At 39.6% G+C, this 86,969-nt stretch carries 67 protein-coding genes, 5 tRNA genes and 1 pseudogene (1 of these 73 only partly in view); 54 read left to right on the top strand and 19 right to left on the bottom strand.

The genetic code is table 11. The features are described 5' to 3' along the window. Positions 1-370 precede the first annotated feature (370 nt). The 17 genes from ACZOVS_RS04135 to ACZOVS_RS04055 all read left to right on the top strand — a co-directional run bounded on the left by ACZOVS_RS04135 (position 371) and on the right by ACZOVS_RS04055 (position 20,876). Positions 371-931 (top strand): hypothetical protein, encoded by a 561-nt coding sequence (locus tag ACZOVS_RS04135; RefSeq protein WP_483995963.1) that lies wholly within the window; start codon positions 371-373, stop codon positions 929-931. 75 nt (positions 932-1,006) lie between these two features. Beyond that, positions 1,007-2,326: a nucleotide sugar dehydrogenase gene (locus ACZOVS_RS04130; protein WP_483995962.1), complete on the top strand. Its 1,320-nt coding sequence runs from the start codon at positions 1,007-1,009 to the stop codon at positions 2,324-2,326. Positions 2,327-2,328: 2 nt separating this feature from the next. Further along, the gene (locus ACZOVS_RS04125; RefSeq protein WP_483995961.1) at positions 2,329-3,405 is read left to right on the top strand and encodes an NAD-dependent epimerase/dehydratase family protein; all 1,077 of its coding nucleotides are present in this window, start codon (positions 2,329-2,331) and stop codon (positions 3,403-3,405) included. A 17-nt stretch (positions 3,406-3,422) separates the two neighbouring features. Then, positions 3,423-4,496, top strand: a complete 1,074-nt coding sequence (locus ACZOVS_RS04120; RefSeq protein WP_483995960.1) for a polysaccharide biosynthesis protein — start codon at positions 3,423-3,425, stop codon at positions 4,494-4,496. 83 nt (positions 4,497-4,579) lie between these two features. Then, positions 4,580-5,788, top strand: a complete 1,209-nt coding sequence (locus tag ACZOVS_RS04115) for a capsular polysaccharide biosynthesis protein CapF (protein ID WP_483995959.1) — start codon at positions 4,580-4,582, stop codon at positions 5,786-5,788. A 3-nt stretch (positions 5,789-5,791) separates the two neighbouring features. After that, a complete protein-coding gene (locus ACZOVS_RS04110; protein ID WP_483995958.1) occupies positions 5,792-6,970 on the top strand; it encodes a UDP-N-acetyl glucosamine 2-epimerase in 1,179 nt (392 codons plus the stop codon). 56 nt (positions 6,971-7,026) lie between these two features. Then, the gene (locus ACZOVS_RS04105; RefSeq protein ID WP_483995957.1) at positions 7,027-8,553 is read left to right on the top strand and encodes a lipopolysaccharide biosynthesis protein; all 1,527 of its coding nucleotides are present in this window, start codon (positions 7,027-7,029) and stop codon (positions 8,551-8,553) included. Further along, positions 8,550-9,521 (top strand): FAD-binding protein, encoded by a 972-nt coding sequence (locus tag ACZOVS_RS04100; RefSeq protein WP_483995956.1) that lies wholly within the window; start codon positions 8,550-8,552, stop codon positions 9,519-9,521. Before ACZOVS_RS04105 ends, ACZOVS_RS04100 begins: the two co-directional genes overlap by 4 nt. Continuing rightward, positions 9,521-10,546 carry a polysaccharide pyruvyl transferase family protein gene (locus ACZOVS_RS04095; RefSeq protein WP_483995955.1) on the top strand — a complete coding sequence of 342 codons (1,026 nt, stop codon included), beginning with the start codon at positions 9,521-9,523 and terminating at the stop codon, positions 10,544-10,546. The genes ACZOVS_RS04100 and ACZOVS_RS04095 overlap by 1 nt, the downstream gene beginning before the upstream one ends. Before the next feature lie 4 nt (positions 10,547-10,550). After that, positions 10,551-11,840, top strand: coding sequence for an O-antigen ligase family protein (locus tag ACZOVS_RS04090; protein WP_483995954.1), 1,290 nt, complete (start codon positions 10,551-10,553; stop codon positions 11,838-11,840). Then, positions 11,824-12,903 carry a glycosyltransferase family 4 protein gene (locus ACZOVS_RS04085; RefSeq protein WP_483995953.1) on the top strand — a complete coding sequence of 360 codons (1,080 nt, stop codon included), beginning with the start codon at positions 11,824-11,826 and terminating at the stop codon, positions 12,901-12,903. The genes ACZOVS_RS04090 and ACZOVS_RS04085 overlap by 17 nt, the downstream gene beginning before the upstream one ends. Before the next feature lie 36 nt (positions 12,904-12,939). After that, positions 12,940-13,545, top strand: a complete 606-nt coding sequence (locus tag ACZOVS_RS04080; protein ID WP_483995952.1) for an acyltransferase — start codon at positions 12,940-12,942, stop codon at positions 13,543-13,545. Positions 13,546-14,494: 949 nt separating this feature from the next. Beyond that, a complete protein-coding gene (locus ACZOVS_RS04075) occupies positions 14,495-15,625 on the top strand; it encodes a glycosyltransferase family 4 protein (protein ID WP_483995951.1) in 1,131 nt (376 codons plus the stop codon). Between the two features lie 611 nt (positions 15,626-16,236). Continuing rightward, positions 16,237-16,854: an acyltransferase gene (locus tag ACZOVS_RS04070; RefSeq protein WP_483995950.1), complete on the top strand. Its 618-nt coding sequence runs from the start codon at positions 16,237-16,239 to the stop codon at positions 16,852-16,854. Between the two features lie 80 nt (positions 16,855-16,934). Then, positions 16,935-18,029, top strand: coding sequence for a glycosyltransferase family 4 protein (locus ACZOVS_RS04065; RefSeq protein ID WP_483995949.1), 1,095 nt, complete (start codon positions 16,935-16,937; stop codon positions 18,027-18,029). Positions 18,030-18,367: 338 nt separating this feature from the next. Further along, a complete protein-coding gene (locus ACZOVS_RS04060; protein WP_483995948.1) occupies positions 18,368-19,555 on the top strand; it encodes an MraY family glycosyltransferase in 1,188 nt (395 codons plus the stop codon). 76 nt (positions 19,556-19,631) lie between these two features. After that, complete coding sequence (locus ACZOVS_RS04055) at positions 19,632-20,876, top strand: aminotransferase class V-fold PLP-dependent enzyme (protein ID WP_483995947.1); 1,245 nt, start codon at positions 19,632-19,634, stop codon at positions 20,874-20,876. 187 nt (positions 20,877-21,063) lie between these two features. Here the strand turns inward: ACZOVS_RS04055 and ACZOVS_RS04050 are convergent, their stop codons facing one another. Next, positions 21,064-22,344 (bottom strand): phosphatidylserine decarboxylase, encoded by a 1,281-nt coding sequence (locus ACZOVS_RS04050; RefSeq protein WP_483995946.1) that lies wholly within the window; start codon positions 22,342-22,344, stop codon positions 21,064-21,066. 909 nt (positions 22,345-23,253) lie between these two features. Between ACZOVS_RS04050 and ACZOVS_RS04045 the strand changes: the two genes are divergently transcribed. Further along, positions 23,254-25,575, top strand: a complete 2,322-nt coding sequence (locus tag ACZOVS_RS04045) for a hypothetical protein (RefSeq protein WP_483995945.1) — start codon at positions 23,254-23,256, stop codon at positions 25,573-25,575. A 485-nt stretch (positions 25,576-26,060) separates the two neighbouring features. Here ACZOVS_RS04045 and ACZOVS_RS04040 read toward each other — a convergent pair whose 3' ends face one another. The 4 genes from ACZOVS_RS04040 to rsfS all read right to left on the bottom strand — a co-directional run bounded on the left by ACZOVS_RS04040 (position 26,061) and on the right by rsfS (position 30,913). Next, on the bottom strand, positions 26,061-27,545 hold the full coding sequence (locus tag ACZOVS_RS04040; RefSeq protein WP_483995944.1) for an outer membrane protein assembly factor BamB family protein: 1,485 nt from the start codon (positions 27,543-27,545) through the stop codon (positions 26,061-26,063). A gap of 165 nt (positions 27,546-27,710) precedes the next feature. Beyond that, on the bottom strand, positions 27,711-28,379 hold the full coding sequence (locus ACZOVS_RS04035) for an LUD domain-containing protein (protein WP_483995943.1): 669 nt from the start codon (positions 28,377-28,379) through the stop codon (positions 27,711-27,713). A 50-nt stretch (positions 28,380-28,429) separates the two neighbouring features. Beyond that, positions 28,430-30,511 (bottom strand): ATP-dependent zinc metalloprotease FtsH, encoded by a 2,082-nt coding sequence (ftsH, locus tag ACZOVS_RS04030; RefSeq protein WP_483995942.1) that lies wholly within the window; start codon positions 30,509-30,511, stop codon positions 28,430-28,432. 30 nt (positions 30,512-30,541) lie between these two features. Then, the gene (gene rsfS, locus ACZOVS_RS04025; protein ID WP_483995941.1) at positions 30,542-30,913 is read right to left on the bottom strand and encodes a ribosome silencing factor; all 372 of its coding nucleotides are present in this window, start codon (positions 30,911-30,913) and stop codon (positions 30,542-30,544) included. 187 nt (positions 30,914-31,100) lie between these two features. Between rsfS and ACZOVS_RS04020 the strand changes: the two genes are divergently transcribed. Further along, the gene (locus ACZOVS_RS04020; protein ID WP_483995940.1) at positions 31,101-31,874 is read left to right on the top strand and encodes a biotin--[acetyl-CoA-carboxylase] ligase; all 774 of its coding nucleotides are present in this window, start codon (positions 31,101-31,103) and stop codon (positions 31,872-31,874) included. A gap of 119 nt (positions 31,875-31,993) precedes the next feature. Here the strand turns inward: ACZOVS_RS04020 and ACZOVS_RS04015 are convergent, their stop codons facing one another. Further along, the gene (locus ACZOVS_RS04015; protein ID WP_483995939.1) at positions 31,994-32,389 is read right to left on the bottom strand and encodes a hypothetical protein; all 396 of its coding nucleotides are present in this window, start codon (positions 32,387-32,389) and stop codon (positions 31,994-31,996) included. Positions 32,390-32,551: 162 nt separating this feature from the next. Then, on the bottom strand, positions 32,552-33,199 hold the full coding sequence (gene pyrE, locus ACZOVS_RS04010) for an orotate phosphoribosyltransferase (protein WP_483995938.1): 648 nt from the start codon (positions 33,197-33,199) through the stop codon (positions 32,552-32,554). 98 nt (positions 33,200-33,297) lie between these two features. Here pyrE and ACZOVS_RS04005 point away from each other — a divergent pair, with 98 nt between their 5' ends. The 8 genes and pseudogenes from ACZOVS_RS04005 (at position 33,298) to ACZOVS_RS03970 (ending at position 44,261) form a co-directional block, all read left to right on the top strand. Next, entirely contained in the window at positions 33,298-33,855 is a 558-nt protein-coding gene (locus ACZOVS_RS04005) for an NUDIX hydrolase (RefSeq protein WP_483995937.1), read from the top strand. Positions 33,856-33,895: 40 nt separating this feature from the next. Further along, on the top strand, positions 33,896-34,366 hold the full coding sequence (gene coaD, locus ACZOVS_RS04000) for a pantetheine-phosphate adenylyltransferase (protein WP_483995936.1): 471 nt from the start codon (positions 33,896-33,898) through the stop codon (positions 34,364-34,366). Positions 34,367-34,424: 58 nt separating this feature from the next. Continuing rightward, positions 34,425-35,798: a TlpA family protein disulfide reductase gene (locus ACZOVS_RS03995; protein ID WP_483995935.1), complete on the top strand. Its 1,374-nt coding sequence runs from the start codon at positions 34,425-34,427 to the stop codon at positions 35,796-35,798. Between the two features lie 86 nt (positions 35,799-35,884). After that, the gene (gene secA / locus ACZOVS_RS03990; protein WP_483995934.1) at positions 35,885-39,178 is read left to right on the top strand and encodes a preprotein translocase subunit SecA; all 3,294 of its coding nucleotides are present in this window, start codon (positions 35,885-35,887) and stop codon (positions 39,176-39,178) included. 61 nt (positions 39,179-39,239) lie between these two features. Next, positions 39,240-41,489, top strand: coding sequence for a patatin-like phospholipase family protein (locus ACZOVS_RS03985; protein ID WP_483995933.1), 2,250 nt, complete (start codon positions 39,240-39,242; stop codon positions 41,487-41,489). 10 nt (positions 41,490-41,499) lie between these two features. Then, positions 41,500-42,207, top strand: a complete 708-nt coding sequence (pyrH, locus tag ACZOVS_RS03980; RefSeq protein WP_483995932.1) for a UMP kinase — start codon at positions 41,500-41,502, stop codon at positions 42,205-42,207. A 70-nt stretch (positions 42,208-42,277) separates the two neighbouring features. Then, positions 42,278-42,841, top strand: coding sequence for a ribosome recycling factor (frr, locus tag ACZOVS_RS03975; RefSeq protein ID WP_483995931.1), 564 nt, complete (start codon positions 42,278-42,280; stop codon positions 42,839-42,841). Between the two features lie 269 nt (positions 42,842-43,110). Then, positions 43,111-44,261, top strand: a pseudogene (locus tag ACZOVS_RS03970) (IS256 family transposase). 213 nt (positions 44,262-44,474) lie between these two features. On the opposite strand, the gene ACZOVS_RS03965 reads toward ACZOVS_RS03970, so the two are convergent. From ACZOVS_RS03965 to ACZOVS_RS03935, 7 genes are all read right to left on the bottom strand, one after another. Beyond that, a complete protein-coding gene (locus ACZOVS_RS03965) occupies positions 44,475-45,761 on the bottom strand; it encodes a bifunctional folylpolyglutamate synthase/dihydrofolate synthase (protein WP_483995930.1) in 1,287 nt (428 codons plus the stop codon). Positions 45,762-45,773: 12 nt separating this feature from the next. Next, on the bottom strand, positions 45,774-46,547 hold the full coding sequence (locus ACZOVS_RS03960; RefSeq protein WP_483995929.1) for a TonB family protein: 774 nt from the start codon (positions 46,545-46,547) through the stop codon (positions 45,774-45,776). A 2-nt stretch (positions 46,548-46,549) separates the two neighbouring features. Further along, on the bottom strand, positions 46,550-46,960 hold the full coding sequence (locus ACZOVS_RS03955) for an ExbD/TolR family protein (RefSeq protein WP_483995928.1): 411 nt from the start codon (positions 46,958-46,960) through the stop codon (positions 46,550-46,552). Between the two features lie 2 nt (positions 46,961-46,962). Continuing rightward, positions 46,963-47,649 (bottom strand): MotA/TolQ/ExbB proton channel family protein, encoded by a 687-nt coding sequence (locus ACZOVS_RS03950; protein WP_483995927.1) that lies wholly within the window; start codon positions 47,647-47,649, stop codon positions 46,963-46,965. A 65-nt stretch (positions 47,650-47,714) separates the two neighbouring features. Beyond that, positions 47,715-48,773, bottom strand: a complete 1,059-nt coding sequence (locus ACZOVS_RS03945; protein WP_483995926.1) for an anhydro-N-acetylmuramic acid kinase — start codon at positions 48,771-48,773, stop codon at positions 47,715-47,717. Positions 48,774-48,777: 4 nt separating this feature from the next. Beyond that, positions 48,778-50,058 (bottom strand): UDP-N-acetylmuramoyl-tripeptide--D-alanyl-D-alanine ligase, encoded by a 1,281-nt coding sequence (locus ACZOVS_RS03940; RefSeq protein ID WP_483995925.1) that lies wholly within the window; start codon positions 50,056-50,058, stop codon positions 48,778-48,780. A 58-nt stretch (positions 50,059-50,116) separates the two neighbouring features. Beyond that, entirely contained in the window at positions 50,117-51,577 is a 1,461-nt protein-coding gene (locus ACZOVS_RS03935; RefSeq protein ID WP_483995924.1) for an SUMF1/EgtB/PvdO family nonheme iron enzyme, read from the bottom strand. Between the two features lie 294 nt (positions 51,578-51,871). Between ACZOVS_RS03935 and porU (ACZOVS_RS03930) the strand changes: the two genes are divergently transcribed. The 3 genes from porU (ACZOVS_RS03930) (at position 51,872) to porV (ending at position 60,062) form a co-directional block, all read left to right on the top strand. Beyond that, positions 51,872-55,321, top strand: a complete 3,450-nt coding sequence (gene porU, locus ACZOVS_RS03930) for a type IX secretion system sortase PorU (RefSeq protein ID WP_483995923.1) — start codon at positions 51,872-51,874, stop codon at positions 55,319-55,321. Positions 55,322-55,338: 17 nt separating this feature from the next. After that, positions 55,339-58,740: a type IX secretion system sortase PorU gene (gene porU / locus ACZOVS_RS03925; protein WP_483995922.1), complete on the top strand. Its 3,402-nt coding sequence runs from the start codon at positions 55,339-55,341 to the stop codon at positions 58,738-58,740. A 74-nt stretch (positions 58,741-58,814) separates the two neighbouring features. Continuing rightward, on the top strand, positions 58,815-60,062 hold the full coding sequence (porV, locus tag ACZOVS_RS03920) for a type IX secretion system outer membrane channel protein PorV (protein ID WP_483995921.1): 1,248 nt from the start codon (positions 58,815-58,817) through the stop codon (positions 60,060-60,062). Between the two features lie 97 nt (positions 60,063-60,159). On the opposite strand, the gene ACZOVS_RS03915 is transcribed toward porV, so the two are convergent. The 3 genes from ACZOVS_RS03915 to ACZOVS_RS03905 all read right to left on the bottom strand — a co-directional run bounded on the left by ACZOVS_RS03915 (position 60,160) and on the right by ACZOVS_RS03905 (position 64,705). Beyond that, positions 60,160-62,589: a C25 family cysteine peptidase gene (locus ACZOVS_RS03915; RefSeq protein ID WP_483995920.1), complete on the bottom strand. Its 2,430-nt coding sequence runs from the start codon at positions 62,587-62,589 to the stop codon at positions 60,160-60,162. Positions 62,590-62,814: 225 nt separating this feature from the next. Then, positions 62,815-62,961, bottom strand: coding sequence for a 50S ribosomal protein L34 (gene rpmH / locus ACZOVS_RS03910; protein WP_483995919.1), 147 nt, complete (start codon positions 62,959-62,961; stop codon positions 62,815-62,817). Positions 62,962-63,247: 286 nt separating this feature from the next. Further along, positions 63,248-64,705: an aminoacyl-histidine dipeptidase gene (locus ACZOVS_RS03905; protein ID WP_483995918.1), complete on the bottom strand. Its 1,458-nt coding sequence runs from the start codon at positions 64,703-64,705 to the stop codon at positions 63,248-63,250. 368 nt (positions 64,706-65,073) lie between these two features. On the opposite strand from ACZOVS_RS03905, the gene ACZOVS_RS03900 reads away from it, so the two are divergent. The 5 genes from ACZOVS_RS03900 to ACZOVS_RS03880 all read left to right on the top strand — a co-directional run bounded on the left by ACZOVS_RS03900 (position 65,074) and on the right by ACZOVS_RS03880 (position 69,127). Then, positions 65,074-65,892, top strand: a complete 819-nt coding sequence (locus ACZOVS_RS03900) for an SDR family NAD(P)-dependent oxidoreductase (protein ID WP_483995917.1) — start codon at positions 65,074-65,076, stop codon at positions 65,890-65,892. Then, positions 65,874-66,713 carry an SDR family NAD(P)-dependent oxidoreductase gene (locus ACZOVS_RS03895; RefSeq protein WP_483995916.1) on the top strand — a complete coding sequence of 280 codons (840 nt, stop codon included), beginning with the start codon at positions 65,874-65,876 and terminating at the stop codon, positions 66,711-66,713. The genes ACZOVS_RS03900 and ACZOVS_RS03895 overlap by 19 nt, the downstream gene beginning before the upstream one ends. Before the next feature lie 210 nt (positions 66,714-66,923). Further along, positions 66,924-67,364 carry a DUF5606 family protein gene (locus ACZOVS_RS03890; RefSeq protein WP_483995915.1) on the top strand — a complete coding sequence of 147 codons (441 nt, stop codon included), beginning with the start codon at positions 66,924-66,926 and terminating at the stop codon, positions 67,362-67,364. A 96-nt stretch (positions 67,365-67,460) separates the two neighbouring features. Next, entirely contained in the window at positions 67,461-68,222 is a 762-nt protein-coding gene (locus ACZOVS_RS03885; RefSeq protein ID WP_483995914.1) for a dihydroorotate dehydrogenase electron transfer subunit, read from the top strand. Beyond that, positions 68,216-69,127 carry a dihydroorotate dehydrogenase gene (locus ACZOVS_RS03880; RefSeq protein WP_483995913.1) on the top strand — a complete coding sequence of 304 codons (912 nt, stop codon included), beginning with the start codon at positions 68,216-68,218 and terminating at the stop codon, positions 69,125-69,127. Before ACZOVS_RS03885 ends, ACZOVS_RS03880 begins: the two co-directional genes overlap by 7 nt. Before the next feature lie 4 nt (positions 69,128-69,131). Here the strand turns inward: ACZOVS_RS03880 and murB are convergent, their stop codons facing one another. Next, positions 69,132-70,145, bottom strand: coding sequence for a UDP-N-acetylmuramate dehydrogenase (gene murB, locus ACZOVS_RS03875; protein ID WP_483995912.1), 1,014 nt, complete (start codon positions 70,143-70,145; stop codon positions 69,132-69,134). An 86-nt stretch (positions 70,146-70,231) separates the two neighbouring features. Here murB and ACZOVS_RS03870 point away from each other — a divergent pair, with 86 nt between their 5' ends. Together ACZOVS_RS03870 and ACZOVS_RS03865 are read left to right on the top strand one after the other, a co-directional pair. Further along, positions 70,232-71,347 carry a glycosyltransferase gene (locus tag ACZOVS_RS03870; protein WP_483995911.1) on the top strand — a complete coding sequence of 372 codons (1,116 nt, stop codon included), beginning with the start codon at positions 70,232-70,234 and terminating at the stop codon, positions 71,345-71,347. After that, positions 71,340-72,455, top strand: a complete 1,116-nt coding sequence (locus ACZOVS_RS03865) for a glycosyltransferase family 4 protein (protein ID WP_483995910.1) — start codon at positions 71,340-71,342, stop codon at positions 72,453-72,455. The genes ACZOVS_RS03870 and ACZOVS_RS03865 overlap by 8 nt, the downstream gene beginning before the upstream one ends. On the opposite strand, the gene ACZOVS_RS03860 is transcribed toward ACZOVS_RS03865, so the two are convergent. Continuing rightward, on the bottom strand, positions 72,452-73,138 hold the full coding sequence (locus tag ACZOVS_RS03860) for a cell division ATP-binding protein FtsE (RefSeq protein WP_483995909.1): 687 nt from the start codon (positions 73,136-73,138) through the stop codon (positions 72,452-72,454). The genes ACZOVS_RS03865 and ACZOVS_RS03860 overlap by 4 nt on opposite strands. Positions 73,139-73,314: 176 nt before the next feature. Between ACZOVS_RS03860 and rpsU the strand changes: the two genes are divergently transcribed. The 17 genes from rpsU to rpoC form a co-directional block, all read left to right on the top strand. Next, entirely contained in the window at positions 73,315-73,512 is a 198-nt protein-coding gene (gene rpsU, locus ACZOVS_RS03855; protein ID WP_483995908.1) for a 30S ribosomal protein S21, read from the top strand. 186 nt (positions 73,513-73,698) lie between these two features. Beyond that, positions 73,699-74,610, top strand: coding sequence for a tyrosine-type recombinase/integrase (locus ACZOVS_RS03850; protein WP_483995907.1), 912 nt, complete (start codon positions 73,699-73,701; stop codon positions 74,608-74,610). Positions 74,611-74,643: 33 nt separating this feature from the next. Continuing rightward, on the top strand, positions 74,644-74,940 hold the full coding sequence (locus ACZOVS_RS03845) for an HPF/RaiA family ribosome-associated protein (protein ID WP_483995906.1): 297 nt from the start codon (positions 74,644-74,646) through the stop codon (positions 74,938-74,940). A gap of 149 nt (positions 74,941-75,089) precedes the next feature. Continuing rightward, positions 75,090-75,163: transfer RNA gene (locus ACZOVS_RS03840), tRNA-Thr, on the top strand. Between the two features lie 25 nt (positions 75,164-75,188). Continuing rightward, a tRNA-Tyr gene (locus ACZOVS_RS03835) sits at positions 75,189-75,270 on the top strand. Positions 75,271-75,281: 11 nt separating this feature from the next. Further along, positions 75,282-75,354 (top strand) — tRNA-Gly (locus ACZOVS_RS03830). Positions 75,355-75,362: 8 nt separating this feature from the next. Beyond that, positions 75,363-75,434 (top strand) — tRNA-Thr (locus ACZOVS_RS03825). Between the two features lie 44 nt (positions 75,435-75,478). Then, positions 75,479-76,669 (top strand): elongation factor Tu, encoded by a 1,191-nt coding sequence (tuf, locus tag ACZOVS_RS03820; RefSeq protein WP_483995905.1) that lies wholly within the window; start codon positions 75,479-75,481, stop codon positions 76,667-76,669. Between the two features lie 55 nt (positions 76,670-76,724). Next, positions 76,725-76,797, top strand: a tRNA-Trp gene (locus tag ACZOVS_RS03815). Between the two features lie 21 nt (positions 76,798-76,818). Continuing rightward, positions 76,819-77,010 carry a preprotein translocase subunit SecE gene (gene secE / locus ACZOVS_RS03810; protein ID WP_483995904.1) on the top strand — a complete coding sequence of 64 codons (192 nt, stop codon included), beginning with the start codon at positions 76,819-76,821 and terminating at the stop codon, positions 77,008-77,010. A 56-nt stretch (positions 77,011-77,066) separates the two neighbouring features. Then, positions 77,067-77,615, top strand: a complete 549-nt coding sequence (nusG, locus tag ACZOVS_RS03805; RefSeq protein WP_483995903.1) for a transcription termination/antitermination protein NusG — start codon at positions 77,067-77,069, stop codon at positions 77,613-77,615. Positions 77,616-77,659: 44 nt separating this feature from the next. Then, positions 77,660-78,103 carry a 50S ribosomal protein L11 gene (gene rplK / locus ACZOVS_RS03800; RefSeq protein WP_483995902.1) on the top strand — a complete coding sequence of 148 codons (444 nt, stop codon included), beginning with the start codon at positions 77,660-77,662 and terminating at the stop codon, positions 78,101-78,103. A 36-nt stretch (positions 78,104-78,139) separates the two neighbouring features. Further along, positions 78,140-78,835 carry a 50S ribosomal protein L1 gene (gene rplA, locus ACZOVS_RS03795; protein WP_483995901.1) on the top strand — a complete coding sequence of 232 codons (696 nt, stop codon included), beginning with the start codon at positions 78,140-78,142 and terminating at the stop codon, positions 78,833-78,835. 17 nt (positions 78,836-78,852) lie between these two features. Beyond that, positions 78,853-79,374: a 50S ribosomal protein L10 gene (gene rplJ, locus ACZOVS_RS03790; protein ID WP_483995900.1), complete on the top strand. Its 522-nt coding sequence runs from the start codon at positions 78,853-78,855 to the stop codon at positions 79,372-79,374. A gap of 73 nt (positions 79,375-79,447) precedes the next feature. Beyond that, on the top strand, positions 79,448-79,825 hold the full coding sequence (rplL, locus tag ACZOVS_RS03785; protein ID WP_483995899.1) for a 50S ribosomal protein L7/L12: 378 nt from the start codon (positions 79,448-79,450) through the stop codon (positions 79,823-79,825). Positions 79,826-79,964: 139 nt separating this feature from the next. Continuing rightward, positions 79,965-83,771: a DNA-directed RNA polymerase subunit beta gene (gene rpoB / locus ACZOVS_RS03780; RefSeq protein ID WP_483995898.1), complete on the top strand. Its 3,807-nt coding sequence runs from the start codon at positions 79,965-79,967 to the stop codon at positions 83,769-83,771. A gap of 27 nt (positions 83,772-83,798) precedes the next feature. Beyond that, a protein-coding gene (gene rpoC / locus ACZOVS_RS03775) for a DNA-directed RNA polymerase subunit beta' (RefSeq protein ID WP_483995897.1) crosses the window boundary here: on the top strand, positions 83,799-86,969 show its 5' portion. The gene runs 1,101 nt beyond the window's last position; 3,171 of the gene's 4,272 nt are visible here — the first part of the coding sequence; it begins with the start codon at positions 83,799-83,801; its stop codon lies beyond the right edge, outside the window.

Below are 86,969 nucleotides of genomic sequence, written 5' to 3'. Positions count from 1 at the left end.
AATTGACATTATTTAGCGAAAATGTTAAACATAGAAATTAAACATGAGATTATTATATTGTATATCAGATATTTATAAATTTTTCCCATTTCTTATGTAGAGATGGGAAAAAGAGAAGAAAATTCAACCTTGGGTTGCTATTTCTATTTAAAAGAGAAGTAGATGGTAAATGAAATACAAAGCTATGGGATGAGTTTTCGGAAAATAAACAGAAGTTATATCTAAGTTATTGTAAAATAGGTTATTAGCAATAAGTTGGGGAGCGCAGATTATATTCTGTTTACAAATAGAGAATATTGTAATGGTATTTATTGTACTTTATTTGGGTGACAGAATATTGTCCAAAGACTTGAAGCATTATTAAAAAATCATGATGTTTGACGAGAAGGAAAAGGAAAGAATGTGGTATCCGCTTAAATCGTCTCAAGGTAATATCCTATCGATTCGGGAACATCTCAAGAAATTGAGAATGATTGAGATATTTCTTCCTGTTACCAAAGAACCTGTGGTATTAACGGACGGTGATATCGTGATAAAGGAAACTCCTTGGTTTGACGACATTATCTTTGTGCGTCATAGCAAGTCGTACATAGAAGAACTTATGCATAAGGACAAGTTGTGCTCCCAACTTAGTTTTATGATAAAAAAAGATGATAATGGTAATCCCGACATAATCACGATTGACGACAGGGTGATGCAACTGTTCATTTATGCTTTGGAGGTGATGAAAGAACATGTGACATTACTGAAGATGAGCGATAATCTGAGACGTATGGGCAAGCGATGCCGCATCTTGGGAGGCAAGCTCGCCGGCATGGAAGGAGTGTTGCGCCGCGTACAAAACATCCGCCGTGTCTATATAGACCTCAACGGTATCATCACCGCCCGGATAGACTCCATGCCAAGAAATTATATTGAGATATTGGAGTGAGAAAGGGATATTATTAGTTTTTGATAATATCAATATTGAAATAATTATTTACGTATTTATAGGAGTTATAATAATATGAGACCTTATAAGGATATAAGGATAGCGGTAGCAGGGACCGGATATGTCGGATTGAGTATAGCGACATTGTTAAGCCAACATCATGAGGTAGTGGCAGTGGATATAATACCAGAGAAGGTGGAAATGATAAACAACAGGAGGTCCCCGATTGTAGATAAGGAGATAGAAGAGTATCTTGCCACAAAGCCGTTGAAACTGAGAGCGACAATGGATGCGGAAGAAGCATATAAGGGAGTGGATTATGTGGTGATAGCAGCCCCTACGAATTATGACCCTGTAAAAAATTATTTTGATACGAGCCATGTGGAAGAGGTGATAGACCTTGTGCTCAAGGTGAATCCGGAGGCTGTGATGGTCATCAAGTCCACGATACCGGTGGGATATTGTCGCAACCTGTACGTGAAGTACTGGAAACAGGGACTTAAACGGCTCAACCTGCTTTTCGCCCCGGAGTTTCTGCGCGAGAGCAAGGCTTTGTACGACAATCTGTATCCGAGCCGAATAATAGTAGGCATACCCAAGATAATAGACAATTCTGAATTTACAGAGGAGAATGAAGCTATTAAGGCAATGGCAGATATGACTGTTTTGGAGGCGGCGGCACATACATTCGCTGCACTGTTGCAGGAAGGAGCCATAAAGCAGGATATAGACACGCTGTATATGGGACTCAAGGAAGCAGAGGCAGTAAAACTCTTTGCGAATACGTATCTAGCCCTGCGAGTAAGTTATTTTAATGAATTGGACACATACGCTGAAGTGAAGGGATTGGATTCTAAAGCCATAATACAAGGAATAGGATTAGACCCGCGTATCGGTACACATTACAACAACCCCTCGTTCGGATACGGAGGATACTGTCTGCCCAAGGATACGAAGCAGTTGTTGGCCAACTATGAGGACGTGCCGCAGAACATGATGACAGCGATAGTGGAAAGCAACCGTACGAGGAAAGACTTCATCGCGAGTCAGGTTCTGAAGAAAGCCGGTGCCCATGAATACGACAGTAGTTGGGATGAGACAAAAGAAACAGATATCACGATAGGAGTTTACCGTCTCACTATGAAATCCAACAGTGACAATTTCCGTCAAAGCAGCATACAGGGAGTGATGAAACGCATCAAGGCAAAGGGTGCCACCATCATCATCTATGAACCGACCCTCGAGGACGGAAGCACATTCTTCGGCAGCAGGGTTGTCAACGACCTTGGTGAATTCAAGAGATTGTCGAAGGCCATCATCGCCAACAGGTACGACTCCTGTCTGGATGACGTGAAAGACAAAGTATATACAAGGGACATATTCAACAGGGACTGACCATGCTGGAACGTAACATCAAACTTGACGGCTCTGTCATACTGGTGACAGGTGCTGCCGGATTTATTGGGGCAAATCTTTCAAAACGGTTGCTGAATGATTTCCCGGACTGCAAAGTCATAGGCATAGACAGCATCACCGACTACTATGACATATCCCTTAAACACGAGCGACTGGATGAGCTGAAAGGATACGGAGACAGGTTCACCTTCATCCACGACACCATAGCCGACAGGGAAACGGTCATCCGCATATTCAGCGAGTACAGGCCGGCAGTTGTGGTCAATCTCGCCGCACAGGCCGGAGTAAGGTACAGCATCACCAATCCGGACGCATACATCGAGAGCAACATAATAGGTTTCTACAACATACTCGAAGCCTGCCGCCACAGCTATGACAACGGCCGGAAAGGCGTCGAGCATCTCGTCTACGCATCCTCGTCCAGTGTTTACGGATCGAACAAGAAAGTGCCCTACTCGACGGATGACCGTGTGGACAACCCTGTAAGCCTGTATGCAGCGACCAAGAAGAGCAACGAACTGCTGGCGCATGCATACAGCAAGCTGTACAACATACCTTCCACAGGCTTGAGGTTCTTCACTGTATATGGCCCGTGCGGCCGCCCCGACATGGCCTATTTCGGCTTCACAGACAAGCTGGTAAAGGAAGAGAAGATCAAAATCTTCAACTACGGCAACTGCAAACGTGACTTTACATACATAGACGACATTGTGGAAGGCGTAGTCCGGGTGATGCAGCACGCACCAGAAAGACGGAACGGCGAAGACGGACTGCCGTTGCCGCCCTACAAGGTGTACAACATCGGCAACAGCTCTCCGGAAAACCTGCTTGACTTCGTCACCGTCCTGCAGGAAGAGCTCATCCGTGCAGGAGTCCTGCCGAAGAACTATGACTTCGAGTCGCACAAGGAACTCGTACCCATGCAACCCGGAGATGTACCCGTAACATTTGCCGACACTGCACCTCTCGAACAGGACTTCGGATTCAAACCGTCCACACCGCTGCGCACAGGATTAAGAAATTTTGCCGAGTGGTATTCGGAACACAATAATAAATAATTTAACATTCTACGAATATGTCTGTATTTGCAAATAAAATTTTACTTATCACCGGTGGCACTGGCAGTTTCGGCAACGCTGTGCTTCGTCGCTTCCTGGACAGCGACATCAAAGAAATCCGAATATTTAGCCGTGATGAGAAGAAACAGGACGACATGCGTCATGCCCTGCAGAATCCCAAGGTAAAATTCTATATAGGAAATGTGAGAGATAAGGCGTCTGTGGATGTTGCGATGCGTGGAGTGGATTATGTGTTCGCGGCAGCAGCGTTGAAGCAGGTGCCGTCATGCGAGTTTTTCCCTATGGAGGCCACACGGACAAATGTGATAGGTACGGGCAATGTTCTTGAAAGTGCCATAGAACACGGAGTGAAGAATGTGGTTGTTTTGTCAACGGACAAGGCAGCATATCCCATTAATGCCATGGGTATCAGCAAGGCGTTGATGGAGAAAGTAGCCATAGCCAAGGGACGGGAATTGGGAGAAGGAGCAGCAACGACAATATGCTGCACGCGTTATGGCAACGTTATGGCAAGTCGGGGCTCAGTGATTCCGTTGTGGGTGGAACAGATGATGGAAGGGAAGCCGATAACGATAACGGACCCGAACATGACGCGGTTCATGATGACATTGGACGATGCCGTGGACCTGGTAATCTATGCATTTCAGCATGGACACAACGGAGACTTGTTTGTGCAGAAGGCACCTGCAGCGACATTGTCCACGTTGGCAGAAGCATTGAAGCAGATATATGGAAAGATAGACCCCAAGTACGGAGAGACGGAAGTCAGGGTAATCGGCACGCGTCACGGAGAGAAACTGTATGAGACACTTGTTACGAGAGAGGAGATGTCAAAAGCGATAGACATGGGAAACTACTACCGTATTCCATGTGACACGAGGGATTTGAACTATGACAAATTCTTTACCGAAGGGAACGAGGATATATCGAGGATAGAGGATTACCATTCACATAACACGACACGTTTGGATGTCGAAGGCATGAAGGAACAGTTGATGAGGCTGAGATTCATAAGGGAAGATTTGGGGATGGAGAAGAGGTCAAAACCGAGAGACATAAGATCAGAATAGAGAAAAGAACTCCACCGAGAGTCACAGTAGTGACAGAGGGCAACTCCGCCCGAGATAAGACAAGAAATAAATAATAATAAGAGATGAAGATATTGGTAACCGGAGCAAAAGGCTTCGTAGGAAAGAATCTGTGTGCACAGCTCAACAACATAAAGGACGGGAAGGCCAGATGCTACGGCGACCTTTCCGTGTCGGAAGTATATGAATACGATCTCGACTCCACATCGGAAGACCTTGACAGATGGTGCCGGGACTGCGACTTCGTGTTCAATCTGGCCGGAATCAACCGTCCGAAGAATCAGGAGGAGTTCATGCAGGGCAATTTCGGATTCGCCTCTACCCTGCTGGATACCCTTAAGAAACACGGGAACAGATGCCCTGTGATGCTCAGTTCCAGCATACAGGCGACACTTGCCGGCCGTTTCGGCACATCGGAATACGGAAAGAGCAAGAAAGCCGGCGAGGAGTTGTTCTTCGACTATGGCAGGGAGACCGGGGCGAAAGTTCTGGTCTATCGCTTTCCCAACCTGTACGGCAAGTGGTGCAAACCGAACTACAACAGTGCCGTGGCAACATTCTGCCACAACATAGCCAACGGCCTCCCCATCCAGGTCAATGACCCGAACGTGGACATGGAGCTGCTCTACATCGATGACCTGGTGGAGGAGATGGTATGCGCACTGCAGGGCAGGGAGCACCGCTGCGAGTTCGACGGTGTGGATACGGTAATGAAAGCCGACGGCCGCTACTGCGCAGCCCCCCTGACGCATCACGTGAAATTAGGCGAGATAGTTGACATGCTCTACAGTTTTGCCGACATGCAGAAAACCTTGATGATACCTGAAATGCCTTCCGAGAGTTTTGCCAAACGCCTGTTCAGCACATATCTTAGCTATCTGCCAAAAGAGAAAGCCATCTTCGACCTGCAGATGAATACGGACGGAAGGGGGAGCTTCACGGAACTGGTCCATACCCTGAACTGCGGGCAGGTATCAGTCAACATCTCGAAACCCGGCATCACCAAGGGACAGCACTGGCACCATACGAAATGGGAACAGTTCATCGTCGTATCCGGACACGGGCTCATACAGCTGCGCAAGGAAGGCACGGACGAGGTCCTCAACTATGAAGTCAGCGGGGAAAGGATACAGAGTGTGATAATGCTCCCCGGCTACACGCACAACATCATCAACCTGTCCGAGACGGAGAATCTCGTCACTGTTATGTACTGCAACGAAATCTTCGACAAAGAGCGTCCGGACACATACTTTGACCCGGTAGAAAAACAATAGGATATGGAACTGAAAACAGACTATTCGGACATACACTTTGCCGACAACGGCAAAATCAAACTTCTTATCATCGTAGGGACGAGACCGGAGATCATCCGTCTTGCCGCCGTGATCAACAAGACCCGCAAATACTTCGATGTTCTTCTGGCGCACACTGGGCAGAACTACGACTACACCCTCAACGGCATATTTTTCCGTGATCTGAAGCTGAAGGACCCGGAGGTGTACATGAATGCTGTCGGGGACGACCTGGGTGCCACCTGCGGCAACATCATCAACGCCAGCTACAAGCTGATGGTCGCCACAAGGCCAGATGCAGTGTTGGTACTTGGGGATACCAATTCGTGCCTTAGCGTGATAGGCGCCAAGAGGCTGCACATCCCCATCTTCCACATGGAGGCCGGCAACCGATGTAAGGACGAGTGTTTGCCGGAGGAGACCAACCGCAGGATAGTGGACATCATCTCGGACGTGAACCTGGCCTACAGCGAGCATGCCAGAAGGTACCTGGCCGAGTGCGGTCTGCCGCGCGAACGCACATACGTCACCGGCTCCCCGATGGCGGAAGTCCTGCGCGAGAACCTCGCAGACATAGAGGCCTCGGACGTGCTGCAGAGGCTCGGGCTTGAAAAGGGCAGGTACATACTGCTGTCGGCCCACAGGGAGGAGAACATCGACACGGAGAAGAACTTCCTGTCGCTCTTCACGGCCATCAACCGCATGGCGGAAAAATACAATATGCCGATCCTCTACAGCTGCCATCCGCGCTCGCGCCACCGGCTGGAGGCCACAGGCTTCAGGCTTGACCCGCGCGTACAGGTACAGCAGCCGCTCGGCTTCCACGACTACAACTGCCTTCAGATGAACTCGTTCTGCGTGGTCAGCGACAGCGGCACACTGCCTGAGGAAAGTTCATTCTACGCATCCATCGGCAAACCCATCTCGGCCGTATGCATCAGGACCAGCACAGAGCGTCCCGAAGCATTGGACAAGGGCTGCTTTATACTCAGCGGCATAGACACGAAAGGGCTTCTGCAGTCAGTAGAGCTTGCCGTACGGATGACCGCCGACGGCAACCACGGCATCCCTGTCCCCGACTACACCGACGATGTCTCCAACAAGGTCGTGAAGATCATACAGAGCTATGTCGGAGTCGTCAACAAAATGGTCTGGAGAAAATAATACTGCAAAAGTGTGAATTTACTATCATTAATACAGTATACAGCTACATACTATAGATGACTGAAATATCGAAAAGCAATAAACGTATAGCAAAGAATACCCTTTTTCTATATATGAGAATGGGCATTGTTCTTATAGTGTCACTCTTCACTACAAGAGTAGTATTACAGGCTCTTGGGGTTGAAGATTATGGAATATATAATGTAGTCAGTGGATTTGTAACTATGTTTACTTTCCTCAATACTTCAATGTCTAATGGAGTACAACGATTCTATAACTTTTCACTTGGCAGAAAGAATGAATACAACATCACAGATGTATATAATACCGCAATACAAATACAAGGACTTTTCGCATTGATTTTATTGTTTCTACTTGAGACTTTTGGAATGTGGTACATTTACAATGAGATGGTTATCCCAGATGAGCGATTCTCTGCTGCATTATGGGTATTTCAGTTTTCAGTTCTCTCATTAGTCATCTTAGTACTACAAATACCATATGCTGCATCTATCATGGCTTATGAAAAGATGGATTATTATGCATACCTGAGTATATTTGAAGTTTTGTCTAAATTGGGTGTAGCATATGCTGTCAAGCATTCTTGTACTGATAAACTAATTTTGTATGGAGCTCTAAATATGTTGGTGTCTTTAATATTATTTTTCTTGTATTTTGGTTATGCCAAAATATACTTTAAAGATCTTAAATTGGACTTTAGGATAAGAAAGCAACTATTTAAACCAATGTTGTCTTTCTCAGGTTGGAATGTATTTGGATCTTTTGCCTACATGATTAAAGGCCAAGGCCTCAATATGCTTCTGAATGTCTTCTTTGGACCTATTGTCAATGCTTCTCGTGGTATCTCAAATATGATTATGAGTGCTATTCAAGGATTTCAATCAAACATTGTAGTAGCTTTCCGGCCTCAGTTAGTTCAATCATACGCGACAGGTGACAATAAACGAGTTACTAAGCTGTTTTACAGTCTTTCAAAAATTTCTTTCATACTTTTAGCCCTTTTGTCTATTCCTGTAATGATAGAAATCGAGTATATACTACACCTTTGGCTTGGAGAAACAGTTCCCGATTATACAATTCCTTTTACGATATTAGTTCTAATCAATATGGTGATTAGCAGCCTCAACACTCCTATTTCGCAAGTTGTACATGCAACAGGGAAAATGCAGAACTATCAAATTGGTACCAGTTTGATAATTTGTGGTATCCTTCCTGTTTCATGGGTTTTCCTCAAGTTAGGATGTAGCCCTATTACAGTTTATATAATTAGTTTAATAATATCGATCTTAAATCAAGTTCTCTGTAACATACTTCTTAAAAAGATATATGATTATAGCATTACAGACTATTACAAGAAGGTTGTTTTTCCATGCTTTATATTTGCAGTACTTGTTCCTATACTGCCTTTTTGTATTCGAATTCTATTACCCTCTTCATTTACGCGTTTAATGTTGACCTGTGTTTCAACGATTATAGTTGCAGTACTTATTTCATATACATTTGTTCTTGATAAATCAGAAAAGAACGTAGCTAAGGAAATCATCAAAAAAAAGTTCAAATGATAAACAATGTTCAAGCTTTCTTAGATATTAATCACATATTTTATGAGAAAAATGTAGATTTAAAAAAAAGGACATGGATCCATAGAGGTGGTACTGCCAACTTGTTTGTTTCTCCTAAAAGTGAAAAGGAATTGTCAGTCATCGTCTCCTATTTATATAAGCATAATATCCAGTTTCTATTGACTGGACATACATCTAATTTATATATTCCTAATACAACTAACATTCCTATAGTCATATCTACCGCAAAATGTCAATCTTATTCATTAAAAGGAGAATTGTTGTATTGCGAAGCCGGTGTAAGCGTGATTAAACTCTCTAATCAGTTAATAAAGCAAGGAATAAAAGGGTTTGAATATCTTACTGGCCTTCCAGGAACAGTATCTGCTGCTTTAATAAACAATAGTTCTTGTAAGACCAATAGTATATCCAATCTATTGATAAGTGCAAAGGTTCTCATCAAGACTGGAGACATAGTTGAATGGACATCAGATGATTTTGAATTCAGTTTTCGTTCTTCTATTCTTAAAAGGAAAGAAATTGAAGGTTGTATATTGTCAGTATTTCTAAAAGCACAAAAAGGGGATGTGGAAGAATTAACTAAAATAGCTGAAGCTAACAAGCTTAATAGAAAGAATCGTTTAGACGGTAATGCACAAAATCTTGGCTGTATATTTGATGAGCCCTACTGTTTGGGCCCAATGAAAACAAAATATAAAATAGCAGAATTAACAATTAGAGCAGTAGGAAAGATATTTAAAGCATCGAATGTAAAAATAAATACAGTTACATGTAAAGTCCTCTGCAAAATGTCGCATTGTGAAGAAGCTCTTCCATATATCTCAAGAAAAAATAAGATGATTTTCATATGGCATGATGATGAGGCAGACAAGGCATTCTCTGTATATTGTAGATTTATGAATGAAGTTTATCGTACAAACAAACTTGAAATTGAAGTTATCAAATAATGGCTAAAATTAATTTATTAACAATACATTATGGAAAGTGTTATGGTGCAGTAATGCAGACATATGCAACTTGCAAACTGTTGGAGAAAGCAGGCCATTCTGTTAAGGTAATTAACCTTGTTAGGCCAGCTCCAAAGTCTTTTCGCAAATATTTATCAAACATCGTTGATTGCATTCGCGAGTTCCAATTCTGGTTATTTAAGAAAAAATACTTTGCTCCCCTTACAAATAAGGCAAGCAATATTAGTGACATTAGATTGCCCAAGGCTGATTATACGGTAGTTGGTAGTGATCAAGTATGGAATAGAGATATTACTGGCATTTTTGAAAACACATTCTTTCTTGATTTTGTTGATAAGAAGCAGAAGAAAGTCGCACTATCCTCAAGTTTCGGTAAAGCAATATGGAATGAACCAGAGGAGTATACTAAAAGAGTGAAATTTCTTCTTTCAGATTTTGATGCCATCTCGGTGAGAGAGTCAACAGGCGTTAAGATTATAGAAGATATTTTTGGTCTTACTGCAATCAACATTCAAGATCCAACAATAGGATATGGACAGTTTAATGATCTTGTACTGAATGACAAACATCTTCATCAAGTATTTCCCTTCCTCTTAAGTAATGATAAACAAGGTAATAAAAAGGCTCAGTATATTGCGAATACATTAGGAATTCCTTTGTTTAAACATTCAATGTTCTCTAACCGATTTTTGAAAGGACCTCGTCACTGGTTGACTTATATCAAAAATTCAGACTATATTATCACAGATTCTTTTCATGGTCTTGCACTCAGTGTGATTTTTAATAAACAATTTTTCGTTTTCTGTGCAAATGAAAACAAGTTTACGAGACTTAAATCATTGCTTCAGTTACTATCTCTTGAGGATCGTTACGTGGATAGCATTGATGATTTTGAGGCAAGAAAAGAAGACTTACTCAAGCCAATTGATTTTACACATGTTAATTTTATCTTAAAAAAAGAACAAGAAAAATATAATGTTTTCATCAAATCAACTATAGGTTAATCTTATGAGATTATTTAAATACAAGCAATATTTTGGAGTATTTTTATTCCTTATACTATTGTCTCTTGGAGTATATTTTGAAGACTTTGAGAGATTAGTTATGCTTGCATGTGCTCTAGGACTTATGTTATTCCTTAAAGAGGAGAATGCTGCACTCTGTTTTTTCGCCCAGACATTTCTCTGTGACAGTTTGGAACTGGCTCCGTCGCTGTCTTTCTCATCCGTCGCTGCGCTAGTGCTTATATTTAAAACTGTCATTTTAAGAAGTAAGTTTATTATTGGTAATAAATACTATATACTTGTTTTAATAGTTGTAGTTATTCAACTAATATCAACAATTACATTTAACAATACTTCGATAAATGTTGTGCGTTTTGGGGTGAATTTATTTGTCCTTTTGTATTTCATGAACTACTCAGAACTTTTTGAAAAGAAGTCTCAACTAATAGTTCCATCAGTTGTTTCCATCTCAGTTTTATTTGCTTGTCTGATAGGTCTAAACCGTTCGGCAAGTGTGGATAATTTGGGGATTATTAGATATAGTGGTATTTGGATTGATGATAATTTTTGCGGTATGTATTGCGCTATCGGTATCGTGAGTTCATTATTTGCCATATTACATAATAAATATACTTCCATTTTTGCTATCCCAAGTATTGCTTTGGCCATTACAATGGGTAGCTTGTCAATGTCGAGAACGTTTATTTTTGTATTGCTTATATTAGCTGCATTCTTCACTTTTTCAATGTTGAATAATAAGACAATAACAGGTTTTAAACGATTACTCCTAATACTAATATGTCTTATAGGAGTTGGATTTTTTATAACACGAGTTGCTTATGGTGTGTTTGAAAAAAGAGGACTAGATGTTGGAGGAGATATTACAAATGGGCGTACTGAATATTCCAAACAATCCTTAGAGGCATTCTCGGAGCACCCATTTTCATGGATTTTTGGCGTAGGTACTTCTAACTCTGCAAATTTTAAGTCTCAAAATGGATTTGCTGCTATGGCATCTCATAACACATACATTGATATGCTTGTTGAATTGGGGGTTCCTTTATGTATTATTGCATTTAGTATTTTATTCAGTTTTTTACGCAGATTGCTATGTAATATAAAACATAATATACCATATAAAGGTTACTTGGGTTTAATAGTTGCATGTTATATGGGAACTCTTACTTTAGTACAATATTCAATTTTGTATATAGCAATGGGAATTATGATAAATTTTACAAAGAATATAATATACAATAATAGACAATTACAATACAATGATACAAATCCTTGAAATATTTTCTTTCCAAAATGGATACATGGGTGGTATTGCCACAATGGTTGATGCATATATGAAAGGTACAGAGGAGTTTGCACACAATAACTGCAAATTGACCCACCTGAATATCGCGCCAACAATCAATACAGGAATAGTAAAGTTTGATAACATAGCTTATATATTTACCCAAAGAAAAGCTATTCGTAAATGCCTTGATAAGAACAACTATGATGTGGTTCATATCCACACTTCGAGAGAGTTCCTATTCGTGAAGGATATATTACTTTCAAAAATGATTCGTAAGAGATACAATACGCATATTACGATTACTATTCATGTAGGAAGTATACATACTGTATACAACAGAATTGGATGGTTCAAGAAGAAAAGTATCAGATTGCTAAATAAGTATGTTGATAAGGTAATATTCCTATCAAAGGAAATGCTTAATGACTTCATTGATGCTGGTCTTGATGAGAAGCGAACAGTCGTACTTTATAATTTCTATCATTTTATTCCCACCAAACTTGTACCATCAGAAGAAAAGAAACCTTTGCAGTTGCTTTATGTTGGCGCTATCCATAGAGAAAAGGGGATCACTGAACTTCTTAGGGCCTTATCAGAAATGCCGAATTTAAACTACCATCTGAACGTATGTGGTATACAGACTGACAACAGCATAAAAAATGAGGTGGAGCAAATGAAGCTATCACTTGGTCGTAAAGTGTCCTTCCTGGGATATGTGACAGGTGAGGCTAAAACAAGACTCTTTCACAATTCAGACATGCTTATATTACCATCTTATCACGAGGGATTACCTCTTGTGATTATGGAAGCTCTTGGGGCAGGATGCGCGATTATGGCGACACCAGTAGGATCTATACCAGAAGTCCTCAAAGACGAAAACTGTCTTTGGGTTGACATTGCATCAGTTGAATCAATTAAGGACCAACTTAAAAATTTGACAGAGCCCAAGCTTACTGCAATGAAAATAGCAAATAAGGAATTGGGGAAAGCATTTACATTCCAAAAACATGTGAAGACTTTAGCTGGAATCTACAATGATGAAATAAAATGACAGGCAAAATATCACATTTTATCCATAATGAATATTATGAGCTTGATTTACACGAACCTTAAAGAGTCACTATTAAAAGTAGTGAATGCCCTAAGACGTTCATATTTTACAAACTATAGAAACAAACTTGGGTATTGCGATCCTACAGTGGCATTGATAAAACCATTGGTCATTAAAGGTCCGCATAATGTCTTCATGTATGAAGATACAGGTATAAAAGACGCACTCATTATGGCTACAGGAGCAAAGTTTATAATGAAGAAACACTCTGGGGCAGCCGAAGGGTTGATAGTTATCACTGGTAATCACGAAAGAAGAATAGGACGTTTCTACAGAACAATAAAAGCTAAAGAGAAGCAAATACAAGATCTGGATGTAGTTATAGAAGAAGACTGCTGGATAGGTGCAGGTGTTACTTTGTTGGCAGGAGTTACTATTCGCAGAGGTACCACTGTTGCTGCAGGAGCTGTTGTCTCAAAATCAACGGCACCATATTCTATTGTTGGAGGAGTGCCAGCAAGGCATATCAAGTTTTATTGGACGATTGAACAGATATTGGAGCATGAGGCAAAACTCTATCAGGAAAATGAAAGATATCCAATAGAACAATTAGAATATTTTTTTAATCAGTACTTGAAATAATAAATGACATATTTCATTTCCTGAATATATCGTATTGAATCTAGGTTGTGTTCATCTCATAGTCTAGAATGGTTTATTTGAACAAAACGCCACAAAACGAACCAGTGATAACTGTGATATTGGGCAGAACTATTGTTTCTAGAACTTTTATTATTTACTATGTTCTTCATATTTTATACAAAATTATAGTTGACAAGACCTCTGTCAATAAATTACTATCTGACATCATCATTCTCAACCTATGCATATTGCCATTTTTCAAGCATTTTTCTTATTTGCACAAGTATTTGTTGATGTATGGGAACATTTCAGCAGCAAGAAAAATTGGTGAACGATAAGGATATCATAGTTCGATTGATTGATGACTTATATCGCTTTGGTAGTGAATACTGCAAACTGTTCAAAAGTTGATCGTTTATTTATTTCAGTTCCCATTTCTTCATATGGCATTATTGGCATTCTGCTTCAAAGTAATGGAACTGCTCATAATTCTTTTTTATGAGGATAGACTAATAGGTACTTCCTTTGTAAAAATAAAGGATCAAGAATTTATGCATAATCTTAGAATATATTGATCTAGATTTTATACTGTTGAGAAGGTTGATGCAGATGCGCTTGTGCTTAGTTCATTGAAGATTTATCTCCATTGTATATTACTTGTTAGAGGAAAGTATTAATATTATGGCATAAACTGCAGTAGTCAAGAGCAATATTTCTAAATAAAACCGCATTGTAAATGAGTCTGTATAAGAATCAGCCAAACGTGATTCTTTGGAATATTAAACCAGAATCATTCATGTACGTTTAAAGAGGCATCAGAAGATTCATTACCACTCTTTATGATAAATGATGAGAGGGTTAAGGGTTATTTGAATAACGAATAGGGATAATGCCATATCGCATCTAGATGACAACGGTATAAAATTGTTCATACAAATGATTATAAGAAATGAAACATAATAATAAATTTATTCTATACCTTGGCGGCTTTGAGTTGCCTGATAAAAATGCTGCTGCACAACGAGTGTTGGCAAATGCAAAGTTGTTAAGAGAGATGGGCTTTGAAGTATCTTTTATTGGTATTTCAAAAGCCATAGAACAAGCTCCAGCATCTGTCGAAGGCTTTGTGAGCAACCCAATTCCTTATCCTATGAATACAAAACAATGGATTCATCAGATTTGTACTTTTATAGACTTGAAGATTGTCCTTGATAAAAAACCTGATTATGTAATTCTGTACAACTTTCCCGCTATTGCTTCGTTAAAAATTTTACGGGCCTGCCATATGCATGGAATAAAGGTTATTCATGATATTACCGAATGGGAAAGTTCTCACGGATGGTCTCCAACTAATATTATGCGAAAAATTGATATAAACCTTAGGATGAGGTATTGCACTAAGAGGATGGATGGAATAATAGCTATTAGTAGATATTTATATGACTATTATAAGAGGTACACAAATACGATAATGGTTCCACCGACAATTGATTTGTCTGACGAAAAGTGGAATCGCAATCGAGAATTATCAGTTGGTGATACGATTAAATTAGTTTATGCAGGAAATGCCGGTTTTGGAATCAAGGATCGATTGGATTTGATTATAAAATCCGTTGTGAAATTTCCCAAAATGCAACTTGATGTAATTGGAATGACGAAACAACAATATGTTACAGGTTATGGGAATTTACCTGTAGATTGTAATAATATATTCTTTCATGGTCGGATTTCTCATACAGATGCTGTAAAAGCTGTTCAAGATGCAGATTTTCAATTCATAATCAGGGATAGTAATTTGAAGAATAATGCAGGTTTTCCAACAAAATTTGTAGAGTCTTTTGCTTGTTGTACTCCTGTTATTGTAACATTAACCAGTAATATTGGAGACTACTTGAAAGATGGTGCAAATGGATTTGTTGTCGATAATTATTGTTCAATAGATGATGTACTTGTCAAAATATCAAATTTATCAAAGCGAGATATCATCAATATGAAACAATGTTGTAAGGACTGCCTTTCATTTGATTATCATGAATATAAGACTGCGTTTAAACAAATGTTCATACAACATACATATTAGGAGAATAGGCTGTTATTGCGAAGTAAATTGTATTCAGACGTTTTTTCAGCAGTGCCACCAATTAAAATGCTACTCTGCCATTAGAAGAACAGTTCAATCTACATCTGTCATTGTACAGTTCATGGACAATGACAGGAAGGATTGATTCCAGTACGACGGTAAACAATATGAACTCTCGTTTATTCACATTATCATAGTTAAAGGATACGCTTGATTTTGTTTGAATACTTTCATCTTGTGAGTTGACCGTAGCTTGTAGCATCGAAAAAGATGCCTGATTATTATGTAAGCTATAGCTTCCTCGTCATTGGTTTAAAGCTGTTATTTTTTTACCCTCTCATGATGAAGTAGTAGACTTAGAGACAATAAATGTTATATAGTCTCCTGAAGTCGTTGTAAATTTTTAAGAGACATTCTACTCAAAAGAATGACATCCTTATCATAATATCTATGAGATGAACAAACACGAATTTCCGTTTATTCATGTGCCATTTTACCTTTGTCTGACAGAGATAAATTCAAATTGTAACACCAATAATAACCGCATAATTACCTAATTTTCAATATTTTTCAGAATTTTTATAATACTTTATCGGATACTTGTTGTATAAATGAAGAATATCAGGGATAATAAATCAACCATCACTTATAGAGTATTGCACAAGCTGAAGCTTCTGAATGATGTGCAGAAGCATGGAAACCTAACATTCTTTGGGTTAATTAGTTTTGTCATAGGAACCATTGTAAAGAGGGCTTTGTTTACCTATTCCTATAAAGGATATTTTCTTGAGCCATTGAACAAAAAATTTATACGTCCTGCCATTTGGCGGTTCTGTGGATGCGATTTGGGTAAGAATGTACACATAGGACACATGGTAAGGATGGACTTCGGAAATCCTGAGAGGATACATATTGCTGACAATGTTATTATGAGCAATGGCGTAACCCTACTATGTCACAAACGTGATGTATCGCAATACTACAAGGGTGAATCAGCTTTAACACTACCATTCATATATGATGATGTGTATATTGGAAAAGGATGTCAATTAGGTTTGAATGTAATCATCATGCCTGGAGTTCACATTGGAGAGGGGGCGATTATCGGTACAGGAGCCGTTGTTACTAAAGATGTTCCTGCTTGGAGTATTGCAGTCGGTTTTCCTGCAAAAGTAATCAAGACTATTGAAGAAAGAAGTTGCGACACACTGGAAAATAAGTTAAAATAATAAAGGATATCCAGATAATATAGTATTGCTGTAGAAAATCTTTGCCGTGTAATCAAAAAATAATCCGAAAAGTTTAAATTATGAAAAAGAAAAAAATTCTCTTTTTAGCGAATCATTTCATTACATTATATTCCTTTCGTAAGGAGATGATTAATGAGATGATTAAACAAGGGCATGAGCTCTATCTTTCACTTCCTAAAAGTGAAGAGAATAAATATTTTGAAGAAATAGGATGTCATATTATAGAGACAAAGATTGATCGACGTGGCGTAAACCCAGTGAAAGATCTAAAACTGATACGTTTCTATAAGAAGATGATTCCTGTAGTGAATCCTGATATCATCTTCAGCTATACTATCAAACCAAACATCTACGGCACAATGGCGAGCAATGGTAAGTATCGTCAGGTGTGCAACATAACCGGTACAGGAGCTACTTTTTTGAAACGATCGCTGGTGAGTACTATCTGTGAAATGCTTTATAAAATAAGTATTAAAAAATGTCACAAGGTGTTTTTCCAGAATACAGGTGACAGGGATTTCTTCATCAAGGAAAGACTTGTAAAAGATAACTATGCTATGCTACCCGGTTCGGGCTGTAACCTGCAACAACATACTTGCATGCCCCTTCCTGATGATGATGAGATTAGGTTCATTTTCATAGGTCGTGTAATGAAACTCAAAGGCATTGATCAATATTTGCAAGCGGCTGAGATAATTCGCCAAAAGTATAGGAACACAAAATTTATAATCGCCGGATGGAATGAGCAACCTAAGTACATGAAACTTGTAGAAAATGCACAGAAAGCTGGATGGGTGGAGTATATCGGCTTTCGCAAGGACATCGATAAGTGGATTGAAAAGTGCCACTGCACTATCCTTCCATCACATGGTGGAGAGGGAGTACCTAATGTCTTGCTGGAGTCTGCTGCTAAGGGAAGGATCTGTATTGGTTCAAAAATCAACGGTACGATGGACGTAATTGAGGACGGCAAAACCGGTTATCTGTTTAATACGGGAGATAGTGAAGATTTAGCTCATCAAATAGAGAAGTTTATCTTACTCTCAGCTGAAGAAAAAGCTGCCATGGGCAAGGCTGGAAGAGAGAAAGTAGAACGCGAATTTGATCGTCAGATTGTAGTAAGAGCATACCTAGATGAAGTAGAAAATTGCTAATTATTAAATAGCCAGGCCGTATAAAAGTAAAGCTATTTTTTTCGCAAATCACATCATGATTAAATCTAAATACTAATAATAAAGAAATTGAGATTGTTAAAAACTGTTACAATAATAATCTCATCTCATTAGTTAACTCAATTGCTGGGAATGTAATATAATCTCAAGATTGACGACTAAAATATATTTTAACATCCTAATAAATATAAATCATCTACTTAAATTCTAGTGTACTTCATAACCATGTGAACAACATCATAACAAGATACAAATTACAGAATAAGAAGTAATCAAATTATTACATTCAATACAGATAGACAATAAAATACAAACCTATTATGAATAAATTCCTAACTTACGGAATCATATTGGTGATTCTTTTTGTTTTGGAGCTGATATACTTCAAGATTGCTGACAAGTTCAACATCATAGACAAGCCAAACGAACGGTCGAGCCATTCGTCCATAGTTCTGCGTGGAGGCGGCATAATATTTTTGGTCGGAATATGGATATGGAGCCTGTTTTTCGGCTTCCAGTATCCGTTGTTTCTAATTGCCGTAACTCTAGCTGCCGGCATAAGTTTCATTGATGATATACATTCTCTTCCTGACTCTATACGGCTTGTTGTTCAATTTATCGCCATGGGCCTGCTTATCTGGCAACTTCTGATAATTCCTGGTGATAATCTGATGTTCATAAACAATAACATTTGGCTTAAAATTCTGTTTATTGCCGCAGCACTGGTTGTATGTGTAGGTGCCACCAATATATACAATTTCATGGATGGCATAAACGGCATTACGGCCGGGTATTCATTGGCTGTTCTGGTTCCATTGATATTGTTTAATCTCAAGACCGGATTTGTTGACCAATCGCTGCTGATAGTCACGATGATATCTGTCCTCGTCTTTTCCATATTCAATTTCAGACAGAAAGGGAAAGCCAAATGCTTTGCCGGAGATGTCGGAAGTGTAGGAATCGCGTTCATCCTTCTCTTTGCCATAGGCATGCTCATCGTAAGGACAGGCGATATCACATGGCTTATACTGCTTCTGGTATACGGAATCGACGGATGCATGACGATATGCCACCGCATCATGCTGCACGAAAAGTTAGGGGAAGCGCACCGCAAACATGCCTACCAGCTGATGGCAAATGAACTGAAAATGAGCCATCCGCTTATTTCATGCATATATATGGCAATCCAGCTTGCCATATCGCTCGGTTTCATATATCTGATTCCGGATACACTTTCAGCTCACTGGATATATTTGATTGTCGTATTGATTGTTCTTGCAATTGCATACATTTTATTTATGAAGAAATATTATTATCTCCACGAAAAATATCTAAAAGGATTGGATAATAGTGAATCCGAAATTCTTGCGCTAAAAGACCGAATCAACAGATTTATCGAAGAAGAGTCCCGTTCTATGTCAATGGAAGTAATTACTCCGGAATACATATATAGAATGTGGAGTGGACAAGTGCCACTTGAAGATATCAAGAATGCAATGTGTGAATAGAATAAATAAATCATGATTTATTTATTAGAATTTTTAAATATCAATATTTTGTTCTGACAAAATAATTAAATGTCTTATGAATGAACGTATATTTCTTTGTCTTGCACATATGTCTGGCAATGAGCAGAAATTTGTTAAAGAGGCATTTAATACAAACTGGGTGGTGCCAATAGGTCCCAATGTGGATGCTTTTGAGGCAGACCTTGAGGCTTTTGTAGGAGATGGCAGGAAAGTGGTGGCGTTGGCGTCCGGGACGGCGGCATTGCATCTTGCATTGGTGGCAAGCGGAGTAGGAGAGGGAGATGAGGTCTTGGCACAGACATTTTCATTTTGCGCATCGTCAAATCCGATAAAATATGTAGGAGCGAGACCTGTATTTATAGACAGTGAGAAAGAGACATGGAATATATCACCGGAATTGTTGGAAGAGGCGATAAGGGAAAGGGAGAGGAAGACAGGCAGGAGACCTAAGGCAGCAGTGATAGTGGACATTTATGGCATGCCGGCAAAGATGAAAGAGATAGTGGAGATATGCGACAGATATGGAGTGATAATGATAGAAGATGCGGCAAATGCCATGGGTTCGAGATATGAAGGTCGGATGTGCGGCACCTTCGGGAGATACGGAGTGTTGTCGTTCAACGGGAACAAGATGATAACGACATCGGGAGGAGGAGCGTTGATATGCAGAGACGAAGAGGCGAAGAGAGAGATAATGTTTTATGCCACGCAGGCGAGGGAGGCGTATCCGTATTATCAGCACGAGAAGATAGGATACAACTACCGAATGTCGAATATATGTGCCGGGATAGGGAGGGGACAGATGACGGTAGCGGAAGAGCATATAGAGCATCATAAGAAGGTATGTCGGTTGTACCGGGAGTTGCTTGAGGAAGTGGAAGGGATTAAGTTGCATGAAAATCCTGATGAGAGATATGATAGCAATTATTGGTTGAGTACGATAACGATGGAAGATGGAGTGAGAGTGAAGGGAGAGGAGAGAGCATACGGGGAGAAGGTGGAAGGAGCAGTGGGAGGAGCGGCAGGAGTGGTGCATGAAGGAGGAGGGCTACATACGGAATGTGAGCCAAACAGGAATGTGGAGGCGATGAGGATGGCGTTGGATGAGGCAGGGATAGAGTCGAGGCCGTTGTGGAAGCCAATGCACAGACAACCGGTATATGCCAAGATGCCGTCGTACGTAAACGGAGTGAGTGAGGAGTTGTTCCGCAAAGGGTTGTGTCTGCCGAGCGGACCGTATGTGAGAGAAGAGGATGTGAGATACATAGTGGAAAACATCAAGGCGAATATAATAAGGTAGAAGATAGATAGTATATGATAGAAAGAAGCCGCACCGGCATGGCCATTGTAATCCATGCCGGTGCGGCTGTTTTTTTATGACTTTGACAAAACGTCATCCGTTTTTTAGAAGTTCTTCACATGCAACTGATAGATAACAGCTTACAAAGTGATATTTTCTTAGACTGTCTTAGTCGGGAAAGTTTTTGTCAGTTTGTCTTTGTTATGCTGCCAAGCCGCTCGCCCATCAGCGTATGGTCCCAACCGCCGTTGCTGTTTTCCTCTATATCGAGTTGGAAGTTTGCACCTTCTTGGAATACCAGTACGAAGTCGGAGCCTCCGAAGAGGAAATAACCAAGCATATCGCCTTTTTCCACGCGGTCGCCTACTTTGAGGGTTGGCTCAAAGTTTACCGAGGCCACCTGTGACATGCCAATAGGCATCACTGCTACCAACCCGTATTCGTCGGTCTCCACTATTGCCAAGCCCCTGGTTTCAATGCTTTGCCAGCCAGGTTCTTCGCAATCGACGATATATTGTTGTTTATCGGCATCCCAATGGATATAGCCGCCGAGTGCATCGTCGCCAGGAATAACTTTTAGTTCTTTCAGTATCCCTCCTACAGGAAAGTGGTAGCGGTGATAGTCGAACACATCGAGAAACACATGATAAAAGGTGCCACCTGCAAAAGCATCGGCGTATTCGCTGTCAGGGCCGATAAGTGCGCGTATTGAATTGAACTCACGCGACTTGACAGTCACTTTTCCATTATTTTCTAAATAAGAGTCATTATCTATGTGCCATACGCCTTGCGGAACACCATCGCAAGGGGATACAACTACAGAAGCATCATCAGGCGAAGCGATAGGACGTTTCTCTGGCGATGAGAGGTGGCGGCAGAAAAAGTCGTTGAACGAATTCCAGTTGGCTGAAGGTTCGTAGTCTTCCATCCGAAGTTCCGGTTGAGCCATCACAAGATCGACATATTCTTGACTCCACGATTGCGGAGAAGAAAGGAAGTTGCCCCACGATTTACAGTAGTTTACGAGCCAGCTGCGGTAAGGCTCCACATATTGCACCGAAGCCGTGAAAAGGTTCTGTCCTTGAAGTGATTCCAACTCCATAGTATTGATGAAATAGCAATAGCATAAAGCTTGGTTCATCTTGCCGCCAAGTGTTTGTTGTCCGGCGCAATTTGTCATCACATCCCAAGGCATGGCAGTTTGCGAGAAATCAACGAAGTCGTAAAACTTTTCAAGGCTTTGTGCCGGATTGGTCTCCGGATCAGGATTGATATCCTTGGCTTTGTCAATAGCTTCCTCCAACAACGACTTGAGATTCGAGTTATTATCCACCAAAGACACCAACATCTGGGTTGTCTCATTGTATTTGTTGTTTGCCTGTTCATTCTTCTCCTTGCAGGAAACGAACAAAACTAATGCCGCTGCCACCGACAACAGCAGTAAATGATTAAAAACACATCTTTTCATATAGATCTCTTTACTTGAGTATTAAAAACGCAAAGTTACAAATAAACGTGAAATCAAAGCAACAATGGCAGTATTATTTTTGCAATCGTAATAAATTATGTTGTGAAGAAAAGAGTTCCTTGCGAGTATGTTTTAATATTATGGAATTTAATATATTCGTCTCTTGACTTCGTCAAGGTGTGTCATCCAAATTTAAAATCGAAAGGTTTGATGTCAGGCTTGCGGCATGGCAAACTCTCGTTTTTCAAGGAAGAATGCTACCTTTGTCCGGTGTAATACAAAATGCAAAAATTCATTAATACATCCATTCCAACATAAGCATAACCAATTCCCATCCCAAAGAAAACTTAAGCGCATAAAATTTCCGGCAGGAAAATGCAAGTGTACCTGTATGGTACCAAGTCGCTCGACAATCAGTTATAGTCATTATTTTCTATTTGTATTTTTGTGCCGGATTCCACTGCCACTCATTATTCATCATTGGATTATCGAAAAAATTCGGTAGAGAAACAGACTTCAAGGACAAAATACAAGGGATATCGTTGATATCATAATACATTTACTTTAGCGCAACTAATTGAACGATAAGTACCATTCGCATCTTACAGTTATTGTACACTACAATCACCACCATACAAATTGAACTGCTTATTAAAAAGGATATTTTTGCAAAAACGATGCTAATACCTCGCTATCAACTAATCCAAAACTTTTCGACGAGGATTTCCGGGTGATGCTTTGACGAAGTCAAAACAAAATGCCTGAAATCCAAAGTTTTTTATTATAGCTGTCAAAAAAATAGAAAAACAGAACAACATACTATAAATTATTGTAAATTTGTAGTAAGATTCTTAGAAAATTGATTTTTTGAGAACCGAAAAGAATATTTGTTAAAAAAATAAAAGCAACATGGAAAAGACAACACATTATTCTCCGGTCGAGAAACATTTCCTGGCACAAGAAAAACCTCATCTGTTTACAACGCAAATTCCTTATATCACTGTTGAAAACTTTCCTAAATTAGGACTTTTGACGGCTTTGCGTTTTATTGAATGGGTCTCTGAAAATCCCAATGGAGTCATTAGTTTACCTACAGGAAAAACCCCTGAATATTTTATTACCTGGGTAAAAAATATCATGCAGAATTGGGATACTCCGGAAGGAGAGAAATTTAGAAAGGAAAATGGTCTTACTGTAGAAAAGAAACCGGATTTCTCAAATCTTCGTTTTGTACAGATCGATGAATTTTATCCGATCTCGCCCGAGCAACACAACAGTTTTTACAACTACGACATGAAATTTTACATAGAGGGCTTCGGCTTGGACAAGTCAAAAGGTTTGTTTATCAACTGTGCCGAAATACCTCTTGCCGATGGGAGAAAATTCACAGAAGTTTTTCCTGACGGAAAAGTCGATTTGTCGTTGCGATATCGTGAAACAAAGACAGAGACGGAAAGGATTCAACAGCGCTCGATTTTCATGATAGACAATTGGTGTACAGATTATGAGAATAAAATTCGTGAGATGGGCGGAATAGGCTTCTTCTTGGGAGGCATTGGTCCTGACGGGCATATTGCATTCAATGTGCGTGGCAGTGATCACTATTCTACAACTCGTCTTACCGACACTAATTTCGAGACTCAGGCTGTTGCGGCCGGTGACCTTGGCGGAATCGAGGTGTCGCGTTTCAAACCTGTTATCACGATAGGTTTGGGCACAATAACGTACAACCCTGATGTCGTCGCCATTATTTTTGCTGCCGGTGAAGCAAAGGCCCCTATGATTGCAGATGCATTGGAAAAAGAACCTTCTAATCTTTATCCGGCCTCGTGCCTGGCTAAACTGTCGAATGCTCGTTTCTATCTCACCGCCGGCGCTGCATCTATGCTGAAGGATTCTATATACCATTATTATTTGGATACTCCATGGAATCAAAGTAAAACCGACAGGGCTGTTATAGAATTGTGTAACAAAATCAATACTTTTGGCGATAAATTGCAGATTCAGGATTTACAGAATGATGAATATTGCAAGATGATTCCTGATTTGAATGAAAATACTGTGAAAACTGTTGTCGATTCAGTAATTTCAAAAATAGATAAAGGCACTGCTTCTTTGAAAAATCAGGTCTTCTATCATACCGGTCCTCATCATGATGACATCCTTTTGGGCCTGTTGCCTCATATCCACCGGTTGTCGCGCGAAGAAAGCAATAAATCGCATTTTTCTATCATGACTTCCGGATTCAATGCCGTTACCAATTCGTTTTTAGTAAATGTTTTAAATGATGTCCTTTACTTTTTGGACAGAGGTGAGATTCAGATGGTGAATTATTCGAATTTCTTTACCGAAGGCTATAAACTCAAAAAAGATAAGGATGTTTATCATTATTTGATAAAAATTGCTTCCGGACAAGCTGAAGAGTTGCGGCGTGGATTCTCTCATCGTATAGTCCGTGATTTCGTTGAAATTTGGGGTGTCGGTAGTATTGAGGAACTCCGCTCCAAGATTATTGAAATTCGTCAAATAACTCTCGATAGTTATGATGGAGAGAAGATGCAGCATGATATACAGAAACTTAAAGGAATGATAAGAGAGTTCGAAGAGGAGTTGGTTTGGGCATTCTTTGGTATCACAAGCGATAATGTTCATCATTTGCGCTTAGGCTTCTATAAAGGCGATATCTTCACAGAAAGACCGAATCGTGAGCGTGACGTAATGCCTATCTTAGAGGAACTCCGCAGTATTAAACCTACAATTATATCACTTGCGTTCGACCCCGAAGGTAGCGGCCCCGACACGCATTACAAGGTCTTGCAGGCAATTGCCGAAGCTATTAGAATCTGGAAAGAAGAAACAGACCTCTCGAAGTTGAAAATATGGGGTTACCGCAATGTTTGGTATAAGTTCCTTCCAAGCGAAGCTACGCACATAGTACCTGTGTCACTCAACGCAATTGCCGTAATGAGAAATGCTTTCGAAAGTTGTTATCTTAGTCAGGTAGATGCTTCGTTCCCAAGTTATAAGTTGGATGGCAAGTTCTGCGATTTGGCAAAAAATATTTGGGTCGAACAATTGAAGGATATTCAACTGCTCTTAGGTAAGCCTTATTTCTTCCAGAACGAGAGCCCGAGATTGCGTACAACTCACGGATTGCTCTATTTCAAAGAAATGGACGTGACGGAATTTCTGTCTTTGGCAAGAGAACTGGAGAAATCAATGGTTTTATGAAATAAATAATATATTGTACTCCAAAAATTTCATGTCTTACTTTTTGGAGTACAATTATAAATAAAGTACTTTGTTTTTAGACTGTTCTGATTTATTATGGGATAGCAATAATGGAAGTTATAATTGTGGGGATATAAATTCCCACAATTTTTTTAACAAAAAATGATGATGAAGTTTTTTTATTGTTGTCCGGTAAGAATTGTTCTATGGAATCTATATAAAAGACAATAACATTAGATATCAATTTGTCAAAATATTGTAGAGACGGCATATCATGGTGTCTTTACATTTATAAATATATTGTGTTTATTGATATATGATAAATTATTGATTGTCAACAAAAATGAAAACATTCATTGTTTTGAGATGCAGGCATGTAAGTTTGACTCGAAACATCATAAAGAAACTCAAAAGTTTTGCCGGCACATATAAAAAATAACCGCCCGAATGTTTTCAGGCGGCTGAAAAAGGATTATTTGAAGATTTTATAGTGTGTTTAAATCAATAAAACTTATAGTATTGCCATTGACATTGCATAAGATGTTGTCATAAATACAGGCAGTACCAACTATATCAATTACTGCAATTTCCGTGCCATTTTTGTCTGTAAGGACCATGGAAATGCCTCTTTGGTACATTTTGTATTTGTTGTTTTTAAAAGCTTCAGGATTGACAAGTCCATATTGTATATCTACTTTGTTGTCTTGTTCTATTTTCATGTTGTCTCCCGTAAGATATTTGAAGACATCTTCCGACAACTCTAAAAATTTGGTGTCTTTATATGTCTTGACGATGAGATTGTTGCCAATGAAATAACATCTGTTACCCAAGTCGTTGGGCAGATATCTTTTTTCTTCAGATATTTTGCCGTCTGCAATACTTACGGAACGCATTCTGTCGGTGCAAAACAGTATCAAGTTATCTTCCGTTTTTGCAAAACCGTATATCATGTCGCTTTTGTTCTCGCTCGGGATGAAATAAATTTGATTTCCTGTTGTGATATCGAAGGCGGCAATGAAAGGGCTTCCGTATTGTACCGCTTCGCCGCTTGCCTTATAGGCAAGACCTTTGTTTATCATCAGCAGTTTATCATCATTAATTAGCAGGGAAGAGTTGCTTGTCATGTCGGAAGGGAGTTCGGCGGTCCACAATACAGTACCGTTCATGTCGAAGCAACTGAGTTTGTCGCTGTAGGCATAATAAATCCTGTTGTTGTCAATGAGAACATCGGAAGACAGGTTCGTGATTACCTCCAGGTCGGCACTTGTCACTGCATTGCCGCGTTTCTTGCCGAATATGGAATAGTCGGTGTTTTGTGTCATTGCATCGAAGTCCCAGCCGCTGCCGTCTTTGATATTTATGTAATGCAGTCCTGATACCGGAACCAATAATGTCTCGTTGTCTATGTTGATGTATTTGTCCAAACGGAAATCGTTGTTCATCTTTCTTTTCCATAATGTCTTTCCCGTAGTTAAATCGACTGCTGCAATTACATGGCGTTTGGTATCCCAATAACCTATTGCAATGTTGTTTTCATTGTCAAAATATTCTACTCTTATTTTACTGCTCCATATTTTCTCACCTGTTTTTATATCCAATCTGTAGGATTTGTTATTATTGTAACATATTACTATGTCATTTGACATTTTTACTGAAGGGTTGGAAAACTTGTGGTTGCTTACCCATCGGAACTCTCTATCATTAATGTTAAACATTCCTATATGGCATGTATGCTTGAGCCCGGTTTTCCCAATAGAGCCGTTGTCGAGTTTCAATAAAATGTCGCCGTTTTCAGTGTTGAATTCGGCTTCTTTTATCGTCTCAGCAAATAAATATGCTTCGGCTTTGATATCTTTGTTCGTTACGTAATTCCTTCCTATCGTAATATCTTGTTTATCAATTATTTCAATTTGACATAAAGAAGATAATGTTGATAATACAATCATTAGTAATAAAATGTTCTTTTTCATAATATATATTTAGGTTATGATTATCTTTACAATTAATTAAGCAATAATTGTGCCGTGTTTTTAGAATGATAATATTTATAATATTATAATGATTTACGTTGCCTGGGGTATAATGAGGTCGATTCTAATATTAGTTATTTATACAGTTGATAATGAATGTCTAAATCATATATCAGTAAGGAAAAGCACAATTTGTTTAATGCCCGTAGCACCTGTGATGACTTCGTTGTCAATGGCTCTGCTTCTGTTGGGACCACTTATTATGGTGACATTCGACGGTTTGTTGCCATGATATTTGTTTTTTATAAATAAAGAGGCTTCTTTCATGTTATGCACTATCTGTTGTGGTGTGGCAAAGACAAGCAGGCTGTCAGCCATGGCGTATGACTGCAATGAACCGGCATCGCTGTTCGACAAAACTATACTGCCTGTCTGCGCTATCAGGCATTCACAACTCGTCAGCGAGATGATATTCTCGCCTTTCTTGAACATGTTGACATTGAAATCTATCTCATATTCTTTGAAGATATCTATTATTTTTTGACTTGCAGAATACATTGGACGCCAGTCTTTTTCATGGTATATATGTAAGATATACTGTCTGAACATGTCGAGAGACCTGAGGTATATGAATATTCCCCCATTACTTTTGAATTTCTCGATGAAAGTGAATTCCGGACCATCATCTTTGTTGAAAGGCTTCCATGTGTCGGTTTGCAGGTCTATGTCAGAGAACAGGTTTTCGTCTTTGGTCATGAGTGCAGAACGTACCCTGGAGAGGATTTTCTCCTTGTTCGTGCTGTCGTCAAGTCCGTTGAATAGCTCCTTCTTCACCTTATATAATAATTATGTCGAATAACAGCATTTTTATCTATTATTGGCCATTACTTTGTATCGTCACCGGATTCTTCGGCATGATTTTCTTCATTATTGACCTTGTTCATCTCAGTCTTCTCTTCATTGTCAGACTTTCCGGCATGATTTTCTTTACTATTGGCTTCATTTGTTTCAGTCTCATCTTTTTTCGTTTCAGAATCTTCATCAGTTTTAGTAAAGTTTCTTTCTTCCACAGCCCAAGGACGTTTCCCGAAGATGTTCTCTACGTCTTCACTGAAGATGACTTCTTTATCCAACAGTTTTTCAGCAAGTTGAATCAAGCCTTCTTTATTTTCCGTGAGTATTCTCAATGCCTCGTTGTAAGCGCTTTCCACGAGTTTGCTTATCTCTTCATCAATCACTTCCGCTGTTTTTTCGCTGAAAGGTTTGGTGAGAGAATACTCCTGTTGTCCGGTGGAGTCATAATAGCTCAGGTTGCCGATTTTTTCGTTCAGACCGTAATATGACACCATGGCGTAAGCCTGTTTGGTGACTTTTTCAAGGTCGTTGAGTGCGCCTGTGGAGATATGTCCGAATATCACCTGTTCTGCAGCTCTTCCGCCGAGAGTTGCAATCATCTCATGGTACATCTGTTCTTTTGTGGTGATTTGTCGTTCATCCGGCAGATACCATGCAGCGCCGAGAGCCTTGCCTCGTGGCACTATGGTAACTTTCACCAACGGATGGGCATATTGAAGCATCCAACTCGTTGTGGCGTGACCGGCTTCATGATAGGCGATGACTTTCTTTTCAGAACTCGTAATGACTTTGTTTTTCTTTTCCAAGCCTCCAATAATCCTGTCTATGGCATCGAGGAAGTCTTGTTTCTCAACGGAATCCTTGTTGCGTCGGGCAGCGATGAGTGCGGCCTCGTTGCATACGTTGGCGATGTCGGCGCCTGAGAATCCCGGTGTCTGTTTTGCGAGAAACTCTTTATCAACATCATTGGATAACTTGAGGTTGCGCATGTGAACGGCAAAGATGTCTCTTCTTCCGTTGAGGTCAGGCAGTTCCACATATATTTGTCTGTCGAAACGACCTGCACGCATCAGGGCGCGGTCGAGTATGTCGGCACGGTTGGTGGCTGCCAATACTATGACGCCTGAGTTGGTGCCGAAACCGTCCATCTCGGTGAGCAGTTGGTTTAAGGTACTCTCACGTTCGTCATTGCCGCCGTTGACAGGATTCTTTCCCCTCGCTCTTCCTATAGCGTCTATTTCATCGATAAAAATGATACAAGGAGACTTTTCTTTTGCCTGTTTGAAGAGATCTCTAACCCTTGAAGCACCGACACCGACGAACATCTCTACGAAGTCGGAACCTGATATGCTGAAAAACGGCACATTGGCTTCGCCGGCTACGGATTTGGCCAACAATGTCTTGCCTGTTCCTGGAGGACCGACAAGCAATACCCCTTTCGGTATCTTGCCTCCAAGACGCGTGTATTTCTTCGGATTCTTCAGAAAATCGACTATCTCGACAACCTCTTCTTTGGCTTCTTCAAGTCCGGCGACGTCTTTAAATGTAACCTTGGCATTGCTGCTGTTGTCGTATAACTGAGCCTTGGACTTGCCTATGTTGAATATCTGTCCTCCTCCCATGCCGCCATTGTTTTTGTTCATCATACGCATGATGACGAACCAAAATACCAATATCAGAATGAAAGGGAATACCCATGACATTATCTCGCCGAACCAGTTGTGCCGTTCTACCGAGGTGATATATACGGGATTGCTGAGACCCTCCTGTGCCTTTTCCACATCACGTTCAAAACTCTCTATCGACACTATGCGATAGGTGTAGTTTGGCGACTTTGAGAACTGTTGCGGTTTGGCGTCCGGAAAATGTTTCTTCCTGCCGGTCTCGTTGAGATATATTTCAGCCACCTCGCCATTGACGAGTTCTATTTTGTCAATATCCTGACTTTTCAACATCTCCATCAATTCACCTTTGTTGATGTCTTCTGCCGGGTGTGTTCCTTTGAAAAACAGCGACCCTACAAAGAAAGCTATCAATACTATGTAAATCCAATAGAATCCAATGCCTTTCTTGTTCTTTGGCCGGTTGTTGTTTATCGGGTTGTTTTCCATTTCCTGTAAATAAATGATAAGTTTGTTTTTTTATTCAGCGTATGAGGTCTTTGGTGCATCTGCCCATAATGACTCCAATTGGTAAAATTCGCGTTTTGGCTCTATGAAAATGTGTACTACAATATCGACATAGTCGATCAATATCCATTCTGCGTTTTCAAAACCTTCTATATGATAAGGTTTTACTCTTAATCCGTTTCGTAAATCTTCAACAATATGATCGGCAATGGCTGTCACTTGTGTCTTCGATTGTGCATGACATATAACGAAATAATCTGTTACAGCAGTATGTATGTCTCTTAAATCCAATGAGACGACATCATTTGCCTTACAATTTAACATGGTCTCCACTATCGTCGATAGAACTTGTTCAGTATTGTCCGATTCGTGTCTTATTCTCATACTTTTTTTATGTGTTTTTTATCAACAATAATTATAATGTTCTTGTTTAAATCCTGTTTTAAGGTGTAAACGAAATTTTTTGCAAAGATAATGAATATCTTGCTTTGGATTAACGTCTTTTGTAAAGAAAATTATGCGTATCTTTGTTTTTTCTATGAATGACTGATATTAATAAACAAATTTCATTATGGATACTTGTCAAACTTTAGTAGTTAACGAACAGAAAATATTACGTTTTAAAAGCTTGAAATCGACGAATTTATATTTACAGCAAAAGTTACAGGAAGGAGATGATATTGTAAACCAGGTAGTCATGACTGATTATCAGACTGCCGGCAAAGGACTTGACAACAACAGATGGGAGAGTGAACCGGGTATGAATCTCTTGTTCAGCATGGCATTGGATGTCAGTTTCCTTGAAGCTGAGAATCAGTTCCGGATTTCTCAAGCTGTACCTCTCGGCATAATTAACGTATTGAAAAAATATCTTCCTAAAAATTCTCTTTATGTCAAATGGCCGAATGATGTTTATTATTCCGACAAGAAAATTGTTGGAATGTTGATAAACAATACATTGTCAAATAGAATGATGGATGTCTCCATAGTAGGAATAGGTGTGAACGTAAATCAGGTAAAATTCGGTGATGACTTGCCAAATCCTATTTCCATGAAAATAATAACGGATTATCATTACGACTTGATGCCTCTGCTGGTGGAATTTATCGACAGTATCAGACAATCAGTATCGTTGCTTAAATCGTCTGATGGTGTCAAAATGGTGGAGGAGTCATATATAAGGCATTTGTACCGTTATGGCAAAAAAGCACGTTATCAATATAAAGGTAAGATAATGACGCTTATGATAGTGGGATTCGACAAATTCGGCAGATTGCAATTGCAGGACGAGATGGGTAAGATTATAACATGCGACCTTAAAGAAATAAAATTTCTTATGGGATGAGAATAATGTTCTGTATTAGTGTGAATTTTGAAGAAGATATATTACAAAATGAATATTTTTTCAAATCAATAAACGTCAGTTTTTCATATTGTCATTGGAAAATATGATACCGTCAGTGTTCAATCTTTTTTCTCACTGATTTTTTCCGCCATCATGTTGACCAAATTTTGTAGAGGACGTGATGCCATCATCTGCATCAAAGGGTTAAGGTTTGCATCTATTTCGAACTGACATTCCGAGGTGTTTCCGTCAGGTCTTATGTGAATGTTAAGTGTGAAAGGAAAAGGTGTCTTTCCTTCAGGTACCATCTGCACCAAATTGTTTTCCACTCTGTTGCTTATACGCAAGGCAATATTTCCCATGCCTTTGACGGTGAATGATAAATTGTCGGAGTCGGTATTGATGTTTTCCACTTCCGAAGGCAGATATTTTATGGCATTGTTCAGGTCTTTGCAAATATTGAACAACTCGATTTCGCTGTATGGTGTTTTTTTGTAGTTGCTTTTTATTATCATGATGTATTTTTAGAACTTAAAATACTGTGAATAAGAAACCTCTTCGTGTTTTGTTACGTTATAATTTCAATTTATAAGAATCATTGGTTTATGTTGTTATGTCGGTGTTTCGACAAATAAGAACATTCATTGAGTATGGGCAAGTATAATATCATTACAGTATTACATTCTGGCATCGCTCCATGCCTGTGGGTTTTGTTTCCATTCCATCAATGTGAAAAGATCTTCTTCTCTTACATAGTTTTCCGCTACGGCTTTTTGTATCAGAGTGTCGTAATTTGTAAGAGTCACCAGGTCGCATTTATTCTCTTTGAAACTCTCTGCAGCTACTTCCAAGCAATAGGAAAATATAGCCATCATGCCTTTGACGACGGCGCCTTTCTCGCGTAAGGCACTGACGGCAGCAAGACTTGATTTACCGGTAGATATGAGGTCTTCTACCACTACGACAGAGGAACCTGTTGGCACAATGCCTTCTACCTGATTGTTTAAGCCGTGCGATTTCTTTTCGGAACGTACATAGACAAACGGGACTCCCAATTCCTGTGCCACCAATGCACCTTGCGGTATCCCGCCTGTGGCTACGCCTGCTATGATGTCAGGCTTGCCATACTTTTTCATACATAGCTTGGTGAAAGCTTCACGTATGAATGTCCTGATCTGTGGAAATGACAAGGTAATGCGATTATCGCAATAAATTGGACTTTTTAATCCCGAAGCCCATGTGAAAGGTTGTGCGGGATTCAATTTTATTGCTTTAATTTGCAGCAGGAAATTGGCTAATGCCATCGATGTTTCTTGATCGTTCATATTATGTTTAATTAAATGCGATGCAAATGTACAGACTTTTTTGTAATAATCGATGTTTAACCATCGTAAATTTTTATGATAATTTATTGACATCCGGAATGTCTGAGATGTCTGTTGACAGTAATGCCGTTGATAATCTTGTAGATATATTGAGAAAATGGCTCATCGGCGGTGATGACGAAGACCTTGTTTTGAATAATGTGGATGGCATGGCGGCAGCTGCTGCCATAAAGTCGTTGTTCAGACAGGCTCCTGCAGCCGGAGGTCTTGTGAAATATGGAAACAATATTGTTGCAATAGAAAGAAACGGCAAACCTGACTTCCCCAAAGGTCATATAGAGAAGAATGAAAGTCCTGAGGCTGCAGCACTTCGTGAAGTGGAAGAAGAGACCGGAATGAAAAAACTTTCTATATTACGTGCGCTTCCTTCTACTTGGCATTGCTACTTTTTTGACAATCAGTGGGTGTTGAAAAAAACTTATTGGTATCTTATGAGTTCATCTTTACAGAACGATTTTAAACCTCAACGCGAAGAAGGCATCACCAAGGTGTTTATGATAGACAAAGACAATGTACATGCTTTTTTGAGAGACACATATCCTTCATTGAGTTTTGTTCTTGCAAAAGATATATTGGAGGTGTTGGGAGTGAAATAATGTGTTTGAGAAATTTGTATATTTGCACAAAAATATTATCATGAGAAAAGCTGTTTTTGTCGGCTCTTTTGATCCTATAACAAAAGGACATGAGGACGTTTTGTTGAAGGCAATGCCTTTGTTCGACGAGATTGTCATCGGCATAGGACATAACATCAATAAAAAGAGTTTTTTCCCTTTGGAACAACGTTTGGAGTGGATTGAAAAGGTGTTTTCTAATTGTAAAAATGTCAAAGTTAAGAGTTTTGAAGGTCTTGCCGTGGAGTTTTGTGAGGAGGAAGATGCTCGTTTTATCATCAGAGGTGTACGCAATATAATCGATTTTGAATATGAGAAGGAGATGGCAGAGGCTAACAGAAACTTGTTGCCTGGAGTGGAAACGGTGTTTTTTTATGCTTCTCCTTCATTGAGTTATGTCTCATCGACATTAGTGCGTGACCTGATAAGCCATGGCAAAAATGCCGGTATGTTGGTGCCTGATGCAATAAAAGAGTATTTTATTAACAGATAATTGCCGATATTACATCTTGTCGGTAACAATATTAAAATATTGTCACCGTTCTAATGATATGAAAAAGGTGATATTTTACATATTGTTTCTGATGTCCGCAATGACAGTGTCGGCCCAGAATGTGGTGATAGACGGAAGTACTAACAAAGCCAATGCTTTAGTACGTCTTTTTGTATATGATGATATGTTGTCTTGCGAGATGACTGAGGTATGTTCTACCCGTTCCGATAATAAAGGCAATTTCCGTTTGGAGACCGATCTTCCGGACATAACATTGGCGCGTATAGCTGTCAATCTCGAAAGTGTTGACATGTTGCTTAATACTCGGTCTTCTTATAAAGTGAAAATAGAGATACCGGAAAATAATGAAGATGTGTCGTATTTCGAACGTCAGGAATCTGTCATAACAATGCTCGATGCCGATGATGATGGTTTGTATTATCAGTTTACCATGACGGAGAATATTATCAATGAGTTTATTCTCAACAACTTCAATCAGTTGTACAGAGGAAGACGTGTGGCTTTGCTCGATTCTTTGGATAGTGATATAGAAAGAAAACTCGGAACGGTGAATTTCGACTTTGTCAAGGATTATATAAGATATAAAAAAGGAGTAGTAATGCTTGCTCTTACCGGAGATGGCGGCAAGAAAGTGATGAATGAATATTTCCTTGATAATGATATACTTTATTCTCAACCTGCTTATATGGATCTTTTTAAGGAAACGTTTACCGACTATTTTTTGCAAAGAAAATTCGAGCCGTCGGAGTTTATGTATGCTTTCGCTTCAGGTTATGACAATTTTGTTTCTTACCTTAAAAAAGATGATTTTCTTGCCAATAACGACAGCCTGTTTGAATTGATATTTATCTGGAATCTCAGAAGAATGTACTATGAAAATCCCAATGAGAAAAAAATTGTAAACAGTTATCTCGATATTATGAAGTCGAAGACAATGGTGCCAAGACATAAAACGATAATCAACGATATACAGGCAGGACTCAATCGTTTGGCGTATGACACCGATGCACCTTCTTTTTCTTTGAGAGATGCTGTGGGAGATGTGTTTAAATTGTCAGACCATAAAGACAAAATGATATTGTTGCAGTTTGTGAGTCGTGTTTCGCAAATGTCGGAATATCAATTTGAAAGACTTTCGGAACTTGAATCGAGATGGCAAGATACTGTCGAGGTGGTGACAATAGCAACGAACAATTCTTTCGAAGATTATAAAACTTTGTTTAAAGAAAAAGGTTATAATTGGACACTGTTGAATTTGGGAGATGATATATTGTTGTGGGAGAAATATCAGATAAAGACATGTCCCGAATATGTTATTATCAAGACACAAAATAAAATCGGCATGGCACCGGCGCCGTCTCCAGAGCAATATTTGGAATATCATATAAGAAGAATTTATGGCTATCATTAAAAAAAACAATCCTTTTTAAATAAGATTATGAAAATAATTCATATCTTTGTACGATTTTAATAAAAGACAATTAACCAATATCATATATGGGCTTTTTTACTAAATTATTTGGAAATAAATCTATACGCGACAATAAGGCATTGATGCCGGTTCTGCATAAGACTTTGGATGCTTATGAGAAGATTAAATTGCTTGACAATGATGCCCTTCGCCATAAGACAGTAGAGTTTAAAGAATATATCAATGACAGTATCAGAGAAGAAGATGTCAAAATCAGTGAATTGAAACAAAGAATCGCTGACAATCCTGAGATGGACGTCGAAGAGTTGACTGATATTTATTCTCAGATAGACAAGTTGGAGAAAGTGCAGTTGGATAAGATTGAAGAGGCATTGAATACCTTGTTGCCGGAGGCTTTCTCTGTCATGAAAGAAACGGCACGTCGTTTCAAGGAGAATGATGTCGTTGAGGCTACTGCAACGGAGATGGACCGTAAGCTGGCTACAGTTTATGACCATATCAATATCAGGGACGACAAGGTGTATTATAACAATAGTTGGCTTGCCGGAGGCAATACCATAAAATGGGATATGGTGCATTATGATGTTCAGATCATTGGCGGTGTGGTGCTGCATCAGGGTAAGATAGCTGAGATGGCGACAGGTGAAGGAAAGACCTTGGTGGCGACATTGCCTGTCTATCTCAACGCCTTGGCAGGACGTGGCGTTCATGTGGTTACCGTGAACGACTACCTCGCTAAACGTGACTCGGAATGGATGGGTACCATATATCAATTCCTCGGTCTGTCGGTGGATTGCATAGACAAACATCAACCCAACTCTCCGGAACGTAGGAACGCCTACCTCGCCGATATTACTTACGGCACTAACAATGAATTCGGTTTCGACTACCTGCGTGACAACATGACCGGCAACCCGGATGAACTCGTACAACGTAAACATCATTATGCTATTGTTGACGAGGTGGACTCTGTTCTCATCGACGACGCTCGTACTCCTCTCATCATTTCAGGACCTACACCTCGAGGCGAATACCAGGAGTTCGATACCTTGAAACCGGATGTGGTGAAACTTTATGAGGCTCAGAAACGTCTCGTGACGGCATGTCTTGCGGAAGCGAAAAGATTGCTGACAAATCCGTCAGCGACAGAAGATGAGAAACGCCACGGTGCTGACCAGCTGTTCAGAGCTTACAGAGGCTTGCCTAAGAATAATGCCTTGATAAAATTCTTGAGCGAAGAGGGTATGAAATCTTTGCTCCTTAAGACAGAAGGTTATTATCTGCAGGAACAGCAGAAAAACATGCATATCATTGACGATGAACTCTATTTCGTCATTGATGAGAAACTCAATATTGTGGACCTTACCGAGAAAGGTATTGATGAGTTGACACGCTCTTATAACGATTCATCGTTCTTCATCATTCCCGATGTGGGATCCGAGATTGCCGAACTCGAGAAATCTTCGCTCTCTGATGATGACAAACTAATGAAGAAGTCCGAATTGTTGCGCAACTTCTCGGAGAAATCTGAACGTATCCATACGATACATCAGTTGCTCAAGGCTTATGCCTTGTTCGAAAAGGATGTGGAATATGTCATCATGGATAATAAAATCAAGATCGTTGACGAACAGACGGGCCGTATCATGGAAGGACGTCGTTATTCCGACGGTTTGCATCAGGCTCTCGAGGCAAAAGAGAATGTCAAGGTGGAGGCTGCAACACAGACATACGCCACCATCACATTGCAGAATTACTTCCGTATGTATCATAAACTTGCCGGTATGACAGGTACCGCTGAGACAGAGGCTGGCGAGTTCTGGGATATCTATAAACTCGATGTGGTGGTGATACCTACCAACAAACCTATAGCTCGTATCGACCGGGAAGACTTGATTTATAAAACTAAACGTGAGAAATACAATGCCGTCATCGATACTATTGAAGAGATGGTATCGCAGAAACGCCCTGTCCTTGTGGGTACAACTTCTGTGGAAATATCGGAACTGTTGAGCCGTATGCTGACACGTCGCAATATACCTCATAATGTATTGAATGCCAAACGGCATGACAAGGAGGCTCAAATCGTTAAAGATGCCGGTATGCCTGGTACCGTGACAATAGCGACTAACATGGCTGGTCGTGGTACCGATATCAAACTCGGGCCCGGCGTCAAGGAGGCTGGCGGTCTTGCCATTATTGGTACGGAACGTCATGAGTCGAGACGTGTCGATAGACAGCTCAGAGGTCGTTCCGGTCGTCAAGGTGACCCGGGAAGCTCTCAGTTCTTCGTCTCTCTCGAAGATGATCTCATGCGTATGTTCGGCTCCGAACGTATCGCCCCTATCATGGACAGACTCGGCCTGAAAGAAGGTGAGGTGATACAACATCCCATGATTACCAAACAGATAGAAAAGGCACAAAAGAAAGTCGAGGAGAATAACTTCGGCGTGCGTAAGCATTTGCTCGAATACGACGACGTGATGAACTCTCAGAGAACGGCAATATACGAGAAGAGAAGACATGCCTTGTTCGGAGAACGCCTTTCTATCGATATCAACGATATGATGTATGACCTCGGACAGTCCATAGTGGAGAAACATGTGGAAAGCGGCGATTATGAGTCGTTTAAATTAGACGTTTTTACCAATATGGGTATCAACCCGCCTTTCGATGAAGAAGAATTTAAGAAAGGCAGAGTGGAACAGTTGGCTGATGAGTTGTTCGACAAGGCAATGGAGTCATATAACAACAAGACTCGTGTCATAGGCGAGAAGACTATGCCTATTATTCAGATGACTTACGAGAAACAGCCTCATTTCGAGAGAATACTTATTCCGTTTACCGACGGTAAAAAAGGTATCAATGTCGTTGTCAACATCAAAAAAGCTGTGGAGAACGGTCCGAGAGAGATATCGCTCGCCATAGAGAAAGGTATCACCCTCGCTCTTATAGATGAGTCGTGGAAAGAACATCTTCGCGAGATGGACGACTTGAAACAGTCCGTACAGAATGCCCATTATGAACAAAAAGACCCTCTTTTGATTTATAAACTCGAGTCATACAACCTGTTTAAGGATATGATATTGAAGATTAACAGTGAGGTGATATCGTTCCTGATGCGTGCTGATGTGCCTATGCCCAATATGGATAATATTCGCGAACATAAGGCGATGAGAACAGACCGTTCCAAACTGAAAGAACAGCGTAATGATTTGCTGTCCCAGGCTAACAGCAATACGCAGGAAAGACAGGTTACTCAACCGATACATGTGGAAAAGAAAGTGGGCCGTAACGACCCATGTCCATGCGGAAGCGGTAAGAAATATAAGAATTGTCATGGTAAGGATGCCGGTTGATGACTGACTTCCTGATTTAAAGTCATGTTGTTGACGGCTCTCGCTTTATTGAGTATTTGTCATGAAGGATGTTATACATATTATCAGAATCTTGTCTCTTTCGTCCATACTGATGCTGTCAACATCGACATCATTGTTTGCTCAAAATGACACAGTGGAAAGTCCCGGAAGACCGTTGGTGGGCGTATCTTTAAGTGGAGGAGGTGCCAAGGGTTTTGCACATCTCGGTGCCTTGAAAGTCATTGAAGAGGCAGGGGTCCCCATTGACTTCATTGGAGGAACGAGTATGGGCGCCATAATGGGCGGCCTCTATGCCATAGGTTATAGCGTGGAGGATATCATTGCCATAGTGAGATCGCAAGATTGGAATAAAATTATGGCTGATGAGATACCCCAGTATTATGTTCCGGCAGACAAGAAGTATTTCTATCGTCATTATCTTGCTACTTTCCCTTTGGTAAACAATAAGATACAGATTGAATCCGGGTTATATGAGGGAAATCTTGTAAATATGTTGCTTACAAGATATACTGCACCGGTTTATCATATCAGAGATTATTCCGAATTGAGTATTCCGTTCCTTTGTGTGGCTGCTGATGTCAACAATGCTGAACCTGTTGAGATGACAAGTGGCGTCTTGCATCGTTCCATAAGGGCGAGCATGGCAATACCTTTTTATTTTACTCCCGTCATTATGGATGACAAGGTGCTTTTTGATGGTGGGATGATTAACAATTTCCCGGTTAGAAATCTCAAAAACAAAGGTGCTGATATTGTCATAGGTATTGATTTGAATCAACCGTTTGAGCTCTCGGAAAATCCTTCTCCTATAGATATACTTGACAAAATAATCACTCTGTCTGGCAAACCTGAAAAGGAAAAAGCTGTCGCTGAGTCGGATATTTATATAAATCCAGACTTGCATGGTACAGGAATGATGGATTTTAACAAATATGACTCTATCATAGCCATGGGCGAAAGCGAGACACGCAAATATTTTCCTGTCCTTAAGGCTCTTGCCGACTCTTTGCAGGCCATAGACTCTTTCGATGTGTCGCGTAAAATCGTTAAACCTATGGATTCCATATATATTCATGGAGTCAAAGTGTCTGATCTCGATGATGATAAGGCAGCCTATATTTTGAGTATGTTTAATATGCCTTTCCCTTGTCATGTCTCTTTTGATGAAATAGAAGAACGTCTGCTGAAAATTATTTCAACGGAATACTATTATGATGTGTGGTATGAATTTATTAATGAAGAAGATAAGACCTTTTTAGTGATACATTGCAAGAAAAAACAGAAATGGACGCTTTCAGTGGGTGCTCATTATGACAGCAACTATGGCGTTGGTGTACTGCTGAATCTTACTTTTAGAAACTTCGGCAATTATTTCAAGGGCTCCGATATGATGATTGACATCAATATATCCGGTAATCCATATCTAAGATTAATTCATTTTTATCGTTGTTCCAACAGACTGAAACTGGGTTATGATATTTCTACTATGGGTGTCAGCCTTAATTATTACGAAGGCGACGTGTTCAGTAATTATTATTATTTTCAAAATAATAAAATGAAACTGTTCGGACAGTGGATACCTACCTACAATCAGAGCATTGTTATAGGTATAGGAGGCGAATATATTGGATTTGAGGATTATAAGTACAAATTGGTGAATGATTTTGAGAAATATCCTTCTAATAAATATAATTTTTATGCTAATGCATTCTTGAATTATTCTCTTAACAACCTTGATTCTCCGTCTTTTGAAAAAAAAGGATGGAGGACTAATATCTTGTTGGAATATCTTGTCCCGGGAAGTCTTATTTTGGGTGATGCCGATGCCGAGGATGCTTGTCTTTTGCTTAATGCAAGGGTGGGACGTTCTTTCATGATTAGTGAAAAAAACAGCTTCGAGGTTGCTGCCGTGTTGGCTACGAAGTTCGGTAATGCTACAATGCCGCTTTGTTATGAGTTCTTTGTCGGCGGACAGTCTCGCATGCTTTATCTCGACAATATTATAGCTTTTACCGGTATGCACTTTGTCCAACGTCATGTACAGCATATTTCTTTCACAAGTCTTGACTGGAGATATAATTTTTATAAGATGTTTTACGGGTCTTTGAAATGTGATGTCGGATTTATGTCCGACGAATATGAAAAATGGTTCGACCCTGAGAATATTGTTGTTGGCGTAGGTCTTACTGTTGGCGCAAAAACAATAATAGGACCCGTGGAGTTAAGTCTCATGCGTTCCAATGTCAGTTCAGGTTTCGTGGGTTTTGTTAATGTAGGTTATTATTTTTAAAATATATGATATGAAATACAAGAGAGTTTTATTGAAGTTGAGTGGAGAGGCGCTTATGGGAGAACAACAATACGGCATTGATCCCAAACGTCTCGATGAATATGCGGAGGAGATAGCCGCGGCATCTGCCACTGGGGCGCAGATAGCCATTGTCATTGGGGGTGGCAATATCTTCAGAGGTCTTCAAGGTGCAAGCAAAGGCATGGACAGAATACAAGGCGACTATATGGGTATGTTGGCTACTGTGATAAACAGCATGGCAATACAGTCGGCATTGCAGTCCAAAGGCGTCAGGACTGCGTTGTTGTCAGGCGTCCATATCGACCGTATAGCAGATTCCATGAGTAGTGCCAAAGCTATTGCATTGCTTGATGCCGGCAATGTCGTTGTGATAGGTGGCGGCACCGGCAACCCGTTCTTTACTACCGACACCGCCTCTGCATTGCGCGCCGTCGAGATAAAGGCTGACGTGATTTTGAAAGGTACCCGCGTCGATGGCATCTATACCGCCGACCCGGAGAAATGTTCACACGCCGTGAAATTCGATACCATTACTTACGACGAGGCTTATAACAGAAACCTTAAAGTGATGGACCTTACCGCTTTTACCATGTGTAAGGAAAATGATATGCCCATGATAGTCTTCGATATGAATACCAAAGGCAACCTCATGAGGGTACTTAACGGTGAAAAAATAGGTACCTTGGTGACAAAGTGAGCCTTTTTCATAAAAAATTCTTTATATGTAAACAAAAATATATATCTTTGTCAACATAAAAATGTAGAATATGACAGAAGAATCTCAATTTATTTTGGATGAGACAACAGAGACAATGGGTAATACGATATCCCATTTGGAATCGGAATTTCAGAAGATTAGAGCCGGAAAGGCAAGTCCTATGATGCTTCAGGGCGTTAAGGTGGAATATTATGGTGCAATAGTGCCGATAGAACAGACTTCCAACATAGGCACTCCTGACCCTCGCCAGATTATCGTACAGCCTTTCGATAAAAGCTCTATAGGTGCAGTGGAGAAGGCCATACTTGCTGCTAACTTGGGTTTTAACCCTAAAAACGAAGGCGACTTCCTCCGTATCATAGTGCCTCCTCTTACTGAAGAACGACGCCGTGACCTCGTGAAACGTACCAAGACAGCTTCGGAAGAGGCAAAAGTCGGTATCCGCAATATACGCCGTAATGCCAACGAAGATGCCAAGAAACTGGAGAAAGATGGCGTCTCGGAAGACGAAGTGAAACTTCTTACTGAAAAGATACAGGAACTTACAGATAAATATATCAAGAAAATCGACGAACTTACAGAGTTGAAATCTAAAGATATTCTTACTGTGTGATATTTATCTGTGCCAAAGACATCATTTATCTTTCTTGTTCAAGGAAAATGTATGTCTTTGACGTGTTTCTTTATAAAGGCATGCCGGATTCACCATCTGACATGCCTTTAATGTAGTTGCCGCTTTATGATTATGTTTTTACCGGAGTAAAAAAATTATTCTCGACATTTTACAGAATAAAATATTTGAGCTTTCGATACTGTCCCAAAAAGTGTGTAAAATTCAAAGTTTAATATTTTTGTAGTTAGAAATTTTTAAAAAAACAAAACATGAATTTTACACAGGAGCAAAGATACGAAATTATTGAAAAGATAATCAAAGAAGGAAAAGGAATAGAAGAAATATTGAAAATGAGTCTTGAGATACTGATGAAGGCAGAAAGGGAAGGACATAATGCCACAAGCAAAGACATGAGTAATGGATACAGGTATCGAAAGACGTATGGACGAGGCAGGATGTTGGAGTTGAAAGTTCCACGGACACGAAACGGCAACTTTTATCCTGTAATATTAGGATTACTTAGAGATCAGGAGGAAGAAGCCAAGCAGATAGCATTTAGATTATATGGAGCAGGATTAACGACGGAGCAGGTAGGAGAATTATTCGGAGAAATATATGGGGAGAGTTATAGCAAGAGTCAGGTGAGCCGAATGTTTGAATATGCGAGAGAAGAAGTATCAGCGTGGATGAAAAGAGAGTTGGAAGAGTATTATCCGATAATATACATAGATGCCACATTCATAAACACCAGACGAATAGACAGTGTGAGCAAAGAGGCATATTACAGCATATTGGGAGTAAAACAGGATACGAGCAGAGAAGTATTGAGTGTGGCAAATAATCCGACGGAAAGTTCATCTTTTTGGAGTGACATATTTAATGATTTGAAAAACAGAGGAGTAAAAGAGACAGGGTTGGTGGTGACGGACGGATTGAGAGGTATAGAGAATGTTATAAACAAACATTATAAAGAAGCGGAAATACAGTTATGTACGGTACATTTACAAAGGGAATGTCAAAAATACATCAAACCCAAGCACAAGGCAGAGATGGCAATGGACCTCAAGGAAGTATTCAGCTGCGATGATAAAAAAGATACGAAAGCAGCAGGAATGGAAAGAGTTCTGTAAGAAATGGAAAGAATATTATCCTGTTTTTGGAAATAAGATGAACAATGAGAGGAATGTTTATTATTTCACATATTTGGAATATAATTATAAAATAAGAAGTGATATACACAACCAATTGGATAGAGAGACTAAACAGGGATTATAAAAGGACAACGAAAATGAGAGGTGCGTTACCTAATCCGGAATCAACGATATTGTTGTTGGGACATGTGGCGATGACGAGAAAAAGTTATGAATACAAGATACCATTGTTCAAGATGGAAGATAAGAAATTCAGATGGGAGGAATAAAAAGTTATTGTCAGAGCAGCCCGCTTCGGCAAGCCTTTGCGATCTACTCTGACAATTATTTGACAAATTAAAAAAATGTATATATTTGCAGTCGAAATATGAATCTCAATTACACACTTTTTGAAACACTACCTAAAATCCATGTCGTGTATCGAAAATGTAATTTACAAGACATGGGTAAATGATGTTATTATGTTGATATTCAGGTGTTTGTTATACTATTTCTGCCACTGTGAAGTTACTGCCGCCAATAAATACAACATCATCGGAATCGGCATTGTTGAAAGCCGTGTTGAAAGCCTGTCTTACTGATTTGTAAACACTGCCTTTTAGTCCGAAGTGTGATGCTTTTCCTGCAAGTATCTCAGCATCTAAGCCTCGTGGAATATCGGCTTTGCAGAAATAATATTCCGCATAACGGGGCAGGAGATTCAGTATTCCGTCTATATCCTTGTCGTTGACAACGCCGAGAACAAAATGCAGCTTCTTGAATTTCATGTCACTGAGTTGCATTACTATTTCTTTTATGCCGCTTGTATTGTGTCCGGTGTCGGCTATTGTAAGCGGTGTTCGGTTCAGAATCTGCCAACGTCCCATCAGAGAGGTGTTCCGTATCACATATTCAATACCGTCGTATATGTTCTTTTTCTCAATGTTGAATTTGTCTTTCAGCAACTCCAACGCACATACGGCAGTAGTGAGATTCTTTTTCTGGTAATATCCTAATAGAGGAAATTTTACTTCTTCAAGATACAACTCATTGTTTTTCCAGATATCGAAAGCCTGGTAATCTATAGAGTCTATATGTATTTTGTCGCAATCTATTATCTGGTCGGCAAAATATATTGGACTGTGACACTCCTGAGCTTTGGCAATGAAGACTTTCTCTGTTTCTTTTTGTGTCTCTCCAATGACGACAGGTATCCCCGTTTTTATGATTCCTGCCTTTTCTACTGCTATTTTTTCAAGAGTATCACCTAAAAACTGTACATGGTCGTATGAAATGTTGGTGATTATACTTAGTTCGGGAATAATGACATTGGTGGAATCCAGACGTCCGCCCATGCCGACCTCTACTATGGCAATGTCAACTTTGTTTTTGCTGAAATAGTCGAATGCCATGCCTACTGTCATCTCGAAGAATGACAGTTCCATATTTTCGAAGTCGTCTTTGTATTTCTCAATAAAAGATATGACATCGTCTTCAGCAATCATTTCTCCGTTGATGCGTATTCTCTCCCTGAAATCTCGAAGATGAGGAGAAGTATAAAGCCCTGTCTTGTAACCGCATTCCTGAAAAACAGAGGCGAGAGTATGTGATACCGTTCCTTTCCCGTTGGTTCCGGCAACATGTATGCTTTTGAAGTTGTTTTGAGGATTGCCGAGTAAATCGAGAAGTCGAATAGTATTGTCAAGATTGGCCTTATATGCAGCAGAGCCTATTCTCTGGTACATGGGCAACTTGTTGAACATCCAATTTACAGTATCATTGTAGTTCATGATGATTATGGTTTATTGTCGTATGATAAAAGTGTAGGTGATTGTTCCTTTTTGTTCGTCAGGGGCGTTAGGGTCTTCTGTGAATACGGCGTTGAGGGCAGCTTTTAGAGCAGTCTCGCGCAAAGTGGCATTGGTGGTAGTTGTACCCTTGCCGATAGAGACATTTTTTACTATGCCTTTTTTATCGACGATAATATCCACCACTACCACGCCTTCTTCTCTGAAGTCAATATGAGGTGTAGGCAAATGTTTTGCGCCTCTGTTGCCTAATGAGAAAGAAGGACCGCCTCCGCTGCCACCCTGTCCCTCGTATTTCTGTATATTTTCCAAGCCTTCCGGTGTGCCCTGGTCTCCTTCGTTGCCGGTGATGCCTTCCGATGATGACGGCTGGTCGGAGGTAGGAGCCTTGAACAGCGCTCTTTGATTGACTTCAGGTGTGGGTTTCTCTACAGGTTTCTCTTGTTCTTCCTGCTCTTCAACAGGCTTTTCCGCAGTTTTTTCAGGTGTCGGCTTTTCTATGGATGGTGTTTCCTCCATGTCCTGTGTCACTGTCTTTTCTTCCACAGGTTGAGGCTGAACTACAGGTTTGGGCTGTGTTACAGTGGGTTTGGGGTCTTGTTTGATGCCCATGCCTTCATTGTACATTCCAAGGTCAACTTCAACTCCTGCCTCACCGGGTAATGGCAAAGGTGTGGTGAAAGCACAAAGCAACAACACTATCACCGCTGCTACATGAACTAACACCGTTACTGTTAAGGCTATATATTTGCTCTTGTTATCGTCCATATTTATTTCGCTGTCGTTGCCAAAAGCACCTTGTGATTGAGATTGCTCTCATTGTTGATGTCATTGACAGCATCAATGACGTTGACTATATATTGTACCGGGACGCTCTTGTCGGAACGCACTACAACAGTGCCGTCCGATACTCCACCTAATGCCGCTACTATTTCACTTTTGAGGTTTATCTCGTTGACAGGACGTTCTCCTACATAATAATTCATCTTCTCGTTGATATATACCGTCACTGTCTGTTTTGCCATGGTGCGGCTCTTGCTCGATGGCAATAATAACTTGATGGCATTGGGCGCCACTAAGGTAGATGTCAACATAAAGAATATCAATAAAAGAAATACCAAGTCGGACATTGACGACGAGTTGAACTCTACCTTTCTTTGAATTCTTCTTTTTAAAGCCATAATCAGTTAGCAGGTTCGTTTAATACATCCATAAATTCTATGCTCTTTGATTCGAGAAGACTTACTACATTGTCTATCTTGGAAACAAGGAGATTGTAAAATATAAAAGCTATGATACCGACTATCAAACCTCCTACCGTCGTTACCATTGCCTGGTAAATTCCTGTTGACAAAAGTTCTATGTCGATGTTGTTGCCAGCCATGGACATGTCATAAAATGCCCTTATCATGCCTATCACAGTGCCAAGAAATCCCAACATGGGACCGGCTCCGGATATCATGGCTAACAAGGCAACTCCTTTTTCAAGTTTGCTTACTTCTAAGTTGCCTACATTTTCTATGGCAGTTTGTATGTCGTTAAGCGGTTTCCCAATACGTGACAATCCTTTCTCTATCATACGCGAAATGGGGGTGTTGTCGCGTTGACATTCTTTTTTGGCTTCGCTAAGCTGTCCTTGTATCATGTATTCTCTTATGTTGTTCATGAAAGCGTCATTGCTTTTCAATGCTTTATTGATGGTGATAAACCTCTCAATAAAAATATATATGGTTATGACGGAAAAAATGCCCAATACAACCATAATCCAGCCTCCCTGAACTGCTAAATCCCATAATGATAATCTGATCTCTGTAGGTTCACTTACTGCTTCTGCAGCAGTCATTTGAAGAAGAATGCTTAATATTTTCATATATGTTTTGAATTAATTATGCAAAGATAGTGTTTTGTTTTAATAACAAAAATACTATTGAAAAATTATTTCGGAAACCAAATTTTTCCACTCGAACTGTCGCTTTTTGCTCCTGTCACAGAACTCAATATGTTGATTTTGCTTTCTTTTCTTAATAAACCGAGAAAAGCAAATACCAATGCTTCTTTGTAATCGATGATGTTTTCAGCAGGAATGATGACTTCATGCCCGGTGTTCTTTTTGATTCGTTCAACGAGAAATGTGTTTTTTGCACCTCCTCCGCTGATAAGCATCTTGCCTTTGTCACAGCCTTTTGCGGCTTCTCCCGTCTGTATGGCAATATGCTCCACAAATGTCGCAAGTTTGTCTTCCGTACTGATATTATAATCGTTAAATATTGGCAAGGTTACCGATTCGAAAAACTCTCTTCCCAATGATTTGGGATTTTTATTTTTATAATAATCGTTATCGTTCAATGAGTTTAACAGTTCGATATTGATATTGCCTTTTCTTGCCATAAATCCGCATTCATCGTAATTCAATCCTTTTTGTCGAGACAGATAGTTAAGAGCCTGGTTTGCAATACAGATGTCGTATGCTATTCTTATGCCTTCGTTATTGTCATACGATATGTTTGCTATGCCTCCAATGTTGAGACAAAGTGCATATTCTGAAAACAACAATTTGTCACCCATGGGAACTAAAGGTGCGCCTTGTCCGCCTTTCTCAACGTCTTCACTTCTAAAGTCGTTGATGGTGATACAGTTGCATATATCTGCAATAGCCTGACCGCTGCCTATTTGTAAAGTGTATCCTAAATCAGGACGATGAAATATTGTGTGTCCGTGCGATGCTATGATGTCCGGTCTTAAATTGTTACGTTCAATGAAGTGTTTCGTCTCTTCGCCAAGCATGATGCCATATTCTAAATCTGTTTTGGCAAGTCGTTCTTTTCCATAATAAAATCCTTGTGACAAAGTCTCTTTCCATTGTTCATCATAACTGATGTTGTCAAAAGCCTTAATCTCGAAATGCCATCTGTCGTCATGGTAAAAGTCAACATCAACCATGTCGATGCCGTCAAGAGAACTTCCTGACATCAAACCTATAACATTGGTAATCATTATATTAAAGTTGATTCAATACTTTCTCCAATTGTATTCCTCTCGAGCCTTTTATCAATATGTCGAAATCTTTAATCTTGTTGTTTTCAAGATAATGGCAAAGGTCTTCCACGTTGGCAAAGGTTTCGTATTTTGCAGAAGCTGTTCTTTTAAAGGCATTGCCGACAAAAATCACTCTTTTAAAGTGTAGTTCTTCGGTTAGAAATATTATTTTGTTGTGTTCATTGTCAGTCTCTTTACCAAGTTCCAACATGTCTCCGAGAATCAGACAGTTGTTTTTTCCACAGATGTTTCTGAAGTTACGTATGGATTTTTCCATACTCGACGGATTGGCATTGTATGCATCCATGATGATGTTGTTATGTTCTGTCTTGATGATTTGCGACCTGTTGTTGGTAGGAATATATGATTCTATTGCATGAATTATGTCGTTCTCTTCCACATTGAAATATTTTCCTGTTGCAACAGCAGCCATGACATTTTCAAAGTTGTATTCTCCAACTAAGTTGGTTTGTATTGAGTGGTTGTTCCAATTAATGGAGAGACAAGGTGATGCTGTCGATATTTTGGCATGAATATCAGCTTTGTCGTCACTGCCGTAAGTTATTTGTGATATGCCTTGTGCCAAATCGACGAGAATATCGTTGTCTTTGTTGAGGAAAACAAAACCTTTGTTGTCTCTTAGATATCGGTATAACTCGTTTTTGGTGTTTATTACTCCCTGAAATGAGCCGAATCCCTCAAGATGAGCTTTACCTATGTTGGTTATGATTCCATAGTCGGGATGTGCTATCTCACAAAGCCTTTCAATTTCCAAAGGATGATTGGCGCCCATTTCAACGACAGCAATTTCGGTGTAAGGACGAATGTTGAGCAGTGTCAGAGGCACCCCGAGATGATTGTTGAAGTTGCCTTGTGTTGAAGTTACTTTATATTTCATGGATAGTACGGCAGTGATGAGTTCTTTTGTCGTTGTCTTGCCGTTGGTACCGGTTATGGATAAAACTTTAGTTCCAAGAACTTTTCTGTGATGTTCTGCAAGTTGTTGAAGAGTTTTCAGGCTGTCCTCAGTATGGAATATGCGTTCATGTTCCGGAAGTTTCTTACTGTCTGCAATGACACAACCGGCGATACCCTCGTCAGCCACGCTGAGTGCGAAATCATTACCGTCGAAATGTTCTCCTTTCAGAGCGACGAAGATACAGTCTTTGGTTATTTTGCGGCTATCGGTGGTGACGGTGTTGCTTTTGCGATATATTTCATATAGCTTCTCAAAGTCTTTCATATCGATATAAATTAAAAAAGCCGCCAATAAATGACGGCTTTATGTCAGTTTGATATTCTTATTTTGCAATGGAACTGCCTATCATGTTCATTGCACATCTGAACCCCAATGTCGATGAGCTCTTGTCTTCATCCATAAAGCGTCTCACCGAAGGACTTAGGAAATAAGGACCGTCAGCCCAAGAACCTCCTTTGTAAACGCGTGACTTATCTGATATTAACGTCGTTGAACCATAATCATACATCTGTTGTGTATATTCGTCTTGTGGATTTTCGGCGTTGGTCCAGTCGTTCTGAATCGTCGATTTATAGTCACCGTCATTATAGTTGAGGTTATAACTGTCGCGGTAGTTGTCTCTGTTGCCTATTTCTTCAGCGGTGAGAGGAACGTTGACAAAACGACCGAGTGAGTCTATGTCTTTTTTGGTAAACAGGTTGCCACGATAAGGATTGTGGTCTGCAAAGTCTTCAAAAGAAAGCGGACGGTAAACGTCTAACACCCATTCCGATACGTTGCCAGCCATGTTATACAAGCCATAGTCATTTGGCCAATATGATGTCACAGGGGCAGGGAATGCCGCACCGTCGTTAAGGCTTCCGGCAACACCCATATAGTCGCCGTCACCTCTCTTGAAATTGGCTATGAAACTGCCGTAATAATCTTTGGAATCGGTACGGAGCCCATCGGTATTCCAAGGATAGACACGACGTTCTACAATACGTTCCTGTTGTGTGTTGCCTATAAGACCGAGAGCTGCATACTCCCATTCTGCTTCGGTGGGAAGTCTATACTTAGGCAACATGAAGCCGTCTTCCATCTTGACATTTCTGAGACCTGTCTCACTATTGGGGTCGAGGTCTTCAAAACCGTTGGCTATGACACCTGTATATTGTCCTGCAAGATAAGCGTCAGTGCTGAAGTTGGAATCTTTGTTTTGATTGGGGTCGAAGTCCAATATCCCGGCTTCTATGAGAAGGTTCTCATTGACACGGTCGGAACGCCATAAGGCATAATCATTGGCTTGCAACCAGGTGACACCAACAACGGGATAATCGCGGTATGCAGGATGACGGAAATAAATCTCAACCATAGGCTCATTGTATGACAAGGAATTGCGCCATACAAGAGTGTCCGGCAATGCATTTTGCACCATCGCAGGATAATCGCTGCCGTAAATACGGTTTAACCAGTAAATGTATTCGAGATAGTCAAGATTGCTGACTTCTGTCTGATCCATGAAAAATGAAGAAACAGTGACTTGCCTTGGGGAATTGTTCCATTCATAATAAACATTTTCCACTGTGGCACCCATGGTGAAAGTTCCACCTTCTATGGCAATTAAACCGGGACCTGTAATTTGTTCCGGCGAGTCTGTTACATAAAATCCTCCATAGTTGGGATCATTGTAATTCCAACCTGTAGTGCGTGACTTTTGATTTGACGACTTGCATGAAAACAATAAGGCACTGCCACATAATAAAATCGCTAAAATAGTCTTGACTCTGATTTTTTTACGCATTATCTTAAAATGTTTAATTCATTTACTTAACTAAAAATCCTTTTTGATATTGTGTTTAAAAGGATATTTTTTAGTGTCAAAAAACTCTATCCATAATTCGGATGCAATGTTACAACCTTTTTTTGAATTATGGTAATGTTTTTTCAAAAATTTTTTAAATATACACTGTTACAATAAAAATGGTTATATTTGCGTTTTTATTTTCAAAAGAAGAATACATATATGGTTCGATTAAATATACTTTTAAAAACTTTATTTCACTGTTTGTTGCTTTTTCTGCTTTTGTTTCATAATATGGCATTTTCTCAAAATGATGAAACAATAAGTGATGCTATCAGCCATTTAATTCTTGAGGATACTCTTTTTGTAACTCAACAGGAACAACAATTGGTTATTAATAAGGTGGTAAAAGATGCCAATGATGCCAAATATTCAGATAATTCGGTTCTTTCTTCAGGGAAGTGGTATAAAATTGCTTTGGATAAAACCGGTATCTATAAAATTACATATTCCGACTTGGTGTCATGGGGTATCCCCGTTGCTTCTATAAATGCCCGGAATATCAGGATTTATCATAATGGCGGAAGTTTGGTACCTGTCATTAATTCGGAACCTCGTTACGATGACCTTGTCGAGATTCCTGTTTTTGTATCTTCCGGTAATGAGAAGTTTGGAGAGAATGACTATATTCTGTTCTATGCTCGAGGTCCTGTGGTTTGGCAATACGATTCTTCAAACGCTTTTTATGAACATGTCAAGAATCCGTATTCGGAGAACTCTTTTGCTTTCCTTAATTTTGATCTCGGCGAAGGAAAACGTCTGCAATATGCTGAAGAACCGACAGGCTCAACAATACAAAATACTGTTTTTCTTGATGGTAAAGTGGTGGAAGAAGACTTGTATAACCTCAATAATATGGGTAAGACATGGTATTTCGACTTGTTTGATATAGTGCTGTCTCGCAATTATGACTTTTCTTTTCCTGATATCAATACTTCAAAACCATCTAAACTTAGGATGGAAGTGGCTTCACGCAACTTTTCAACTGCTTACTTCTCTTTGAAATATAAAGGAGAACTTATTGATAGACTGAGTTTTAATTCTATCAGTAACAGTAATTATGACTATGCATTGCACAAATCTACAAATGTAATATCTTTTAATGCGGTCAGCTCCGATATTTCTTTGGAATTGACATATTCTCGCACTATGTCGTCATCTACAGGCTGGCTTGATTATATTGAGGTTAATTCATGGCGCAATTTGGTTTTCAGCGGCTCGATGATGTCATTTCGTAACCCGGAATGTAATGACGCATCTTCTGTGTATGAATATGTTATGTCTAATGTTTCCGGTAATGTCCAAGTGTGGGATGTCACTAATCCTGTCGAACCTGTCAGACTGAATGCAGACATACAATCTTCTACTCTTAAGTTTAAAGTCAATGGCGATATTGATAATGAATTTATTGCTTTTAACGGACAGTCGTTTTACGCTCCTAAGTATGTAGGAGAGATTCAAAATCAAAACTTGCATGCCAAAAGAGATATTGATTATCTTATTATTGTTCACCCTGATTTTTATCAACAGGCTCAACGTCTTAAAGAATTGCATGCCCTTATCGACGACCTCGTTATTGATATTGTCACTCCTGATGTTATTTACAATGAGTTTTCATGTGGCGCTCTCGATATCGCGGCTATTCGCGATTATATTAAAATGCTGCATGACAGGAGTTCTGCCGGACATAAATTGAAATATGTCTTGCTTTTCGGTGATGCTTCTTACGATTATCGCAACAAAAGCGGTAAGGTTTGTTTCGTTCCTACATACGAGTCTGTTGCTTCTTGTAATATGGCTTCTTCTAAAGTTACAGACGACTTTTTCGTCTGTATCGATGATAATGAAGGCAATATGGAAGACACATCATCAATTTGTGATATAGCCATAGGTCGTATCCCCGTATCTACTTCCGAACAAGCTGAGAAAATGGTAAATAAAATAGAGTCATATATCTCTAAAGGAACGGAAAATATGAGAAACTGGCGCAATATGATGACTCTGATTTGTGATGATGAAGAGAACAGCAATTCATTTTTGACATTGTCGGAAAGAATACAAGATACCGTAAAGGCTTTGGGTGCGGAGATGGTTTTTGACAAGATTTATTTGCCGGCTTATACACAAGTCGCTACTTCCAATGGACAACGTTCTCCTGAGACTAATGAGGCTATCACTAATCGTTTTGAAAGAGGCTCTTTGATAATAAATTATATAGGTCATGGAGGAGAGGTGGGATGGGCTGACGAGAGAATTTTGACTCTCGAAGATATTAATGGATTGCAAAATTATGACATGTTGCCGCTTGTCGTCACTGCTACCTGTGAGTTTTCGCGTTTCGACGACCATACACGTACCTCTGCCGGTGAATACCTGTATCTTAATGAACACGGTGGCGCTATTAGTATGGTGACAACAGCCAGATTGGCGCAGTCTTCTCCAAGCCAGTTGCTCCTCTATAGATTTTATAGAAAACTGTTCGATAGAGAACCGGACGGACAAATGCCACGACTCGGAGATGCTTACCTCGCGGCCAAACAGAATAGTAGTAGCAATACTAAACTTTATGTCTTTTTCGGTGATCCGGCCTTGCACCTCGCTTATCCTGAAAATAATATTGAATTGCTCTCTGTCAACGATATTTCTGTTGAAGATGGAATAGATACTCTGAAAGCTTTGAAACAGGTCAGTATGAAAGGTGCAGTAAAAGATTATTCAGGCAATGTCATGGACGATTTCAATGGTATTGTTTATGTTAGTGTCTATGATAAGGAAAATGAAGTGCAAACTCAAGGGTCAGACAGCCCCCAGACAAGTTTTAAAATAAATAACAGTCTTATTTTCAATGGCAAAACAGAAGTGGTAAATGGTCTGTTTACTGTAAATTTTACTGTTCCCAAAGATATAAATTACAGTTATGGAAAGGGTTTGATAAGTTTTTATGCTACTGACTACTATGAAGATGCAATAGGTATCTCTTCTAATATCATTGTTGGTGGTTATGATAATACTGCAATACCTGATGAGTCCGGTCCTGAAACTCGTATCTTTATTGACGATACTCTCTTTGTAAATGGTATGAAAACTAATGAAAATCCGGTGTTTTATGCTTATATTAAAGACACTAACGGAATAAATACTACAGGCGCCGGCATTGGCCATGATATTACAGTACAACTTACGGGTGCAACTAATAAAACTTATAACCTTAACCAGTATTATGAATATCCTTTGAATACTGATTCTTATGGTAATGTGATTTATAAATTTTATAATCTTAATGAAGGAGTGCATTATTTGAAATTCAGAGTGTGGGACATATACAATAACTCTACAACAAAAGAATTGACATTCAATGTGGTAAAGAGTTCCAATATATCATTGGATAATTTGATGAATTATCCTAATCCTATGAAAACAAGTACTTCTTTTGTTTTTGAACATAACCAGAAAGATAACGAGATAGGAATAGTAATAAGGATTTATAATATAAAAGGACAGTTGGTACGTACCATAAAAGAATCACGTTATGGTTCTACCTTGAGAATAGAACCGATTTATTGGGATGGCTGCTCTGATAATGGAGCGATGTTGCCTTCTGGTATTTATATCTATAATGTTACCGTAACAAATGAACGGCAGGAAACCATGATAGGTTATTCTAAACTTATAATATCGAGATAATGTATTCGTATATATTGATGAAGTTATTTGGAAAATCATATCTGAAATATGACGGCGTATGTCTAATATGCTTGATCGTTATGGCTGTACTGTGTGTTTCCCCTGTGAAAGTTCTTGAAGCTCAATCTTTTAAAAATGAATCTGTGCTGAACAGTGGCTCATGGTATAAGTTGGGCGTGACAAAAGATGGTATTTATCGTATCACTTATGAAGACTTGCTGGATATGGGAATTCAACCTAATACATTGAATCCTAAAAAAATATCCATTTACGGCAATTATCCGGGTATGCTGCCTGAAAATAATTCTGAAGGTTGTTATGACGACTTGTCTGAAATAAGTATTATAGTTAATGGTGAAGATGATGGCTCATTTGATGAAAATGACTGCATATTGTTCTATGGCCAAAACCAAGTGGAGTGGAAATTTGATTACAGCCGTGGAGGTTATTGTCACCAAATTAATTTTTATTCTGATACTACATATTATTTTTTGAATGTCGAGTCTTTGGAAGATGGAAAAAGAATGCCTGTTATATCTCAGGAACAAATACCTGCCGGTAATGTAGTCAATGAGTTTTTAGATTTACGCTATCATGAAAATGAATTGGATAATTATTATAAACAAGGTAGAAGATGGTTTGGAGAATCGGTGTCGGGTGTTGATGGAAAAACCAAGACTTTTGATTTTGTGTTTCGTGATGTTATTGCAGATAGTACTAACTTTGCGAGATTTAATCTCGTTGGCAGTTCTTTAAATGAACGTTTTTATGCAAGAATAAAAATTAATGATAAGGTTGTTTTCGATAGTCTTAGAATAAATCAGAGAGTTGACCATGTTTTTGGTTATGAGGTTGATGTATTTGGAGATTTTACCCTTGATAGTGATACTCTAAGTGTGACATTGGATGTTTTGTCGCAAAGCGATGCCTCTACTGTATATGTGGATTTTTTTACTTTTAATGTATGGAGGAGTCTTCGTTATCATGGCGAACCTGTATTGTTTCCTGTTTATGCAGGACAATTCGCCGATGCTGTCACTTCTGTTTTTGTTGATGATGCTTATGGCGATTTGACTCTTTTTGATGTGTCAAATTCTATGAATCCCAACGTCATGGAATTTTCAATGCTTCCCGGAGGCTTGGAGTTGCGGATGAGTTCTGTTATCGACCGTCGCTTTCTCCTCGTCGATAGTAAGGATTATCTTAATGTCGAATCTGTTATGAAGATTGATAATCAGAATCTTCATTCTATAGATTATGCAGAGATGGTCATTGTGGCGCCAACTGTTTTTATGTCGCAGGCAAGAGAGATAGCAGCAATTCATGAACAATACGACGGTCTCAATTCTGTTGTGGTGGATATCGAAAAAGTATATAATGAATTTTCTACAGGAACTCCGGATGTTTCCGGCTTGCGTAACTTCTTGAAGATGATATATAAAAGAACGGATGCCTTTAAATATCTTCTTCTTTTTGGTCGTGGAAATAGCGATTATAAAAATATCCTCGGTTATGGTGTGAATTTCATTCCGCCATACGAGGCATGGGATACATATAATGAGGTGATATCTTATGTTACTGATGATTATTTTGGAATGTTTGGGGAGAATGAAGGATTGGACTGTGACGGCGACGTGGAGATAGGTATTGGCAGAATACCTGCAGTCGATGTTGAAGATGCCGATGCTGCCGTGAGAAAAATAAAACGTTATATAGAAACTTCAGGTTATGGCAATGAGATGTGGCGAACTTCCATGATGTTTGTCGCAGACGACGGGGCGAGGGATTATGCCCGTACCTGCGACTATATGGAACGTAATATAGATACTTTGTGCCCTGCCATGAATATTGACAAACTTTATGAGGATTCTTATGTGCGTCAAAAAACATCTTCCGGATATATATATCCTGAGGCTACTGCCGACTTGTTGGAAAGTATCGAGAATGGTAAACTTATAATCTCTTATGTGGGGCATGGCGGCGTTAAGGGATTGACAGCCGAACAACTGTTGCTCGATAGCGATATAGTGAAACTGTCCAATTTCGATAAACTTACTTTTATGCACACCGGTACCTGTGAGTTTAGCAAATTCGATGATCCTACATTTATCTCGGCAGGCGAAAAAATGTTTTCTAACCCTAATGGCGGAGCTATAGCTATGTTGACAACAACACGTCCTACCCAAAGTTCCGATAACGGCATCTTGTCTAGAAACTTCTTTACGGTCTTGTTTAAACAAAATGCTATCAGAGATAAGTGCTTCGGTGATTTTGTCCGCGAGACAAAAAAAATATGTAACAGCAGACCTGGTTATCTATGCTATGTGTTGTTGGGCGACCCGGCATTGAAATTTGCTTATCCTTCTCATGATATTGAGATTACTTCGTTTAATGATGCTCCCGTTAACGAGTTGAACGTGGTGAAAGCAATGGAAAATGTTAATATTAAAGGTGTAGTTAATGATTATGACATTCATGATGTGTCGTTTAATGGGTATGTCTATGTCAAGATGTTTGACAATAAATCTAATTATTCAACATTGAATAATGAAGGCTCAGGTTCACATGACTATTCATGTTATAAAGATGTGTTGTTTGAAGGAAAAGCAACAATAATAGATGGGTCTTTCGATATCTCTTTTAACATACCGAGAAGTGTTAATTTTCAAGGTAATAATGCGAGGATAAGCTTTTATGCTGTTGATACCGTGCGGGATGTAATGGCAAATGGTTGTTTTGCAGATTTGTTTGTTGACGGTGTTGCCGACGTAAATATCGATGACTCAGGTCCTGAGATAGAATGTGAGTGGACTGACATGCCTGACTCAGGTGGTACACTGTCGGTCGCTTTTTATGACCCGCAGGGTGTCATGCATTATGATTCTTCTATAGGTAGAGATGTGATTCTTATTCATGAAAGTCCTTCTGAAGTGGTTTATGAAAACCTGAATTCAAATTTTGAGCCGGCTGCTGATGATTTTACAAGAGGTTCTGTAAATAAAACTTTTACTTGCCTTGAAAACGGACTGCATCGTTTTACTGTAAAAGCATGGGATACACATGACAATGTATCTGAAAAGACTATTGAAGTGGTTGTTGATGCAGCCGTCATAAAACCGCGTCTGGCTCGTGTTATCAATACTCCAAATCCTTTTAATGGTGATACTTATTTTGAATTCGATTATAATAAGACAGATGTGTCTTTTGATGTTACTATTGAGATTTTTGATGTTATAGGACGCAAGGTCGCAAAATTAGAATACCCCAACTTGCCTTCAGGCACCAATTCATTGTATTGGGACGGCAATGTTGAGGGAGGTGCTCAGTTGAATACAGGAGTATATGTTTACAGATTTATTTTGAAAGATGTTGAAAACAATGTCTGGATAACAAATCAGCGTATGATGGTGGTGAAATAGATTTTATTTAATATTTTTTATAATAATTGAATAAAAAGTACGTTATTTGCAGAGTATATTATGTACGTTATATTATGAAGAAAAGAAGATTTTTATTTGCTCTCGTTATGTTGCTGACGATGAGTTTCGGCATTAAGGCACAAGAGGTACCTGATGTTTTGGGAAGATTGGATTATAATGTCATCTCTACCGCTGTGCCCTTTATGATGATAGCTCCCGATGCCCGTGCTGCGGGTATGGGTGATTGTGGTGTGTCAACAACTCCTGACGTTTACTCCATGCACTGGAATCCGGCTAAATATGCTTTTATCGAAGATGACTTCTCTGTCGGTCTTGCATATAGCCCTTGGCTTAGACAACTCGTTCCGGATATGAATATTGCTTATCTCGCTATTTCAAAACGTGTCAGTCCTATGTCAACAGTGGCAGCTACAGTACGTTATTTTAGTTTGGGCGATATCAACTTTACTTCAGATAATAATGAAGACCTTGGTACTTATTCTCCTAATGAATGGGCTATTGATGTGGCATATTCCCGTAAACTTGGCAATTATATTTCAGGTGCCGTGTCAGGACGTTTTATTTATTCTAATCTTACTCAAGGTATTATTGATTATACAAAACCTGCTTTTTCCGTTGCTGCCGATATAGGTGTCTATTATAACAGACCTGTATATTGGTTTAACAGTATAGATGCTGAGATATCATGGGGCGTCGCCATTACCAACATTGGCAGTAAGATGACTTATAATTCCGGAAATACTCGTAAGGATTTTATTCCTACTAACTTGCGTTTCGGACCAAGTATTAAACTTGATATCGATGATTATAATTCATTGGCTTTCTCATTGGATATTAACAAACTGTTGGTGCCTACACCTCCTGTTTATCTGAAAACAGCTTCCGGTACGGATTCACTCGATGCTTCAGGCTATCCTATTATATTTGAAGGAATGGATGATAATGTTTCATTGGTACAGGGTATTATTCAGTCATTTTATGATGCTCCGGGCGGATTTTCAGAAGAAATGAAAGAATTCACTTTGAGCGTTGGAGCTGAGTATTGGTATAATAAAGTGTTTACAGTGCGTGCCGGTTTCTTCCATGAGGCTAAAATGAAAGGCGACCGTCGCTATCTTACTTTCGGCGCAGGCTTGCGTTATAATGTTTTTGGTCTTGACGTATCATACCTCGTCCCTGTTAACAATACCGCTACCTCCGGCACTAACCCGTTGGAGAGTACTCTGCGCTTCGATTTGATATTCTGTATAGATAAATGGGGTAGTAATACTAAACTTGAAAGAACGCCATCTTCGAATTAATAATGATATAAAAAGGTGTTAATGAAGAGGTGTGACAATTCAAAATCGTCACACCTCTTTTTTTCGGATGTGAATTGTTGTATTGTTGTGTCGAGCACTATTGTATGATGAACTTTTTTGATATTATCTTTCCGTCAGTTTGTCTTGCCAACAAAATGTATATTCCATCTGCCCACTGAGAACAGTCGATTGTGAGGCTGTTGTCGTTTATGGTACAGTGAAATATTGTCTGTCCCATGCTGTTTGTAATCTTAATATCTTCAAAATTGCCTTTAACGGTTATGTTGTTATCTGCCGGATTCGGGAATATGCTCGTATTGTTTGAGTCTTGTATGTCGGAATAAGGGTCTTCCATGACATGGATATAGCTTTCGTGTCTGTAATGGTTTTGTTTTGTGACGGTTACTTTGATGACACTGCCGGCCGGTTGTGCCGTGAATACAACAGTGTTGTAGTCTCCTGTCCCGCGTGCGGTGGCAATGAGATTGCCATCGACGGAAAGGGCAATGCCTGCTTCATGGTCGGCTTTGATAGCAGTAGAATAGACTCCGTATGGGATACTGTCGTTGTGTGACACTGTCAGATATTTGGGCTTCTCGCTGAAAAGTTGAAAATAGGCATCACCGAAATAATGAAATAACTGATATGTTATTCTTTTGAAACTGTGATTATATGGCCACGACGATTGGTTGAGATAATATTTCCCTGCTACATTGGCAAATGCAGGACGTTGAAAATCAGATTGTTCATTACCGTAATCTGGAAGAAAACCGTTCCACAGATTATCATAAAAACCCCAAACGTATGTGTCGTTGACATAGGAATATGATGCCTGGGATGCTCCAATCACTGCTACGGCACCGTGTTCGCTACGCATGAAACGTTCTGCAAAACAGTCATCATCGCCATAACCGAAGCCGAAGTCTCCGGTCATGCAATTGGCTGACATTACAAAAGTAAGTCTCTCGTTGTCGAGTTGACGGATAAGATCGGTGGAATAATATGGCTCGCCCCATGTCTTGAAAGTGCCATGGTCACGGTGTTGAATAATGAAAGTCCCTTCCTGAATGGCGTTGGTAATATCTTGCGATGAACCGTTCCAGTCTTCAAGATGTGCCATGGTTGATGGGATATATCCGCAGCCTTCCGGACCGAAATATTGCACTACCGTTTCAGTATTTTGTCCCGTTGACCATACATCTGAAGGTGTCCCGCTGTGTATGGCATTGATACGTCTCGGATGCTTGCCAATACCACTGAAAAAACCGTTGACTACTTCAGAACATAACTGGAACCACCGCGATTCTTCGTAACCCATGGCAGTGACAGGGCTGTCGTAATATGAGGCATCATCATACGGGTGTCTCTCGTAATTGATAACTTTATATATCATGCCGGCTGCCTCATTGCCGTCGGCAGCCGGCATCCTTGCTACTGCAATTTCCGGAAGTCCGTCGTTGTTGAAGTCGGTAAGTCTGTTGTCAGTAAGATAAGGCTCGTATTGCATGCCTCCCGGATGGTCATCCATGGCAAAAGTAGTGACGCCGATGCCGCTGCCGGCAGGATAATCTCCCAATATAAGCACTGCAGAAGGTACAATATCGTAATTGTCGTATATGTTTTTTAGAAACTGTCGTATGGAATCCGGATGATTACCTATGTCATCTATATTTATGACTTCTGTCGCAATGCCTTGTTCTTCCCTGAAACGTCTCAAAGTGTCTGCATAACTTATCATCTCTTCATCATCAGCAGTAATGATAAGATAATCACAACCTTTTAATAATCCTTTGGCACGAAGATTATTTCTTTTGTCATAATCATATTCATCTATGATATTATAGTTTAAAATCATGTTTTTCAGTATATTGTCCCATTCTCTGCTTCTAAATCTGTCTTCAAGACAATAGTTCTTTCCATTGTTGAAATGTAGTTTTATGCTTATGTCGTGATAAACTTTCAGTTGATGTTTTACAGGATTGTATCTGAATGGCGTCACGCTTAAAAGAATCAAATCCAAACCTCTAATACTTACCGGTTTTGATATTTCCAGTAACTTGTCGGGATAAAAAATATCGTTTTTATATATGGAACTGTCTTTATAAACTGTTATTTCATCTGATTCGGTATCCAATTTCAATGGTGAGGCGGGCAAAATGTCTATATCGGAGAATATAGTACTGTCATTATAATATATCTCAAAATCAAAGTTGCTGCAGTCTTTGGGTATTGTAATATACCGGCTGCTTGCAGGCAAATTGGGTGTTCCTACCTCGCTTGGCAATGTCATGTTATTGATTCCGATTACGTCTCCGTCGCAGCCGTCAATCGACTTCTTGTTGATTCGTACTTCTTTTATGTAATGTCGTATAACTATTTGACGGTCTTTGCTTTCTTCTATGTAAAACCCATCTTTCGGATGATTGTAATACATGACGTTTTGACAATGACATTTATTCGAAAAGATGATAAATGCCACCATCATCAAGACTAAAATGTTGAACTGTCTGAAAAATATTTTTCTCATAGATGCAAATATACGAATAACTTGCTTTAAAATGAGATGTTGTATCGAAATAATGTGGTAAGGAATATGTTAAAATATGTTTTTCTTTATGCTTCGCCTTGACTGGAGATTAAATTGTATGTGATGGAAGAATTATTGGTTTCTGTTTGATGACGTAAAAAAAGAGACAACAACGTTGTCTCTTTTTTTAACCTTAAATAAATCTATAGGTACGGCAATGCCGAATCAATACTCGTCAGATACGGTGAGTTTTTTTCTTCCTTTAGCACGACGTGCCTTTAAAACTTTACGACCGTTGGCTGTTGCCATTCTTTCTCTGAAACCGTGCTTGTTTCTGCGTTTTCTGTTTGAAGGTTGATATGTGCGTTTCATTTTCTTGTGAATTTATTGTCTTTCAAAAACTCCTTTATTCGAGCCGCAAAGATAGTAAATTTTTTGTTTTTTAAAAACTTTTTGAGTAAAAAAACTAAAAATATATAAATTGCTGATTTTTATGTATTTATATCTGTGATAAGATAAAAATGCAACTATATAACTATGTTCGTATCTCTTGTTTTACCCTTATTGTTGACTTGTTTTCAAAGAAAAGTGTAAAAAAAACTTTGTAATTGTCAAGATAATCGAGACAATTACAAAGTCATGAAATTATGAATAAAAATTATTTGTTAGGGATATTCTTTAATGTCTCTGAAAGGAAATCCCAGAATAATGTCACTGTTTCTATTTTAAGAGCTTCGTCTGGAGAGTGCGGAAATACAAGGGTAGGACCGAAGGATATCATGTCCCAGTTCGGGTATTTCGAGCCGAGTATGCCGCATTCCAATCCCGCATGTATCACCATGATTTTAGGCTCTTTGCCGTATTTTTCTTTGTAAACCTTCTGCATGGTCTTGAGAATAGGGGAGTTGATGTTAGGTTGCCAGCCCGGATATTCTCCCGATGATTCTGCTTTTGCACCATGTTCTGTGAGTAACTTGCGTATTTGTGCTGCCAGTTCGTCTTTCTTTGCATCTACAAGACCTCGTTGCAATGAGGCTGTCATGATTTCATTGCCTTCAGTCTTCACTATTGCGAGGTTTGATGAGGTCTCTACAGTGCCTTCAAAATCTTTCGACATTCCTAAAGCACCGTTGGGATATGCAGCTATAGCTTCGATGAGATTCTTTTGTGTATTCATGTCAATGACTTCTTTGGGCATCTCGGCCGGCTCTGCGGTGATGCTCAAGAAAGGCTCGGTATTTGCAAATTGTTCCTTGACAACAGCTTCAAATTCCGGTATATATGCTAAAAATTCATTCTCTTTGTCAGCTGGAATTACGACAGTGGCAAATGACTCACGAGGAATGGCATTGCGCAAGCTGCCTCCGTTGATAGTGGCGAGACGTAATCCGAAGTTTTCGGTACATCTGTATAATAAGGTGTTCATGAATTTGTTGGCATTGCCACGTCCAAGATTGATGTCCATGCCAGAATGCCCGCCTTTAAGTCCTTTCACTATCAGTTGATACGCTTTCAAGCCTTCTCCTACGGCTTCCATGGTAGGGGTGAAGACTCCTACAGTGTCAATGCCTCCTGCACAACCTACATACAACTCGCCTTCAGTCTCGGAATCCATGTTGATGAGGATATCTCCTTTCAACACTCCTGATTCCAATGCGTTGGCTCCTGTCATGCCGGTCTCCTCGTCTATGGTAAACAACGCTTCAATAGGACCGTGTTCCAATGTCTTTGACTCTAAAACTGCCATCGCTGCAGCAGCTCCGACACCGTTGTCGGCTCCTAAGGTGGTGCCTTTTGCCTTTACCCAACCGTCTTCAATGTAAGTCTCTATGGGATCATTCTCGAAGTCGTGCACAGTGTCGGCATTCTTTTGAGGTACCATGTCAAGGTGTGCTTGTAAAATGACTCCCTTACGATCTTCATAACCCGGAGTGGCAGGCTTGCGGATGATGATGTTGCCGACAGCATCAACAATGGTCTCTAATCCTAAACCTTCTCCAAAGGCTTTCATGAATGCAATGACTTTTGCTTCTTTCTTCGAAGGACGCGGAATCTGTGTCAAACTGTAAAAGTTCTTCCATACGCCATTCGGTTCCAAATCTTTAATACTATTCATTTTAACAGATTTTTATTTGTTGTCGTTTTTCTTTCTTTTTTTAACATAAAACGTGATATGTACTTATTTGTTGCGCGTCATCTCTTTTCGTCACGCTTTTACAGAATTTTTTCAGCGTTTTGATATTCCTTAATTATGAAAAGGTATCTTTTCTCAAGAAATATATTACATTTTATGCCATATTTTATAAAATTTTCGCTAAAATAGTCATTATTTTTGAATCTTTACTGTGTTTTAGAAAAATTTTGTCACTTCTTTAATGTTTTTATGATGAAATAAGTATTGTCGTACATTATGTTATATGTTTTTTAAGTGTGAATATGAAATCACATTAAAATAACGTATCTTTGTATCGTGAAATGATGTTTATGCGTATTCTGCAAAAGAAATTTGACAAGATTTGCCGTGAATGTGGATATGTACCTACGGCTCTTGTTACCGGTGCGAGTTCCGGTATTGGTAAGGTTTATGCCGAGACTTTGGCATCGTTGGGCTGTAACTTGATTATTGTGAGTAACCAGCAGAAAGAACTCGATGATGTGGCTGATATTATCAGGGAAAAATATAATGTTGAAGTGTTATCGCTTTTTCAAGACCTTGCCCTTGATACAGCCGCTGATGATGTCTTCTCTTTTTGTCACTCTCATGAAATGACGGTAGATATCCTGATTAATAATGCCGGCATGTTTTTCTTTCATGAGTTGAATAAGGATTATGATGCCCGAATGGAACTTATGTTGAAACTTCATATTGTTACACCCACCCGTCTGTGTCGTCTTTTCGGTGATGATATGCAGAACAGAGGCTTCGGATATATTATCAATATGTCGTCTATGGCGGCTCGTTTGCCATATCCCGGCATTACTATATATTCAGCTACGAAGTCTTATCTTCTTAATTTTGGCAAGGCATATTATTATGAGATGAGAGGTGGCGGGGTGAATGTCACCACAGTATGTCCCGGAGCTGTCGCAACGCCATTGTACCGTTTGAGTCAAAACCTGCTTCGTTTGGGTGTGCGTTTGGGAATAATTGCTACACCGGAATGGCTTGTACATAAGGCTCTTTTAGGTGCTTTCAAAAGAAAACGTGTCGTTCAGCCGGGACTTATGAATGTTTTGCTGCCCCCTTTCCTTTCTTTGATTCCTAAAAAAATCATTTATGCTATATGGAAAAAACTAAGGTGATAATAACAGGTGCTACCGGCGCTATAGGTTCTGCTGTGGCTGATTCTTTGGCATCACGTCATTGTGACCTGGTCCTTGCATGTCGTAATATAAATAAAGGTGAATTATTGCGCTCCTCCTTGTTGTCTCGTTATGATGACATTGACATTAGAGTGATGTATCTCGACCTCTCGTCTCTGAAATCTGTGGCAGATTTTGTCCGAATGATGGAAAAAGAAACAGTCAAACCGGATGCTGTACTTAATAATGCAGGCGTGATGTGTCGTGATTTTTCTCTAACTGAAGACGGTTTGGAAACAACTGTAGGTGTTAATTATGTAGCTACGTTTTTACTTACTTGTCTTTTGATTCCTCACATGTCAGAAGATTTTAATATTGTAAATACTGTATCTCTTACTCGTTATATGGCTGATGTTGATGAGTCGCTGTTTGATTTTAACCCAGATAAATACGGACAGTTGCATGATTATGCCAACTCAAAATATGCACTGTTGCTCTTTACGTTGAAGCTGTCAAAGATGTTGAATCACGGACATGTGAATATGACAGACCCGGGCGTTGTAAATTCTGATATGATAAGGATGAATAGATGGTTCGACCCTTTGGCTGATGTTTTGTTCAGACCATTGTGCAAGAAACCGGAAAAGGCAGCCGTCCCTGCATGTAATGCTCTGTTCTCAAAAAGAAACGGCTTGCTGTACCATGGTGATAAATTTTCAGCGTTGTCTGATAAATATCATAAACATCATTTTATTGATAAGTTGTGGGATATGACAGTACAATTGCTTGCCGAAAAGGGTTTTACCCTGAATATGCTGTAAAAAACAGCTGTTGTGTGATATCTCTCTTAAATGTTAATGTTGATAATTAGATCACTCGCTTTTAGTAAGTGATACAATAATTGTAATTCGATTCATGTTGAGTATATTATAATGTATATGGGTAAAATATGCTGAGTATTTTCCCGTATGGTGACAAAAATTGACAATGTTTTTAAAAATGTCGTATATTTGCCGAAAAATTTTAGTAGTATGGATTTAAGTAAAGTTGTTGCAGTATCCGGTAAACCGGGTTTGTTTTTAATTAAGTCACAAGGTGGAGGTAAGATTATAATAGAGTCATTGCTCGATGGAAAACATTCTCCTGCTTTTGCTAATGATAAAATAAGTTCACTTGAAGAAATAAGCATATTTACCACTGATAACGACAAACCGTTGAAAGAGGTTTTTATGAGTATTCATGAGAAATTAGGCGACAATATTGGCTTCGACCCTAAAAAAGTTTCTCCCGTGGAACTGAAGGAAAAATTTATGCTCGTTCTTCCTGAATATGATGAGGACTCTGTTTATCTTTCCGATATGAAGAAAGTGTTCCAGTGGTATCAGCTTCTTAATGATAAGGGTGTCTTGGATTTTACCATAGAAGAGAAGAAAGAAGAAAAAGATGAGAAAGATAATAAAACTGAAGAATAAATAATGACGTATTACTGTTGATATTCTCGATAGTCGTCGTATTAGAAATACGGTCTCATAATGTGGTGACCTTTCTGAAAACTTTATTATGGAAATATGAAAACAATATCAAAACTTGAAATCATTACTAAAAAATGTTATGGCAATGTGGTGTTTTTTCTGTTGAGAGGAGACGCTCCTTTGCCGGATATTACAGCAGGGCAGTTTGTTCAGATGCGTGTTGAAAATAATCCAAATGTTTATCTTCGTCGTCCCATATCTATTCATGATGTTGACTATCAAAGTAATACTGTTAGCTTTCTGATTCAGGAGATAGGAGAGGGAACATGTTCGTTGGGTGCATTGACAGAAGGTACTGATATAGATGTTGTGTGGCCGCTTGGTAAGGGTTTTACTATTGCAAATAAAGGTGATAAAGTGCTTCTTGTGGGAGGTGGCATTGGCATGGCTCCTTTGTTGTATCTTGGTAAGAAATTGAAAGAAAATGATGTTGAGCCGGTGTTTCTGTTAGGAGGACGTTCTGCAAAAGACCTTGTGAGACTTGAAGAATATAATGGCATAGGTGAGGTGTTCATTACAACGAATGACGGTACTTTCGGTGAGAAAGGTTTTGTTACTCAGCACAGTCTGTGGAATGAAAGTAGTTTCGACAGGTGTTATGTTTGTGGACCTCTCCCGATGATGAAGGCTGTGGCCGGGATGGCAAAGATGAAAAATATTTGGTGCGAGGTGTCTTTGGAAAATATGATGGCTTGCGGCTTGGGTGCTTGTCTGTGTTGCGTCGAGAATACAGTTGACGGTAACGTATGTGTGTGTAAGGAAGGCCCGGTTTTTAATATAAATAAACTGTTATGGTGAACGAGATTATTAAACTTGACGGCTTGACGCTGAAAAATCCGGTGATGACGGCTTCCGGTACTTTCGGTTATGGCTTGGAATATGCTGATTTTATCAATCTTGAAGACCTCGGTGGTATTGTGGTAAAAGGTACTACACTACATCATAGAGAGGGTAATCCTTATCCGCGAATGGCAGAGACACCTTCAGGCATGCTTAATGCCGTGGGACTGCAAAATAAAGGCGTGGACTATTTTGTGCAACATATCTATCCTGCCATAAAAGATATAAAGACTAACATGATAGTCAATGTGTCGGGTTCTACCATTGACGATTATGTGGCAGCGGCGGAAAAGATTAATGAACTCGACAATATCCCGGCTATAGAACTTAATGTCTCCTGTCCCAATGTGAAACAGGGAGGAATGGCATTCGGCATTACTTGTGCCGGCATACAACAGGTGGTGACAGCGGTGAGAAAGGCGTATAAAAAACATCTTATTGTCAAGTTGTCTCCCAATGTCGGCAATATAGCTGAGATTGCCGTGGCAGCCGAGTCTTGTGGCGCTGATTCTCTTTCGCTTATCAATACCTTGCTCGGTATGGCTGTTGATGCGGAGACACGCCGTCCCAAGTTGTCAACGGTGACCGGCGGGCTGTCGGGCGCTTGCGTGAAACCTGTGGCATTGCGTATGGTTTGGCAGGTGTATAAGGCAGTGAAGATTCCCGTCATAGGTCTTGGTGGCATATCATCGGCAACGGACGCCGTGGAGTTTATGCTCGCCGGTGCCTCGGCAATACAAATAGGTACCGCCAATTTCATAGACCCTGGCATTTCTGTAAAAGTGGCTCGCGGCATCGTGGAATATTGTGAACGTCACGGCTTTGCCAATGTCAGCGACCTTACCGGCGCATTACAGCAGTAAGGTGCTAAACGATATTGACTTCCGGCTGTATATCTATGCCGAATTTTTTCTTGACACTGTCTTGTATCTTGCTCATGAGTGCCAGCAATTCTTTGCTGTTGCCCTTGCCGTAATGAACAAGTACGAGAGCTTGCTTGTCCCATACTCCTACATTCCCTTCTCGGTGACCTTTCCAGCCTGCTTTTTCTATGAACCATCCGGTAGGAATCTTGACTCTTCCGTCAGTTTCAGGATATGATGGAATGTCGTGATATTTAAATTTGAGTCTGTCAAAAACTTCTTGTGTTACAATGGCGTTTTGAAAAAAACTGCCGGCACTGCCTATCACACCGACTTCGGGTAATTTATTTGCTCTCGTCTCTTTTATCGCATTTGCAACATCCGATATGCAAGGACTCGTTACCCCTCGCTGCATCAGAAAGTCTTTTATGTTACCATAATCGGTGCGTACTGTGCCACGCTTCTGAAGCATGAAATCTACACTGTATATGAGAAATCTTTTGTATTCTTCCGTCTTGAAAATGCTGTTCCTGTATGAAAAATGACAGTCATTATTGTTGAATGTATATGTCTTGCCGTTATTTATGTCAATGGCATGGACCTGATGTATGCAGTTTTTTACTTCAGCACCATAGCTTCCTATGTTTTGTACAGGCGATGCTCCTACACTTCCCGGTATGTCCGACAGATTCTCCAACCCATAATAACCTTTGGCAACTGTGAGATTTACAAAGTCTTTCCATATTTCACCTCCGCAAACCCTGATTTTGATTTTGTCGGCATCTTCTTCCAATGTTTTAATGCCTTTGTTGTCGAGATGTATTATCACTCCGTCAAAATACTCGTCCTTGAATAAAACATTACTTCCTCCTCCGAGTATAAACTTGCGCGAAGAGCTATATGCTTCATTGTCTATGACTTCCGTTAGTTCTTTCGTGTCGTTTATTCTTAAAAAATATTTCGCTGTGACATTAAAACCGAAAGTGTTGTATTCAAGCAATGAAAAGTCTTTTTCCATCAGTTCTTTTTATTTTCAAAAATATGATATTTTTTGTCATGTTAATATAAAAATATGTAATTTTATCAAACATAATTTGGTTTAATTTGAAACGTGTTATAGTATCGGTAATCAATGACTTGGTGACAGACCAACGTGTCAATAAGTCTTGTTTGACATTAATGAAAACAGGATTTGATGTGCTTCTTGTAGGAAGAAAACAGCGCAAAAGTCCTGCTATGGATGAACGCCCGTACCAATGCTGCCGAATGAAACTACTTTTTGAAAAAGGTCCTTTGTTTTATGCGGAATATAATATAAGATTGTTTTTGTTTCTGCTTTTTCATAAGTCTGATTGCCTTTTGTCAAATGATTTGGACACCTTGCTGCCCAATTTTTGGATTTCTAAATTGAAAAATGTTCCGTTGATTTACGACAGTCATGAGTATTTTACCGAAGTGCCTGAGTTGGTGAATCGTCCCAAAGTACAAAAGGTGTGGCGCACCATAGAAGAATATGTGCTTTTTAAAATGAAGGAGATGATTACCGTTAACGAGTCAATAGCCGATCTTTTCAGAAATAAATATGGTATTGAAGTTTATGTGGTAAGAAATATTCCTATGCGCAAGATGCTGCCGGAGCCTGCCACTCGTGAATCATTGCAACTGCATGATGATAAACATATATTGGTGTTGCAGGGTTCTGGCATCAATATAGAAAGAGGCTCCGAAGAACTCGTAGAGGCAATGGGATATCTCGATGACTGCTTACTTGTAATTATTGGTGGAGGCGATGTTTTGCCATTGTTGAAAGATAAAGTCGCTGATAATCATTGGGAAGACAGAGTGCGTTTCTTCCCGCGTATGAGTTATGCGAAAATGATGTCTATTACTCAACTTGCAGATTTGGCATTTACTCTCGACAAGGATACCAATCTTAATTACAGATACAGTCTCCCTAATAAACTATTTGACTATATCCAGGCCAACGTTCCTGTGATATCTTCCCGTTTGCCTGAAATTGAACGTATTGTCAGAGATTATGACATAGGTACTTTTATTGAAAATCATGAACCTCTAACTATAGCTGAAACAGTGAAATGTGCTTTGTCGGATAAAGAACGTTTGGCTAAATGGAAAAATAATCTTAGATTTGCAGCTGAGAATCTTTGTTGGGAGAATGAAGAGAAGATTTTGATGTCTGTTTATAAGAAATATGTCTGATAATCATTTACATATAGTGTCGTTCGATGTGCCGTATCCTGCCAATTATGGAGGAGTGATAGATGTATTTTATAAAGTGAAGGCTCTGTCGGAACGCGGAGTCAAAGTGCATCTCCATTGTTTTGAATATGGCAGACAACCGGCTGAATGTTTAGAAGATATATGTTATTCGGTGAATTATTATAAAAGAAAAACCAATGCTTCTTTGTTGTTGAGACAACAGCCCTATATCGTATGTTCCCGTCATTCTGATGCTTTGTTGGAGAATTTAAAAAAAGATAACCATAATATCTTGCTCGAGGGATTGCATTCCTGTGATGTCCTTCTTGATGACACTGTCGCTGATCGTAAAATATTTGTCAGGACACATAATGTGGAACATGAGTACTATAGATATCTTGCCAAAACGGAGAAGAATTTTAAAAAGAGAATGTTTTTGTTGTTGGAGGCCGGTAAATTAAGCCGTTTTGAATCGGTGCTTGCCAAAGCAGACGGAATATTGCCTATTTCTCCCAAAGATTATGAACATTTTGCCGAACATTTTGATAAGGTGTCATTGATAACGGCATATAATGCTTTCGATACTGTCGATATTATGAAAGGAAAGGGCGACTTTGTGCTTTATCATGGTAATCTTGAGGTATCGGAGAATTATGATGCTGCTGCATTTCTTGTAGAGGTGTTCAAGAATACCGATATTATTTTGAAAATAGCTGGAAAGAATCCTCCCGAGTTTCTTAAACAAAAGATTGCAGGCATTTCTAACGTGGAACTGATAGAAAGTCCGGACGACGATGCCATGCAGGACCTCATAAGAAATGCTCATGTCAATATTTTGGTGACTGCCCAATCTACAGGATTGAAACTTAAATTATTGAATGCTTTGTTTAATGGCAGATTCTGTGTTGTCAACGACAAAATGGTGGAAGGTCTTGAAACGAATGGATTGTTGTTTCAGGTTGATGATGCGGAGTCATTAAGAGAAACGGTATTCAGGTTGATGCAGCAGACCTTCGATGATGAACAAATTGAACATAGAAAGAAAAAAATGGCAGAATTTTATAACCTTGCCGCTACAACGGACAAATTGTTGCAGTTGTTGTTTTAATCAGTGACTTTGCCATCCGCACAACGAATGATACGTGATGGAAACTTGCGAATCAGATTGTAATTGTGTGTCGCCATGAGTATTGTTTTTCCTTCTTTGTTGATTTTTGTCAATAGCATCATTACATCGTTTGTCGTTTCAGGGTCGAGATTGCCTGTAGGTTCGTCGGCTATTATCACTTCCGGGTCATTGAGTAACGAACGTGCTATGGCAAGACTTTGCTGTTCTCCTCCGGAAAGTCGGTATGGCATGTTCTTTTTCTTGTCGAGCAGTCCGGTAAGTTTGAGCACTTCGTCGATTTTTTTGTCGATGAGTTTGTCGTCAGTCCAGCCTGTGGCTTTTAAAACAAACGACAAATTGTCTTCTACAGACCTGTCGAAAAGCAACTGAAAATCTTGAAAAATAATGCCTATCTTACGCCTTAAAAAGGGAATGTCTTTCTTTTTTATTGCAGTAAGGTCATATCCGGCAATGATGAAAACACCTTTCTTTGCCGGGATATCGGCATATAGGGTCTTTAGTAATGACGATTTGCCACTGCCTGTTCTGCCTATCAGATAAACAAATTCACCTTTATTGATTGTAATATTTATATCGTTGAGTATCAGTTTGTTGCCTTGATATATCGAGGCTTTTTCAATTTTTATTACCGATTCATCAGCCATTATGATAATTTTTTCCAAAGATAAATATTTTTACTGAAACTGACGGGAAATTTTGATGAATTTTGGAATAATAAGAATAACAAAATGTTGTGTAAAAAATATTTTTGTAAATTATTGTAGTGCGTTAAAAAAAACACTAATTTTGCGCCCGATATTTTATTGTTAACAATTAAAAGAAAGAGAGAGTATTTAACATGATTATTATTCCTGTAAAAGAAGGCGAAAGCATTGATCGTGCTCTGAAACGCTACAAGAGAAAGTATGAGAAAACCGGTGTGGTTAAAGAATTGCGTAATCGTCAAAAATTCACGAAACCATCAGTTGTAAAACGTGAACAACGTTTGAAGGCTATCTACGTTCAGCAGTTACGTCAGGCAGAAGAAAACAATTGATTTTTTGTTGCGTTTTTTGCAAGAATATTATCGGAAAAACTTTGTTTCAGTCATGGGACAAAGTTTTTTTTATGTCGATGTAGAGTGAAGTCAAATAAAAATATTGATATTTTAGTGAAAAATTAAGAATATGGTGTTGTATATATGAAAAATAAATTTTATCTTTGACGCTACAAAAGACAAGATATGATAGACCGATTTATTCGATATGTCATTGTGGAGAGGCGATATTCCGGGCATACTGCAGCTGCCTATAAAAGAGATTTGTGCCAATTTCTTCAATACCTTATTAATATATATGCCATAGATGACTTGTGTAATGCAAATACATCTATGGTAAGATCTTATCTGGTTTTTTTGAAAGATAGTGGTATGGAAAATAGAAGCATCAACAGAAAATTGTCGAGTTTAAGGTCGTTCTATAAATATTGTCTTAGAGAAGGCTTGCTGGAAGTGTCTCCTTTGCAGGGAATAAAGTCGCTGAAACAACCGGGAGAGGTGGCGAAATTTGTTTCGGAACGTGAAATGGAAAATGTAAATTTTGAAGAAGGTGATGATTTTAAGGTAAGAAGAAATGAACTCATATTCGAAATGTTGTATCAGACAGGTATGAGACAGGCAGAATTGCGACAACTTAAAGATGATGATATTGATGAATCGAAGAAAAATATAAGAGTCATTGGTAAAAGAAACAAAGAGAGAATAATACCGATAAGTGAAGAACTTTTGTCGATGATAATACGTTATCAAAAGTTGAGAAATGAACAATTTTCTAATGAAAATAACGTTTTATTATTTGTAGATGACAAAGGAAAAATGATGAGCCCGACTTTTGTATATAGGGTAATTAATAGCATTTTGATGGGAGTGACGACAATAGAACAAAAGAGCCCGCATGTGTTGAGGCATACATTTGCAACACACTTGTTGAATGAGGGTGCTGATATCAGAGCGATACAGAAATTGTTGGGACATAGCAGTCTTGGTTCTACACAGATATATACACACAACAGTATAGAAAGATTAAGAGAAGTATATGAGTCGGCACACCCTTTGGGAGAAAAGAATATGAACAGAAGTCATCATAATGATGATTGATAAAATAATAACTCTAAAAATAAGGAGGTTAACATGAAAGTTACAATTAATGCAGTACATTTTAAGGCTGACAAGAAGTTAGAAAATTTCATCACGCAAAAGTTGGAGAAGATAGGTGCGAAGTATGCAGATATCATAGGCTTTGAGGTGACATTGAAATTGGAAAACACTGAAGTTCCGGAGAATAAGATAACGGATATTAGAATAATATTAAAAGGTAACGATTTATATGCGAGCAAGCAGAGTAAAACGTTTGAAGAAGCGACTGATATTGCAATAGATGCATTGAAAAAACAATTGGAGAAATATAAGAATAAAGCGGAAGTGTAATTTATCATATTGATTATCAGTGAAATATAAATTAAATTAAAAAAATAGTAAATTTTTTTGAGAAAACGTTTGTAGATTCAAGAATTATGAGTATTTTTGCAGACCCTTTCAGATGAAGTGAAGGGGTCTGTATTGTTCTTAAACATGATGCCGGTGTAGCTCAGTTGGCCAGAGCACGTGATTTGTAATCTCGGGGTCGGGGGTTCGAATCCCTCCACCGGCTCGTGTAATTTCGTGATAATTAAAATGGGGGAGTCGCATAGTGGCAATTGCAACAGACTGTAAATCTGTCCTCGGATGAGTTCGGTGGTTCGAGTCCACCCTCCCCCACAAAAAAACAAGCGGAAGTAGCTCATTTGGCAGAGCGAAAGCCTTCCAAGCTTTAGGTGGCGGGTTCGAGCCCCGTCTTCCGCTCATAGAATGCCGGCGTAGCTCAGTGGTAGAGCACTTCCTTGGTAAGGAAGGGGTCACGAGTTCAACTCTCGTCGCTGGCTCTGTAGGATTTTAATAGAATATTTAACCTTAAGTAAAATAAGTTATGGCAAAAGAAAAATTTGAAAGATCCAAACCGCACGTCAATATTGGTACTATTGGCCACGTTGACCATGGTAAGACTACTTTAACTGCTGCTATTACCAAACATTTGCAGAATAAAGGTTTGGCAGAGTTCAAATCATTTGATTCAATCGACGCTGCTCCGGAAGAGAAAGAAAGAGGTATTACTATTAATACAGCTCACGTAGAGTATCAGACAGAGAAACGTCACTATGCACACGTTGATTGTCCCGGTCATGCTGACTATGTTAAAAACATGGTTACCGGTGCTGCCCAAATGGACGGCGCAATCATTGTTGTTGCTGCAACAGATGGTCCTATGCCTCAGACACGTGAACATATCCTTCTCGCCCGTCAGGTTGGTGTGCCGAGATTGGTTGTTTTCTTGAATAAAGTTGATTTGGTTGACGACGAAGAGTTGTTGGAACTCGTCGAAATGGAAGTCAGAGATTTGTTGAGCAAATATGAATTCGATGGCGATAATACTCCTATTATCAGAGGTTCAGCACTCGGTGCATTGAATGATGACCCGAAATGGACCCCTTGCATTGATGAGTTGATGGACGCATGCGATACATGGATTCCTGAGCCGGAAAGAGCTATTGATAAACCGTTCTTGATGCCAATAGAAGACGTGTTCTCAATCACAGGTCGTGGTACAGTTGCAACAGGTCGTATCGAGACCGGCGTCATTAAAGTTGGTGACCCTGTTGATATTATCGGTATGGGTGCAGAGAAACTGAAATCAGTAGTTACAGGTGTTGAGATGTTCCGTAAGATTTTGGACGAAGGTGAAGCCGGCGATAACGCAGGTCTCCTCCTCCGTGGTATCGACAAAGACGAAATCCGTCGTGGTATGGTTATAGCAAAACCGGGTTCAATTAAACCTCACAACCACTTCAAAGGTGAAGTCTATGTCCTTTCAAAAGATGAAGGTGGTCGTCATACACCGTTTAGAAACAAATATCGTCCTCAGTTCTATTTCAGAACAACTGATGTCACAGGTGAGATTACTCTTCCTGAAGGAATGGAAATGGTTATGCCTGGCGACCACGTTACAATAGACGTTAAGCTCATCTCCGAGATAGCTATGGATAAAGGTCTCCGTTTCGCTATCCGTGAAGGCGGTCGTACAGTAGGTTCCGGTCAGGTTACTGAAATTATAGACGATTGATATAATAAATAATTAAGGGCGCTTGCTATTCCTCGGAGTAGGGTGCCCTTATTTTACAGGCGTAGCTCAATTGGTAGAGTAGTGGTCTCCAAAACCATTGGTTGAGGGTTCGAGTCCTTCCGCCTGTGCTTTAAAACAGTTCAAACAATATGAAAAAGTTTATAAACTACATCAAAGAATGTTACACCGAGTTGGTTGAAAAAGTTAGCTGGCCGACTTGGAAAGAACTCCAAAGTAGTGCTATCGTCGTATCCATTGCTTCCCTGATAATCGCAATAGTGGTTTATATGATGGATAAGTCTTTTGAAGTTTTGTTGGAGAATTTTTATCGTATTTTCTAACAAAAGTTGTTTGATCTAACTAATCGTCATTCAACTATTTTTTAATACTTATTATGATGAGTGAACAGAACGAAAAGAAATGGTATGTTGTTCGTGCAGTTAGTGGCAAAGAGAAAAAGGTAAAGGAATATCTCGATGCTGAAATTGCACGTCGTGCCGATTTACAAGGTCTGATTTCACAAGTGCTGATTCCAACAGAAAAGGTCTTTTCGGTACGTAACGGTAAGAAAATCAGCAAGGAAAGAAATTATCTTCCCGGCTATGTTCTTATTGAAGCCGTCCTTAATGGTGAGGTCAGTCATGTCATAAAAAATACACCTAATGTTTTGGGATTTCTTGGCACAAAAGGTGAGGCAGACCCGCTACGCCGTGAGGAAGTGAGCAGAATACTCGGAAAAGTTGATGAACTTGCGGAATCAGGCGAGGGAAGCGACCTTACTTTTATAGTCGGAGAAACTGTTGTGGTTAACGACGGACCTTTCAGTAGTTTTAGCGGTATTATAGAAGAGGTTAACGAAGAGAAGAAAAAACTCAAGGTTATGGTGAAAATCTTCGGCCGCAAAACACCTCTTGAACTTAGTTATTTCCAAGTAAAAAGAGAATAGTGAGTGTGATTAATGTTTCATTTAACTTTTTATAAGAATTTAAAATGAAAGAAGTAAGCGGATTAATTAAACTGCAAATCAAAGGAGGAGCCGCTAATCCTTCACCTCCTGTAGGACCTGCTTTGGGTTCTAAGGGAGTGAACATTATGGAGTTTTGTAAACAATTCAATGCTCGTACCCAAGACCAGGCCGGTAAAGTTCTTCCGGTAATTATTACGGTCTATAAGGACAAGTCGTTCGATTTTGTTGTAAAAGCTTCCCCTGTTGCTGTCTCTATACTCGAAGCAGCAAAGATTTCCAAAGGTTCAAAAGAACCCAACCGTTCTAAGGTTGGCTCTTTGACATGGGATACTGTACGTGCTATAGCAGAGAATAAGATGAAAGATATGAACGCTTTCACAATTGAATCTGCAATGAGCATGGTGGCAGGCACTGCTCGTAGTATGGGTGTGAAGATTACAGGCGAATCACCTTTAAAAAAAGACTAAGTCTTAAGCGTTTGTAGAACAAAAAAAGAATTTCAAATGGCAAAAGTATCTAAACAAAGAAAAGAAGCTTTAGCTAAGTTCGACAAAAGCAAGGTTTACTCCTTGAAAGAAGCGATTGATATCGTTAAAGAAATCACTTACACTAAATTCGATGCTTCGGTTGACTTGAACATCCGTTTGGGCGTTGACCCACGTAAAGCCAATCAAATGGTGCGTGGCAGTGTCACTTTGCCTCACGGAACCGGCAAGTCGGTGCGTGTTTTGGTGCTTTGTACACCGGACCGTGCCCAGGAAGCAATAGATGCAGGTGCTGATTACGTCGGATTTGAGGAATATATCCAAAAAATCAAAGACGGCTGGGTCGATGTCGATGTCATAATTACCACGCCTACAGCCATGCCTAAGGTCGGTGCTCTCGGTAGAATACTCGGTCCTCGCGGATTGATGCCTAACCCTAAGACCGGTACAGTGACAATGGAGGTTGGTAAAGCTGTTCAGGAAGTAAAAGCCGGTAAAATCGATTTCAAAGTTGATAAATATGGAATCGTTGACTCACCGGTTGCTAAAGTCAGTTTTAGTGCCGATAAGATTTATGATAACGCAAAGGCTCTTATCCAGACCGTTCTTAAATTGAAACCGGCAGCAGCTAAAGGTACTTATGTAAAGAGTATCTTCATCTCGAGTACAATGAGTCCCGGAGTTGAAGTTGACGTTAAATCAGTAACTATCTAACCTAAAATAAGATTGACATGAGAAGAGAAAATAAAGAGGTTATAATAGATTCTATAACAAACCTGTTGAATACATCTGCTAATCTTTATGTGACAGATTTAGAGGCTCTTAATGCTGAAAAAACATCACAGTTGAGAAGATTGTGCTTCAACAGTCAGGTCAAGCTTGTTGTGGTAAAGAATGCTTTACTGAAAAAAGCTATGGAAAGAACAGGTAAGGATTATGGTGATCTTTATACAGTTCTTAAAGGAACCACCGCTCTTATGTTGTCTGAAAATGGCAACGCACCGGCAAAATTGATAAAGACTTTCCGTAAAAATAATGATCGTCCTATATTAAAAGGTGCTTATATAGAAGAATGTGTTTATCTCGGAGATAATATGCTTGACACATTGGCAAGCATCAAGTCGAAGAATGAATTGATAGCCGATGTTATCGCCTTGTTGCAATCTCCTGTCAAGAATGTTCTTGGCGCTTTGCAATCGGGTGGTCATATACTCAGCGGTGTCGTGAAGACCTTATCCGAAAGACCGGAATAATTAATGAATGTATGTCATTCGCAATAAAAGAAAAAAAGAAAAAATATTGTATAACAAATAAAAACGAAGAAAAATGGCAGATTTAAAAGCTTTTGCTGAACAATTAGTAAACCTTACAGTAAAAGAGGTCAATGAACTCGCAGCAATATTGAAAGAAGAATACGGTATCGAACCAGCAGCAGCAGCAGCAGTAGTAGCAGCTCCGGCAGCAGGTGGTGAAGCAGTAGCAGCAGAAGAAAAAACTTCTTTTGATGTTATCCTCAAATCAGCCGGCGCATCAAAATTGGGCGTTGTGAAATTGGTTAAGGAATTGACCAGTCTCGGTTTGAAAGAAGCTAAGGAATTAGTTGACGCTGCTCCTAAAGCTATCAAAGAAGGTGTAAGCAAAGATGAAGCTAATGCACTTAAAGCTCAGTTAGAAGAAGCTGGTGCAGAAGTCGAAATTAAATAAGGATTTAATATCCTGTAATAAGGGCATAACCACCTCGGCTCCTGTTATGATCAGGTGCTGAGGTTTATGCCTATATTTTTCGTTGTGAAAGACACCTCTATAATTTATAGCTTTTAGAAATCATAAAAAATATAACACTTTGGCAGACAAATCATTAGAACGAATCAGTTTCACGTCTATAAAAAAACCGTTCGAGTATCCGGATTTTCTCGATATTCAACTTAAATCATTTCAGGATTTCTTCCAGTTGGATACTAACCCGGACAATAGAAAAAATGAGGGATTGTTCAAGGTTTTTACAGAAAACTTCCCTATTACAGACGCAAGAAACAACTTTGTACTCGAGTTTCTCGATTACTATATCGATGCACCGCAGTATGAGATAAGCGAATGTATCGAACGTGGCTTGAGTTATTGTGTAAGACTTAAAGCCAAATTGAAACTTTCATGTACCGATGAAGAGCATGAGGACTTCGAAACAATAGTTCAAGATGTATATCTCGGACTGATTCCATATATGACGCCTCAAGGTACTTTCGTCATTAATGGAGCTGAACGCGTGGTGGTGTCACAACTTCATCGTTCTCCGGGCGTTTTCTTCGGGTCAAGTGTTCATACCAACGGAACAACACTGTATTCAGCCCGAATCATACCTTTTAAAGGCTCTTGGATGGAGTTCTCGACAGATATCAGCAACGTCATGTATGCTTATATCGACCGTAAGAAGAAATTGCCAATTACTACATTGTTGCGCGCTATCGGTTATGAAACAGATAAAGACATACTCGATATCTTTAATCTTGCAGAAGAAGTGAAGGTCTCGAGAAATGGTCTCAAGAAAGTGTTGGGTCGTAAATTGGCAGCAAGAGTATTGCGCTCCCGTTTTGAGGACTTCGTTAATGAAGAAACAGGAGAATGCGTCTCCATAGAACGTAATGAGACTTTGATAGAAAGAGGTACAGTACTTGAACCTGAACATATAGATGTTATCCTCAATGCTGGCGTAAAATCTATACTGTTGCATAAAGAACAAGTGAATACCACAGATTTCGCTATAATATTCAATACCTTGCAAAAAGATACCACTAATTCGGAAAAGGAAGCAGTGGAATATATCTATCGCCAATTGCGTAATGCCGAACCACCGGATGAGGAGACCGCACGTGGTATCATAGAAAAACTTTTCTTCTCCGACAAACGTTATGATCTCGGAGAAGTGGGACGCTATAGAATAAACCGTAAACTCGGATTGCAGATTCCGGAAGATGTCAAGGTTTTAACAAAAGAAGATATAATATCTATCATAAAATATTTGATAGATTTATCTAACAGCAAAGCTGAAGTCGATGATATAGACCACCTCAGTAACCGTAGAATCAGAACTGTAGGAGAACAGTTGTATGCACAATTCGGCGTTGGTCTCGCACGTATGGCTCGTACCATACGCGAACGAATGAATGTTCGTGACAATGAAGTATTTACTCCAACAGATCTTATTAATGCCAAGACATTATCATCAGTTATCAACTCGTTCTTCGGTACTAATCAGTTGTCTCAATTCATGGACCAGACGAATCCTTTGTCGGAGGTGACACATAAACGTCGTATTTCTGCTTTGGGACCGGGTGGCCTTTCACGTGACCGTGCCGGCTTCGAGGTGCGTGACGTGCACTATTCTCACTATGGTCGTCTTTGTACCATCGAAACACCTGAAGGTCCTAACATCGGATTGATTTCTTCACTTTGTGTTTTCGCAAAAATAAATAAATTGGGATTCATAGAAACCCCATATCGTGAAGTTAAAAATGGTGTGGTTGACTTCCATAAACCGCCTATTTTCCTTACTGCTGAAGAAGAAGAAGACAAGATCATCGCTCAGGCATGTACAAATATGGATGATGACGGAAAGATAACTGACGAAATGGTGAAAGCTCGTTATATAGCCGACTACCCTATTGTCACTCCTGATGAAGTACATCTTATGGATGTTGCACCAAATCAGATATCGTCAGTGGCGGCATCTCTTATCCCGTTCCTTGAACATGACGACGCCAACCGTGCCTTGATGGGATCTAACATGATGCGTCAGGCTGTGCCTCTTATGAATCCTGAAGCTCCTATTGTAGGAACAGGTATCGAACATTATGTGGCAAGAGATTCACGTATCCTTGTCGAGGCAGAGGGCGATGGAGAGGTGATTTTCGTCGATTCTACAAAGATAACAATAAAATATAATAGAACAGATAAAGAAAGACTCGTCAGTTTTGATGATGACATTAAGACTTACGAACTTATCAAATATGCCAGAACAAATCAGAATACCAGCATCAATCAGAAACCTATTGTTAGAAAGGGAGAACATGTTACCAAGGGTCAGATATTGACAGAAGGTTATGCCACTGCTGACGGTGACCTGGCTCTCGGTCGTAACCTTATGGTAGCTTTCATGCCATGGAAAGGTTATAACTATGAGGATGCTATTGTTATTTCTGAACGCATAGTGAAAGAGGATATCTTTACTTCCATACATATTGAGGAATTTACTCTTGAAGTACGTGACACAAAACGAGGTTTGGAAGAACTTACAAATGATATTCCCAATGTCAGTTTCGAGGCAACAAAAGAACTCGATGAGAACGGTCTTATCAGAGTTGGTGCTTTGGTGAAAGAAGGTGATATCCTTATAGGAAAGATAACGCCAAAGGGAGAAACTGACCCTTCACCTGAAGAGAAATTGCTGCGTGCAATATTCGGTGACAAGGCCGGCGATGTCAAAAATGCATCGCTTAAAGCTGGTCCTTCAATGAAAGGCGTGGTGATAGGAAAACGTTTGTTCTCAAGAGTTGTTAAAGACCGTAAATCAAAGTCTAAAGATAAAGATGTCATAGCAGAACTTGAAAAAGAATGTCAGACACAAGTCGATGAACTTAAATCAATACTCGTTGAGAAATTGTTCTCATTGTTGGATGGTCGCTCATCAATAGGCGTATATAATAACTTTAAGGAAGTTATAATAGCTAAGAAAGTGAAGTTTACCAAGAAAGTGTTGATGAACATTGATTATATGTCTGTCAATTCTTATAAATGGACCTCGGATCCCGAAATCAACGAGATGATAGTGACTATGATTAATAATTATAATGTCAAATACAAGAAGATTTTGGGTGTCTTTAGCCGTAAAAAGAATGTTGCAAGCGTAGGCGATGAGTTGCCGAACGGTATTGTTCAGATGGCAAAGGTATATGTCGCACAAAAACGTAAATTGAATATTGGCGATAAAATGGCCGGCCGTCACGGAAACAAGGGTATTGTATCCAAGATAGTGCGTGAAGAGGATATGCCATTCCTCGAAGATGGAACACCTGTTGATATAGTGTTGAACCCGTTGGGTGTACCTTCACGTATGAATTTGGGACAGATATATGAGACTGTCCTCGGTTGGGCAGGCAAGAAACTCGGTGTGAAGTTTGCAACTCCTATTTTTGACGGTGCTACGTTGGAAGAGATTAATGATTATTTGGTAAAAGCAGGTCTCCCGGAAAACGGAAGAGTACAGTTGTATGACGGAGGTACAGGAGAACCGTTCGATCAGAAGGCTACTGTGGGCTATATCTATATGCTTAAATTGCACCACATGGTGGATGATAAGATGCACGCTCGTTCTATAGGACCTTATTCACTGATTACACAACAACCTTTAGGAGGTAAGGCTCAGTTCGGCGGTCAACGTTTCGGAGAAATGGAGGTTTGGGCTTTGGAGGCTTTTGGCGCAAGTAACATACTCCAGGAAATATTGACGGTGAAGTCTGATGACGTAGTGGGTAGAGCTAAAGCTTACGAAGCTATCGTCAAAGGTGAAAATATGCCTACTCCTGGTATCCCGGAATCATTTAATGTCTTAATCCACGAATTGAGAGGACTCGGACTTGAAGTTACGTTTGAATAATAAAGTTCTATAATATTTTGACCAAATATGGCTTTTAGGAACACAGTAAATAGCAATTTTTCAAAGATTACAATAAGTCTTGCTTCACCTGAGTCTATATTGGAACGCTCATACGGTGAAGTGCTTAAGCCTGAAACAATCAACTATCGTACATATAAACCTGAACGCGATGGATTGTTCTGCGAGAGAATTTTTGGACCGGTAAAGGATTGGGAATGTCATTGCGGTAAATATAAACGTATCCGTTACAAAAATATCGTTTGCGACCGTTGTGGCGTGGAAGTGACTGAGAAAAAGGTAAGACGTGAAAGAACAGGTCACATCAAATTGGTGGTGCCTGTCGCTCATATCTGGTATTTCCGCTCTCTGCCTAATAAAATAGGTGCTTTACTCGGGATACAGACAAAAAAACTTGACAGTATCATCTATTATGAGAGATACGTCGTCATACAACCAGGTATCAAGGAAAAAGATGGTATCAATAAATTGGATTTGTTGTCGGAAGAAGAATATCTCGATATTCTCGAGAATCTTCCTGCTGATAATATGCATTTGCCTGATGATGACCCAAATAAATTTATTGCAAAAATGGGCGCAGATGCCATTTATGACCTTTTGGCACAATTGGATTTGGATAAGGAATCGGCAGAGTTGCGCGATAAGGCAGGAAAAGAGACTTCACAACAGCGTAAGCAAGATGCCTTGAAACGTTTGCAGGTATTTGAGGCATTCCGTGATGCTCAAAAACGTATAGAAAACCGTCCTGAATGGATGATATTGAAAGTCGTACCGGTAATACCACCTGAGTTGAGACCGTTGGTGCCCCTCGATGGTGGCCGCTTCGCTACTTCCGATTTGAATGATCTCTACCGCCGTGTCATCATACGCAATAATCGTTTGAAACGACTTATTGAAATCAAAGCTCCTGATGTTATCATGCGTAATGAGAAACGTATGTTGCAGGAAGCTGTCGATTCATTGTTGGATAACTCTCGTAAATCCAGTGCGGTGAAGACTGAATCCAACCGACCTTTGAAATCACTTAGCGATAGCCTAAAAGGAAAATCAGGACGTTTCCGTCAGAATTTGTTGGGTAAACGTGTTGACTATTCAGGTCGTTCCGTTATTGTCGTAGGTCCGGATCTCAATATGAACGAGTGCGGTCTTCCTAAAGATATGGCAGCCGAGTTGTTTAAACCGTTTATCATACGTAAACTGATAGAAAGAGGTAGAGTTAAAACTGTAAAATCAGCCAAGAAATTAATTGACAAGAAAGAAGCCGATGTATGGGATATCTTAGAGAATATCTTGAAAGGCCACCCCATATTGCTGAATCGTGCTCCTACCTTGCACCGTCTCGGTATTCAGGCTTTCCAACCTAAACTCGTGGAAGGCAAGGCAATACGGTTGCACCCGTTGGTATGTACCGCATTCAACGCCGACTTCGACGGTGACCAGATGGCTGTTCACGTGCCACTCGGCAATGCAGCAGTGTTGGAAGCACAGATTTTAATGCTTGCTTCGCATAATATTCTGAATCCTGCCAATGGTATGCCTATTACAGTGCCTTCACAAGACATGGTATTGGGGTTGTATTATATCACAAAACCGCGTAAAAGTACTCCGGACCACCCGGTGAAAGGTGAAGGAAAACGTTTTTATTCGGCAGAAGAGGTTATTATCGCTTATAATGAGAAAAAAGTCGATATGCACGCCATTATTTACGTTAATGTTACTGTACGTGAAAATGACGAATTTGTCGAGAAAATGGTTGAGACGACGGTGGGACGTGTGTTGTTCAATCAGTTGGTGCCCAAGGGATTCGGTTATATCAACCAATTGTTGAATAAAAAGGCCTTGCGTGATATTATCGGTGAGATGGTGAAACTTCTTGGAACTGCCATCACAACGAAATTCCTAGATGATATCAAGAATATGGGGTATAATATGGCTTTCAAAGGCGGGTTGTCATTCAACCTTGGTGATGTGTTGATTCCTACTGTTAAGGAAGAACTTATCAAACAGGCTAATGAAGAAGTCGCCGGTATTCGTGAAGAATACAATATGGGCTTTATTACAACAAATGAACGTTATAATAAGATTATAGATATTTGGGGACATGTGGTAACCAAACTTACCGAAGAGGTTATGAACCTCCTCCCTAAAGATGACCAGGGATTCAACCCTGTGTTTATGATGCTTGATTCTGGAGCTCGTGGTTCTAAGGAACAGATTCGTCAGTTGTGCGGTATGCGTGGTTTGATGGCAAAACCTCAAAAATCTAATGCTGCCGGTGGCGCTGAGATTATTGAGAACCCTATTCTCTCCAACTTTAAAGAGGGTCTTTCCGTGCTCGAGTACTTCATCTCTACTCACGGTGCCCGTAAGGGGCTTGCTGATACGGCTTTGAAGACGGCTGACGCCGGTTATCTTACACGTCGTCTCGTTGACGTGGCACACGATGTTATTGTCACTGAAAAAGATTGTGGTACATTGAGAGGATTGACAATAAGTGCTTTGCGTAGAGGTGACGAAATAGTTGAATCTTTGTATGACCGTATCTTGGGACGTGTCGCTCTGCATGACATCTTCCATCCGCAGACTGGTGAGTTGTTGATACAGGGAGGCCAGGAAATAACTGAACCTATAGCAGCCAAAATATGCGATTCTCCTATTGAGAGTGTTGAGATTCGTTCAGTGTTGACATGTGAGTCGAAACATGGAGTATGCGCAAATTGTTATGGCCGTAACTTGGCATCCGGCAAACTCGTTCAAAGAGGTGAGGCTGTTGGTGTGATCGCTGCACAGTCAATCGGAGAACCTGGTACTCAGCTTACATTGCGTACTTTCCATCAAGGTGGTACTGCATCAAAGACTATGGACGACTCTTCTATAAAAGCTAAATATAACGGTATCCTTGAGATAGATGAACTTCGTGTTGAGGATTATGTGGATAAAGATGATAGGAAATATCAGGTCGTGATAGGACGTTCAGCTGAGATGAAGATTATCGACCCTACTACAGGTGTCGCTCTTACTACTGCCAACATTCCTTACGGCGCTAAACTTTATATCCCTGCAAATACAGAGGTGAAGGCTGGAGACCTTATCTGCGAATGGGATCCTTATAACGCATTGATATTGTCTGAGTATAATGGTAAAGTTCGTTATGATAATATTGTTGAAGGTGTTACTTTC

Source organism: Candidatus Limimorpha avicola (genome assembly GCF_056978975.1).
The sequence above is the reverse complement of the archived record's forward strand: the minus strand, read 5'-3'. Positions and strand labels throughout refer to the sequence as shown.

Excerpts from the sequence above, each read along its gene's own strand:
- ACZOVS_RS04135 (WP_483995963.1), top strand. The coding sequence starts at position 371 with ATGATGTTTGACGAGAAGGAAAAGGAAAGAATGTGGTATCCGCTTAAA.
- ACZOVS_RS04130 (WP_483995962.1), top strand. The coding sequence starts at position 1,007 with ATGAGACCTTATAAGGATATAAGGATAGCGGTAGCAGGGACCGGATAT.
- ACZOVS_RS04125 (WP_483995961.1), top strand. The coding sequence starts at position 2,329 with ATGCTGGAACGTAACATCAAACTTGACGGCTCTGTCATACTGGTGACA.
- ACZOVS_RS04120 (WP_483995960.1), top strand. The coding sequence starts at position 3,423 with ATGTCTGTATTTGCAAATAAAATTTTACTTATCACCGGTGGCACTGGC.
- ACZOVS_RS04115 (WP_483995959.1), top strand. The coding sequence starts at position 4,580 with ATGAAGATATTGGTAACCGGAGCAAAAGGCTTCGTAGGAAAGAATCTG.
- ACZOVS_RS04110 (WP_483995958.1), top strand. The coding sequence starts at position 5,792 with ATGGAACTGAAAACAGACTATTCGGACATACACTTTGCCGACAACGGC.
- ACZOVS_RS04105 (WP_483995957.1), top strand. The coding sequence starts at position 7,027 with ATGACTGAAATATCGAAAAGCAATAAACGTATAGCAAAGAATACCCTT.
- ACZOVS_RS04100 (WP_483995956.1), top strand. The coding sequence starts at position 8,550 with ATGATAAACAATGTTCAAGCTTTCTTAGATATTAATCACATATTTTAT.
- ACZOVS_RS04095 (WP_483995955.1), top strand. The coding sequence starts at position 9,521 with ATGGCTAAAATTAATTTATTAACAATACATTATGGAAAGTGTTATGGT.
- ACZOVS_RS04090 (WP_483995954.1), top strand. The coding sequence starts at position 10,551 with ATGAGATTATTTAAATACAAGCAATATTTTGGAGTATTTTTATTCCTT.
- ACZOVS_RS04085 (WP_483995953.1), top strand. The coding sequence starts at position 11,824 with ATGATACAAATCCTTGAAATATTTTCTTTCCAAAATGGATACATGGGT.
- ACZOVS_RS04080 (WP_483995952.1), top strand. The coding sequence starts at position 12,940 with ATGAGCTTGATTTACACGAACCTTAAAGAGTCACTATTAAAAGTAGTG.
- ACZOVS_RS04075 (WP_483995951.1), top strand. The coding sequence starts at position 14,495 with ATGAAACATAATAATAAATTTATTCTATACCTTGGCGGCTTTGAGTTG.
- ACZOVS_RS04070 (WP_483995950.1), top strand. The coding sequence starts at position 16,237 with ATGAAGAATATCAGGGATAATAAATCAACCATCACTTATAGAGTATTG.
- ACZOVS_RS04065 (WP_483995949.1), top strand. The coding sequence starts at position 16,935 with ATGAAAAAGAAAAAAATTCTCTTTTTAGCGAATCATTTCATTACATTA.
- ACZOVS_RS04060 (WP_483995948.1), top strand. The coding sequence starts at position 18,368 with ATGAATAAATTCCTAACTTACGGAATCATATTGGTGATTCTTTTTGTT.
- ACZOVS_RS04055 (WP_483995947.1), top strand. The coding sequence starts at position 19,632 with ATGAATGAACGTATATTTCTTTGTCTTGCACATATGTCTGGCAATGAG.
- ACZOVS_RS04050 (WP_483995946.1), bottom strand. The coding sequence starts at position 22,344 with ATGAAAAGATGTGTTTTTAATCATTTACTGCTGTTGTCGGTGGCAGCG.
- ACZOVS_RS04045 (WP_483995945.1), top strand. The coding sequence starts at position 23,254 with ATGGAAAAGACAACACATTATTCTCCGGTCGAGAAACATTTCCTGGCA.
- ACZOVS_RS04040 (WP_483995944.1), bottom strand. The coding sequence starts at position 27,545 with ATGAAAAAGAACATTTTATTACTAATGATTGTATTATCAACATTATCT.
- ftsH (WP_483995942.1), bottom strand. The coding sequence starts at position 30,511 with ATGGAAAACAACCCGATAAACAACAACCGGCCAAAGAACAAGAAAGGC.
- rsfS (WP_483995941.1), bottom strand. The coding sequence starts at position 30,913 with ATGAGAATAAGACACGAATCGGACAATACTGAACAAGTTCTATCGACG.
- ACZOVS_RS04020 (WP_483995940.1), top strand. The coding sequence starts at position 31,101 with ATGGATACTTGTCAAACTTTAGTAGTTAACGAACAGAAAATATTACGT.
- ACZOVS_RS04015 (WP_483995939.1), bottom strand. The coding sequence starts at position 32,389 with ATGATAATAAAAAGCAACTACAAAAAAACACCATACAGCGAAATCGAG.
- pyrE (WP_483995938.1), bottom strand. The coding sequence starts at position 33,199 with ATGAACGATCAAGAAACATCGATGGCATTAGCCAATTTCCTGCTGCAA.
- ACZOVS_RS04005 (WP_483995937.1), top strand. The coding sequence starts at position 33,298 with ATGTCTGAGATGTCTGTTGACAGTAATGCCGTTGATAATCTTGTAGAT.
- coaD (WP_483995936.1), top strand. The coding sequence starts at position 33,896 with ATGAGAAAAGCTGTTTTTGTCGGCTCTTTTGATCCTATAACAAAAGGA.
- ACZOVS_RS03995 (WP_483995935.1), top strand. The coding sequence starts at position 34,425 with ATGAAAAAGGTGATATTTTACATATTGTTTCTGATGTCCGCAATGACA.
- secA (WP_483995934.1), top strand. The coding sequence starts at position 35,885 with ATGGGCTTTTTTACTAAATTATTTGGAAATAAATCTATACGCGACAAT.
- ACZOVS_RS03985 (WP_483995933.1), top strand. The coding sequence starts at position 39,240 with ATGAAGGATGTTATACATATTATCAGAATCTTGTCTCTTTCGTCCATA.
- pyrH (WP_483995932.1), top strand. The coding sequence starts at position 41,500 with ATGAAATACAAGAGAGTTTTATTGAAGTTGAGTGGAGAGGCGCTTATG.
- frr (WP_483995931.1), top strand. The coding sequence starts at position 42,278 with ATGACAGAAGAATCTCAATTTATTTTGGATGAGACAACAGAGACAATG.
- ACZOVS_RS03965 (WP_483995930.1), bottom strand. The coding sequence starts at position 45,761 with ATGAACTACAATGATACTGTAAATTGGATGTTCAACAAGTTGCCCATG.
- ACZOVS_RS03960 (WP_483995929.1), bottom strand. The coding sequence starts at position 46,547 with ATGGACGATAACAAGAGCAAATATATAGCCTTAACAGTAACGGTGTTA.
- ACZOVS_RS03955 (WP_483995928.1), bottom strand. The coding sequence starts at position 46,960 with ATGGCTTTAAAAAGAAGAATTCAAAGAAAGGTAGAGTTCAACTCGTCG.
- ACZOVS_RS03950 (WP_483995927.1), bottom strand. The coding sequence starts at position 47,649 with ATGAAAATATTAAGCATTCTTCTTCAAATGACTGCTGCAGAAGCAGTA.
- ACZOVS_RS03945 (WP_483995926.1), bottom strand. The coding sequence starts at position 48,773 with ATGATTACCAATGTTATAGGTTTGATGTCAGGAAGTTCTCTTGACGGC.
- ACZOVS_RS03940 (WP_483995925.1), bottom strand. The coding sequence starts at position 50,058 with ATGAAAGACTTTGAGAAGCTATATGAAATATATCGCAAAAGCAACACC.
- ACZOVS_RS03935 (WP_483995924.1), bottom strand. The coding sequence starts at position 51,577 with ATGCGTAAAAAAATCAGAGTCAAGACTATTTTAGCGATTTTATTATGT.
- porU (WP_483995923.1), top strand. The coding sequence starts at position 51,872 with ATGGCATTTTCTCAAAATGATGAAACAATAAGTGATGCTATCAGCCAT.
- porU (WP_483995922.1), top strand. The coding sequence starts at position 55,339 with ATGAAGTTATTTGGAAAATCATATCTGAAATATGACGGCGTATGTCTA.
- porV (WP_483995921.1), top strand. The coding sequence starts at position 58,815 with ATGAAGAAAAGAAGATTTTTATTTGCTCTCGTTATGTTGCTGACGATG.
- ACZOVS_RS03915 (WP_483995920.1), bottom strand. The coding sequence starts at position 62,589 with ATGAGAAAAATATTTTTCAGACAGTTCAACATTTTAGTCTTGATGATG.
- rpmH (WP_483995919.1), bottom strand. The coding sequence starts at position 62,961 with ATGAAACGCACATATCAACCTTCAAACAGAAAACGCAGAAACAAGCAC.
- ACZOVS_RS03905 (WP_483995918.1), bottom strand. The coding sequence starts at position 64,705 with ATGAATAGTATTAAAGATTTGGAACCGAATGGCGTATGGAAGAACTTT.
- ACZOVS_RS03900 (WP_483995917.1), top strand. The coding sequence starts at position 65,074 with ATGCGTATTCTGCAAAAGAAATTTGACAAGATTTGCCGTGAATGTGGA.
- ACZOVS_RS03895 (WP_483995916.1), top strand. The coding sequence starts at position 65,874 with ATGGAAAAAACTAAGGTGATAATAACAGGTGCTACCGGCGCTATAGGT.
- ACZOVS_RS03890 (WP_483995915.1), top strand. The coding sequence starts at position 66,924 with ATGGATTTAAGTAAAGTTGTTGCAGTATCCGGTAAACCGGGTTTGTTT.
- ACZOVS_RS03885 (WP_483995914.1), top strand. The coding sequence starts at position 67,461 with ATGAAAACAATATCAAAACTTGAAATCATTACTAAAAAATGTTATGGC.
- ACZOVS_RS03880 (WP_483995913.1), top strand. The coding sequence starts at position 68,216 with ATGGTGAACGAGATTATTAAACTTGACGGCTTGACGCTGAAAAATCCG.
- murB (WP_483995912.1), bottom strand. The coding sequence starts at position 70,145 with ATGGAAAAAGACTTTTCATTGCTTGAATACAACACTTTCGGTTTTAAT.
- ACZOVS_RS03865 (WP_483995910.1), top strand. The coding sequence starts at position 71,340 with ATGTCTGATAATCATTTACATATAGTGTCGTTCGATGTGCCGTATCCT.
- rpsU (WP_483995908.1), top strand. The coding sequence starts at position 73,315 with ATGATTATTATTCCTGTAAAAGAAGGCGAAAGCATTGATCGTGCTCTG.
- ACZOVS_RS03850 (WP_483995907.1), top strand. The coding sequence starts at position 73,699 with ATGATAGACCGATTTATTCGATATGTCATTGTGGAGAGGCGATATTCC.
- ACZOVS_RS03845 (WP_483995906.1), top strand. The coding sequence starts at position 74,644 with ATGAAAGTTACAATTAATGCAGTACATTTTAAGGCTGACAAGAAGTTA.
- tuf (WP_483995905.1), top strand. The coding sequence starts at position 75,479 with ATGGCAAAAGAAAAATTTGAAAGATCCAAACCGCACGTCAATATTGGT.
- secE (WP_483995904.1), top strand. The coding sequence starts at position 76,819 with ATGAAAAAGTTTATAAACTACATCAAAGAATGTTACACCGAGTTGGTT.
- nusG (WP_483995903.1), top strand. The coding sequence starts at position 77,067 with ATGAGTGAACAGAACGAAAAGAAATGGTATGTTGTTCGTGCAGTTAGT.
- rplK (WP_483995902.1), top strand. The coding sequence starts at position 77,660 with ATGAAAGAAGTAAGCGGATTAATTAAACTGCAAATCAAAGGAGGAGCC.
- rplA (WP_483995901.1), top strand. The coding sequence starts at position 78,140 with ATGGCAAAAGTATCTAAACAAAGAAAAGAAGCTTTAGCTAAGTTCGAC.
- rplJ (WP_483995900.1), top strand. The coding sequence starts at position 78,853 with ATGAGAAGAGAAAATAAAGAGGTTATAATAGATTCTATAACAAACCTG.
- rplL (WP_483995899.1), top strand. The coding sequence starts at position 79,448 with ATGGCAGATTTAAAAGCTTTTGCTGAACAATTAGTAAACCTTACAGTA.